The following is a 115343-nucleotide window of genomic DNA, read 5'->3' on the forward strand; positions in this document are numbered from 1 at the left end:
TCTGCTTGCAACGCTTGGCGCATTCGAGAAATCACTTGAATTCCTAGTAGAGAATACCCACCTAATTCAAAAAAGTTGTCGTTAATCCCAACCTGCTTGACATTAAGAACTTGTGCCCAGATATCTGCAATCTGCTGTTCAATGGGAGTGCGAGGCGCTACATAATTTGCCTCCAGTTCCGGGCGGGAAGCATCAGGCTGCGGCAATGCCTTGCGATCGACTTTGCCATTGGGGGTTAACGGCATCGCTTCTAGTGCCATAAAAATCGTTGGCACCATAAAGTCAGGAAGTTGTTGTTTCAAGAATCGACGCAATTGCGAAATCACTTCCAAGCTATCTTGACCAGTTTCGGCAACAATATAACCGACTAAACTAGTCTCATTCGGAATGTCTTCTCGAACAATTACAACAGCTTCTTTTACGCCTGGATGTTGCAGGAGTGCGGTTTCAATTTCACCCAATTCTATGCGGAAACCACGCAATTTTACCTGATAGTCGATACGACCCAAGTATTCAATATGTCCATCTGGTAAATAGCGAGCTAAATCCCCAGTTTTGTATAAGCGCGATTCAGGGTTTGGGCTGAAGGGATTAGAAATAAATCTTTCAGCAGTCAGTTCGGGACGATTTAGATATCCCCTTGCTAGTCCTTCGCCACCAATATACAACTCACCTGATATACCAATGGGAACGGGTTGTAAATGGGAGTCTAAAATGTAGATTTGCGTATTAGCTAGAGGGCAACCAATGCCTATAGGTTTATTTGCCGTTGTCACCTTGTAGCCTGTTGACCAAATCGTTGTTTCTGTAGGCCCGTACAGGTTCCACAGACAAGCTCCCTTGGGTAATAATTGATTTGCGAGGTCTTTAGGTAAGGCTTCACCTGTGGAAATCATCTTGAGTTGAGGACTACCTTGCCATCCGGCTGCCAGTAGTAGCCGCCAAGTAACTGGTGTCGGTTGCATAAAGGTTGCCCCGGAGGTGGTTAGCGCTTTTAACAGTTGTGTCCCGTCAGCCGCAACTTCACGGCTTACCAATACCAACTTCGCACCTACAGACAGGGGTAGAAAAATTTCTGAAACGGCAATATCAAAGGATAGGCTAGTAACAGAGAGGAGAGTATCTTCAGCAGTTAAACCGGGTTCTTGAGCGATCGCATTCAGCAGATTAACAGCACTTTGATGTTGAATTTGAACGCCTTTCGGTTGACCTGTCGAGCCAGATGTATAGATGACGTAGGCTAAGTTATTAGCAGTGACGTTAGGTGTTGGGTTATCTAACCCGTAATCTGTGGATTGCCAGTTGCTATCAAGGCAAACAATCTTTGCGTGATGATTGGGTAGCCCCGACTTTAGCTTCTCTTGCGTTAGTAGCACTGACACCTGAGCATCTTGCAGCATGAAAGCTAAACGTTCTTGAGGATAAGCATAATCTAATGGTACGTAGGCTCCCCCGGCTTTGAGAATGCCTAAAACTCCTACAACCATTTCCAAGCTGCGATCGACACACAGACCAACCAGAACTTCTGAGCCGACTCCTAAGCTTTGGAGATAATGGGCTAGTTGATTGGCTCGCTGATTGAGTTCGCGGTAGCTAATTTGTTCATTTTCAAAAACTACAGCGATCGCATCTGGAGTCTTTTCCACTTGAGTTTCAAACAGCTGGTGAATGCAGATATCTTGGGGATAAGCTGTTTGAGTATTGTTCCATGCTGCTAATAACTGTTGCTCGACTGCTGGCAAAATTGGCAATTTAGCAATAATTTGATTAGGGTTAGCAACTATACCAAATAACAAAGTTTCAAACTCTGCCATCCGGCGGCGGATAGTATCAGCGTCAAATAAATTAGTGTTGTACTGACATTCCAGAATAAGTTCACCATGCGATTCCGTAGCATTGATAAACAGTTCAAAATTCTCGAAGGCGCGGGGATTGGAGAAAAATTCTACTTCTAAATCGATAAACGGAAGTCGATCGCTGTCTAAGGCTTGATCGACATTAAATATAATTGGTACTAAGGGAATGCGGCTGGAATCCCGTGGCAATACTAATTTTTTGACCAGACTGCCAAAGGTAAATTGTTGATGGTCATAAGCATCTAAGACAGCCGATCGCCGCGTTTGCAAGTAGTCGCTGAAAGATTTTTCGCCATTAATCTGGCTACGCAATGGTAGTAAATTTACACAGTGACCTACAAGATTATATTGCCCTAAAGCAGCTTGTCCGGCGGCTGGAATACCTACAACTAAATCGTTTTGTCCTGTTAATCGGTGCAGCCAGACCTCGAATCCTCCCAGGATCGTAGTCATAAAGCTACAACCGAGTTTTGTTCCTAGTTGTTTCAGGTTGGCAACTAATTCGGGATTTAAATGCCAATCTTCGCGGGCGGCATTAAAGGTTCTGAGTGGGGGACGGGGGCGATCGCTAGGGAAATCCAGTACAGGTACAGAGTCAGCGAATTGTTGTAACCAGTATTGTTCTGTGGCGATCGCTTCTGCACTATCCGCCTCTTCTTCCTGCAAAATCGCATATTCACTTAAGTAGTCTGGTTCTTCTAATTCAGGAACAATACCCTGTTGCAAGCCAGAATAAAATTTACCCAAATCTGGCATCAGTACTGCCCAAGACCAACCATCACAAATAATATGATGGGCTGTCAAAATAGCTAGATGCTCCTGCGGCTGCAATTTGACAATTTTTGCCCGAAATAGAGGCCCATGTTCCAAATCAAAAGGTTGCTCTACCTCTTGTCGCAAGATACTAGCTAATTTTTCCTGTTTTTGCTGTGGTTCTAGGTTAGACAGTTCAATAATAGGAATTTCAATTTGCCGAGAAGCAACAATGCAGAGTGTATTGCCATCGGTACTAAAAGTTGTCCGTAGTGCTTCATGACGTTGTACTAACTTTTCCACCGCAGATTGGAAAAGTTTGACATCAAGTTTGCCTTTTAGTCGCAGAGATTGAGACTCATTATAAGCACAATTAGCAGCATCGCCCATTTGCACAGAAGCCCAAATTTCTTTTTGTGATTCTGTGGCGGGGGCGGTTAGAAGTAATTCTCCATCTGCAAATGGATCAAAATCAACCGCAGTTAATGTCGATTGGTAATCTACAGGTGATAAGGTCATAAAACTCTATTATTTTCTCAGTTTATTGAATGTGGATAAATCTAAATCTTTTTTAGATTCCTGACTTTAAATACCTTGTTTAGCTAAGATTGTAGATTTTAAATAATTACGTGCGGGGACTTCTACGTATCTATATGTCAATGATGCAGCCAATAAAACAATCATAAGAAATACTCCTAAAGATGTCAACGATTGATATTCTGTGAATTCTTTGCCAAAAACATCGTGAAATTTATAAAGCCAGAAAAATTTTAACAATTCTTGAACAAACCAATGAACCATATAAATTGAGTAAGAGATAGTGCCGATATATAGCATTAACTGGGAATTGAGAAACTTTGAAATTATACTTTTATTGTTGATAGATACAGATAAAATCAGTAGAGAAAAAGCTGGTAAAATTAGCCAATCATGAATGTTACGAGAATGATGCCAGTAGTAATGCATAATCAAAATTATCCAAGTTATAGCTATAACTGCCAGGAAATTAAGATTAAAATACTTTTGATAATTACCTCTATGATAAATTTTATAGGTTATAATACCAAGGATGCATTCTAGCCCACATCTAGCTATCGAAGGTATACCAATAATCGTATCTAAATTTCCACGGGTAAAGGTGATTAGTAGTAATATACAAAAAAGAGTAGAAATATAAATTATCAAATCGTTTTTGAATTTATTTTTTAATAAAAGTAATAATAAAAATGGAAATATACAGTAAATGAAAAACTCTACACTTATTGACCAAGCTGGCTCATTCCAATAGGTGTTACACCATAATAAAGGTAAGCACTTGAAGTCAAATGCTTGGAGAAAAAAAATATTGGAAAAAAGAGCCGTTAAGTTAAATTTACCAGTAAAAGCAGAAGTGTTTAGGAAAAGTAATTTTACAACCTCTAATCCAACAAATAGAAAAATAATAAATATATGCAGAGGATAAATTCTCGCAAAACGCGAGAATAAATATGAACGATAGTTCTTTAAACTGACTTTCAAACAAAAAGTATCGGCATAAACGTGGGTCATGATAAAACCACTCAGAATAAAGAAAAAATCAACCCATAAATATCCATTTTGAAAAAAATTAGTATAGGTTGACAAAGTTGAACCTGTTATCGGTAAACCGTAGTAAGAAAAATGGTGTACAACAACAACCAAGGCTGCAATACCGCGTAAAGAAGTGAGCGATTTGATGTGTTTATACATTGAGATTTTTGGTTTTAGTTTCTATCTATAGCAATTTTATTTAAATTGTAAATTCTTTTTTTAAATTAGATGCGTAGTTGATTTATTTTGGCTAACCGAGGATGTAAAAAGCACTTATTTCGGTATAAAAACAAGCTACGCAAAGTATCTAGAAGAAAAGATTTCACAAATGAGTTAGAATGGCTATAGAACACCAATTCATTATTCAGGCTAGTTAATAATTAGTCATTTGAGAAAATTAGATTTTTTCACAATCTTGTTGATAAATTGCTTTAACTTCCCCTCAATAGATTTTAGTTTTAATACACCAGAGCGCAGGATCATAAATTTACTTTTCGGTCGGCGATCGGATAGAAGACCCAGAGCAAAAATTTTGAGCCGATCTTTCAAAGCAGATTTATCTGGTGGAGTGGGTTTTAATCCCAGTCTGCGTAAGTAGCTGTTGACCTGATATATTCTGGCTTTGAGATCGTAAGGTCGCAGATAAAAGAGGATACTCAAAGCTACAGAAACATTATTACCATTTTTGGCCCAATGGGGTGCCAATATCGGATGATGGAGTCCCTTACCTGGTTGCAAATGATAAACAGTCGCTTTACTCTGATTCTCCTCTTTATAATTTGCTACGTTCAGGTCGCCTACATAAAATTTTTCAATTTCCTCTTCGCTCAGTACAGAACGATCGCTTTGATTGAAGAGGCTCATATCTTTCTTGCCCTGAATTTGAAACAGGAAATTCAACTCACTATCGATATGATAAGGTGTAATAGAATTTGGGGAACCAATAAAGATGTAAGCACCTAGCCACGTCATCTGCTGCCGAAGGGGTTTACCTGTAAGAGTTTCGAGTTCAGTTATAATCTGGTTGACCAAGGCAGCATATTCTGGGTCTACTTGAACATCTTCAAGCATGACCCAAGAATCCGATTCACCGATATGTGCGATCGCCTCGTTAATTTGCTTGATTCCAGGTCGCTGATTCCACTTTTGCTCAACAGGAACTTTGCTGATATAAGACTGGATTTTATTTGTTCTACCCTGACTTAGCATGGTATTTGCAAGCTCAACTAAGCGGGGGATCTCAAATAAAGGATGTCCTGCAAGGTTGTGCGAAAACATGAAGTGAGAAGAGTTGAAGTTTTCCCGGAAGTTTGAAACATCAGTTTCAATGATTTGTTCGGGAATTTTCAGATCGGACTTAATAGAACTCGGTTCAAGTAGATTATCAACTGACATACAAAACCTGGATGGATGAGTATTTACTATTTGCAAAAATTACTGACGCTCACTACACTTTCTATACACTCGATTTTTTAAAGCACTTCAGAAAACACTTGCGACTTGTAAATATTTCCCAGGACGCTCGGTATCGGGGATGTACCAAGCGGGGTTTCCTTGGGGATCTCGTCCTAATTTGGCATCAGGTTGCGGAGGACGATTACGTAAACTGTTATTGGTTTCGCGGTTTGTTACTTCTATAGGCGGTGCAGACAAGAAGCCAGCAGACTGCATTTCGGCAATACTTTCTTTAAAGGCTGCCATTACGAAAGCCAGATCGGCTTCGGAATGGGCTGTTGTCAAGAAGCAAGGACGGTGATCCCAAGTATGCACTCCCTTATCCCGCAGCAAGTAAAACAGTAAATCTCCGTAGGGAAACTCTGGTAAAGACTTCACCATGAACAGGGAACCGAAATTATAAGCTGTAAACGGAGCCTGAACTTGCTGGAAATAGCCCATAAGTTCCGCTACAAACTTATCGGTTCTGGCATTGAGATTTTGCTGCAAGCTGGGGCCACTCTGTTTTAAATGTTGAAGCACTGCTTTGGCGGCTGCTAGTGCTAAAGGATGGCGGACGAAAGTGCCAGCGAAGTAAGTCACACCTACTTCTGGAACGGAGTCATCGCCAAACTGCCAAAACCCACCATCCAAAGCATCCATATATTGTGATTTGCCAGCAATGACTCCAATTGGTAGCCCACCGCCCACAATCTTACCGTAGGTTGCTATGTCCGCCTTGATACCGAAATGTGCCTGAGCGCCACCTGGATGAATTCTGAATCCGGTAACGATTTCATCAAAAATCAGGGCAATACCAGCTTCTTCCGTGAAATCACGCAATTGCTGGAGGAATTCTTTAGGCTGGTATTCAGGGCGACGGCTTTGCACAGATTCCACCATCACTGCTGCTAACTCATCAGCCCGACTTCTGAGGATTTCTAGAGACTCAGGCGAATCATAGTCCACCACCAAAATGTTCTCTACCATTTCCGGTGGGATACCAGGAGCAGCAGGAATTGACCGGAGTTTCTTTGTACCTCGAACAATTACTTCATCCAAAATACCGTGATAAGCTCCAGAAAAGATGGCAATCAAGTTACGTCCTGTGATGGTGCGTGCCATCCGCATCGCTCCCAGTACCGCTTCCGAACCTGTGTTGCAAAAGGCTGCTCGGTCAAAGTTGGTCAACTCACACATCAGCTTTGCCACTTCTCCAACTAAGGGAGTTTGCGGCCCAATTTCCATGCCGAGTTTGAGTTGTGCTTCAATTGCCTCAGTAATGAAAGGTGGCGACCAACCAAACAAATTCAAGCCAAAGCCATTGCTTAAATCGACGTATTCATTACCATCAACATCCCAAAGTTTAGAACCTGAAGAACGAGACGCTACGATGGGGTAAACCATCTCTTTCATCGTCGGGTTAAATCCGGAAACAGTTCTTGGGTCTGCCAAATAAGGGCGATGAGTTTGAGTATATTCTTTGGATTTTTGAGTCCGTTTTGTATATCTTTGGATAATTTTGTCTAGATGAGTGCGTTGTTGCACTGTCAAAGTTTTAGTCTGGGTCTTTTCAATTCGAGCAGCCGCACCAAATGCCTTTTTCGCACCATTTGACTCTGTTTCTACTGATGCTGATTCTTTGCTGGTTTGGGTTGAGGGGACAGATACAGCATTTTGTGGCTTGACACCATTATTTTGAGATGTTGCCGCAGGTACAACTGGAATTGTTACAGATTGACTGCTATTACCCAATAGTGCCAATTGCTGGCTCATAATTTGTAGCTGCTGATTAATCACACCTTCTAGGATGCTACTAGATGCAGCAGGTTGGAGGGAAATCTTAGGTGCAGATCCATTTGATCCATTTGTGTGAACTTCATGAACTACCAAGGTGGGTGATGTAGTTACAGGTGCAGGTTCTGGCAATGAGGCTTCTGGAACGATATCTGCAACGGTTTCTGTTAATCCTAATGCGGATAAAGTTTCGGGAGACAAGGCTGAATTGATAAAGTCGGCCAGTGTTCCTAAATTGGGGTAAATTTCTAGTAACTGCCTAAGTGTAACTTTGACTTGAAATTTTTTCTTTAACGCTAGCCCGACTTGTGTCAAAGATAAGGAATCTAATCCCATTTCTAAAAATGTTATTGAGTCGTCAACACTAGCAATTTCCAATCCTGATGTTTCTTCGATAATTTGTTTGAGCAGAGGAATAAGTTTTTGCTGAGGGGATGTTGTCATAGTTTGAGTCTTTTCTAATAATTGGGGATTTAAAAGTTTGGGAGTTGCTGCCCGATTGGGATGAGGTGGAGGATCGATCCAGAAGCGTTGGCGTTCAAAGGGATAAGTCGGTAGAGGAATTCGTTGTCGCGTTTCCCTTTGATAGAAGTTGCTCCAGTCAATAGATACTCCTGCTAACCACAGTTGTCCTACTGCCTTGAGTAATGCCGTCCATTCAGCTTCGTTTTCGGCGTTATCACCCAAAGAAGGAATTGCAATCTGTTGTTTAATATCTTTTGCTTGTTGGCGGGCTAAGGTCGTAGTTGTGATTCGCGGCCCTACCTCTAACAGTAGCCGTTCTGGCTGCTGCCATAAGGTTTGTACGCCCTCTGCAAATCGCACAGTCTGACGCAGATGTGTAGCCCAATACATCGGATCGGTTGCTTGCTGGGGTGTAATCCAGTCGGCGGTAACTGTGGATACAAAGGGAATTTGGGGTGGCGATAATTTAACTTTCCCAACTACCTCAGCAAAGGGGTGAATGATGCTATCCATCATTGGGGAGTGGAAAGCGTGGTAAGTGTGTAAATGGCGACAGATAACTTCTTCGCTTTCTAGTTGTTTTTGCAGAGATGCGATCGCCTCTGTGGGGCCAGAAACTACACACAGAGAAGGGCCATTAATTGCAGCGATCGCTAGTTCTGCACTCAATCGCGGCTCTACCTCTTTGGCTGGTAAGCGCACTGAGAGCATAGCTCCTGCCGGTAACTCCCACATGAAGCGACCGCGAGTTGCAACCAACATCAGCGCATCTTCTAAGGTGAATACACCTGCAATACAGGCGGCGACAAATTCGCCAATACTGTGACCAATCATGGCTTGGGGCTTGACTCCCCAACTTTGCCATAGTTGCGCTAAAGCGTATTCAATGACGAATAGTGCTGGTTGGGTAAAGCAGGTTTGTCGCAATGAGATAGCCGCAGTTTCGCGCTCGCTCGGTGCTGGATAGATGATTTTTCGTAAATCCTTGCCCAGCAAAGGCTTAAGCATTTCAGCACATTCATCTACAGCTTCCTGGAATACAGGTTCGTGGTTGTAGAGATTCAGTCCCATGTTCACATATTGCGATCCTTGTCCGGGGAACATGAAGACAACGGCTGGATTGCGGATTTCTGTATGACGGGTATTTACTTGATTTGAATCTAAAGATTGCAGGGCTGCGATCGCATCTGTAATATCGTGACAAACTATACTACGTCGGTAATTAAAAGCTTTGCGCCCGCGCTGTAAAGTATAAGCTACATCAGGTAAGTTAATTTCGGCATTATATTGTAAATGTTGCTGCAAATTTGCTGTTGCAGCCTCTAAAGCTTGACTAGTTTTTGCCGAGAGCAACAATAGCTGTTGTGGGCGAGAAAATCCTGAACTTTGGATTTGTGGCGCTTCTTCCAGCACAATATGAGCATTAGTCCCACCGACACCAAAAGAACTCACGCCGGCTCGTCGCAAAGTTTCACCCTCCGACCATTCAGCTAGTTTGGTATTTACATAGAAGGGGCTGTTGGCAAGGTCAATTTTGGGATTGGGAGCCTCAAAATTTAGACTTGGTGGGATCTTTTTATAATGCAGGGCAAGAGCGGTTTTAATTAACCCTGCTACTCCAGCCGCCGCAACTAAATGTCCGACATTGCTTTTAAGAGAGCCGATCGCACAAAATTGTTTAGCATCTGTATGCACCCGGAATGCTTGCGTTAGCGCTTCAATTTCAATTGGGTCGCCTAAAGGTGTAGCTGTGCCGTGAGCTTCAATATAAGAGATGGTTTCTGGGTGAAAGTTAGCGTAAGCTTGCGCCATTGCAATGGCCTCTGCTTGTCCGTCTACACTGGGAGCGGTAAAGCTCACCTTATCAGCGCCGTCATTATTGATACCAGAACCTCGAATTACAGCATAGATGCGATCGCCATCATTGAGTGCATCTTCTAAACGCTTGAGGACAACTACTCCTGCACCATTGTTGAACATTGTGCCCTGAGCGTTGGCATCAAAGGGACGACAATGCCCATCTCCAGAGAGCATACTGCCTTCTTGAGTCATATAACCGCTGTTTTGAGGTGTAGTCATAGATACACCACCGGACAAAGCCAAATCGCACTGATAGCTGGTTAAGGCTTGACAAGCCTGAATGACTGCTACCAAAGAAGTGGAACAGGCTGTATTAACGCTGACGGCTGGGCCTTTGAGGTTGAGTTTGTAAGCCGCACGGGTGGTTAAAAAGTCTTTTTCATTGGCTAACATCGTTTGGAATTCACCGATGCGATCGACAATTTCCATACGACCAGCAATATGGTTAGCAAAATAAGTATTTTGACCACAACCAGCGTATAAACTTATCAAACCCTCAAAAGATTCTGATTCATAACCAGCATTTTCTAGGGCTTCATAAACCAACTCTAGAAATACTCTAGCTTGTGGGTCCATAACCACAGCTTCAAGTGGATTAATGCCAAAGAAAGCGGCATCAAAGGTTTCGCCCCCAGGAATTATTCCTCTAGCTTTTACATAGCTAGGATCTTTGCAAAGGTTCGGATCGATACTAGGATCTAATTCTTCATCTTCAAAGAAAGTCGTTGATTCTAATCCCTCGCACAGATTGCGCCAAAATTCATCGACATTTCCAGCGCCAGGAAATCTTCCTACCATGCCAATAATGGCAACACCATCACTAGGATCTTGGTTATCGGATGCTTGCATATTTACCATTGCTTAAACACCTTGTTGATGATTACGGCGACGAGCACGAGCTGCTTGTTGGCGTTGGGCACGATTTTGCAGCTTGTCAGAAGACGGTTGGCTGTTCTGGTTTGAATCCAAATAGTTTGCTAAAGAGCCAATTGTTGAATACTGAAATAGCTTTACAGCAGGTAGCTCAATACCAAGTTCCTGTTTTATTCGCGCAGCAACTTGGAGAATTGAGATTGAAGTTGCTCCCAAATCAAAGAAATTATCATCAATCCCAACGCGATCGATTTTGAGCAGTTCGGATAAAATACCTGCAAGCAGACGTTCTAAATCGCTTTGCGGAGCAATGTACGCTTGTTCGAGTTGCGGACGTTCTCTACTTGGTGCTGGCAATTTATGTCTATCTACTTTGCCATTTGCAGTCAAAGGCAGTGATTCTAACATCATAAATGCCGATGGCACCATGTAATTAGGTAGTCGCTGTTGTAAGAAACCACGTAATTTATTGTGCGTATATCCACTGTTATAGTGAGGAACAATATAAGCCGTTAACTGTTTTTCAACTGCTTCATCCTGACGAGCTAAAACGACAATTTCCCGAACATCAGGATGTTGTGCAATTTCTCGCTCAATTTCCCCTAGTTCAATTCGGAAACCGCGAATTTTTACCTGATTGTCAATACGACCTAAAAACTCAATATTTCCATCTGGAAGATAACGAGCTAAATCTCCTGTTTTGTAAAGGCGCGTTGCTAAATTGTTATAAAATGAGTGAGAAATGAATTTTTCGGCAGTTAGGTCAGGGCGATTTAAATAGCCTCTAGCTAATCCATCACCACCAATGTACAATTCACCAGCTTCTCCAATTGGTATTGATTGGAGGTTTTTATCTAATATATAAACTTGGGTGTTAGCAATTGGACGACCAATAGGAATCGAAACATCTGGTTGTAGTGGTGCTGTTATGGGATGGCAGCAGGTAAAAGTTGTATTCTCAGTTGGTCCATAACCATTAATTAGTTGACAGTTCTCTACTGTTTGGAGAAACTTCTGTACATGAGGAACAGATAAGACATCACCACCCGCTAAAAGTTGACGTAAGGATTTTAAAGCATCAATTTTTTTATCTACTATCAGGTGAAATAAACCGGCTGTCAGCCAAAGAGTAGTAACTTGGTATTGCTGAATAATCTGCCCTAATTCTTCTAAAGATGGTGTATTAGGAGGGTAAATTACTAGTCGCCCACCATTAAGTAAACAACCCCAAATTTCAAAAGTGGAAGCATCGAAGGAAATAGGAGCAAGTTGCAGAATTACTTCTTCAGGTGTGAGTTGAGCATAATTAGTTTCTTTGACTAACCTAACTACACCACGATGGATAACGCTAACACCTTTGGGTGTACCTGTAGAACCTGATGTATACATAACATAAGCCAAGTTATCAGCAGTGACACTAGTGCTTAAGTTATCTTTGCTATTTTGGGCGATTGTATTCCAATCTGCATCTAGGCAAATTACAAATGCTGTGTGAGTAGGTAATTTGGTAACTAGTTCTTTTTGAGTTAGTAGTACAGATACCTGAGTATCTGACAGCATAAAAGCTAAACGTTCTTGTGGGTACCCTGGATCTAATGGTACATAAGCTCCACCTGCTTTCAGGATAGCTAAGAGTGCTATAACCATTTCTAAGGAGCGCTCTATACAGATTCCTACAAGAATTTCTGTTCCTACTCCTAGCGATCGTAGATGTTTTGCTAATTGATTAGCACGATTATTCAAATCTCTATAAGTAAGATGCTGATTATTAAAAATTAGTGCTACAGCATCAGGTGTTTTCTCTACTTGTGCTTCAAACAACTTATGAATAGACGCTTGTTGAGGATAATCAGTTTGAGTATGATTCCACTCTATTAGTAGGTTATTTTCAGATTCTTTCAAAATAGATAATGTTAAATTATCTCGTTCTAAGTTATTTTCTGATGATAAAGGTTGACCATTGGTCATCAGTAATTCATTTTTATGTTGATCCAATGAATTAGTTATTTTTTTCATTTTTAACTGAAATCAAAAATATTTATATCAATGAGTAACAAAGAATTAGGTGTATTTAAATTTAAAATGGGATGTTTGTTTTCCGTATTTAGATAAACAGATAAAATCAAAATTTGAAAAGCGTTTTTATATGTTTGAATCTTAGTGTTTTTACGTAGAATTTATGGTGACATTGTTAGCTTTAAATTTATATTAAAAGACTAATTTGACAAAAAATTATGCCGCAATACTACAATATTTGTGTGAAAGGGCACTGACTCTAAGATTTATTTCTCTCATTCTGACCTATTTCCTCCAAATCGCAGTTATTTCCAGTACATCTTCATTGAAAATTAAAACTTTAGGGATGTTTGCAATGGGAATATTAACTGTACGCAGGCTTATTTTGAGATAACAAGAAGAATTAATACCTTGAGGAACAAAGAATACTGCGATTTTAGCAACTGATAAGTAATGTAAACTCTTCGAGGTAGGTTGGACCCCAGCGAAACGAAAATAGGGTGAGCATTACAATACCCACCCCACAATAACCAACTATTTGCTGTAGTCTATGTAATTGAAAACCGCTGTTTTAACTGATAGTTATTTCTGCCGTGCTGCACTAGGCCAACAGACTAAGCCACAACACTAGCAGAGAAAACGAAGTCATTTGCACTCAGATTAGTTGAGGTAATTTGTAGTAATGAAGCCAACTCTGTATTTCCGAGTTTTACGATAGTGTCAGCACCCTGTTGCAATAGGGTTAGAGCACTAAACTGAGTGACACCAATTCCGCCCAGCCCGATTTTATCAATACCGATCGCAAAATCAGCCACGATGTTCTTATTAGATGGCAGACTGGCGTTAGCAATCCAGAATTGGTCAGCACCAGCACCACCAGTAAGGCTATTACTACCCTTTTGGCCAGCAAATAGCACATCATCACTATCACCACCAAATAGTGAATCATTTACACTGGAGAATAATTTGTCATCTCCAGAGCCACCATAGAGACGGTTATTGCTACCATTACTGGTGAGGGTGTCGTTACCTGAGCCACCGAAGGATAATTGACGAGTACCTTCAACTACTGTGATAGTGTCAGCACCTGCGCCTCCAAACAAATTATTATTACCACTTGCTTCGACTACGGTAAATTCATCATTACCATTGCCACCATCAGTACTAGTATTGTTAGCAGGGCTATTTGCGCCAATTGAGACTCGATCGTTACCATCCCCAGTGGACACAGAGGAGTTACTACCAACTACTACCGTGTCATCACCCTTTCCAGTTAGAATTTTGTTACCTTTAATACCCTCTACAAAGTCTGCACCGTCACCTGTAAATAAGGTTTGATTTGGCTTAAGGGTGACATCATCGCTACTGGTAGAACCAAATTGAAGGTCTAGTGTTGTTAGTCCAACAGTGCGACCATCAAACCCTGCGGCTGTAAAGTAATGAGTATTGCCTACACTTTGAGAATCTAGAATTGTTGCTTGACCATTAGTAGTTTCTTCTGAAGTCAAGACTTCTTTCCTGGAGGGAACTGTATCCGGGCCTCCCACCAATGCTTCTGTAATGGCACGACCTTTCAAATCGCCATTACTGGGAATATTTAACCCCAGAATCCGAGCAAGTGTAGGCGTTACATCAGCATTACTGACAGGTGCATAGTCCACATAACCTTGTTTAAAGTCAGGGCCAATAGCCTCCATATTATTGAAAGTATCACCTCGACCAAAGCTGCCATGCATCCCCTGCCCTTGCTGCAAAGTTGTATCAGCAATTTCTACCTGAGCTTGAGGGTTGTTTGGGTTATTTGGGTCGCTGCTAAAGCTTTTGAAGTTGATAACTATAGATGGAACCGGTGTTTTAGCATCACCTTTTAGCCAGATCGCACTCAGTGGTAAAGCACCTGGAATAGTTCCATAAGCATCGTCTACAAAAATACCACTGATGTAGTCCTTTTGCGAGAGCAAATTCACTACCTGTTTGGCTAAATCAGCATTGCCATTGGGCAGATAAATCAAGTCTGAACCACCGTTAGCAGCTACAACTATCTTTGTACCTGGGTCAAGTTGGCCATTAATTACTTCACCTGTTCCACCAATTACACCATTCCCAGAAATAGGACGTTGACCTTTTGTGGCATCAACAGTTGCATACTGGATCTTGTTGAGGTCTGGGGGGAGAGTTGTAGGGTTAGGATCGTATAAGGGTAGACCGAGATCGTGAGCCAAATCAATCGCCACAAAGCCTGCTGGGAGAAATCCCGGATTTACGCCTGCATAAGTTTGGGTGGCAGCATAACTTGTAGTTTTTGTCCCTTGGCTATCAATAGCTTGTTTGCTGATGGTAGAAAAACCGTGGTCGGAAGTAACAAAGACATCAGTAGTCTTGTCCAAGCCTGTGCTTTTGAGATAGTCAAGAAGTTGCTTTAAATTATCATCAGCGTTTTTCACCCCAGCTTTGGAAGTAGGGCCATTGATACCTGGTGTCAAGGTATTTAAACTATCACCCTGGTTGTGTTGACTACCATCGGGATCTCTTGACCAGTAAACCAATGCGAATGGTTTACCATCTTCTTGAAACTTAGGTAAAATTACTTTGGTAGTGGCATCTGCAAAGTATTGTTGTTGAGCCACATTGGCATTCAGGGTGCCAGGAGTTGTGTTGGTACCAGCTGGTTGGACTCGCGTTGTCGGTTTTACATCTAAACCAGCAGCTTGTAACCGACTAACAATATCTGGATCGAGTGGAACACCAGAAGGTGAACCAACAGGTGTAGTCGGCGGTGTCGCACCATTTGTAGTGTCATCAATAATAATTGTATCAGGAGTAGGAATAGTACCTGTAGTACCACCTTCTCGGTTAACTTGGGTAACATCTTGGATCGCAACAGGCCCTAATTTACCAACTGCTGCTGTGTTGAAACCCTGCGATCGCGCATAAGCTAAGAGTGACTCTTCATCTAAAAAGTTGTTACCGGGAAATTTTTCATCGATATCTCCCAGAACTGCATCATTTTCGATAAATGGGGTGACACTACCATTGGCATTAGCACTAGGAAAACCAGTGTAAATAGTGTTGCTAAAGTCACCTGTATCACCAAGATAATGTCCCGTGGCGATCGCAGAAGCATTAGGCGTGGTAAATGTCGGAAAGATCGAATGACTATTGGCAAAAGTAACTCCCTGCTGACGAATGCTATATAAAGTCGGGGTATCAATAGGGTTTACAGAACCGTTACGCAATCCATCTGCAACAAAAATAATGACATTTCTACCGTTGCCATTTGTATCAGTCATGCCAACTACTCCTTAAGTATTATGAGCTACGAGCGATGCCTACGACTGGCTATCTCTACGCAGCAATTGTGTGTTTATAGACTGAGTGATTAATAACACTCAACCCAAGCAAAAAATTTTTAGCTATAGAAACCCAAGTAGTATTTGGCGACAAAATGCTTAAAGTCTACAAAAATTAGTGGAGATAAATTAATGAACTTAAATCTGGTTACTGTTTTAAAAGATAGTTGTTCAATGTTTAAGGAAAGTTATAAACAAGTTAAGATTTGGGACAAGAAGCAGAAAGATTCTTAAAGGCAAAATTACTATAGAAGATATAAAAAGCGAGGGAATATAATTCCCCCGCATTAGCAAAATCGCTACAGCTTAACTAATGAATGAATATTGAATCTAAGCTGTAATTATTTTTTGGCTACACTACACTGGCAGAAAGAACGAAATCATTTGCTGTGAGGCTAGTTGATTTAATTCCTAGCAATGAAGCCAACTCTGTATTTCCGCTTTTCACTAAGGTGTCACTACCCTGTTGCAACAGTGTTAAAGCACTAAATTGAGTAACACCAATCCCGCCCAGGCCGATTTTATCAGTGCCGATCGCAAAATCAGTCACAATATTTTTGCTAGTTGGCAGACTGGCGTTAGCAATCCAGAACTGATCGACACCAGTACCACCACTGAGGCGATTACCGCCCTGTTGACCAGCAAATAGCACATCATCACCAGCGCCACCAGACAGGGAATCATTGAAATTGGAGAAGAGTTTGTCATCGCCAGAACCACCGTTGAGACGGTTATTGCTACCGCTACTGCTAAGGGTATCGTTACCTGAGCCACCGAATAATGATTGACGAGAACCTTCAACTACAGAGAGAGTATCATCACCTGTCGCCCCAAGTAAATTATTACTTCCACTAGCTTCCACTACGGTAATAACATCATTACCATTGCCACCATCAGCAGTAATATTTTGAACCGGGCCGTTTTGACCAATAAATATCCGATCATTACCCTCTCCTGTGGACACTGAAGAGTCACTGCCGACTAACACCGTGTCTTCACCGTTTCCAGTCTGAATTGTGTTACCTTTAGTACCCTCTACAAAGTCTGCTCCGTCACCTGTGAATAAGGTTTGATTTGGTTCAACGGTAATATCATCGCTGGTAGTGGAGCCAAAATTAATTTCTTCAGCTTGAGGTTGACCTAAGCCAGGAGCAAGATTAAGGGGCTTCTCTAACTTCAGTTGTAGAATCTCATTGTTGTCTATAACTGGATTTTGAGGATCGTTTCCAGGACGACCTGTAGAGAAGGGATAATTGTTGTCATTAGCTACCAAAATGGTATTTTTGTCAACAACCAGAACATTTTCAATGGTTTGGAATGGGAAGTTGAAGGTGGTCTTACCATCCCCATTCAGGTCGTTGGGGTCTTGGATATTTAACAAGTCTGCAACTTCTTCTTTAGCGACATAGCCATTAGAATCTGTTTTAGACAAATCTATTTTGTAGATCCTCTTAAATTTAGCCGCAGCCCCTTGACTGTTATCCCGTTCAATGACTAAGTATTCATTATCATTAATGACTGCTAAATCCCCGATGGAATTTGACGGATTGTCCAATCTGTAGTAGAGCTTTTTATCAGTGTACTTGTGGCTAGCAAGGTCAAATTCGTTAATCCGCAAAGCACCAGGAGTATCGCCTTGAACAGTACCCTCTAGCAGCATATAGAGCTTGGTTTTGCTGGCGTTAATTGCTCCACCTTCAAAACCTTTAGAGCTAGCCAAATTAGCAAAAGCATCTCCTGAGAGAACGTCAGGATTTTGTGGCGATCGCACTACATTATATTGAGGATCGTCTCTAAGTTTATCCCGTACTTTATCGGCAATATCTGGGAAATCTGAGAAGAGTGCATCTACCCCTAATTGATAAAACTGTTGAATTTCTAGTGCTAGCTGGCCTTTGTAATCTGCTGCTAAATATTGGTCTTCCGCCCGGAAGGTGTAGGGATGAACCTGCAAGCCTGCATTGTGAGCATCTTGAATTAAGGTAGTGGGAGGTAATGTTGTCTTGTCGGCATCATTAACTACTCCATCGTTATTGACATCATCAGCTTTGCCATCACCATTAGCATCAGTACCTTTGACGCTAACAATCATCCGTTTCCAAGGCCCAATGCCATCAGCATAAGTGGCAACTTCAGCCAAGCCTTCTGGAGTTCGCAAGTCGTCATAAGTGCGAGTGTCACCACTGACTTTCAAATCATAGGGCTGACTCTCGATGATCTTGCCGTTAATATCAATGTCACTTGCATCTAGCAATTGAACTAGGGGAATATCCACCCCAGCCGCAGGCATGATGGTATCATGCAATTCTTTGAGATTGCCAACTTCAAAGGATTGGATGAAGATGCGACTGGGATCAGTGAAGTTATTTGCCTTCAGCGTATCAATTAGTAACTGACTAATGTTTCTGTTAACTTTGTCTGTCGTGCCTACATAAGTAGCTTCGTTGGCCAAATAAGTCGGATGCTTAGTTTCAGGGTAGATGCCAATCTTTTTACCTGTTGTCGCTTCTACATCCTTAACCAAATTGATGATTTCCGTGAAGGTAGGAATTTCAAATTGATCGTCAAAGGAATGATCGCGGAAAGGTAGACGTTCTTCTGCGCGTAAAGTCTTGATTTCAGCTAAGGTGAAGTCTTCAGCAAACCAACCTGTAAGTGTATTTCCATCTAAACTTACCGTTTTCTTGCGATCGCCAAACTCTGGATGTTTGTAAACATCTGTAGTTGTGTTGCTGAAATTGACAGTACCATCAGCGTTCAAAACTGCTAAAGCTGGCTCATGGCGAGCAATTAGCACACCATCTTTTGTCACAACCAAATCAGGCTCAATAAAGTCAGCGCCTCGCTCAATTGCTTGTTTATAAGACTCTAAGGTATGTTCTGGACGATAGCCACTTGCACCTCTGTGACCAATAACTTTAGGTGCTTCTCCATTTAAAGTTTTGAATTGGTCGGGTGTAGCGATGGGAGCCTCCAATAACTTACCAGTGGCATCAAAATGCAGCAGGTAAGGGCCAAACTCGTCTCCAACCCAGATTGTCCCGTCTTTATCAAAGACGAATGACTCTACATCAAAGTCTGCACCAGTCAGTAATCTTCCAGTAGTTCCCTCATTAACTATTTCAAAAGGAACTTTATTGTTAGGGTCAGACAGTTGGATGTAGTCTAAAACTTTAACGCTACCATCGCCATTTTCTGTTCCCTTAAAATTCGGGTCTAGACGATTGATCCGCAGTAGGAAATCTGCACTATTGTCTTTGCTACCGTAACCATTGTCTGACAAGAAGTAGAAAGAGTTACTGTTAGCAAATTGAACACCGCTAAAACCCTGAATTGGCTGTCCTGGGAAAGGCCCAGTTCTGCCATTGGCTGAAATCCCCTGACCAGAAATTGATCCACTACTAAAGGTATCAGCAGGTAAAGAGGCAAAACCTACTAACTCAACTTTTGGTACTATTGAAGCAAACATCGTTTGGTAGATGTGGGTTTGATCGTTTAAACCCGCAATTCCTGGAATCTCAGAACCGTAGGCGTTATAACCTTTACCTACCAAGCTATTTAACACTTCAGAACCAGCACCTTGATAGTAAACAGGTACGGGACGGTTGGTGTGAGTTCCCCAACCATACTTGACATTGGGATCAGACCCCCAGTAGTGTCCAACTTCTGCTGGAGTATCCAAATTAGTTAATGCTTCAGCACCTTGATTTTTTACTAAAGTTGGAAAATTACCGTCGAGAGTCAGGTAGTGATCGTGGTCAGCAGTAACGATTAGTAGGTTTTCATCCCAACCACCATTGTTATCGATCCAGTCAATCGTAGATCCAACTGCTTTATCAAAGTCTAAGGTGGTGCCGATCAAGTTGTCTATATTGTTATCGTGGGCAGACCAATCGATATCGCCACCTTCAACCATTAACCAGAAACCATCGGGGTCTTTACCCAATACATCTAATGCAGCACTTGTCAAGTCTTTGAGAGTTGGGTTTTCGTTAACCTCTTTGGCGATGAAAGATGCATCCGTCTCTCCGGGAAGCAGTGGACGTGTGGTGTCCACTTTGGTGTTATCACCTTGGTTAGTGAAAACGCTGAACATATCTAAACCAGTGGTGCTGTAGTCGCCGTTGGCAGAGCTTACAGGTAAGTTACCATTTTGACCGCGCGCACCGTATAAACCGAAGAGGCGATCGCCTTTTTCTGGATCGATTGTCGCCGCAGTTTGGGCGAGTTTCTGGGCGGCATTCTCACCGCGCTCCAAAAAGGTGTAATCGTAGATGTTATTAGTTGGTTTAGTGCTAAGTTCTGTGTAGGTTGATTGACGAATGAATTCATTGCTCGTATTCGGCTCAACCCCGTTTGGTAGTAAATCTCCAGGAGCAGAGAGTGGGTGTCCACCACCAAGTAATACTGTTGGTTGATAGACACGGAGTTGCTGTTGCAGGATGTTGTCTAATGCTGGATAGTCAGCATCATACTTGCTGCGACGGTTAACGTTGGCAGCAGCAGCAGCAGGTGTGGCGTGGTCAATGGGAACTGAAGTTACCAAACCAGTAGATTTACCAACTTCGTTTGCAGTTTTGAGAATTGTTTCTAGAGGATTTTCAAAAATATCAACGCCAACAGCGTTGTTGTAACTTTTAACGCCAGTGTACAGAGTTGTAGCGGTGTTTGCAGAGTCAGGATAGCTGTACTTAATATATTCAGGATCGTTACCAGGAGTCCAAGGATTAACACCACCTTTGGTAGGGTCATAACCTACTAGGTTTCCAACAGCACCATCACTGACTTTTGCACCACCTGTTGGGGTATTACCTGGGTTAAAAGTTGGATCGAAGGTGAAACCAGGGCGAACCTGGCTCTCTCCTGTGATGGGATTAGTCCCGTCAAGGGCTGAATTACCAGTACTAAAAACTCCATCACTATCAGCGATCGTTGTCCCATAGGTGGTTGCCAAACCGTAGCCTTGGAGTGTTTGAAAGTTGAGTCCTTGCCCCTTACCTTGTGTATAAAAATCACTCAGATTAGCGCCTGTCTTACCATTTTGAATCTCTTTGTAGATGGACGCAGCACGAGCCATTTGCCAGCCCATACCATCCCCAATCATAATGATGACGTTCTTAGCCATGAAAGAGAATCTCCCTGTGCTTAATTGTTGAGATGGTCTTGGCTCTAGTGAAATCAAAAAAGTAATATGGTGAAGAAAAACTAATAGTTTTAGGCTTCAAAGATGTAATTAACTTGTCAGCTTTTTGAGTCTGAACTATTAAATGTCAACCACTACTACAATTGTCATTTCCCTAGAAGCTTTTAGTATCTTAATTAACAATGTAAATTGCATATTAATTAAGATACATAGCAAAAGTTGTGAATAAATTGTGAACTGGTTAAGAAACCTTGTATTGCAATCTTGTACCTAATATGCAATTAACAATTTTTTGCATATTTTTGGTGATGTTAAAAATTATTTTTTATACATTGAAATGATATCTCTTTTGTAACTTTCGTCAGATAATAAGTTCTTTATAATCCAATACGGTTTGGGCTACTTGTACAAAATCGTGGGTTTTGAGACGCGATAAATCGCCGTCTCTACAAGTGTTTTGGTCTTATCTCAACTGTATTGCTTTATAACCCTTCTCTTTAATTGCTTTTGCAATAATGATTGAGTACAGCTTCATTAACTTTTGCTGTTTAATGAAGCTGTAACAATCACAAGAGGCGAACAAATTAAGCTACAACACTGACAGAGAAAACAAAGTCATTTGCTGTGAGCTTAGTTGATGTAATTCCTAGCAATGAAGCTAACTCAGTATTTCCGATTTTCACGATGGTATCATTACCGTGTTGCAATAGTGTTAGGGCATTAAATTGAGTAACACCAATACCGCCCAGCACGATTTTATCAATGCCAACTGTAAAATCAGTGACAATGTTCTTGCTAGTTGGCAGACTGGCGTTAGTCATCCAGAATTGGTCAGCACCAGTACCACCAGTGATGCTATTACTACCTCCTTGGCCAGCAAATAGCACATCATCACCATCGCCACCAAACAGGGAGTCATTCACACTGGAGAAGAGTTTGTCATCTCCAGAACCACCGTAGAGACGGTTATTGCTACCGTTACTCGTGAGGGTGTCGTTACCTGAGCCACCGAATAATGATTGACGAGAACCTTCAATTACTGTGAGATTATCATCACCTGCCGCCCCAAACAAATTATTGCTACCACTGGCTTCCACCACCGTAATTTCATCATCACCAGCACCACCATCAGCACTGGTATTCTGAGCCGGGCCATTTTGACCAATAAATATGCGATCGCTACCATCTTCCCCGGATACTGAAGAGTTACTGCCTACAAGCACGGTGTCATCACCGTTTCCAGCCTCGATTGTGTTGCCTTCAGTACCCTCTACAAAATCTGCTCCGTCACCCGCAAAGAATGTTTTTCCTGGCTGAACTGTAACATTATCGCTGTTACTAGAACCAAAGCTATCGGGAAAAGTAGGCAGTGCAGTTGTCAGGTTATTGGGTAGTTCAAGAATGCCGAGTTTTTCAGCAGCCGTATTACCCGTAATGTTGAAGTCGTTGTCGTTAATCAAGGCTAGGGTGTTAGGTGCTACCAGTGCCAGACCTTCTAATTTTTCCACCCCGGTGTAACCCAACTGAGCAGCATTAGCAATCAAACTCTTGCTGACAGGGTTAATATTAGCAGCAGCTAACTCCGCAGAGGTAAGTTGTTCAATAGTTTTACCAGTTGGCAAGGTAAAGTTAGCAGGATTGTTGATGTTGCTTGCCCCGGCTAAATCAATTTGGTAAATCAGTTTATTGCCAGCAGATGTACCATTGTCATCTCGTTCAACTACTGCAAATTTGCCGTTACCCAAAGAGACTGCATCGCCAATCTTATCTGTTCCTGGTAAACCTTCTAGGCGATATAAATATTCTCCTGTTACCTGCTTGGTGACAATATCAAACTCCAGAATTCGCAGGTTGAGAGAAGCTTTAGAAGTCGCATCATTGGCGACATCTGGATTATCAATTGGACTCTGAATAAAGGCATATAATTTATTACCTTCCAACGCTACAGCTTCAAATCCTCGATTATTGCGGCGTTGAGCATAAACTGCTGGCAATACCTCAGTGCCAAAAGTTCCAGCTGGTTGATCTGGGTTGGGTGCTGTGGCAGTTCCTTGAGGGATAAAGCGCTCAATTAGCTTTCCATTAGTATCAAAGTGATAAATGGAGGGACGATACTCATCTACCAGCCAGTAATCACCATTTTCTGCAACTACAATCCCTTCTAAGTCAGCGCCCAAAGGATCGTTAGTTAGAACTTTTTTATCTAAGTCAACGGCAATTTCATCTGTGTAGGCTAAACCGTTTCCTACACCTTGCAAGTTAGGCAATCCCGTTAATGGGGTCGTTCCATCTTGGCGGAATAGCTTTGTTCTGTTGGTAATGGTGATTTCACCTGTGGTGCGGTTGAGTTCAAAGCTAACTATTTCTGGCTGGAAATCGGGTAATAAAAATGGTCTTTTGACACTATCAGGTTCTCCGTTGGGGCCACGGTCTGTGTTGGTGACAAATTTCAGGTTGCCATTTGCTGCAACCCCTTGGAAATACAACCCAGAAAAACCACCCAAGAAAATATTTTGATTTTCAGAAGTCGTGCCTAACTTTGGTAGGTTTTCAAATTCATAGATGGTCAACTTGGGTTGAGCAACGGGATTGCGAGGATCGTAACTAGTGGTGTCGATATTTAGAGAATTGGGGAAGGTATTGGCGATATTTTCCCAAGGCACCAGCTTAAAGTTAGAGTTGACATTTTCGCCATCGATGGTCTTAGCAGGTTCATTGGAGCCATCTTGAGTAACAAATAAACCAAATGGGAAGTTAGGTCCCAGTGGCACATTAATTACATCAGCACCATCTGACTCTTGCACGCTGTCAATTGACCCATTGTTACCAATGGCAAAGTTACCCACGTATTCGTTATTACCTTCACGTGTGTAGGCAACAAAGGTACTATCGCCTTGGCTGGATGCTAGCAAGTAGCCTGTGCCGTTTTTGCCGTAGTAGATGGTCAACCCTTCGGCATCATCGGTGAGGTGAGAACCACCCTCAAAACGAACGCGATCGATCAGCTTGCCTGTTGTACCACCGTCCGGTTCTGCCTGGAATTTCCAGATGCCCACATCTTCTTGGGCGATGTAGAGAAAGCCGGTTTCTTGGTCAACCACCATACCCTCTGTTTGGGGAGAACGCCCTTCTGCGGTAGGCGAAGGGATGGTGAACTCCCGCACCAGTTCAGCGCCAATTTTGCCATTCCCTTTGTCAATCAATTTGAACTGAGCTATATCTCCAGTTTGGCGGCGACTGGTAAAGACATAGTAATCATTAGTTACAGGGCTACGGTATAAGGTAACTCCGTAAGAACTGCGAGTTGATGCAGAATAAGGAGGTTCAAAAGGTGATGCTTGAAAGATTGTACCAATATTGCTATCGGTGATATCTTCCAAATATTGTCCGGCGGCGGTGGGATTGGGGTTGATTTTGAAGATTGCTAGTTTATCATTTTGGCGATCGCTAGCTACGGCAATATCAACAGATTGATTGCCTAATTTAAAACCGTATTGCAGGTCAATGTTGTTGTAGCGAATGCCACCGGGATTAACTGTTTGCAATAAATTACCAGACAAGTCATAAACCCGCAGTCCAGCATTTTTGACTGAGGTTAATACTAGGCTTTCGGAAGCATTTGTGGCATTAACATAGATGGCAGGGTCATCAGCATCAGCATTTTGATCTACAGCAGGCAGTGCTGGATCTTCATCATCAAATAAATCGGGACGAGTTTCTAATCTGGGTGCAGCAGTGGGAACTAAGTCTGCATTCAAAGTGAGGATCTGGGTAAATTGGCTTTGGTTAAAGTTGTTATCACTTACCAGCACAATGGACTGACGACCATCTGCTAGTTTGGGGCCGAAGGCAAGACCTTCTATATTATCCACTCCTGTAATCGGGTGGTTTGCATCAGTAGGCAGATTCAGGTCAGTTAAATTCAACAGTAGTCGTTTTTGGGCGGGTTGGATAGCTGCTAATTGTTCAGTACTCAGATTATTGAGAGAATCGTAGAAGCTAATGTCAGTTGCACCTTGCAAAGAAACTTCGTAGATTTTGATCGTGTTACCTACACCTTGGGCAAAGGAACGTTCTAACGCTAGTAATGTGCCACGATTATCTATTGCTAATAAATCCGCTAAACCATTGTCAGCAGAACCTGTGCTGGGATTGGGTGGTTCGGGAATTGCATCAGTAATATAGAGGTATTCTTTTTCTGGCTGTCCAGTAACCAGATTGTATTGCAGAATTCGGGAACGGCTGCCACTGGTGAGTGAAGCTTTTAATCCATCTTGGGACAGCGCGTTTTCAGTGGCGGTGAATAAGGTTTTCTGGTCGGGTGTAATGGTGAGGCTTTCAAAGGCTAAGTTATTGTAAACACCTGATGTCTGCGTATCATCTGCATCGATAATACCGTTACTGTTGGTATCTTCAACTACTGGTAGGAATTTCCTGGGGACAAATAGCGAGCCTATTTCTTGCCCTGTAGTTAGCGAAAACTCTTTAATAAAGGGATTGCTAACGCGACCAGCACCAGGATTAACTTCGCCCTCGGAAGAGATAAAGACTGTACCATTGTTAGTTAAAGCGATACCTTCTGGGTCAAGGCTGTTGGTTGCAAAAAAGTTGCCGTTGGTATCTTTCAGGGTTGTGATATTAGTAAAATTCACCCAGGAATCGCTGGCAGTGAAGGTATAAAAGCGGGCAGGGGCAACTTGGGAGCGATCGTCTGAGATTGCATAGTAGCGGTTATTCACAGCATCGTAGGTGACACCAGAAAGTCCGCCTAGTGGAGTTTGTACCCCATTCACCGTTCCCGCTACACCAGCAGGAATAAACCCTGTGGCAAAAGTACTCTGCCCCACAAATCCAACATTGGGAATGGTTTTACCTGGTTCGGTTGCTCCAGTTTGCACATCTGCAAATACTAGACGATGGTCAGAACTGGGGAATGGAAAAGTACCTACTGGGGAGAATGTCGGGTCAGTATTTAGAGGCCAAAATACTCCTGAGTTGGCAATTGTCAGGTTAGCTGAGGGCAGCACATAGTCAGTCCGCAGGTTTCCGGGAGTGTTATCAGCAAAGTCTGCGGTGTCAAAGCTAGGATTACCTTTTTGGCTAGCGTTTGCACCAGCTTGTAAGTCTGCTTGTTGGCGCGCACCCAGACTGGTAGGGATGACATTAGTATTGATATTGGGATTTTGCAACAGTTGGCGAATAGCGTTGTCAAAACTATCACCATCTAACGGATCTGCATTTTGATCGCCCACAATCACAAAGCTCGATCCAGCAGCAATACCGCCAGTTTTACCCTCATCATCGTAAATGTAATTACCATTACCAGGGGTAATATAGTCTGCCCAAAAGCGGATCTCGTCGTGGTTGCGCTTACCGTTGCGGTCTTGCGTGCCATCAAAAGTTGGCGGTGTGGGGTGGCTGGCGAGGATGTGAATTGTTTCACCGTTTACCTGGATGGGTATATCCCAGTGACTTTTAGAAGAAAGGTGTAGAACTGCCAATTCCTCCTGAGAATACCAATCATTTGGCTGTGGTGTTGTCGGATCGTCAGGAAGCAAAGCATTGGGCATATCCTTCCATAGAAAATTTTGAAAGGTGCGGATGTTGGCAGTGTCGATGGGATATTTGGATAGCAGCAATATCCCGTATTGACCAGGGAAATTCCCAAATCCGAAAGCATCATCGCCATATCCTGATTCGCCTGGGGTTGTAACTGCTGTGCCATTGTTGTTCAAGTCAAAACCAGAGGCAATACCTGTATTGGAAGGAGCGATGTAGAAGTAAGGGTAGTCAACGGGAGTTGTACCATTCTGGCTGACGGCTAGGTAATTTTGCCGGAATAGTTGAACTGCCTCCGGGGAGTAGTCAAACTCGTTAATTAGCAACACATCCGGGTTATTACGCTGGATGATTTCTGCAACTGCCTTTGCTTGAGCGTTGTCAGGGGTAGACAAATCGCTGACTAACTGACCTTTGGCATTACGATTTAAAGAAGCGTTGAATTGAGAAAAGCGAATTGTATTAGTAGTTACCATGTTTAATTCTCAGATAGATTCTAGACATGAGACTGTTTTGAAAATTAGAAATAGGGAACGGCAGAGGCGCAGAGTACACAGAGAAATCGGAGTTCGATTAAATCTGCGTTAAATAAAGACGAAACGAGTATCTGTTGTCAAATTGGTATTGCGGTTTAACCCGTTTTCCACAACAGCAATTAATTCCGTTCCATTGTTGGTGAAAATGCCTACAGCCGATCTCACTGACCCTAGCGAGTAATTGTTAGCAACTCCTTGAAGCTGAATCCGATCGCTTGCTTGAAAGTTGAGAATATCGGCATAATCATTGTTGCGAGAACTGGTATAGAAAGCTGAAGTGGCATCACCTAAAAGGTAAGTATCTGCACCTTGTTCGCCGTTGAGGAGGTCAATTTCGTTTGTGCCACCGCCCCAACCAATCAGGCGGTCATTGCCATTACCCGCAGAAAGTCCGTCGCTGCCAAGTCCACCTAAGATGGTGTCATTGCCATCGCCACCAAGGAGTACATCTATGCCTCCCTTGCCATCCAGGTAATCATTGCCTCCTCCACCGTCGATTAATTCACTGGTATTAGTGCCGATGACGCGATCGCTCCCAGCCAGAGCATTGACTATGTATTTGTTCAAACCAGTAAGTTCGCTGACAAAAATGATATCGTTGCCAGATGTCGCCTTGTTATTGGCAACAGTCAAGTCAAAGCTATCGCTAACATTACCGCCTTTACGATCGGTAGCGGTAACTGTAACTGCGAAAATGCCGATTTGGGAGATAGTGCCGGATATTACACCTGTGTTGGCAACGATACTAGAACCAGTGGGTAAACCTGTAGCACTGTAAGTCAGGGTGTCACCTGGATCTAGATCAGCAAATTTGTTACTGATATTGAAAGAAAAAGCTTTATTAGTAGAAATGATTTGGTCGTCAATCGGTTGTACTACCGTGGGAGCATTGTTTTTAGGGAGATTAAACCGAGCTACGCTAGGATCATGATCGCTATCCTGGTCGGCAAACTCTGAGTTAATGTGAACTACATCATACCCATCCAGGTTGTTGAGCAAGTTGTTACTAACTAAAACGTGGTCAAGGGTTTGGGCGTTACCTTCAAAGTTGTAGGTGTAACGCTCATTTTGCGGCAGAGTTTCAATTAAGGAAGTCAGTCCAGCATTTTCTAGGGTGTTGACGGGATTGGAAAATTCAAAGTCATTTAAGTCACCTGCCACTACGACATTGGCATTGGGGGCGATCGCTAAAATATTGCTGACAAAGTTCTTCACCAGGGTAGCTTGTTGCTGGCGTTGGATTTCACTACTGAGGGTTGGTGGTTGATTCGGCCCAAATAATGGCTGGTCGCCACCTTTAGAATTAAAGTGGTTGCCAATTACATAAACAGTTTCACCGTTGAAAGTAAATTCACCAACTAACGGCTTACGACTGCTAGTAAAGGCGGAGTTGGTGGGGTCGATTAAACCAGGACTATAAGAAACTGTAGGAACACCAGAGACATTGGTAACTGTGGTGCTGGTGGTGGAACTACCACCAGGGCGATCTACAAAGCTGACACGATTAGGATTAAACAAGAAACCTACCCGGATATTTCCACCAGGTTCACCGCCGTTCGTATCGTCTACTGGGTTAATTTGGCGATATTGATACGTCGGGCCACCAGCAGCAGTAATTGTATCAATTAACTTTTGGAAGGTAGTGCTGGCATCAACGACGCTATCATTTGTTGCACCGTTATTGTCCTGAATTTCTTCGAGACTAATGATATCTGGTGATTTGAGATTATTAACAATGCGATTAGCCAGGTTGTTAAATTTGGTTGGATCGTCGCCTGGATCGAGGTTTTCGACGTTGTAGGTAGCGATCGTCAGTTGGTTGGTGGTAGAAGTTAGGCTAGTGATTTCTTTTTGAATGTTACTGTTCTGTACTACTGTGGGAGCAGCCGATACTAAAACTTCATAGTTGTTAAAGCTGTAGTCAACGACACCGACAATATTACTAAGTTGCGTACCAACATTAACTTCAGGCAGTGTTAAGGCATTGTTGAGATCGTCAATTTGAATCCGCTCAGGATTGAAGTCTGAAGCACTAATCAGACTACCACCGCGAACCGTTCTACTTGTGGCATTTGCGCCATTGTCTGCTAATACCCAAATTTCCTCTGATGTGCCAAAGTTTGCAGTGGGTGAAGTGGTAATTGGGTTATTCACCTGTACCAACATTCCTTCTAAGCTTTCATAGAAGTCGATGCCATCCTGGGCAGGATCGAAGGTGGTTGTTCCAGTTTCGATATTAGCGATCGTGTCGTTATCGATTACCGTTGTCGGGATAGTTCTGCCACCATTACCAAGGATTGTAGCAGTGGGTAGATCGTTGCCACTAGAAACGGTAACAATTGTAGGAGTGGTGATTTGTGTTTTGGTTAAATTATTAGCATCGTTGCCGGGACGAAACTCTGTAACTGTTCCACTGATTAATACTGAATCGCCAACAGATACGGTTGGTGCTGATGAGGTGAAGACGAAAATACCTTCAGAAGTGCGAACGTCGCTGTCTGGAGTGGGGTCTTGCAAGTAAAAACCGTTACTTGCTTTAACCGTGACAATTCCCGCTACATTGCTGACAGTCTGATTTCTAAAGGATGAGATATGCCCCGTTCCCTGAATGTCGCTAATCCGAACAGATGGAGTTACTTCAAATACCGCAACCGTCTTGCTGACTTCGGCTGTAGTAACTAACAAAGGCTTGCCAGTAGGACTATCAGCCGCCGAGACAAAGGTTAGCCCTTCGATCGCAGTATCTTCAGGAGTGTTGATATATTGAACAAAGCTTGGCTTGTTGGGATTTGTCACTTCGTAAACTATGACATCGCCAGTGCGTTCTAAACCAATAAAAGCATAAGTGCGGTTGTTGATGACTCCGATCGCCACGCCTTCGGGTTCAGGCCCTTTGTTATCGCTGCGGGTGTCAAAGGTATCAGCCGCGCCATCTGAGTTAAACAGAGTTGGTACTTTGGTTGCAGTAATTTGTTCAAATTGGTCGCCACTGTCGAATATCTGATTGCCGCTAGCATTCCAAATTGAAAAGGAACGTCCCCCAAATGCTTCGATGCGATCGAAATCTCCGTCTTTGTCGGTGTCTCCTGTGGCATTTGTAACGGTTAACCGCCCTAGATTGGTATTTTGCTTTAGGGTAGCCGCATTGGGAAAAACTGTTGGATCTAAAACATATCCATTTGCGCCAACCCGGATTTCCTCGCTAAAACCAGTGTAGTCGCGGGAATCTCCTTCATTGGCGGTGATGTAGTAAGTCTGTCCGTTGGCTGTGAAGCTAGCGATCGCATCGGGTTGATATAATCCAAATACCGGCCAATTCTGAATATTAATTTTACCATCGCGATCGCTAGCATCTAATCCATTACCTGGAAGATTGTAATTTTTCGCACCAAGGGGCAAAATATTGGTGATGGTGGCGCTAGCAATATCCAGAATAGCGATCGCATTATTTTCTTGCAAGGTAATTCGTGCAGTTTGATTGTCTGGAGATACAGCAATATACTCTGGTTCTAAGTCTTGTGCCACCGTCGAGCCGGGGCCAGTAATCCGTACACCTGCGGCTTTGAGTGTGGCGATCTGGCTATTGAAGCTTGTAAACGAGGCTTGGGCAAAGGTTGCATTCGCCACGCCATCAGCAATGTTAATAATACTGACTGAACCTTCAGGATCTACCGAATTTACTTGCCCGTAGCTGTTGGGTTCTCCTTCATTTGCTACTAATACCTTCGTGCCATCGGGCGTAAAGGTGAGCATATCGGGTAATGCACCCACCGCTACCGAGTTCAAAAAGTTGCCATTAGCGGCATTGTAAAAACTCACCTGTCCTGTCTGCTGGGCGTTTGTGCTGGTGTTTTGAATGGCGTAGGCGACTGCGACAATACCATTTTTCACCGCAACACTGTTGGGAATGGCTTGTGTCCCGACGGGAGGCGTAAATCCTGTTACCAAAGAACCAGTCGAGGTTAGCGTGCCTGTATTGCTGACATGATAAATTTCAACTATGCTGCCAGCAACCACAAATAAGCGATCGCTTCCAGAATCAAAGGCGGATATTTCGGCTCCATTAGTACTGGTGAAGCTGCCAATTTTCTGCAAAATACTGGGGTTATTGTTGGTTGCAATATCGTTATCAGCATTGAAAGAGATAAAAGCAATATCGCCTTGTGTCAAAGCCATTAATAACGTCTCCTTCAATTTATTTTGTATTGTTTGAAAATTACCTGAAAAGCTGATGTTCAGTAATAATTCGCCACCATAATCAAGTCACATTGACAATCGCAATATCACTATTTAAAAAAACTATTTTGCAGTCAAAAAAGCTACGGTTTTACTAGTATTAATCCATATTCAGCAACCTCAAGTTATCTCAGTAACGTTAAGAAACTGCTAGCAAAAGGTTAAAAGAATAAATAATATACAGCTGGATTTAGATCCTCGACATCTCGAAAAAGTCCAGGAGACAGCAATTTTATGCCCATAAAAAAAGGCGGACAAGATGTCCGCCCCACAATAAGTAGTTGGATATTTTTTATTTGAAAGTCATTTTGTATTAAAAGCCACTCTTGCTTACCGGAATTTACCAGGGCTTAAACGAACACCGTTAGGTTGAGACTGACGACGAATTGCTACTCCACTCCGCAAATTGTTTCCAGTACCACCATCTTGACGATCGAGGAAAGGTTTCAGATTAATCCCACTTCTAGATGAACTAACCCGATTATTGCCACCGCCTAGAAGTGTGCGTCCTAAATTATATAATTCGTTGCCTCCACTAGTGCGATCGCCATAAGTGTTAACGGCGATCGTTTGTTGTCCGCTGTCAGCAGTAGTCAAGTTTTGGAAAATGCTATTGCGGATAACAACAGGATCTTTTCCACGGGGGACTGTCAGCACAATTCTACAGGTTGGATTAGCTTCAGTTGTGACGCAGACAGTATTTTCGTTATTCTCTACGGATGTCTGGAGTTCTTGTAAACCATCTGGGCGATAAAGTTCCAAGCGACTGGCAATTGCTGTACAACGCCTTTGTGCGTCCCAACCACCACCTAAAGCCGCAGGTGCTGCCCAAGCAAAGAATTGTCCTGGTTGACTTTGTGGCTGGTACATGACAGTATACTGTCCATTATAAGTCTGACAGGTAAACCGAGTTGTACCATCAGCAGAAGGTGAAGGTGGTACACCTGTCGATGTGTCTATTGGAACTGGTGCTGATGTGCCACCTGATGGTACTGTTGGTACTACTACACCATCGCCATTAGAATCATATTGCGCCATTGCTGCCGAATTGCCCAGACACAAAGATAAGCCAAGACTGCCCAAAGATATCAACCGCAGCATTTGTGATGACATAAATCATCCTCCAGTAGAAATAAATAGGGAATTGATAGTTTAAGTGACGAATAATTCTGGCTTTTGATTCAGCAAAAACCTATTTTTTTCCTCTTGTGCCTTTTTTCCGGCGATTAGCTTTTTCAGCTGTACTTGAATTTCTGTATGATGCCCCACTCCTTAATAGACGTAACGCTTGTAGCACTTATTTGCTTAAACTGAGTCATTTAAATACTTGAAAATTTTATTTGTATAGCAACAGTCAAGGTGGTTAGGCCATCAACAGACGATAAAACTTAGACACAAAAAGGCTTTTCACCCAGTCTCCATTACCCCTTATCCCCAGAGGGGGCCCCACCATCCCCAGTCCCCAGTCCCTTGCTATATATGCTAAGGCAAATTATTTGGATCGATACCTTGAGATTGTAGATAGGCAATTAGCCGTTCTTTTTGCTGGCGTTCCTGTTCGGCACGTTGGCGTTCCTGTTCAATTTGTTCTACTGCCCAAAGTAACAAATTACCTGCCTCATCCCACCAGCGCAACCAGTAACCAGTTCTGGCTTCTTTTGTTCCTTGCCAGGTTCCCAGAAATAAACCCATTGAATCAATCCAATGACGACCATTTTCATCAGGTTGCTTTAACTCGTAGCGCCTGTTTTCGAGTTGGTAAAATTCTAATAAACCACCATTTGGGTCAAAAATTATGTAAATTGGGACTTGAAGAATCTGCTCGTAAAAAAACCATTTTCCTGGTGGATAGGTTCGTTTAAAAGAGTATTCTCCACCTTCTGTGTCAGATAGAAATTCCATCACAATTACTGGAATATCTCCATCTAAATTCGGTGTATAGCTTTTGCGTTCTCCTAAAACCTGATTTACCGATGGCACATAAACCCAGTCGGGTGCTTTAGCTATAAATTGCCCGTTTATCGTCGCACAAAGTCCAAAATTTGAGGCTATTAACATCTGCGGTTGAATGAAACCACTTATCTCAAGGCTTTCGCGCAAAGCACCAGCCAATAGTGGCTGACCTGTATTCTCCACTGGTTCATCCTCTAAGTGAAAATCTGCGGGCAATGCTTCCCAAGATATTACCAGTTCTGTTGAAGATTTAGCTTCACCGAGTTGGGTTGCCATAAACACCCCTTTATTATTGATTTGTCTTTATTTTATGGCTGACCAGTGGTTTGTTGCTGATGGGGCGACAAAATGGGATGGATAAGACACAAAAAACCCCGACTAAATTAGCCGAGGTAAAGTCGAGAAGTGAGATTGACGATGAGATACAGCGATATCGAAATCAAAAAATCTTAGCTAACGCTAAAACCAACCAAAACTAAAGCGGTGACGATTAAAGTTGCAAAAAGACCCTGTAAAACGTATTTACGTTGTTCCCAAATTGCTGGGTACTCAGAGTAGTACATCTTGGGTTCTGCTGCGTAGTTGTTGAGAATACCGTCTTCGTTGGTGGTGGTGTACATAGTTTTTTCTTTTCTTTCTTTTGTTATCTTATGTAAATAAATATAACAATTTCGTTACAAAGCGTCAATAAGACTTGACAAAAAAAGACTGATAGTAAATATAAAAATGACTTATCAGCACACCACTACCGTTTGGGATACGTAAAACACAAAAAACCCCGGCGAAACTAACCGGGGTTATAGAGAGAGGTCTGAATGACGATGAGATACAGCGATACTGAAATCAAAAAATCTTAGCTAACGCTAAAACCAACCAAAACTAAAGCGGTGACGATTAAAGTTGCAAAAAGACCCTGTAAAACGTATTTACGTTGTTCCCAAATTGCTGGGTACTCAGAGTAGTACATCTTGGGTTCTGCTGCGTAGTTGTTGAGAATACCGTCTTCGTTAGTAGTGGTATACATGGTTTTTTTTTCTTTGTTTTGTTATCTTATGTAACTAAATATAACAATTTCGTTACAAATTGTCAATATGGCTTGACAAAAAAAGACTGATGGTAGATATAAAGCTAACTTATCTGCGATCGCGGATTCTGGCGAAGCGGTTCGAGTATGCCAAAGCCGGATGCCTCTCAGTACTTGTCGGTTAAACTGCCGCAATACATGTCTCGTAAATTCACGCCTCTAGTAACTAGCGTTCGCTGATTTTTTTTGTGTTTTTTTAATTACTTTTTGTCTTGCTTGTCAATGCGTAAATTCTAAACCAATGTAATTTTTATTACAACATATTTCTTACTTAAAAATAAGCGTTATTGTTTATTTAAGTTGAGTTTAAATTTCAATTAAATAGTGACATACAATCATCAATCTCTTTCTTAAGATGTAAGCAATTCATGTTTGAAACAGATTAAATTTATAATAGTTATTTATTAGAAAGTTATAATATTAGTAATTAAACATAAATAATAATATCTAAATAAAATTACTACTATTGAGCAAGTTCCAATCAGGTTTTAATTTGTTAAAATAGGAAGCCAGCGTTTATTTTGGGACATACTGAGAATTAAATTAATAGTAATACTTAAAAGTTTTGGACAATTAAATTAATAGTAATACTTAAAATAAAATTTTTGAGGGAATATTGTATTATGTTGTTATCAAAAAGCCTAAAAAGAGTATTGAACAGTTTAATATTGATTATTATAGTTTCAGTTTTGGTAGTTACTCCTTCTATATTAGGAAATAATTTTTATTGGTTTGATGCACCAAGTGTAGAAATTAGCGTTAATGCTCAGACTCCTACTGGAGTAGAAGAAACACAACAGAAAAACAGCAATTTATCTCAGAATCCTAAGGAAAAAAATAAAAATAGTCAGGATAAAAGTGCTGAGTCTAAAGGAGAAAAACAGGGAAAATTAGATATTTTTAAAATAGTCACGGGTGCGCTGGCGGGACTGGTACTATTTTTGTATGGTGTGACACGAATGGCCGAGGGACTGGAAGCGATCGCAGGCGATCGTGCCAAAGAACTAATTAGCAAGTTCACTACCAATCGCTACGCTGGAATAGCAACTGGCACGGTAGCGACAACAATATTAGATTCGTCCTCAGTAACAATCATCATTGTGATTGCAATGGTTAGTGCTGGTTTATTGTCATTTGTAGAATCTCTCGGCGTGGTTTTGGGTTCCAATATTGGTACAACCATCGGCGCTCAAATAGTTGCTTTTAACATTAGTGATTATGCGCCCATAGCAATGTTCGTTGGCTTACTGTTAATTTTGTTGGGTAAAAAAGAACGTTGGAAGCAAATCGGTTTAATTATTCTTGGCATAGGCTTATTGTTTTTCGGACTTGACACAATTGAAAACGCAATGGAACCTTTCAAGGACTACCAGCCATTTCTCAAATTGATGGAAACCTTGGGTAACAACGCGCTTTTAGGTGCTGGAGTTGGGGCACTATTTACAGTCTTAGTTCAATCTTCCTCTGCCACAGTTGCGATTATTGTGACTTTGGCTAGTCAAGGATTAATTTCATTATCAGCAGGCGTGGCGTTAATGCTGGGTGCTGAAGTTGGCACTTGTGCTGACACATTAGTAGCTACCTTTGGACGCGAACGTCCAGCAGTGCGGACAGGTATCTTTCATTTACTTTTCAATCTGACTACTGCTGCGGTAGGAATTATATTTGTCACTCAATTGGCAGGATTCGCGCAATGGATTTCTCAGTTAATGGGAGCAGGGGATGATGTTGCTCGCCAAATTGCCAATGCACAGTTAATATTCAACTTGCTAGGCGTGGCATTAATTATTGGATTTCTACCCTTAATCGCCCGTGGATTGGAACGGTTACTTCCAGATAAAAAGAATCAAAATCCGCAGGCTGAAGCGGTTAAGAATTAAATCCAGCAAAAAGGCTTTATATTTGGGATTTCCAAAAATTAAATTACTCAATTCCTGCATCCAATACGACCATCAAAGTTCTTCTTTCCCTGCTCCCTCTGCTCACCAAAGTAATTGATTATTTTTTTATTTGGAATTCCTTTAACGTATTTATAGCGATTCCCTGTTAAGTGAGGTACAGATAATATTTTGAAACGCAGAGGGACGCAAAGTAAAGCGCAGAGGTACACAGAGATTTGTACCTTAACAGACTAGGAAATGCTATATAATCTAAATATCTAACCCAACTACCATTAAGTCGGGCGGATGTTCAACATTAAACTGGTAATATATCTCTCGTCGCTCTTGGGCTGTAAGAGTTAACAGCCATTCTAAAATCCCCATTTCACCAAGTTGAATTTGTGGATTGCTGCGACTGAGGCGTACTTTAATTTGCTCGTTGCGGCTAACTGGCAATTGTTCAGTTAATTTTAGATTTACTTCTTTCTCTAGTAAGTTAGTAACAATCAACCGATAACTATAAGTAATCCGGCGCTGGTTGCTAATTAATCTTTTATCTACCAGGCGCTCAACTAAATCGCGCTCAATTTTTAAACCTTCGTCAATTCCTAAGTTCAGTTTGAATTCTTGCCCTGGTGCAATATTCCCTAATCCAGTAGTACCGACAAAAACGTTGTTGCGGAAAATATTCGCTTTGCCTGGTAACAAAGTCGCACCATTGGGACTATTTTTCACATTCGCTTGTAGATAAGCAAAACTTACCAAGCGCGGCATTGCTACATAATCGAAGCTACAAGGATAATCATCGTTGAAAATCGTAGTTTTATGGGGTGCGCCATCGCTGGGAATATTACCACCGCCATTCAATTTAAAGGTAACTACACTCCCTTCTTTGGATACTTCTGCTGTAATGGTTTCTGCTGGAATCAGACTATCCTCTGCAACTTCGTCTTGTTCTTGCCAATCCACCCTGGCAGCAGCAGGTGGCTCTGGTATGCTAGGCAGTAGTGGTGGCTGGGCAGCAAATCGAGCTTGTCGTTGTCGCGCTATTCGTGGAAGTGGCGCATCAATATACCAGGGTTCAAGTTTGGGTGGAAGCGTACCTAATCCTGGTTTAGCGGTAGAAAGAGTGAGATTTGCACCAATCCAATCTTCGCCAGTGCTTTGAGTGATTTCTGCAAGGTAACTCAAATGTACAATCTCGCTGGTAGTGCTAAAGCGTAAGTCATAAAGCGGATTCCAACTAGCGCGATTTACTATGTAAGACACCTCTAATTCAAATTCGCCTTCACCCGCGACTTCAACGGCTACAACTAAGCTAAAACTCTCTTTAGGATGGGGTGTTTGGATTATTTGCAATGAGGTGTGGAGTGCTTGCAGTTGTTTGTCTAATTCCTGCTGTTGAGTTTTGCACTCTCCAGATGCGATCGCATATTCACTATACTGGCTGCCAAGAAAGTTGAGGAAATCCAAAGTTTCGCTGAGGCTGAGATTTTTCCGAGACAAACTTTGTGCAAAGGGTTCTTCTGTTTTTTCACGTAAGCCAGCGATAAAACTAGATTGCAATGCCAAAGCGTCTACTTGGGCTTGCAGGTGGCGTTTTTCTGCTTCTAATTGCTGGATTTGCCTTGTCAAATGTGCTACTCGTTCTGCTACAGGTTCAGTAGTGTAGATGCGATCGCTACTAACTCCCATCAAGCGCACCCCTACCATACCTGTACCGCTAACCCGAACGGACTCACTTTCTAGAGTCATTGGCACTGGGGTAATTACTAATTCCTGTTCAATTCCTGTTAAATCAACTACACCTCGCCGTGTAACCAATGCTCTGTCAGAATACACGGTAACAGCTACAATCTCGCTTTGTACTGTTTTGCGCCAAGATGGTATTTCCGGGTTAACCACTGCCAGTTTTCCCCCATTTTTAATGATTCTGCTGGTTAATTGTCAATGTTTACCGATCTAACAGTCAACCCCTTTGGGGAATTCGTAATTACGAATTACGAATTACGAATTACGAATTCCCGTGAATTGGTTCAAACGTGCTATGAGCGGTATCAGCTTTTTGCTCAACAAAATTCTTTGCCGCCGCTAGGAGATACTCATAATAGGCACGAGCGACGATAGATAGCTGCTTGCCAGATGGATAAACCATGTACCAATGCCGCTGAATGGGGAAGTGTTGCACATCTAAAATGCTGAACTCTGAAGCGTCTGATAGTAAGGTATGACGGGATAAAACAGAAATTCCTAAACCACCTGCGATCGCTTGTTTAATAGCTTCGTTACTTCCCAATTCTAGCTTGACTTTTACTACTATCCCTTGTTCTTCAAAGAGCTTTTGAACGGCGCGACGAGTTCCTGAACCTGGTTCCCGCATAATAAAAGGTTCGTTAGACAGGCGTTGTATAGGAATATTTTTTTCTTTAGATAAAGGATGATTAGTCGGTGCAAAGACTATCAAAGGATTTTCCAGAAATGGTTCACAAGTCACATCTATATTGTCTGGAATTTGACTCATAATATATAAGTCATCCAAATTTTGACTCATCCGTTCTAAAATTTGTTCGTGATTTGTTACTTGCAGCGAGATATCAATCCCTGGATAAAGTTCGCAAAATGGCCCTAACAAACGTGGGATAAAATATTTTGCTGTTGTAATCACTGCCAAACGTAATTGTCCCTGTTTTAGCCCTTTTAAATCTGCCACCTTCATTTCATACTGGGCTATATTGTGAAAAATCTGCCGACAAGTAGCAAACAATTCCCGTCCTGCCTCTGTCAGATACAATCGCTTCCCCACTTGCTCAAATAATGGCAAACCTACTGATTTTGTGAGTTGCTTGATCTGCATAGAAACGGTAGGTTGGGTGAGAAACAATTCCTCAGCAGCACGAGTAAAGCTACTGTGCCGTGCCGCCGCCTCGAACACCTTTAACTGGTGCAGCGTCGCTTGGTTCAAGAGTGATTCTCCTATATATAGCGATTAATAGATATAAAACTAGTATTGCTGAACACTGGCAAATGATATAGTGATGCTCACAGAAAGTTACGAGTTTTATCATAGACAAAACTCTATTACTTATATTAAAACAAAAGTATTTATTTATGGATTGAAAAAGCTATTATTCAGAATAGCTAAAGCGTAAGATGCCTTCTATCTAAACGATGAATGCTGAATGATGATTTGACAAAATTCATCTATCATCATTCATCATTCCATAATTCTTCTTGAACTTTTGTCGGTAGCTTGGTTAAGTCTGGTAATCTTAGTACCTCGATTTCTGCAACTTGTTCTTTAATATTCACTGGTAAGTTTAACGGTTCGCGTTCTTCTATCCAGCAGCTTGCCAATGGCAAGGTTAACTCCATTTCGTCCAGCGGTCGGGGAATTACCATCACTGCATTCAATTCTCCAATGCGTTCTGCTTCAAACATTCCTGCTTCCACTGCTACCGCCACATTTGCTACAGAACCACGAATAATTGCCGTACACAAACCCCCACCAATTTTTTCATAAGCTGCTAAATGAACATCAGCAGCTTTGAGCATCGCATCACACGCTCCTACCATCGCGGGAAATCCTCGCGTTTCTACCAAACCAATTGCTTGGTTACTCAGACGGCTGGAATTGCCCTCTTCCATCAATTTAGTGAAACGGGTTGTGATGGGAAGTACTATATCTAGGTTGGGATAAGGTCGGGGAATCACCAAACTAGAAACTAACTGACCAAACTGTTCAGCCGTTTGCACGCCAGATTCTACCGCCAGACGCACGTCAGCAATTCCACCCCGAACGATCGCAGTACAATAACCGCCACCAATTTTTTCATACCCAACCAGGTGAACTCCCGCTGATTTCAGCATCATATCGGCCGTCCCAACGATTGCCGGAAAGCTACGGCAAGAAACTAAACCCAAAGCAGTATCCTGAAAGGTTTCTTGACTACTCGCTCCCTGGATAGTACGAATCGACCGTTGATTATATGTTTCCATGATGAATTCTCCAAAATACGGAAAAAGCCGACAACTTACAATTAACACTTACTCTGACTAATCGTCAGGGTTTGGGTCGTTCAAGGATTGTCTGTGAGGAAACAATGTAGTCAACAGTCTGCTTATGCTCCCTTGTCCATAAATTTGAGTCCCAAAACCATTAGGGGATTCTAAGGCAGACTGACTGGGATCTGAATGATGTTCTGTTGACTCTTGGGATTCCCCCAAGGTGGAGTCAGTATCATTGGTCGGTTCCTCCACAGGAGGAGACTGACTTTCGGGAGTGGCGGGAGATTTAAAATAAGAAATTGACTTGTTTTGTTTGAAATCTACAAAAGCCGAAGCTGAGAAGTTAGTTGAGGAAATTACCTTTTCCTGACCTCCACCTGAGCTATTTTCTTCTTCTTTCGGTGGTGTATTTGTAGTAGAAGTTGGGTTATTTGTAGATGCTTCTAGCTGTTTTGTTGGCTCAATCTGCCGACTGGTGTCTCCTAAAATTGAACCAGGCGGTACTACTTGTTCGGGTTCAACCGAATAGTTAAAAACTGTAGTCGCTGAACCAATACAAGCATTTGCGCCAATTTTGCCTTTGCCAATCATCAAAAAGCCGGCTCCCAGGTTTGCACCTGCTTCTACTTCTAGAGTGCCTTCATGGACTTGGAGAATTGCTCCCATGCCAATACAGACCCCTGGCCCAATGACGATCTTGCTGTTTACAGCCGCTTGGAGGATCACCCCAGGTGCAAGTACCGCGCTTGGATGAATAGTCACCTCACCACTAATGTAAGTATCAAAGTTATTGCTGAGGCGCAGTAGCGGCACAGACATGGAAATTTTAACCTCGGAAGCCCTAAGAAGATAGGAGTTAAAAGTGAGGAGTTAGGAGTTAGTTAAAAGTGGGGGAGTTATAAATTTTAAGTTTAGAGTTATCAATTAACAATCTTTTTTAACTCCTAACTTCTAACTCCCAACTCTTGTACAGACGCGATTAATCGCGTCTGTACTCCTAACTCCTTAAGGTCGTTGAATAATCGTTTCTAATACGCGACGCTTGGCTTTGGGGTCAACACCAATTAAGCGTACATATTCCCCTTGGTATTCGCCGAGTTGTCTTTCTACGGCGGCGATCGCTTCTCTTTCTGAGGAGGCTTGAATTTGACCGGTACTAGTCCAGGAACCTGTACGGAACCGTCGTTGATCTACGTGTTCAATGCTAATTTTTGAGCCGCTAGCCAATAATTGCCGGAGTTGGTCTACTACTTCACTACTCAAGCGGGTAGCTGTTGCTGTTGCTGTTGCTGTTGCAGAGGGCGCACTGCTAGTAAATGATTTCTGACCGTCAGAGGAGGCTACTTGACCATTTGGACGTTGGATAATGGTCTCTAATACCCGCCGTTTGGCTTTGGGGTCAACACCAATTAAGCGTACATATTCCCCTTCGTATTCGCCGAGTTGTCCTTCTATGGCGGCGATCGCTTCTCTTTCTGAGGAGGCTTGAATTTGACCGGTACTAGTCCAGGAACCTGTACGGAACCGTCGTTGATCTACGTGTTCAATGCTAATTTTTGAGCCGCTAGCCAATAATTGCCGGAGTTGGTCTACTACTTCAGAACTTAAACGGTTACTGCTAGCTGTTCCCCTATCATAGGATGCTGCACTACTGCTAGTACTAGTAAATGATTTGTGACTACCAGAGGAAACTGCTTGACCATTTGGACGTTGGATAATGGCTTCTAGTACCCGCCGTTTCGCTTTGGTGTCAATGCCGATTAAACGTACATACTCGCCTTGATGACTTGCGATACATTCTTCCAAAGCGGAGATGACTTGATTTGTGGAAGTTGCTTCAATTGGCGTGCAACTAGTCCAGGAACCAGTGCGGAAACGCCGCTCATCTACGTGTTCCATGCCAATTTTGTAACCACCTGCCAAGAGTTGGCGAATTTGCTCTAGAGTTTCGCTACTGACTTTGCCACTGCTAGAACCGTTACTATTACCATTATCATAGCTGTTGCTGTAGCTTCTGTAACTGCTATTACCATGACTAGCTGGAGCTTTAAAGCTGCTAGCTGGTTTTGCATCATCATCAGGACGTTGGATGATGGCTTCTAGCACGCGTCGTCTATCTTTGTCAATGCCAAACAGTCGGACATACTCGCCGCTATGCTCTTGTAGACAGCCTTCTAATGCTGCGATCGCTTCACCGAGGGATCTCGGTTCGATTGGTTGGCAACTAGTCCAAGAACCCGTGCGGAAACGTCTTTGGTCTACATGTTCCGTACCAATTTTATACCCTTGCCCCAATAGATACCGCAACTGATCTATTGTTTCTCCACCCAAGCTATTGCTCGACACTTCACTACTCCTTTCCAACTCTAAAACAGTAATACCATTACCTGTATAAGATTTAGCGTTCTCATCCCGAATGGGTGCTATACATTTAGTATCCGCAGCACAGAGATAACCAGCTCGTAATGCCTGATTAATTCCAACCACATGATGAGCAAATTCTTTATCTTGATCTTGCACATCTGGCAAGCGATCGGCTTGCTGCTGGCTGGTAATTATCGCTCCCGAAGGTACATACTTCCCAGAGGGAATCTCTACGTCTTGAATCAAAGCGTGCATCATTACGATGCAACCTGCACCCACCCTGGCATTAAATATCGTAGAGCGAAAGCCAATGAAGGAATTATCACCTACATAAGCTGGCCCGTGAATTAGAGCCATGTGGGTAATGCAAGCGTTTTTACCAATCCATACTGAGTATTTATTTTGGTCATCGCCAATTACTCGGCCTTGCTCCAACCCATGAATGACAACACCATCTTGAATATTGGTGTTTTCACCCAGATAAAAAGGTGTGCCTTCATCCGCTCTAATCGTAGTCCCCGGAGCAACGATTACATTTGCACCTATTCGTACATCCCCAATCAGATTGGAGAATGAATGTACAAAAGCAGTTTCATGGATTTTGGGTTCAGCTAAATTCCTTGACCACGGGGTTGGGGGTGCCGCCGTGCTGCGGACTGCCATCGCGAGATTCCTCCTCTATTATCATTTGTCAGTTGTCATTTGTCAGTTGTCATTTGTCGACAGCTAATGACTAATGACTAATGACCAATGACTATCAATATTGATCTTTTTTGCTGTAAATGAGGCGATCTTCAACGTAAATAGTATCTATGATCGCCACCACTGCTGCATCCAATGGACGCTGTTCATTGCCAACAACTTGACGAGCGGCACTACCACGAGTGATGAGTACCCACTCATCTACTCCTGCTCCCACAATATCTGCTGCTACTTCATACTCTGGTAAGATATTGCCGTTTTCATCTACTAATTGTAACAACAGTAGTTTCACACCTCTAAGAGTTGGCTCTTTTTGGGTGCTAACTACTGTGCCGCGAACTTTGGCAATTTGCATTACAAATTACGGTCTTCTACCGAAAGGACGAATTGCATTCACATTTTCCCGGAACTGCTCTACATCTTCGGTATAACGAATTGGGAGGACGTATTCCAAGTTTTCGTGAGGACGAGCAATGATATGAGTAGACAACACTTGTCCGCCGTTGACCCGCTTTACAGATTCAACCCCAGCAGCCACAGAAGCTTGCACTTCCGAAACGTCACCCCGAACAATTACCGTCACCCGACCACTACCGATTTTTTCATAACCTACTAAAGTGACGCGGGCAGCTTTCACCATTGCATCAGCAGCTTCCACTACTGCTGGAAAGCCCAGCGTTTCAACCATTCCCACTGCAATTGACATTAGTTTTAATCCCTATTTCAAAGTTTTTAGTCTTGGACAAAAGTGATGCTCTTTTCAGGCAAAAAGCGTTAATTACTTTGTTTAAACAGCTTTTAAGTACGGAATTGTTCCACCGCTTCTGTGTAACGTATCGGCAAGACGTATTCCAGGTTTTCGTGAGGACGAGCAATGATGTGAGTGGATAACACTTCACCACCAAAGACTCTTTTTGCCGCTTCAACCCCAGCTGCTACGGAAGCTTGCACTTCCGATACATCTCCCCGAACTATCACGGTGACGCGAGCGCTACCAATTTTTTCATACCCTACTAAGGTGACACGGGCGGCTTTCACCATCGCATCAGCAGCTTCCACCACTGCTGGAAAGCCTTTCGTTTCAATCATTCCAACTGCAATTGGCATCGCAGAACTCCTACAAAATTAATGCAATCTGTACTGTCGTTTGAATTTTTTGACGGGGAGAGCCTGATCTTATAGCTAAGAAAACACTTCCAAATTAAGCATAGGAAAGCTTGGCGTTCCTGGCAATATAAATTACTATAATAGTTTATGATAAGAAAGTTTTAAAAAACTTAACAAAAAGTTATCTAGGCTTCTGAGCAATTAAAGTTTACAGATTCCTTGAGCAGGCACTTATGCTTTATAATTTCTTTATCACATTTACAAAACGACATTCATAACCAGGGCTAATCCTATCTGACAAAAGGTAAGCAGCGGCTGTATGTTTTGCTGTATCTATCTTTTAGCAAATATTTCTAAGTGCACAAGGACTAAGTGAAATATATATAAGTTTTTTAAATATATTGTATAAATTACTTTGGTTAAAGTAGAAATACAAATGTAAAAAGGTCAGCGATATTAAGGCAAGTAAATGCTTTTGCTTATGTAAAGTTATATTTTACTTATATTTAATAGGGTAGCGTTAAGTAAAAGTACTTTTGGAAGTTCAGTTAAAATAATAGTAAAAAAACATTGGTAATTTTGGTAAATTAATTTTATTAAATAACATAATTGGTTGAAATTTTTTTAAAATCAAGGCTGAGTCATCAAGGGAAATTTAAATGGAGCAATTTCTATTTTCAACAAGTTGGTTTGTGCCTTTGTATAGCTTATCGGGCGCAATTTTGACATTGCCGTGGGGAATAGGAATAATTCGGCGAACAGGGCCCAGACCTGCGGCATACTTCAACTTGTTGACGACCGTTTTAGCTTTTGTTCATAGCCTGTTTGTATTTAAAAATGTCTGGGATAGAGAGCCAGAAACCTTACTAATCAATTGGTTCAAAGCAGCAGATTTAGACTTATCTTTTTCCTTGGAACTATCCCCAGTCAGCATTGGGGCAACAGTTTTAATTACAGGGTTAAGCTTACTGGCACAAGTTTATGCTCTGGGTTATATGGAAAAGGACTGGTCGTTGGCGCGTTTTTTTGGGCTACTGGGATTTTTTGAAGCAGCGCTATGTGGTCTAGCAATCAGTGATTCTTTGTTTCTCAGCTATGCGCTTTTGGAAGTTTTGACGCTTTCAACTTACTTGCTGGTGGGGTTCTGGTATGCTCAACCACTAGTAGTGACGGCGGCGCGGGATGCATTTTGGACTAAACGGGTAGGAGACTTGTTGTTGCTGATGGCTGTAGTGACACTTTCTACCTTAGCTGGGAGTTTGAACATTTCGGATTTATATGAGTGGGCACAAACAGCTAATTTAAGTCCAATGACATCGACGTTGCTAGGGTTGGCGTTAATTGCTGGGCCTGCTGGTAAATGTGCCCAATTTCCACTGCATCTGTGGTTAGATGAGGCAATGGAAGGGCCCAATCCTGCCTCGGTAATGCGGAACTCTCTAGTCGTAGCTGGTGGTGCTTATTTACTGTATAAACTTCAACCATTATTAGCCCTGTCGCCAGTTGCCTTGAATGCCTTGGTAATCATGGGTACAGTAACGGCGATTGGAGCGACATTAGTATCCATAGCTCAAATTGACATTAAGCGATCGCTATCTCATTCCACCAGTGCATACATGGGGTTAGTGTTTTTAGCAGTGGGGTTGCAGCAAGGAGGTGTAGCCTTGATGTTGCTATTAGCTCATGCGATCGCCAAAGCATTATTATTTATGAGTTCTGGTTCAGTCATCTTAACTACCCAAAGCCAAGACTTAACAGAAATGGGCGGTTTGTGGTCGCGGATGCCAGCCACCACTACAGCCTTTGTAGTTGGTTCAGCCGGGATGGTGACACTGCTACCCTTGGGAAGCTTCTGGGCAATGCTATCATGGGCTGACGGTTTCGTGAATATTAGCCCTTGGGTAATTGGGGTTTTAATATTAGTCAATGGTTTGACAGCATTGAATTTGACAAGAGTATTTAGATTAGTCTTTTGGGGTAAACCGCAACAAAAAACCCGTCGCACCCCAGAAGTTGGTTGGCAGATGGCCTTCCCAATGGTGTTTCTAACAGTGCTGACTCTGCTTTTACCTCTAATGTTACAGCAATGGTACTTACTACCAGATTGGGAAAGTATTAATTGGTATGTGGTGTTAGCCTTGTTTAGTTCTACCGTAGTGGGGGTAGGTGTAGGGTGTACAGTTTACCTGCACAAAGCTTGGTCAAGATCCAGAATCCTGGCGTGGAGATTTCTGCAAGACCTGTTAGGTTATGATTTTTATATTGACCGAGTTTATTATGTCACCGTGGTAAGTATAGTAGGACTGCTATCTAAAATTTCTGCTTGGAGCGATCGCTACTTGGTTGACGGTTTAGTAAACTTGGTTGGGTTTGCGACCATTTTCGGCGGACAAACCTTAAAGTACAGCATTTCTGGGCAATCTCAGGGCTATATGTTGACCATCCTAGCAGTTGTCAGCGTCTTGGGGTTTTTCATCAGTTGGTCATTGGGTTTACTAGATAAATTGCCTTTTTAGAGAGACGCGATAAATCGCGTCTGTACAAAACGTAGAGACGCGATTTATGGCGTCTGTTATTCTCTCTCATCCCCCCTTACCCGAAGTCTATGCTTAGTGTTTTAATTCTAGTACCGTTAATCGGTGCAGCTTTAATTGGTTTCTCCCCCTCAAGCATCAGTGGGAAATTGGCCCGTGGGGTGGCTTTAGTCTTTGCCATTATCGCTTTCTTGTGGACAATCGTATTAGTAAGTCAGTTCCATCCAGGAGAAATTACTCAACAGTTTGCTGAGTCTCTCCCTTGGGTAGATGCTATAGGGCTGAACTATAACCTTGGAATAGATGGTTTATCTTTGCCGTTGCTGGTTTTAAATGGATTGTTAACTGCCATTGCCATCTACAGCAGCGATGAATCGCTACAGCGTCCTAAATTTTATTACTCTTTGGTACTATTATTAAGCGCTGGGGTGACAGGAGCCTTTCTAGCACAGGATTTACTATTATTTTTCCTGTTTTACGAATTGGAACTAATTCCGCTGTATTTGTTGATCGCCATTTGGGGTGGCGCCAAACGGGGTTATGCTGCGACTAAATTTCTTATTTATACAGCCGTTTCGGGAATCCTGCTTTTAGCAAGTTTCCTCGGTATGGTTTGGCTGAGTGGTTCCTCTAATTTTGCACTAGCAACCTTGAACGCGACAACTTTACCTCTAGGAACACAGCTTTTATTGCTAGCGGGAATTTTGATCGGTTTTGGAATAAAAATTCCCTTGGTTCCCTTCCATACTTGGTTGCCAGATGCTCACGTTGAAGCTTCGACACCGATTTCCGTGCTATTGGCTGGGGTGCTTTTGAAGTTGGGAACTTACGGTTTACTGCGATTTGGGATGAACTTGTTACCAGAAGCTTGGGCTTATGTAGCTCCTTGGTTGGCGACTTGGGCAGTAGTGAGTGTACTCTATGGTTCATCCTGTGCGATCGCCCAAAGCGATATGAAAAAAATGGTAGCATACAGCTCCATTGGACACATGGGTTACGTGCTTTTAGCAGCGGCGGCGGGCACACCTTTAAGTGTATTGGGTGCTGTGATGCAAATGATTAGCCACGGCTTGATTTCGGCAATGCTGTTTTTGCTAGTAGGGGTTGTGTATAAAAAAGCCGGAAGCCGTGATTTAGCAATCATTCAAGGATTACTGAACCCAGAACGGGGTATGCCAGTAATTGGTAGTTTGATGATTGTCGGAGTCATGGCCAGCGCTGGTATACCGGGAATGCTAGGGTTTATTTCCGAATTCGTAGTTTATCGGGGAAGTTTTGCAGTTTTTCCAGTGCAAACTTTGTTATGTATGCTTGGTACTGGTTTAACAGCAGTTTACTTCCTATTACTTGTTAACCGCGCCTTTTTTGGACGTTTATCTTCACCTGTTGTTAATTTACCACGTGTGTATTGGAGCGATCGCATCCCAGCTGCAATTTTAGCTGTGCTGATTGTGATTTTTGGCATTCAACCTAGTTGGTTAGTGCGTTGGACTGAACCAACAATTACAGCAATGATAAATACCCAAAACGTAGTAGCAGTGTCTTTGGATAAAGCAATGGGGAATGGGGACTAGGGACTGTGGACTGGGGACTGGGGACTGGGGACTGGAGAATGGGGAAAAGTTTTCCTAATGCCCAATGCCCAATGCCCAATGCCCAATGCCCAATGCCCAATGCCCAATACCCCAATTCCTAAACTTTTTGGAGAGATGCCAATGGTAACTATTAAAAAAAAAGCTCCTCACAATCCCTTAGCTGAGTATATTGAACGCCTACAAAAAGGAGATGCATTACTCCCTGATAGTCCAGAGAATGTATTAGAAGTTGTTGGTATTCTTAAAAGCTATGGGGTAGTTTTAGATGCTTACTCAATAAATCTTAACTATATTGCCGAGCATCAGTTTTTAGTATTTTTCCCATTTTTTAAATACTTTAATGGAGAGGTTTCTTTTCAGAAATTACTCCGTCACTGGTGGCATGACCGAATCAATTTTGAATATGCCGAATATTGCATGAAAGGCATGATGTGGCATGGTGGCGGCGGACTAGATACGTATTTAGATACACCAGAATTTCAAGAAAGAGCGCAAGCCGTTATTGCTGCAAAATTTAAAAATAATCCCTTGATTCTGGGTATTAACCAACTGTTTCCAGATTTCTTAACAGAACAGTTGCGCGTCTCTGCTTACTACACCGGTTTAGGTCAATTCTGGCGAGTCATGGCTGATATGTTCCTCAACTTATCAGACCGCTATGACCGAGGCGAAATCAAATCGATTTCCCAAGTTGTAGACCACATTAAATCAGGATTAGTGGCAAATGCATCAAACCCAATTACCTACGCTGTCAAAATTCGAGGTAAGGTCTATGAAATCATTCCCAAAAGCGTTGGTTTGACTTTCTTAGCAGATACAGCAATACCTTATGTAGAGGCAGTATTTTTCCGGGGAACTCCTTTCCACGGTACTGTTTCATACAACGCCCAAGCTTATCAAATCTCTCCCGATCAAAGTCGATTTCAATATGGTGCATTGTATGCCGATCCTTTACCCATCGGTGGCGCGGGTATTCCTCCTACCTTGTTGATGCAAGATATGCGTCATTATCTTCCAGAATATTTGCACGAAATTTATCGTCGCAGTCTTCGGGGTGAAGATGATTTGCGAGTTCAAATTTGTATGAGTTTCCAAAAATCAATGTTTTGCGTGACGACAGCAACGATTTTGGGACTGATGCCTCATCCTTTAGATACTAAAGATCCAAATGAGCAAAAAGTTAATCGAGTTTATTTAGAAAAGTGGATGAGTCGGTTACAAACTTCGCGGTTGCTGGATGTGAATAAATGACGGATAATTCCACCATTACTCACGAGGCATTCAAGCAATTTGAGCGCGACAAATTTTCTCTTCTCAAGAATACGATCGCGCGATCGCTGTTGTGACTTCTCAGGTAGATGAAGCCATATTGGATGCCGTGGGAGCTAAGTCTGGTATTCAATTGCTGGATGTGGCTTGCGGAACTGGGTGGCTTAGTGCCGCAGCACTAAAGCGGCAGGCTATAGTCACAGGATTAGACTTTGCAGAAAATATGGTGGCCATTGCCAAAGTGCGATGTTCTCAAGGGTCATTCCATCATGGGGACGCTGAAAACCTAACTTTCGAGTCTGGCCAGTTTGAGGCGGTGGTTTGTAACTTGGGTATCATCCATTTCCCCAACCCAGAAAAAGCGATCGCTGAATCCTTTCGCGTACTCAAACCGGGAGGACGCTATGCTTTCACCTGCTGGACACCGCCAACGTGCAATCCATTTATGGCTCTGATACTGGGTTCAGTGCAGACTTATGGCAGCATGGATGTGAACCTACCTTCTGGGCCACCCCTGTTTCGCTTTGGCGACCCCACTGAATGCGAAATGGTTTTAAGCGCCGAGGGATTCACTCAGGTGTCTGTCACTGAACTCCCCATCAAGTGGACTTTCTCTACACCTGAAGATGTCATGCCAAAGATTATTGTAAGTTCGGCGCGTCTGGGGTCGATGTTAGCAATGCAAACCGATGAACAACGGCGTAATATTGAAAACGCAATTATCGAGGGAGCCTCAAAGTATGTCACAGAAAATGGTGTGGAAATTCCTGCTTCTGTGATGCTAGCTGTCGCTTACAAAGCATAAGCTAGAACAACCTTTGAATTTAGTAATTTTTTAAGTATTTTTCCATGACAAAATTTATCAGCTTTTGCCCTCTACGCTCTACTTCTTGCTTTTTGATAACAATAAATCCCTGACTTTCAAAAAAAGGTTTAGCTGTAATACTGGCTTCTGTATATAACTTTTTCAACCCTAAAGAGTTTGCTTTTAATTCAATCTGTTCTAAGATTTTCTTACCAACACCTTTCCTTTGAAAATCTTTATGACAATAGAAACGATCGATATGACCATTAGCTTCTAATTCTCCAAAACCAATAATTTTGTCTTCTTCTGCTACATAAGTAAACTTACTTCCTAAACTTTTAATCCAAACTTCAATATCCATATTTGCTGGTGCCCAAGCATCTACTTGTTCTTGTGTGTAATCGTGAATATTCACTTCATGAATAGTGTCGTAGAACAATTTCATAATTTCTTCAGTATCAGCTATTTCGTATATTCTTAATTTCATAAAGAAAGTAATTAATCACAAATAATCCCTCTTCTAAGAAACAAGGCAGGAGGCAGAAGGGAAGAGGATTTGACTTGTTTCTTCCATCCATAACGGAATGGATGTAAATAAGTAGTTGATTTTTGATCGATATTATGCTTCTGGTTCAATGCCGAGCGATCGCAATTGAGCAATCAGAATCTCATTTCGTTGGCGTTCTTGTTCAGCGCGTTGGTGTTCTTGTTCAGCGCGTTGGCGTTCTTGTTCAGCGCGTTGGTGTTCTTGTTCAGCACGTTGGCGTTCTTGTTCAGCGCGTTGGCGTTCAAGTTCTGCTCTTTCATCACCAGTCAACAACAAATTACCTTGCAAATCCCACCAACGTAACCAGGGCAATTCCACGTTTTGATAAACTCCAAGCCTTATGCCTAACTCCACTCCTAAAGGAGGTATAGGATAATGTCCTCGTTCATTTGCTGCTAATAACTGGTATTGTCCACCAATCAATTCATACACTTCTATACTGGCTTTATTCACTTCATAAATGCCATAAAACGGAGGACGAATTACTTGCTCATAAATCCAAAATTTGCCCTTCCAAGGGGTTGTATCTCGTTCTTCACTCCCATCACCAGAGACGAATTCTAAGACAATTAATGGAGCGATGTGTTCTCGCCAAAATACATAAGAACGGCGCGTCAATCCATCTAGTAAGGGCGGGACATTTCCTACATAAAACCAATCCGGTGCTGCTGCTCCTTTCTCTGGAGGATCTGTCAACCGCCAGTAAATACCTAAGTCCTGACCTATACAATATTGACCTTCTGGATGTAATTGCTGGAGAATGGGTGTAATTGAATCCGTTAGTAAGATACTTTGGGGATGCTCTTGCCAATTTTTCACAAAGGTGCCGTCAGAGTCTGGTAGCTGCGTGTGGTCAGGAAATGGGGTGAGATCGGTATCGAGGTTGATTGCAGAGGTCATAAGTTACCTTTGCACTAGCTAAAGGTTGTTTTTAGTTTAGCAATAGAGAGAGAAAAAAGCGTAGGCGTAGCCCGCACTTCGGCTGCGCTCAGTGACCGTCGTAGACATCGCACCTGTTCTGCCAAACTAGGCTCAAGTTATTAAAGCTCTCTTGTGTGAGAATTAATCTAAGCATTTTGGGAGTTGCAAAGATGGCTTGGGTAGCTGGCGATCGCTTGCAAGGTGGAAAATACACCATTGAAAGAGAGTTGGGAAGAGGACGCTTTGGCATCACCTATTTGGTCAAAAATCAGAATGGCGATCGCCAAGTCATCAAAACCTTAAATGACAATTTACTAAATTCCCTAAACCAGTTAGAACGCGAACGGCTAAAAACAATGTTTTTGCGGGAGGCTTTAAAGCTTCAAAAGTGTAAGCATAAGTATATTGTGGAGGTCGTAGATTCCTTTGAGGAAGCAGACTGTTTGTGTTTGGTAATGGAGTATGTGGATGAAGTGAGTTTGGCTGACCTCCGCCCACCAACACTTTCGGAACCAGACGCACTACGTTACATTCGGCAAATTGGGGAAGCACTGATAGTTGTACATGAAAATGAACTGATTCATCGGGATGTGCATCCAGGAAATATTTTGTTGCGGAAGCGAGAGGGACAGCTAGAAGCGGTACTAATTGATTTTGGTTTAGCTTTAGACTTTGACCATATCTTAACCACAAGCCGAACTAAGGAAACTTCTGATGGATTTACGCCCCCTGAACTTTACGCTAGAGGTACTATAACTCGTGCATATAGCGATATTTATTCACTAGCAGCTACTCTGTATAAACTTCTGACAGGAAGAACACCTGTTAATGCAGTAAAGCGCAAAGTGGACGGCGAGCATTTAGTGTCTCCAAAAGAATGGAATCCTCAGATTAGCGATCGCACAAACCGAGCAATTTTAACAGGTATGAAGCTAGATCCTAAAGAGCGTCCTCAATCAATGCGAGAATGGCTTGATTCTTTGGGCTTAACTGGGGAGACTTCTCAGCCTGTGGCAACTGTATCCTCGAATACTAACTCGAACTGGGATAAAAAAATTCAGTTTTGGACTGTGGTGATAGCGGCGATCGGAGTTTTTATAGCCTTACTTGCAGCCATACCTTCTTGGATTCCTATTTTCAAACCCTCTCCATCTTCCAGTCCACCATCACTGTCGCCCACTCCCTCATCTAGTAAAATACCGTAGATTTAGGTAAACTTTCATCAGGGTGTTGATATTAAAGTAATGATTTTGACTCATGCCCAATTATCTAAAGAGATTGTCTTATATATTGTTGAGCGTGCCTTAATTACGAATTACGAATTACGAATTATTTAGAGGTCATTTATGCCTTGGATAGCAGGACAACAATTGCTAGGTGGCAAATATGTAATTGAGCAAGTTCTGGGACAGGGGGGATTTGGAATTACCTATAAGGCTTTGCATGTTGAACTAAAGCAAACAGTTGTAATTAAGACACCTAATGAACACCTCAACCAAGATCCGGAATATGAAAAGTACATAGAGAGATTTATTGAAGAAGGGCGGATACTCGCACGCTTATCTCAAGACCCTCATCCTCATATTGTGAGAGTGAGTGATTTGTTTCGGGAAGGTGCTACCCACTGTTTAGTGATGGACTTTGTTGAGGGAGAAAATTTATTTGAAGCGGTGAAGCGTAAGGGGGCTTTACCAGAAGCAGAGATTCTACCCTGCATCCGCCAAATTGGGGAAGCTTTGAGCGTAGTGCATCAAGCAGGTTTAGTACATAGAGATGCCCATCCTGGAAACATCATGGTGCGGAGTAATGGCAAAGCCGTTTTAATTGACTTTGGAATCGCTAAAGAACTTTTACCTAAAACTTTGAGTTCAAAGAGTATTGCGGGTAATGAAGGGTTTGCGCCCTATGAACAGATTAGCAGAGGTAGTCGAGAGCCAACAGTAGATGTTTATTGTTTGGCTGCTACACTTTATTATGCAGTAACAGGTCAACGCCCTACAGCTTCTCTGACTCGCAAGCTCGATAATGCTCTTTTAACTCCACCTAAACAAATTAATCCAAGCATCAGCGATCAATTAAATCAAGCAATTCTCAAGGGTATGGCGCTGGAGGCAAAAGACCGCCCTCAGTTGATGCAGGTATGGTTAGCAATGTTAGAAGCACTAAAAGCAACGCCTCCACCATCTGTTGATCTAGTTCATAAAAAAGAAGTTGTCCGTTCCAAAGCCAAGCTCAACTCAGAAGCAATTCCAGGTAAACCAGCTACGAAATCACCTAGAATTATTCCCTGGGGCTGGTTGGTTGGTGTATTATTAAGCTACTTATTAATAGGCTACTTGTTAGCCGCGTTAAAGGCTTCGTATATAGTTTGGGCTGTAGCTGTAACCGTGGCTAGTGCTTGGGCTGTAGCTGTAACCGTGGCTAGTACTTGGGCTGTAGCCGTAGCCATGGCTGGTGCTGTGGCTGGGGCTGTGGCTGTGGCTGTGGCTGGGGCTGGGGCTGTGATTGAGGTTATATTTTGGGTTGTGGCTTGGGTTGTGGTTTGGGTTGTGGCTGAGGCTGGAGATGAATTACGAAAATCTTTTAGCAAGGTTCATACTTTTCTAATTTTAGCTAGCACTTCTAGTCTAGGCTTGGGTTTGGGATGGTTAGCACATAAAATTTTTGGTACAGGTTCATAGTTTACTCAAGCTCTAGAAGCTAACTAACAAAAGATTTTGTAGCTGTTGTATCGAGTGGAAAAGCGATGTCTAAGGACAAGCCCTTCGGGTTTGGGGGTTCGCAATCGACGGGAACCGCCAAGACTGCGACCCCCTCACCGTTGCGCGTCTACGCACCTTTAACCTCATACCAAAATATTAAATTTCCGGCTCAATACTAAGCGCTGGTTTTAAGAGCGTTGTTATAGAAGATAAGCTAAATAATTAAACTGATATCTACATTAAAATAGTCCGCCAACGCTTCTGCTTGAGTTTTACTAATAGTGCCGCCATTAACAATTTGCGAGGCAATTTCCAATGAACCAATTACCTCAGCTAATGCTTCGGTTGTAGTATCGCGTGCGTCCATTAGATGTACCAACATCGAATTGGGTGTACCTTGGAGAATTGGGTAATGGGTTTCTTCAAACTGCTCAATTAAAGTCACCAACAGTTGCAACAGCATTTCTTCTTCTGGTGTACGATTGGGACGATGTTCTAAGGTTAATGCGAGTGCGATCGCTTGTTCGTTTTCTGCATCCGTGGTAATAATTTTTGGCTGATACTCGGCTAGCAATTTACCATAAGATTCTGGATTAAAAGTACGGGTCATTTTTCCATTTATAGCTTCCGGTTCAACGCCGAGCAATGTCTGACGACAACCTGCTATGCGTTTACGCCATATTTCTCTAAAACTCAAGCGATCGCTATTTAAATGTTATCTTTTTTCTATTGGTTCACCACCTAACCAAGAATCTCCCGAATTGGATTCGGGAGAGTGTCAAAAAACCCAAATGTATTGTCTTTATAAAGCAACAACCTCTTGCTTAGGCTTCCGCACTGGACGCTTGCGTTCGCTGCGACGAACGCCCCCTGCCATTTTGTACTCATCGCTATTCTTGCCATACTTTGCAGCTACGCTGACTAACACATGTTCTGTTAGTTCCATCAGCGACTTTTCGGCTAATTCTAAAGCTCCCTGAGTTAGATCCACGGTGGAGAGGCTGGAGTTATAAACTTCCAACTTGTCCTGTGTTTTTTTGATGGCGGTGGCAAAGGCGTCAATAGTGACTCCATTACCTAAATCTAAGGTGGAACTAATCGATTTCAAGCCCGCAATCCGACGGTGTGCTCTATCAAGTACTTTAGATCCACGTTTTGGACGTGACATATATAACTTTCCTTTTCTGAATCATACACTAGGATAAAAACTGACTTATATCCTTGTCTTTACACCATTAGGATAAACAAAATTGGGGCGATTAACACCCGCAATATTCAGTATTATTAAAGCTATTTAGTACAAAAATATTGTATTTATTGCGTGATATTGCTGAGATTTATCCGAATTCAACAAACAACCGCCCGAATTCAATAAACGATCGCCCGAATTCAACAAACGACTGCCCGAATTCAACAAACGATCGCCCGAATTCAATAAACAACCGCCCGAATTCAACAAACGATCGCCCGAATTCAATAAACGACCGCCCGAATTCAACAAACGATCGCCCGAATTCAATAAACAACCGCCCGAATTCAATAAACAACCGCCCGAATTCAATATCGCGCTTCTCGCTTGATTGCAATATCGAACTGCTATTTAACGCCGTGTGCAACTTAATTTTGTTAAACCTTGATTCTATTGTGGGGTAGGCATCTTGCCTGCCCAGAAAGGACGGACAAGATGTGCATCCCACAAGAATAAAAAAAGTCGCACATCGCGTTATTTAATTTTTGCGAAACTCGGTGCGCCTTTATCTCGCTTCGTTAATGAAGATTCCCTGCGATCGCTATGAAAGGGAATTGGAAAGGGGGACGGTTTGGTATTACTTATTTGGTAAAAAACAGGAATAGCGATCGCCAAGTCATTAAAACCTTAAATGATGATTTACTTTTACGCCCCTTGAGCTTTACGCTCAACATACTCTTTACCCCACCCCCAACCCCTCCCCTTACCAAGGGGAGAGGCAGTTTTGGCTTTAGACAAAACCAGGGCGGGGTAATATTATAGTACAAATTTACTAATTAGCTGCTAAAATGCTTTAAAAGTCAGCTAGCCTTGCTTGAGGTAGTATGAAAAAAATTCCAGACACGGACAAAAAGCCTATTTTGCTGTTCCAGCCTACATTTGTAACTACTGCTATAGTGCCACTGCAACCCCAAGAAAAAAAAATCATCAGTGAACGGGAGCGTTTTATAATACAAGTCGAACGCATCAATCAGATGGCACAAGAGTTAGAAGCAGCGATATTAGAGTTGAAAGCGATCGCTAACAAAATGAATACTCAAAAACGTTGCCCATTCTTGATAAAAGAGATATGCAAAAATATTTGTCAGTATTTTGCAGTTAGCATCCCTTGGGTGAAACAAAAGTCTGACGAATCATTTATTTTGACAACGCGAAAAGTTGATTTATTCCGAGCCGAAAGGGAAGCTGCACTGCTAGCACAGCAACTTCGTCAGCAAACCAAAAAAAGATTAGCATCACAGCGACACAGAAAAAACAAGAATGGGGCTGAAGTTGACACAAAACGCTTCTTCAAAAAGGTATTAGTCAACAAATCTTAAAATTTTAGCAAGGGACTGGGGACTGGTGACACTTCGACAAGCTCAGTGCATCGCTGGGGATTGGGTGAAAAGTCTTGTTGTGTCTAAGTTTTATCATCTGTTAATGTCCTAACCACCAAGGCTTGTGCTATATCAACATTCAACGGCAGATCGCCTCTGAGGTTGTAACAGTTATGCTGATTGAAGTGGCAGAAGGAACTCGTTTCTCAAAATTGCTAGATACTACACTGCCATTATTTCTTTGCAATCATAGTTGGTGACAAAGAAACAAAGCCGTCCTAATATTTGCACTTCCGTAAAACCAGAGTGTAACATCAGGGACAATCAATCAGCGCACAGAAGAGGTAAAAAGAAGGTGTTAAAAACACTTTTAGTGATTGCCGTTGGTTTTTTACCGTCCCTGTTTTCCTTGTGGATGATCCGTAGAACCCAGCGATCGCGCTTGCGGATGAGGCAAGCAGCCATGAATTTTCCAGTGGTACAGGGACGGCAAAACCTTAGACCTGTGGAAGGCGATCGCTATTATTTAGAAGGGGTAGGTTATTTAATTGGCGATATCAGCTGCAAGTTTAATGCCCGATCTGGCTATATCCGCTGTGCTATTAATCCTGAAGGCCCGTGTAACGGTTGCCGTCACTACGAACCTAGAGAATTAACTGGTAATGAAAAAAGTACTTAAGATTCTCACTCAATACTTAACCTACCTAAAATTACCTGGTTAACCCAGACGCTATGACGTAGATAGTTTTCTGGCGACTTCATAGCACTAGAACCAGGGAATGATAAAATCATTACTAATTATAATAATTTGTATTTACAAGCACTTTGAATATTTCTCTTTGCATGGTGAAATAAGAATGATTTAATAGAATTCGTGCAAAATTGTAAATCTGCATCATTTTGTTTGCAGATTATGAACTTTACTATTAACTCTTGCCGAATATCTCATAACTAGATGATTATCCAACGATGAACAACGCGATCGCTCGGACAACAGCATTATTATCAACTTGCGCTTTGCTACTAACAGGCTGTGGTGGTGGCACTACCACAGTGACAAATTCTCCCACTAATAGTCCAAATACTAGTCCAAATAGTATTCCAAATAGTACCCCAAATAATACTGCAACCAATACCCCAGCAACAACGGGTACATTATCAAGTGCTATTCCTATTGGTATTGGTGTTGCCCAAACTAGCAATGTGGCATTACTGGGTCAAGAGCAAGTCGCTGGAGCTAAACTTGCCCAAAAGTATTTTAATAGTAAAGGTGGTGTTAATGGCACACCAATAAAATTAGTTTTTCAAGATACTAGCGGTGATGAAGCAGGAGCAATTAACGCTTTTCAAACTCTAATTAATAGAGATAAAGTTATTGGAATTGTCGGCCCGACTTTGTCACAGCAAGCCTTTAGTGCCGATCCCATTGGCGAACGGGCAAAAGTACCAATTATTGGCCCATCAAATACTGCTAAAAATATTCCCGAAATTGGTGATTACGTTGCTCGTGTTTCTGCACCAGTTTCCATCGTTGCACCTAATTCGGTGAAAGCGGCACTTAAGCAAAATCCCCAACTGAAAAAAGTTGCAGTTTTCTATGCTCAAAATGATGCATTTAGCAAGTCAGAAACGGAAATTTTTCAGCAAACAGTTAAGGATCAAGGGCTAGAATTGGTAACAGTGCAAAAATTCCAAACTAGTGACACAGATTTTCAAAGTCAAGCAACCAATGCGATTAATCTCAAACCAGATTTGGTAATTATTTCTGGCTTGGCTGCTGATGGTGGTAATTTAGTTAGGCAATTGCGGGAACTGGGTTATAAAGGTTTAATTGTCGGTGGAAATGGTCTAAATACATCGAATTTATTGCCAGTTTGTAAAGCACTTTGTGATGGGGTATTGATTGCTCAAGCCTACAGTCCAGAACATCCAGGTGAAATTAACACGGCATTTCGTAAAGCTTATATTGAAGAATATAAAAAAGAACCACCCCAATTTAGCGCCCAAGCTTTTGCAGCAGTGCAGGTTTATGTAGAAGCACTCCAATCTTTAGATAAAAAGAGCAAAGTCAATAAACTACAGCTACCAGAATTACGGACGCAGTTAAATAAACAAATACTTGAAGGAACATACAATACACCATTGGGTGAAATTGGTTTTACTCCCACAGGTGAAGTCGTGCAAAAAGATTTCTATGTTGCTCAAATCAAAATGGAAAAAGATGGAAGTCAAGGTAAATTCACATTTCTAAAATAGTTGCTAAATGAATATTAATATCTTTTTGCAGCAATTATTAAATGGGTTATCCATTGGTAGCATCTATGCAATTTTCGCCTTGGGATATACCTTGGTTTATTCAATTTTGGGCATTATTAATTTAGCTCATGGCGCGATTTTTACCTTGGGTGCATATTTCACTTATGCACTTATGGGTGGGAACTTTGGATTTAATGGCTTGCTGGCTAATGCAGCCTTGCCAATAAAATTACCATTTGCTATATCCTTAATTTTAGGAAGCACTTTGGCAGGATTGGTAGGGGTAGTGATGGAACGCGTTGCTTTTCAACCTTTGCGCCGTCAAGGCTCCGATCCTTTGCTAACTGTTGTTTCCAGTTTGGGGGTAGCAGTAGTAATTGTGAATTTAATCCAGTATTTAATAGGCGCGGAAAGTTACACATACCCCGCAAATACTTATGGTAATTTGCCACCTGCGATTAACTTTGGTAGTTCAGAAAACCCAATTCCGATTCGCAGTGTTCAGGTGGTAATTTTTACTGTGTCAGTAGCGATTGTGGCAATTCTTACCTATTTTATCAATCGGACTAAGTATGGTAAGGCAATGCAAGCGATCGCAGAAGATCCAACTACAGCTAGTTTATTAGGAATTAATAGCGATCGCTTTATCATCCTAACCTTTTTCATTAGCAGTTTTTTAGCAGGATTAGCAGGAACTTTAGTTGCCTCTAGTGTTAGTATTGCAGGGCCATATTTTGGCATTGCTTTTGGTTTGCGGGGTTTAGCAGTAATTGTCTTAGGTGGTTTAGGTAGTATTCCTGGTGCAGTGTTGGGAGGTTTGTTAATTGGATTAGTAGAGGCGTTTGTTCCTGCTGATTATTCTGGATATAAAGACGCAGTAGCTTTTGCAATTTTGTTTATCATGCTATTAGTTAGACCCCAAGGTTTGTTAGGACGGCGGTTTATTCAGAAAGTTTAAAGAGACATAGTGTCATGAAAACATACACCAAACAAAAATTAACTTTTGACCAATTTTTAGAACAGTGTTCAGAAGAAGGTTTATATGAACTTGTAGATGGAGAAATTGTAGAAGTGCGTGCAACCAGAAATCATGATGATGTCGCTGACTTTACGGCTGACTCTTTCAAAGATGAAATTAAACGTTTAAATCTTAATTACGTAGTAAAAAATACAGCAGTCTTTAAAACTATAACTGCCAATGGCATAGAGCAAGGGCGCAAGCCTGATGTAAGTGTCATAGATAAAGATAAATGGCGCTCAAATCGTTCTGCTTATGCTGCACTTGAAGAACCTATCCAATTAGCTGTGGAGGTGACATCAACTAATTGGGAAGATGACTACATTGATAAATTAGATGAGTATCAACGCTTAGGTATTACAGAATATTGGATTGTAGATTATTTGGCAATTGGGCTAAGAGAGTATTTGGGAAATCCAAAAGTTCCGGCTGTATTTGTTTTTCTCTTAGATGCTGAGGGAAAATACCAATGCACACATTTTAGAGGTTCAGAACGAATTGTGTCACGAACTTTTCCTGAACTGACGCTGACAGCAGAGGAAATATTAACAGCTTAATAGTTAATAAAAGCGATAGTTTGATTAAACTTAATCAAAATATATTAAATAAAATGGCTGATTTTTTCGCTACTTACGCTTCTTTGATTGTCTCTATGGTATTGGGAGCGCTATTAGGATTATCGCTTTACTTACCCTTAATGACAGGACAATTGTCTTTAGCTAGTCCAGGATTTTATGCTTTAGGTGGGTATATTGCAGCAATTTTATCCACCAAAGTTTTTACATCTAGCAGTAGTTTATTTTCAATTCCATTGTTATTATTGGAGATGTTAATTGCGGGTGTAATTTCTGGTTTTTTGGGTATCTTAGTGGGAATTCCAGCATTACGGTTGCGAGGAATTTATTTAGCGATCGCAACTATCGCTTTTGTGGAAGTTCTGCGCGTTATCTCTCTCAATTTAGACATTACAGGCGGTGCTGTTGGAATTTTTGGTATTCCTCAACCTTTCCAAACACAACTCGAATATTTATGGATTGCTCTGCCTTTACTATTAATTAGTATGGTGCTACTTTATCGTTTAGAACGCATCCGCGTCGGAAGGGCTTTTATCGCGATCCGTGAAGATGAATTAGCTGCGGGTGCAATGGGAATCGATCCGACTTATTACAAAGTTTTGGCATTTACATTGGGGGCTATGCTTGCAGGGGTTGTAGGTGCAATTAGCGCTCACTTCCTCAATACCTGGAATGCTCGTCAAGGTACTTTTGATGCCAGCATTATATATTTAACTTTTGTTTTAATTGGTGGTTCGAGAACTTTTTTAGGCCCGGTAATTGGAGGTATGGTATTTACAGCTTTACCAGAGATTCTGCGAAGCCTCGCTGATACTGGTGGTTTACCTAATTGGTTAGCACAGTTTTTGCGAGATGGTAGATTAATTATTTTTGGCTTACTTATAGTAATAGGTACAATCTTTTTCCCTCAAGGGCTAATTACTCCAGATGTTTTTCAAAGAAAAAAACGAACCGTCAAGCACGCAAAGGGCACAAAGGAATAAGAGTTTTAGAGAGTTATTGCGTAAGTTTTATAATTCATAATAATATGCGAAAATGTCACATAGTATTTCAGCAGCTAACAGCAATATTGTCTTAGAAGCAAAAGCATTAACTCGTCGCTTTGGTGGTTTGGTGGCGGTAAATAATGTATCTTTTAGTGTAAATAAACATGAAATTTTTGGGCTGATTGGCCCTAATGGTGCTGGCAAAACAACACTGTTTAATTTGATTACTGCCTTTATTCCACCTTCTGGCGGCCAATTAATTTATCAAGGTGCAGAAGTTTCTCAACTGCGTCCTCATCAAATTGCTGCTTTAGGTATCGCCCGTACTTTCCAAAATATCCGCTTGTTTGGGGAATTATCAGCGTTAGAAAATGTGATAATAGCGCGACATTTACACACTAAAAGTAATATGATTACAGGTGTTTTGGGATTACCACCAGCGCCTCGCGAAGAATTAAAAACTAAGCAAAAAGCTTTCGATTTATTAGATTTAGTAGGATTAAGCGATCGCGCTGACGAGAAAGCCAAAAACTTTGCTTACGGCGATCAGCGTCGCTTAGAAATTGCCCGTGCTTTAGCCTTAGAACCGCAAATTTTACTTCTCGACGAACCGGCGGCGGGGATGAACCCAAATGAAAAGCAGCAATTGAGTGAATTTATCCGTAGCCTGCGCGATCGCTTTAATTTGACGATCGTCCTTATAGAACACCATGTACCATTGGTTATGGGTTTGTGCGATCGCATTGCTGTATTAGATTTTGGTCAATTAATTGCCTTGGGTGAACCCGCAGTTGTCAGAAACGATCCGGCTGTGATTGAAGCTTATTTGGGAAATGAATGAATTTACGTAGACAAAATTACCATAAATTCGTCTAAAGAACTTACAGCGATCGCACTATCCATTAAATTTTCTAATTTTTCCACACTTTCACCCTCAAGCCTTGCTTCCACTTCATGAGGAATTTCACCAAAGCGTCGTCGCAATACTCGGATTAACTGCCGTTGTACACCCTGCTGAAGACCTAGCTGAATACCTCTTTGCTCAATTTCTTGATACCAAGGCGATTCTCGCAATACTGCCATATCCCACCTCATGATTTGTTGTACTAAAGGCGTGTCTAAGACAAAGCTAGCAAAAAATGCCAGCAATGATTCTAATTGGTTCAACTGTGCGTCTGCTCGTAGCGCCTGTAATGCGCGTTGCACAACTGATACCTCTCCCCCTCCTCGCAGGATTGGCACAAAGGGTAACAACGATGGTAGTGGTTGCTCAAAGACTATTTCAGCATCGATTTCCCACAAATTGATCGTGCGATAATCTTGGATAGCACGTAATCCTAAAAATTCCTGCTCGTAACTACTGACAATAGTTAAGCTGGATGAAGGCGGTAAAATGTTGATCAGTACTGGGTAAGTTGGCAATCGATAGCGTTCTTGTGCCAAGGCAGCATAAGCTCTCATCCGTAGAGGCATCTGTGTTGTGTAACGCAGTTGTAGTTCATTGAGTACAAGAAAATCTCCGTCAGTGGCACTGTATGCTTTCACTAACACATCTGTTTCGCGGCTAATCCAGTGAAACTCAGAGCCGAGAATTTCTCTCGCCACAACTTCAGAACGTTGTGTTACCCACTTTACCCATGCATCGGGAGCTAAATTAATTAGTCCTTTGCTACCAATATTTGCTACTTTTGCCACTGGACGCTTGATATATTTATCAGTAATTAATGGTACATCATAAAGATTACGGTATTATGGCGTTAGTTTGAAGTTGAAGCAATGTCTTGGCACTGTTTTAAGAAATGTATGATTGATGTATCTTAGATTTTGAATCAACATTTCTGGATGTAAACCGCCCATGAAAGCCGATAGTAAGCCAAACTATACAATTTTAGAAGTTCAAGAACTTGATGTAAATTATGGCGGTATCCAAGCTTTAAAAAAGATTAATTTAATTATTCAAAAAGGCGAGGTAGTTACTCTAATTGGTGCTAATGGTGCTGGAAAAACAACTACACTCCGTGCCATATCTAAAGTAGTTAATCCGAAGAGTGGCGTAATTATCTATAATGGACATAATATTACTCGTCGCCAAACTCACGAAGTTGTACAACTTGGTATTGCCCATTGTCCTGAAGGACGTAGAGTATTAGCGCGGCAAACTGTATTTGATAATTTACTTTTAGGTGCTTATATTCGCTCCAATCAAGCCGAGATCAAAGCAGATATTGGGCGCCAATTTGAGCTATTTCCCCGCTTGTCACAAAGACGCAATCAACTAGCAGGAACACTCAGTGGTGGCGAACAACAAATGTTAGCGATCGCTCGCGCTGTCATGAGTAAACCACAACTGTTGCTTTTAGACGAGCCTAGCTTAGGTTTAGCACCTGCGATCGTTCGGGAAATCTTTTCTATTATTGAAAATCTTCGGGCTACAGGCGTGACTATTTTGTTAGTTGAACAAAACGCAAATTTGGCGCTGCAAATAGCCGATCGCGGTTATGTTTTAGAAGCTGGTTCTATTACCTTAACAGGAGCAGCATCAGAATTGATTAGTGATGAGCGAGTTAAAAAAGCTTATTTAGGGTAAATATTATTCTAACTTCTGAATTCTTCTTCAATTCCCAACAACTCTATTGTTGTAACACCGAGAGAGTACCTTCTAGAATTACACTGAGCGGTGCAGTTAGTTCGCGAAGTAGACGTTCATCATTGGCATCAAAGGGGCTACCTCCTAATTTGTTAGTCAACACAACCACTGCAAATACTTGGTTTTTGCTATTGAACATGGGTAAGCAAAGGATATTACAAGTATGATATCCAGTTGCTCGATCGATTTCTCTATAGAACTGAGGATTTTGCTGAACATCAGTTATATTTACACTCTCACCAGTTGTGGCAACATAACCACTAATACTATCATTCATCGGCAGGAAAATTTCTACCGCTTCTTCATTTTCACTCCGAGAAACCTTAGACCAAAGCTGATTTTTTTCTCGATCGACCACAAAGATAGTTGCTCTATCCGCACCCATAATTTGGGCAATTTTCCAGGCTAAAGCCCTAATCACTTCCTCAATATTTGCTTTTAGCATTTGCTCGCTGAGAATATTCATTGCTTGCAAAACTTGTTCAAATTCTTCTTTGAGCTTCTGAAGCAAACTCAAAAACTGAGGGATTGTTAATTCTTCGAGCGTGCGGCTCAATTCCTCTTTTTTCGCTTTAACTAATGAGGTTGTGGTACTCTCAATGTCTAAAATTGCTTGCTCTGTAGGCGAGGCTAAACGACCATCTTCTAAATGAACAATGCGATCGGCAATATCTAAAATTCGGTTGTCATGTGTTACTAGCAAAATGGTACAATTTTGCTGCTTTGCCAGTTTTTGCATTAGTTTCACCACATCTCGACCACTGGCTTTGTCTAGCGCTGCTGTTGGTTCATCTGCCAAAATCAGTTGGGGTCGGTTTACCAAAGCCCGCGCGATCGCCACTCGTTGTTTTTGTCCGCCCGATAACTGGTGTGGATAAGAATGAATCCGCTTTTGCAGTCCCACTTGCTCTAATATTGCTTGCGATCGCTCTTGCGCTTCTTCCATTGCGATCGCATCATTCAACACCAAAGACATTTGCACGTTTTGGTTTGCGGTTAAGGAACCTAACAAATTATGAGCTTGGAAAATGAACCCTATCTGCTTGCGGACATTTTCCAGCAACCGATTGCTGGCTTTGCTTAACTCGTGTCCTAGTATCTGAAGGCTACCTTCTTGAACAGAACGCAATCCCCCAATTAAAGTCAGCAGTGTTGTCTTTCCAGACCCAGAGGGGCCGGACATAATCACAATTTCTCCAGGATAAATTTTCAGGGAAATATCAAATAATATTTGTTTGCGTAATTGACCCTTGCCATAATAATGGTTGAGTTTTTCAATGACAATAATTGGTTCGGTAGACATCAGTTTATATCAATATCTATTCAAAATATTTGTTAATAAATATCAGCAGGATCTATTTTTTTAAGTTTTCTGCTGGCAATCAGTCCGGAAATCACACACATTAAAATTGTTAAAAATAGCACGAGGCTGATAACGTTAAAATCCATTTCTAATTGCAGCCCTGTAGCCGTAGAAATTAATTTATAAAAAATAGAACTTAAGCAAAAGCCCGGAAAAAAACCAAAAAATGAAAGAATTATAGATTGGAGAAAAACAATACTGACAAGATAAAAATTAGAATGACCAATGGCTTTCAAAGTACCATATTGAGGTAGATTATCTGTAACATTACTATAGATAATGTTGTAAACTACGACAATACCAACCACAAAACCGATGATTGTTCCTAATCCAAAAATAGCCCCAATTCCAGATGATTGCATCCAATAATCTAGTTCTTTGGCAATAAAATGTTGTTTGGTGTAAACAACTATATCAGATGGTAAAGCTTGATTTAAAAACTTTTCTAGGCGATCGCTATTCGTTCCTGGAGTCACTTTGATTAGACCAATATCAACATCGTTGAGCGATGGACGAAGCTTGGAATCAATGCCAGAAGGTCTAGTTGCAAAGATTCTCAGAAAATTAAGATCGCTGACAATTAAATTACCATCAGTTACAAAGTCAGCACCCAGTTCAAACGTGCCAATTATTTTGATGTTGACACCAGAAAGCTCAGTCGTCACACCCGGTTGCATAGAACCATAATCTTTGCGAGACCTGCTATCGGTCAATACAGTGTTGGGCATTTTGAGAACGGATTCAGCGGCTTGAATCTCAGGCAAAAGAAAAACAGGATCGTCTAAGTTAAATCCCAGTACTCGGATAGACCTTTCCTCAGCAGTTCCAGAACGTCTCCAACTACCGAGAGTGATATAAAGAGGATAAGCGGCGGCAACGCCCTCAAATTGTCTAGCTTGATATAATCGAGTTCGATTAAAGGTTTCGTCAATAACGGTAACATAGCGTCGCTGACTGAGCATGATTAAATCAGCATTTAGTACCTGAATAAACGCAACGTTACTATTCAACATTGCATTCTGAAATCCGAGTTGGGAAAACATCAGAAAAACCGCAAAGGCGATCGCGGCTAATGCTGTGAAAAACTGCGATCGGCGCTGGAGCAGGTTGCGCCAAGCAAGGGAAAACTTAAAAAGGACAACTCGAACCTTTTTTCTAGAAAACATCAGCGGGATCTGCAACTAATACTTTGCGAGCAACAATAAGTCCAGATGCACTACATGTCAGAATCGTCAAGCCAAATACTAATAACATCCGGCTAACAGTCATGGCGACTGGTAGTCTTGTGGCAATAAAAATGGCATGGTACATGCCCAAAGCCAGAAGACAACCGGGAATAAACCCCAGCGCCGCCAGCACAACCGCTTCTTGGACAACGACTGTCAGCAAACGCAAATTAGTATATCCAATGGCTTTTAAAGTTGCGTATTCGTGCAAGCGTTCAGTGACATCAGAACTCAGGACTTGATAGACAATGACAGTCCCAACTAAAAAAGCCATGACAACGGCAACACCAATGATATAACCGAGCGAAGAAGATTTAACCCAAAATTCCTGCTCTCTGGCCATGGCTTCCTGGCGATCGAACACCTTAATCGTTGCCGGCATGATTTGGCGTAAGCGTTGTACGACTTCATCAACGTTTACACCAGGCTCAACTTTCAGCAGCCCCAGACTCACATCATTTAGCGATCGCCCCGGATTGAGACGAATAAAATTTCCATCGCTAACAATCACAGTGCCATCAGCACGGATAGTGTTATTTAAGCTAAACAACCCCACAATTTCAACTTGTCGCCTGCTCAGTTCAGTTTTCAGACCTACTTCTCTCGGGCCAAATTCGGAGCGTGAAAAGCGATTCATTAGCAAGGTATCTTGGCGTTGCAGGTCTTGTAAATACGGATAAACTTCTGGCACGCGCAACACAGGATCTCGATAATTAAACCCCAAAACCAAAAGCGCTCGTATTCGCGTCGTTTCTACATTGCGCCACGAGCCAAATGACAGGTATAGCGGTCTAGCAGCAGCAACGCCATTCATCCCTCCCGCCTGATACAAATAACGTCGGGGAAAGGGTGGAACATTGGTAGACTCTGGCGACTTGGATGAAATCAATACAATGTCAAAATCGAGGCTGTCATAGAGGAGCGTCGCTCCCTTCATCACTCCGCCAAAGAGTCCAAGTTGCATAAATATTAAGGAAACCGCAAAGCTGATGGCTGAAACTCCCACGCTTAAGCGAGCTTTACTCTGCATTAAGTTGCGCCATGCCAACGGGGGCCCTTTCCAGTGTTTGCGGTGCTGACGTTTAGTCACATTCTCTGACTCCTGATGATTTAGACATCTGCAAAAATTGTTAAAGTCTAAGTTCCGAATAGCACTAAGAAAAGCTGAAACCTGGTCAGGGCAGGGGTTAGGGTGTAGGGTGTAGGGTGTAGTTTCAAATGGCACGCTTGTTAACGGCAAACCCATTATATATAAGGCTTTTGGGTGTGGGGTGTGGCTGAGTGGGTGTAGTAAGTCAGAAATTTATTTGTATCCCCACTCATATTTACTTTTCTTGATTTTTCCCTACACCCAACACCCTACCTCCAACACCCTGCCCAGACGAGCTTTCAGCTTTTCTTCGTGCCATTCCCTATTCCCTATTCCCCATTCCCCATTCCCTATTCCCTATTCCCTGTTCCCTTTTGAAAAACCTTTAGCGAATTAATTTAAATCAATCTCGGTATCTACTTGCAGATTACTGAGATCGGAGACAAGTTTGCTTCGATCTAAGCGGATTTTCACTTCTACCACTCGGACATCTGATTTTGCTGTCGGATCGTCCCCAATAATGTCGTTTTTGAACACTAGTTGACCAATTTTGGCGACAGTGCCAGTCATTTTTTCTTCAAAAACCGGACTGGTAATCGTTGCTCGCTGTCCGACTTTAATCAACTTAACGTCTGTTTCAAAAACCTCTGCCACTACATACATATTACGTGTGTTGCCTAGAGCCAGAAGCCCGCGATCGGAAATCACTTCTCCAGCCTGGGTGTAAATCTTCAGGACTTGGCCGTTTTTGGGCGCACGGATAATAGTTTGCTCTAACTGTGCCTGGGCCAGTTTTAAATTTTGGATGGCTGAAGTCAACCCACTATGGCTAGCGACTCGCTTTAAATTCATTTCTGAGCGTTTGAGGTTCTCTTGAGCTACTTTGATATCTTCTGTGCGGGTCGCGGTTAATTGATCTAACTTGGCTCTGGCTTGACTTAAATTCTCTTGAGTTTGTACAACCAGTAACTTCCTAATCTCATAATCTTCTTTAGGAACTGCACCTTCAGCATAAAGTTTTGCATAGCGATCGCGTATGATAATTGCTTGATCCAACTCTGCTTGCGATCGGCGAACAGCAGCCTCTTGAGAGCTAATTTCTTGCAAACGAGGAGTAGAAATCTGACTAATCTGTGCTTGTGCCTGACCAATCTCAATTTTATTGAGGGAGCTATCTGTTTGTATCTGTTTTTGCACCTCCTCTAACTGGCTAGCAACCAAATTTCGTTTAGCCAGCATTTCTTGGTGACTTTTGAGATCAGCCAAAACTTGTCCGGCTTTAACCCAATCACCCTCAGAAACTTTTAATTTATCAATCTGCGCCCCCACTGGAACTGCAACTTTGGTAATCTCCCCTTCTGGTTCCAACCGCCCCAATGCCAGGACTTTTGTTTTTTTAGGCGGCAACGATAACGAAGATGACGAGGCGTTGTTGGCGGGTGACGGGCTAGATACTTTAAACAGGAAAACGTATCCAGCCCCGATACTTAAGGCAAGTAGACCAGCAAAGATACTAAGATTGCGAGCAGTAACAGTAGGGGTCATAAGTAGCAAAAGTTACCAGTTCTTATTCGTTCTTCAAGTTCAGCCCCGATCGCTGAATTTCGCTTTTAAGTTCGTCTAGAGATTGCTTGAGATTCCGAATTTCTTCAGATGTCTGTTCTTGAACTCCCCGTATTTGTTCTTCGGTGGTCATCACAATCCCAGCTTCTTGTTCCTGGAGCATTTCTTGTAAAAAGATGCTGAGAATTCCTCTAATGGGTTGCCACAACTGATGCCACCGTTTTTTGTCTTCTTGCAGCAGTTGAATGTAGGTATCGAAACTGTGAGGGAAAGGAACACCTCCCATAAATTCTGCCGCTCCCCCAAAATTCAGAGAGACACCGTGATTTCCCAGTCCGATTACGTGATGAACTTCTCCCACATGTTCGTAATTGCCTAAGTAAAGTTCCCCCAATCTCAAGCCATTGCCAGCAACCATACTTAAAGGGAAAGGAAGGCTAAAGGGTACTAGAGTAAACGGATCGAGTTGATTTTCGACGCGGTAACTAAATCCTTCTCCTAATTGTTCGTTGTAGTAATTGGCAAAATGCCGATTGCCAACTTTCACAGATCCAAAGGTGTATACTTTGACTCGTAAAGCTAACTCTCCTAAAGAACTAAAGCGGCGTTTTAAGAACAGAGCGCCGAGTTGAGCTAAACCACCGCCCAAACTATGACCGCCCACGAAAACCTCAAGGCGGCTGGTATTTTTAGGTATCTTAGATATAGAATTTAAGCTAGCGTCAGCCCTGCGACTATTCGATAACTGACTCATTTCTCTAGAGATATCTTCAAAGTTCAACAGTTCATCGCGGGCAAAACTCCAGGCTCGATTCAGGTTGCCGATCGCATCATAAGAGAAGACTTCCGAAATTAGTTTTTTTAATCGGCGCTCAAAGGCCAGTCCGAATCGGATTCCTCCAGCCGCAGCAATGGCATGGGCAATAGCAATTTGTTTGCCAGAATTCAAGGTTTGAAATGTCTCAAAATCTTGAGCATTAATTTGACCTAAGAGAACCTGGAAAAAAACAGCAAGTTCGTCTTTGACCGCTTCAAATCCTTCAAAAAATCCCCGTGCAACTTTGACTCGCGTATCTGGTAGAGAACCATAGTTAATTAATGACCAATTGAGATCGGTCAAAATATCCGTTAATTCAATTTGACCGCGATCGGTAACAATCGAGCCTCGAAAAATCACCGCAAATTGATTACTTTCTTCTCGTTTAAAAATGAAACCTCGGATATTATTTTCATTATTTTGCAAGCTATGAACTAATTTCCAGCCCTCATTCTTATACAGAGAGTTATAGATATCTTGGACTTCGGCATCTTCAACAGAGCCTCCTCCGACTTGAAATATTTCATAACTTCGTTTGGAGAACTTAGCCATTAAAATCGCTTCATCAAAGCTAAAACCACTGCGAAGCTTTAAAGGTATACTCATAAGAAGTAGGTTGCTGTGAATATTGATTAGTGGAATCGGGCAGAATATAAAAGGGTTTCAGCCTATTTTATTTTTCTTTACATAGTTTGGTTTTTTGAAGCCGTTCTACTTATTGCTTGATTTTTATCCTCTGAATATAGATGGAGACTTGATAGGATAATATCAGTTAGTGCTGTTTTATAACTATCAGTAATCAAAGCGAACATTTTGGTTATTATTTATTTTTATAAATCTCCTGATAGTATTATCAAGCTAATACAAGCCTCTTAGAAAAGGGAAAATCTACAACACCTCCATCTTTTGAATCTGCGCGCGATCGAGACAAGCTTTTAGCTTTTCGGCAAGTACCTCTACATGGGGCGGGAGAACTAAATTCAGATGGTTTCCCGGAATTTGGTGAATCTCAATTCCTCCCATTGCTAGATCGCCCCAGCCAAGGGTTGCATCTTGGGGATTTTTTCCAGTTTGTTTGCTCGTCCGAAATAGGGTAACTTTACCTGGATAAGGCTGCGGCTTGTATTTGAGGAGGGCTGAGTTGTTAGCTTGTATGACTTGAAATAGCCGTCGCGCAGCTGGTTGGAAAAGCTTACTCAGCCTGGACTGGTGGGCGACAACCTTAGCTATACTTCCTGGCTCAACCAAAAAATCCAATGGCTTCGAGGTCTTAGTTGCAATCTGTTGGGTGAGTTGTCGTTCTTCGACAGCAGTCAGAAAATGGTCTACTGTTTCATCCAGATAAGGGCCAAGATTGCGAAGCACGGAATTCAGGAGAAATTTAGCCATCTGGAAGAAATTCTGAGTGCGATTGTCGCAAAAGGCGGGAGTATCAATCAGTGCAAGTAAAGCAATGGTCTGCCCTGCTTGCTGTAGCTGTTGGGCCATTTCAAATGCCACCAGCGCGCCAAAAGACCAACCTCCTAGACAATAGGGGCCTTCTGACTGCACCTGTTGGATACCGTGGATGTACTCAGCAGCAATGTCTTCTATACAATCTTTTGATTTGCTTTCGCCAGTAATCCCCGCAGATTGTAGCCCATAGAAAGGTTGTTCTTGACCCAATAACTCTGCCAGGTCGGAATAAACGGAAGCGACACCCATCACCGGATGAATGCAGAAAAAGGGTAGCTTTTCGCCTTGCTGCTGAGAATTTACTCCAGTCAATTGTCTGAGAATTTGAGCAGCGAGATTTGCAATGGTCACACCTTCTAGAAACTTGACCACAGGAACATTGACTTCTAGATCGACTTCGATTTGATGTTTAATCTCGATCGCAGTCAAGGAATCGAGGCCTAGCTGATGCAAGGGTTGTTGGGGATGGAGTTTCGCTAAATCAACTTTCAGTCCCCTGGCTAGTTTTGCTTGAATGTAAGACTCTAAGTGCTGTTGTCTTTGTGTGGGAGCGATCGCTAACAGTTCTGCTGCTGTGAGTTTATATTCGCTATTTTTGCCATCCCATTGGGGCAAGATGTCAGCAGCAATCATGTCCAAACTACCTGTTTGAAATCCATTGCGGCAAGCAGTACGGGAAATCTTACCACTCGATGTTTTGGGAATGCTGGCAGTCTTGAGCAGCAACACTGCATAAACTGATAACTCATGAACCTGTGACACCGCTTGCCGAATTGCCGCGATCGCTTCCTCCGCATTCAGCTTTCTTAAGTAGGTGCGCTCGATTTCTTGAGCAACGACGATTCTTTCTTCTCCTTCTACCTCAATGGCAAACACTGCTCCACAACCATGTCGGAGAGCAGAATGGCTTTCCTGCACCGTCAGTTCAATGTCTTGAGGATAGTAATTGCGACCTCGAATCACAATTAAATCCTTGAGTCGCCCGGTAACAAATAATTCACCATTATGCATAAATCCCAGGTCGCCCGTTCGCAGAAACGAACCCTCATCTGTATCGTTTAAACAGGCATAGAATGTTTCTTGCGTCTCCTGGGGTTTCTGCCAGTATCCTTGAGCAATACTCGCTCCTGTAACCCAAATTTCTCCAACTGTACCATCTGGACATCTCTGGAAAGATTGCGGATTGGCGATCGCAATTGTTTGACCTAACCCCGTCTTACCTTGCCCAACAATCTTGATACTATGCTGCTGTTGCTCTGCACACAGCACAACTTGGTTTTGTTCGAGAGCAGCACTTTCTACATTACACACCGTTGGGTAGCACTCTTTTACCCCCCCGGAAATCAACAATGTGCCTTCAGCCATCCCATAGCAAGGATAAAAAGCTTCAGGGCGAAAGCCGTAAGGCTCAAACTTGGTAGCAAATCGCTCTAGGGTCTGGGCACGAACTGGTTCGGCACCATTGAAAGCAACTTTCCAACTGCTCAGGTCAAGACCCACTAATTGTTCTGGCTGAATCTTCTGCACGCACAAATCATAGGCGAAATTCGGCCCGCCGCTAATCGTCGCTTGATAGCGGGAAATTGCTTCTAACCAACGGTATGGCTTCTGCAAAAACGCAACAGGCGACATCAAAATTATTGAGGAGCCGACGTAAAGGGGTTGGAGGATGCCGCCGATTAAGCCCATATCATGATAAGGGGGCAGCCAGGATACGCCTAATTCGTTAGGAGTGGTTTGGAAAAACTGGTGAATCAGTTCTAAATTGTGCAGTAAGTTGCCATGACTGACCATAACCCCCTTGGGCATCCCGGTTGAGCCAGAGGTGTATTGCAGAAATGCGATCGCGTTTGCATCGAGTACGGGTTCGCGCCATAACTCTGCTTGCTGATTAGTGATGGTGTCGGTAGTTAAAATCTGTTTTGTGGTCAGGTCTGGATGGTGGTTAAATTGAGTAGCGATGGTTGTGAGCAGGGAGCTTGTAGTCAGGGCAACCCTAGCTTGGGCATCTGCCATAATTGCCATCAGCCTGGAGATGGACTGATTTTGTCGAGGCGGATAAGCAGGAACGGCGATCGTACCAGCATATAAGCAGCCAAAGAAGGCGGTAATGAAATCGAGACCAGGCGGGTAGAGAAGCAGAACACGCTCGTGCTTGGCACTGACAGTTTGCAGTTGCGCCGCGATCGCTCGTGCCGATAGATCCAGCTCTCGATATGTGAGACTAATTACTTCCTTTTCTCCATCCAGCAAAAAACTATAGGCGAGGCGATCGGGCTGTTGTTCGGCGCGATAACGCGTCAGTTCTACTAAATTTTTGACTGACAAACTAGATGTTAACAATTCATTGAATACCATATTTAGCCCTCTCCAAAACCCGATCTGCTTTTGCTTGTACTCGTCTCAATACCAAACTGAGGCTAAAGTGTTAACTCCTCTATTTCTTCAACAAAATTAGCAATCTGAATAGTTGGTATCAAATTTTTCAAAATTAATTGTTCGTGGCAAGCTTGAGCTAATTCCGCAATGCTAGGACTAGCAATAAACTGTTCGATTGGCAGTTCAATCTTTAAATTGGTGACAATGTGATTTCTCAGACTCACAGCCATCAGAGAATCGATGCCCATACTATTAAGTGGCTTTTGGACATCAACTTGAACAGGCTCACACTCTAAGGCTTGAACAATTTGTGCTTGAATGTAAGTGCTTAATAAATCGGTGCGTTGGCTATTTATCGCTACTGACCATTGCTTTATAATATCAATCTGTTCGGCAATCTTAGAATCAACCACACTAGAGGCTTGGGCTGTATTAGATTCTCCTAATCTATCTTGCCGTGAGGCTTCTGATTCGTGCCAGTAACGCTGTCGTTGCCACGGATAGAATGGCAAACGCACAAAAGAACTACCATGAGGATAAAGAGCATTCCAATCAATGGAATCTTCTAGGGTATAGCGCTCTGCTAAGGAATTCAATATCTGAGCGCGTTCAGTAGCAAAATTTAGAATTTTGAATTGAGGACTTCTCCCCTGCCCCTCTGCTCCCCTGCCCCTCTGCTCCCCCTGTTGCTCTACATAGCCGGAAAACATCGAGGGGCGGCTTTCTTGTGCGAGAAAAGCCATTAAATGCTCGACGAGTTGTTTCTTAGAATCAACCACCATTGCTAAACGGTAGGAATGATGGCTGCGGCGCAGACTAGTTGTATAGCAAATGTCTGCCAATGAAATTGTCGGGTTATCCTGGGCAGTAAAAAACTCAATATAAGCTTTAGCAAAGGCTTTCAAAGCCTCTGGACTACGAGCTGACATTAAAAACAGTTGTGGTTGGTTAGCGATCGCCGCGTCAATTGGCAAGGATCTTGGCTTACCAATCTCTACACCTTGCAGAATCACATGAACATTCATGCCTCCCAGACCAAAACCATTCACACTGACGATTGGTGGTTGATTATCCTTATTTATTAATGGTTCCAGAGATTGTGCCACGCGCAACCGCAGTTCTTGCCAAGGAATTTTGGGATTGGGGGTTTGAAAATGCAGATTGGCTGGAATCTGACGATGGCTAACTGCTAGCGCTGCTTTAATCAGTCCGCCAATGCCGGCAGCCGCTTCCATGTGTCCAATATTTGTTTTCACAGATCCGATGGCGCATTCATTGCCCAAAGCGCGATCGCTGCCGATGACAGCCCCGATCGCTTTGGCTTCAATCTCATCCCCCATCGACGAACTGGAGCCTTGAGTTTCTACATACTGCACCTGCTGAGGGAGAATTCCTGCCCGCTGATAGGCTTTTTGCATGACTGCCTGCTGCGCCAAAGCTTCGGGGGCTGTAAAACTGCTGCCGCGACCATTCTGGCTGACAGCACTGCTGCGGATCGTTGCATAAATAGCATCACCGTCAGCTAGGGCATGAGATAGCGGCTTCAGAACAACAACCCCCACCCCTTCAGCCCGGACAAAACCATCTGCTGCGGCATCAAAACTTTTGCAACGACCATCAGCAGACAGTAAAAATGCCTTACTCATGGCGATGCTGACTTCTGGTTTGAAGATGACATTGACCCCACCTGCTAGGGCAAGGCTACATTCCCCATTCCAGAGACTAGAGCAAGCAAAGTGAACGGCGACTAATGATGAGGCACAGCCAGCGTCAATCGGTAGACTGGGGCCTGTGAAGTCAAAGCAGTAAGAAATGCGATTTGGTACCAAGTTGAGGTTTGAGCTAACTATGGTATGGGCATTAATCGCATCGCGATCGCGCTCCCCCAATTGAATGTAATTGTAATCCCGGTTAAGTACCCCAATAAAAACCCCGGTATCGCTGCCAGCTAGATGTTCTGGCACAAGTCCTGCATCCTCTAGCGCCTCCCACGTTGTTTCTAACAAGAGTCGTTGTTGGGGGTCAATCCGAGCCGCTTCCGCACCAGAAATCCCAAAGAATTTAGCATCGAACTGGTCTATCTGGTCGAGAAACCCACCCCAGCGGCTATACATTTTACCTGGTTCTACCGGATCGGGATGATAAAATTTGTTAACGTTCCAGCGATCGCCAGGTATTTCTGTAATTGCATCCCTGCCATTTTGCAACAGGTTCCAGAAGCTAGCTGGGCTTTGGACACCTCCAGGAAAGCGACAACCAATACCAACGATCGCGATCGGTTCTTGATTCATATCCCACTCACTCGCCGATGAATTTCAGGCAAAAGCTGAACGCCAGATTCAAAATCAATCGCTCTAGCACCCAAGTAAAACACGTACATTGTCGTCAGCCAGTTGGTAAATTCTTGCTTAGAACCTAAGTGTCGCTCCATATTCAGCATAATCCAGCCCATTTGCGACCAGGTTTGGTAACAGGTTGAGCAATCGGGATGTTCGCTGGTGCAGCATGTCCTGGTTGATTTGCCATCAGGATTGTAAGCGCGAAAGTGAAGATTATAGGGTTTACCATTTTGGAATCGGGCTGCATTCTCTAGGCGATTTTCACTAATGCAAGGACAGACATCATAGCCCCAGGTTTCATCGTACATTTGCCCTGTAGTAAATACTTGATTCATGTACGAGGTCATCAAGATGCGATCGGGATAGCGGGCAATCATCCGGTCGATTTCATGACGCACATCTGCAAACCCTTGTTGATTATCATAAACACCTCCTAACCCTGCCTTATCCCCGTAAAAGTTAAACATTACGCAATTACCGTTTTCGACACATTTTTCAACAACCCGTTCAATTTCATGGGCGTTACCAGCGGTCGTTGTGTAGTACCAAAAGGCTCGACGATCGTCTTTGTAATTTTTGAGAGCCTTGCTGAAAACATCTAACTTGCCTTTTCCCCGCAGCTTTTTATCGGTTTCGCTATCTCCCCAAAGCGAAACACTAATAGCTGTATTTTCAAATCCCTCATAAGGAATTTTGATCATCCCGTTTGTGACAACAATCATCCAAAAATTTTGCGCCAGCTTTCGCAATCGATCCAGCATTAAGGTAGGCTCACCCCCAACTGCCGTAATGTAGTTAGTGCCTCTAGCTTTTTCTTGTGCAATTAAAGCCTCAAACTCAGCATCGTCTTTGGGTGCTGCATTTTGATCTAAGTCATCGGTGAAAAAACAACAACCCTCACACCGCAGATTACATAGATGAGTTAAGTCTACAGAGATTCCTTTAATAGCGCCCGCTTTTCTAATCTGTGCGAACAGGTTATACAGAAAAGGGTCTTCTAAATACTCCATTAAAGGATCTTGTACCTCGGTTTCTATTACTTGAGTAGCCATAGCAATTTATTTCCTTTGCGAAAAACCGAGCAATATAGAAACGAATAGATCCTGAATTACTAGCAATTTACTTTCCTCTGTGCTGAGTCTTGAGTAAGGAAAATTACTCAATATTGATGTACACAGGTATTAGCTTTGATTCTTCCGGGCAGTTTTTTACTCAGCACAGGCTAAACCTTAGCTATCCGCTAACAAAACTCAGCACTCTTGATTCGTTGATGAATTTCAGGTAAAAGTTGCACGCCAGATTCAAAGTCAACCATGCGACACATCAGGTAAAACAGGTATGTCGTAGTCAGCCAGTTAGTAAATTCTTGTTTGGAACCGAGGTGTCGTTCTAGATTGATCATGATCCAACCAACCTGCGCCCAAGTTTGGTAACAAGTTGAGCAATCTTGATTATCACCTGTGCAACAACGCCGAGTTGATTTCAGATCGGGATTGTAAGCGCGATAATGGGGATTATAACGTTTACCATTTTTAATCCGGTTTTGATTAATTTCATGATCTACAGTGAGACTGGTGCAAACTTCATAACCCCAAGTTTCATCGTAAAGTTGCTGTGTGGTAAACACGCTGCTCATGTACGAAGTCATTAAAATTTTGTCAGGGTAGCGGGCGATCGCTTTATCAATCTCACGCCGCACATCTGCAAATCCCAGATTATGATCGTAAACTCCTCCTAAGTCAATGCGATCGCTGTAAAAGTTAAACAAGACGCGATTACCGTTAGCTACGCACTGCTCGACAACGCTAGCGATTTCATGGGCGTTACCTGGTGTAGTAGTGTAATGCCAAATAGCACGCGGATCGTCTTTGTAATTTTTTAAAGCTTTGCTGAAAACATCAAGTTTACCACCTCCTCGGAGTGTCTTGTCAGTTTCACGATCGCCCCAAAGAGAGATAGCGATCGGCATTGTTTCAAATCCCTCATAAGGGATTTTGATCAGGGCATTGGTAACAACCATTAACCGAAAATTTTGGTAAAGCTTCTGCAATCGCTCTAGCATCAGGCTGGGTTCTCCCCCAACCACTGTAATAAAATTTGTTCCTCTGCTCTTTTCGTGAGCAATAAATGTATCAAATTCGGCTTCATCTTTGGGTGCTTTGAACTGATCCAATTCATCTAAAAAGAAATAGCATCCCTGACACCGAAGATTGCACGCATGGGTTAAATCAACTGATATCCCTCTAATTTGTTCAGCTTTTCTGATTTGTTTAAAAAGGTGATTTAAAAACGGATCTTCCAAGTATTCCATTAATGAATCTTGGACATCGGACTCGACAGTTTGAGTAACCATTTTCACCTGCTTTTGGAAAAAGAACGGGGACTGCAATACCGTTTGGTTAACGTGAGTTCGACAGACTTCTTTCTCCCAGCCGCTCTCACCTTTTAGGAGAGGGAAGAGTAACGAGAAAAGAAAATTTTTTGCTTTCCTCTCCTGGTAGGAAAGGGGCTGGGGGAGAAGTCAAAATAGCACTTGTCGAACTCACTGGTTAAGGTTTTTTGATGAAAGTTATAGATTACAAAGACGCGATTTATCGCCGTCTATACGAAGGAGCGATCGTTGTTGTAGAGACAGCGATTTATCGCTTCTTGTACCTTAAAACAATATTGACTGGGGAATTTTTATTGCGTAACTTTAACTTCTTGAGAAGCTTCGTCTTTAAACTTGGCGAACAGTTCCACCAAGTCATTGATTGTCTTAAAGCTAGAAACTTCTGTTCTGGGAATTTTTATTTTGAGTTCTCGCATACAAGCAGAAACAATTTCTACGCCGTCAAGACTACTAGCTCCATATTCTCCAATTGTTTTATGTGGATCTATTTCAACATTTTCCAGTCCATCTATGTTGAGCTTGATATGTTTAATTACGACATTTAATACTTGCTCTCGATCCATGATGTCTTGTCTCCTATATTGAAAATCAAAAAACAAAATTTAGGCTAAATAAGCCGCTTCGATGTGTGCTAATGTCCCTGGAACGCCAAAACAGATTTTGTGCATTAGGTGTTCGCGGGACAATGCTGCTTGGAGAGCTTGACGCCGGGGTAGACACAGGGTGTCTTTTACCATCTCCAAAACATGTCTGGGTTTTTCAGCAATTCTCCGTGCCATATCCAAGGCTAAAGTCATAACTTCCTCAGCTGGAACTATGTAGTTAAATAAACCTCGTTCCTTGAGTTCTTTACCTTTGTAGAGCTTGGCGGTGAGGAGCATCTCGCTAGCAAAGTGATGTCCAACCATTGCTGGTAAGACAGATAAGATACCCATTCCGGGGGTAAATCCCAAATCTGTAAAATTAACTCCGTACCGACTGTTTTCGGATGCGATCGCCAGATCGCAGTAGAGCGCTAACGCTATGCCACCTCCCACAGCATGACCCTGCAAAGCTGCAATAATTGGTACGGGAAAGCTGAGTAGTTGGTTGGGCAGTGATAAATCTTTGACATCTGCATTGCCACTCACAACTTGTTTGATGGTGTCCAAGCTTGCTCCCGCGCAGAAGACATCCGATCGCCCACTCAAAATCAAGACTTTCAGGCTCGGTTCTGTCGCTAGATCGGTCAGGGTTGTCATTAATTCATCACATAGTTCTTCGCTCAAACGATTTTCGTTTTCAGGGTCATCGATTTGCAGTTGGAAGATGCCGTCTTCTAGGTTGGCGAGCAAAACTTTAGACATGGGTTTTTCCCCTGTACTTTTGAAACCAAGGTGGCGAGAATCCCTCGGTGAAACTTTGAATTCCTTCTAAGACCTGCGGTTGTGCTAACCATGAAACAAGTTGATTCAGGGCAATATTGGTTTGTCGCTGTAAATCTGACCCATAGAGTTGTTCAAAATATTGTTTACTGGCAGCGATCGCTTCGGGAGAAGAACGAAATAGCCGTTGTAATTGTCGGTTCAAGGTGGTAGCCATACCTTCAGTTGCAACTTCATCCACTAACCCAAATGCTTTGGCTTCTAGGCTGTCAATACCCCGACTGCTGAGGGTTAAATAATTGAGCTGTGCTATGGTCAGACGACGCAGCAAGAAGGGTGCAATTAGAGCCGGAATCATACCAATGATGACTTCTGGCAACATAAATATTGCGTTCTCGTTGGCAATAACCAGATCGCAAGCCGCAACTAAACCTAGTCCTCCACCTGTAACATTACCTTCAACGCAGGCGATTACGGGTAAGTGAGAATGGCAAATTAATTGCAGACAATTTATAAAGGCTTGAAAGAGTTCTATTTGAGGTCTTCCTCCCTGCTGTAATATCCATTCCAAGTCAAGTCCTTTGCAGAAGTCAGTTCCCTCAGCCCGAAGCACGATCGCCCGACAAGATGAATCAGCGATCGCAGCTTGTAACGCTTGACTAAGTTGATTAATTAAAGATGGATTGAGTGTATTACCTGTTTGGGGCTGCACCAAGGCAATCTGGGCAACTCCTGAATCGATTTTATATCGGACGGCCTCTACTATTAACTCCATTTATATTGCCTATAGTAATTTTCAACATTGCTTAACACAAGTAAACCTTGACCTCGATAGCGTTTTTCATAGCGTTCATCTAAATAGTTTTCTAAGTTAAAGTCTCGGCGATCGCTATATTTTTCACGGGTCAATTCACTAGCTTCATAATCTGCAACGGATAAACGAAGTCGCTGATTGAGGTGTTCGTCAATGTTGAGCGATCGGACAATTTCAGTTGCAGTATTCCCAATGGTGGCGCTGTAGAATTCTGCTTGGCAGCCACCACCATAGGCAAACAAAGAAATGCGATCGCCCGGATTAAGATCCTTGGCATAATTCAAAAGACTTAACAAACAAATAAAATTGGAACCTCCATAGGAACTACCAATTTGTTGAGCAAAATGTATACTTTCTGCAACTTTTGATTGAAAACTTAACTTAGCAGCCGCTTTGCCTACCGCCTCAAATCGGTTGAGGATGGTGCGATGTGCCTGAAATGTCATTGCTGGAAAGGGCGCATGATAAATGTGTTTTTGGAAATCAGCATCATAGTCTACAGAACCCACGATTTGCTCGTAGTGACTGAATGCTCCCTCCAAAGCATCTAAATAAGAGTAAAGACTCGTTTCACTTTTGATAACTTCGGTGTTAAAAGTGGGGCGCAGATAGTCAGAAATCTCCTTTGTCCAGTAACCGGCCTTATCCAGTTCAATTTCGAGAATTTGGGGATTGGCGCTAACGAGCATCGCCACTGCACCACCTCCGCAGATAAACTCCTGGTCGGTATTGAGCGTGACGCTGCTGAAGTCCGTGTTAATTACCAATGCCTTTTTTCCAGGTCTCGCCCCTGAAGCTACCCAGGAAGCGGCCATTTTGAATGCCGCAGTGCCACCGTAACAAGCATGTTTCACCTCGAAGTTACGGCAATTAGGAGACAAATTACAAAACCGATGTACCCAAGTGGATAGGGATTTACCACAATCAACCGCAGATTCTGTACCGACAATTAGTAGTTCGATATCTTCCAGGTCTTGAGGTGATAAGAGTTGTTTGGCTGCATTCACCGCCAGAGTAATAGCATCTTCATAGACCGGATAAACCGATCGCGTTTTGCACATTAAGCTATCGGCAATGTGCTGGAAGTTTTTACCACGCGCTTCGGCAAGATCGGCAATATCTAGATAGAACTGCCCTGAGTACAGATTGAGTTTTTCGATTCCTATAGGCATAGAATGTTGGCTAATTGCTGACTGGGAACAGTGGGGTATTTTTTATTTGGAAGTTCTTCAAAGAGAGTCAATCAATTTTGGATTTGGGATTTGGAATTTTGGATTGAGGAATTTTTAATCTAAAATCGGCAATCTAAAATCTAAAATTGAAGCGGGGCTGGGCATGAACCAAAAAATCTAAAATCTAAAATCTAAAATTCATTGTCAATCCAACAGCGTTGGCGCTGAAAAGGATAAGTGGGCAGGGCAACTCGTTGTCTGGGAGAATCTCGATGAAATTCTGACCAATTAATGTTTGTACCCTTCTCGTATAAAGTAGCTAAGGTGTCGAGGAGCGATCGCCAGTCATCATGCCCTTGTCTTAAAGAAGACAACCAAGTAGCAGTGTTTTTAGGTAGACACCGCTTACCCATACTTGCTAGGGTATCTGTTGGGCCAATTTCCAGAAAAATATTATACCCTGCTTCTGCTAAAGTCTGGATACCTCGATCGAAACGCACGGGCGATCGCAGTTGGGAGCGCCAGTAGTTAGCATCTAGTACCCCTGCCTCGAATTCTCCCGAATGATGAGAGATAAAGGGTAGACAAGGTGGATGAAACTGCATTTTCCTCAAAGTCTGCTCAAAGGCATTTTGGATGGGGTCTACTAAGGGTGAGTGAAACGCGTGGGCAACATTCAACTCGCGAGTCATAATGAAATCGGATTCCAGACGGGCGATTGCTGCTGAAACCGCTTGTCTATCGCCCGCAATCACAGTTTGGCTAGGGCCGTTAAAGGCCGCAATGGCAACAGTATCCTGGTACGATGCGATCGCCTCCTCTACAATCTCTTTAGCTGCAAACACCGCCACCATTTGCCCTTCTCTAGCTTGTGTTGCCATCAGTCGCCCCGGTTCGGCACTCAAGTACAGTCCTTCCTCCAAGCTAAATACACCTGTCACGCAAGCAGCTACATACTCTCCGACGCTATGACCCATCACCGCATCGGGTTCAATGCCCCATGACTGCCACAATTTCACTAAGGCATACTCTACGGCAAATAGAGCAGGTTGGGCGTAGGCAGTTTCATCTAGAAGATGAGGCGCTGAGTTTCTTTCCCTTTCCCCTAATGGATACAGTACTTCCAACAGTGGCCGATCCAAATAAGAGCGTAAGATGCGATCGCAATCGTCTAAGGCAGCACGGAAAATAGGTTGGCTGTTGTAAAGTTCCCATCCCATACCAACGTATTGCGAACCCTGTCCAGCAAACAAAAATGCAATCTTCGGGCGATTTGGCTGTAGCTGTCCTGTCGTCTGTTTGCTAGTGGCGAATGTCCTCAGTTGGGAAATTAAATGGGGTAAATCGCCTGATGAAACGATGGCATGACGATAGTTAAAATGCGATCGACCGATATTAGTTGTGAAACAGATATCAGGAATCGATTGAGCAGCATAGTTTTCTAAACTATCTGCATAACAACTTGCTAGTTCCCGTAACGCTGTCTCAGTTTTTGCCGAAAGCGTCAACAGCGATTTGATATGCTCCCCTGCCCCCCCTGCTTCCCCTGCTCCCCTGCTCTCCTCTGGAGCTGCTTTCAGTACTACATGAGCATTGGTACCGCCAAAGCCAAAGGAATTAACGCCAGCAAACCGAGGCTTGATATTTATCGGGCGATCGATTGTGGGAATCAAAAATGGTGTTGACTTGATGTCAATATGGGGATTGATGGTTTTGAAATGTGGATGAGGGGGAATTTCTCCGTGTTGCAAACAGAGAACAGTTTTGATGAATGCGGCAATCCCACCAGCAGCTTCTAGATTGCCAATATTAGTTTTCACAGAACCGAGTCCGCAGGGTTGGTCGAGGTTTCGCCCCTGTCCTAGCACCCCGAAGATTGCTTGTAGCTCGATGGCATCACCCATTGGAGTACCCGTACCATGTGCCTCAACATAATCAATTTCATGGGATGCCACCTTCGCATTTGCCAATGCTTGCCGAATCACTGCTTGTTGAGCCAACCCATTTGGTGCAGTTAGGCCAACACTGCGACCGTTATGATTTACGGCAGTTCCCCGCAGTAAGGCTAAAATGCGATCGCCATCTTTGACTGCATCTGAAAGACGCTTCAGGATAACTACCCCACATCCTTCTCCTCGGACGTAGCCATCGGCTGTAGCGTCAAAGCTTTTGCAACGTCCATCAGATGACATCATGCCAGCCTGAGAAAAGGTAATATTCACCTCCGGTAACAACATAATATTCACACCGCCCACCAATGCCAGATTTGACTCTTGATGCCGCAGACTTTGGCAAGCGGTATGAATGGCAACCAGGGACGACGAACAAGCAGTGTCAATTGTCACGCTAGGGCCTCGCACATCCAAAAAGTAAGACAGCCGATTTGCCGCCATACTGTTAGCAATTCCGGTGCCGGCTCTCGTGGGAATTGCGGTCATGGCTTTGTAATAATCACAAGTGGCAATTCCCACAAATACGCCAGTCTGAGAACCAGCCAGTTGTAAGGGGTCGTAGCCAGCGTTTTCTAATGCCTCCCAACTTACTTCTAATAGCAGTCGTTGCTGGGGGTCAATGGTAGCTGCTTCGCTCGTGGAAATTCCGAAAAAGCCGGGATCGAATTGATTGATGTTTGTTAAAAAGCCACCCCAACGGGTGTTAGTTTTGTCATAACTACTTAGATCGGGATCGTAGTAAGCATCTACATCCCAGCGATCGCTAGGGACTTCGGCGATCGCATCACCACCATTTTTGCATAACAGCCATAACTCCTCTGGAGAGTTAACTCCTCCAGGAAAGCGGCAACCAATACCGATGACTGCAATCGGTTCAGTTGCAGCATGTTCGAGGGTATCGAGCTTTGCTTGTAAGGCTGATAGCTCCAGCAATGCGTTCTGCATCAATTGCCCATAATCTCTGGTTTCTGAAGGACGACTCATAGCAGTTTTCCCTCTCTGATTGATGCTAGTTTTGCAGCCAGCAAATCTGCAATTTCGTCAAGCGATTGGTCGGGCGATGACAATTTCACTCTCTTTTCTAATGATTCTTGCAGTGAGGCTTGTTGTTCTAAACTCTCTGAGTTAGAGGCTGATTCTTGTGGTTCTAAGAGCGACAACACTTGCGTTTCTAGATAATTCGCCAACGCTGCTACCGTAGGATAATCAAATAGTGTGGTTGGGGAAAGAGAACAGCCTAAACTATTTTGCAATTGGTCTTTCAACTCCGTAGCAGTTAATGAATCCATCCCTAATTCAAAGAACCCTTGCTGCAAACCGATGGACTGGGGTTGCTTTAAGCCTAAAACTTTGGCTACTAATAAGCGGACATGAGTGACTAATTCCTCCTGTCGCACTCGTGGAGGCTTTGATACTAGCGATTGGATAAATGTTGATTGTGGGGTGTTGATGGTGGTAGCAATGGGCGATGGAAGATGATTGTGGTTAACTGGGTTATCGGTGCTGATGCTCTGAGCCAGAATAACAACCTGTTGGAATGAATCGCCGATCGCCTCGCAATCAGGCGCAAGATGCACAGCCCCTTGAAACCCACAATCAGACAACAATTCCAGCCAGTCGGTCACTGCTAACAAAGGGTAGAATGGTCGCAGCTCGTAGTCTGAGAATTTCCACCACCCTGGCGTTAATCCAAAGACCAAATCTAACCAGCGTCGGGGACTTGTTCCCTCCAGCAACACTAACAATCCTCCTGGTGCTAACAGGCTGCGAACGTGACGTAAGGTTTGCTGTAAATCCTCAGTTGCGTGCAGGACGTTTGCTGCCACAATGATGTCGTATTGATGGTTAGTAAATCCCTGAGATTGGGGGTCTTGTTCGATGTCTAATGACTGATAGCGGATAAATGGGTAATCCCGAAATTTCTCTTGAGCCTTGGCAGTGAACCACGTTCCTAAGTCTGTGAAGACATATTCCGTTCGCTCTGCTGGAAGATGAGGTAGGAGGTAAGCAGTTGTTCCGCCGGTTCCGGCTCCAATTTCCAAAATGCTGACTGTAGCAGTGGAAATCGCGGTTGAAATTGCCTTTTGGACTAGGGCGTTCATCACCTTTGCGCCGGGGGAATCTTGGTAAAGCTGGGTTAATGCTGTCAAATCGCCTTGGGGAAATAGCAACTCCAGGGGGCGAGTTTCACCTCGGAGTACTTGAGCCAGGTGCGAACCGCAACGCTCTAGCAGTGTCAGTTCTGCATTTGCTTGGGGATATTGCGATCGCAAATTATCCAGTTGCGCTTCTGGTGTGGGTAACTCCAGTATTCGAGTTACTTCCCACTGATTACCAATTCGCTGAAGAATTCCTTCTTCAACCAGCATTTCCAACAGGCGCAAAGCAAGTTTCTGATGTTGTTCGATGACTCCTAGTTTGGTGAGTTGGGGGATAGAATAGCGATCGCCTAGTTGCAAATTCCACCCCATCTGCCGGAATGCCGCCACCACATAAAGGATACTCAGTGATTCTAAAGTACTTAGAGCTTCCCCATAGTGTTTGAGACTGAGTTGGGCTGTCAATTCACCCAACTGGGGTACGAGCAAACGCTTGATTTCTGCTGGCGAACAGAGCGATTCTCTAGCAGTCACGCTACTAGATGCAGTTTCCATCCAGAAACGCGATCGCTCAAAGGGATAATTAGGCAACACTACCCGACGATGTTGAGAGCCATGATGGAAGCCTACCCAATCGATGGATATTCCAGACTCGTACAAAGTTGCCAAACTGGACAACATCTGCTGTGAATTTGATTCCTTTTTGAGGCTGGGAAGCCAGACATAATCGTTACTCGGTAAGCACTGGCGACCCATCCCCAACAAAATCGGTTGCGGCCCTACTTCCAAATACGCTAAAGCTCCCAGTTCTGCTAGAGTTGCCATTCCATCAGCAAACCGGACTGGCTGCGTCACATGTTTTACCCAATATTCAGGCGTGGCGATCTCTGCTTTTGCCAGTTGACCTGTGAGATTAGAAATAAAGCGAATATCGGGGTTTGGCAAACAATAGTTTACTTGCTGGACAATTTGCTCAAACTCCGCCAGCATGGGTTGCATCAATGGCGAATGAAAAGCATGGGAAACCTCAAGTGCTTTTGTCTTCACTCCCTTTGCTTCTAACCTAGCCACAGCCGATGTCATAGATTCAGATCCACCTGAGACGATCAGATGTGCGCCGTTCATTGCCGCGATCGCCAAATCTGAATACTCATCAATAATGCTCGATACTTCTTGCAACTGGGCAAACACCGCTACCATTGCTCCCACAGACGGTAACGCTTGCATCAGTCTCCCTCGTGCGGCAATCAACTTCAGTCCATCTTCCAGACTAAACACTCCTGCTACACAGGCAGCAACATACTCGCCGATACTGTGTCCCATCACCACACTCGGTTTGATTCCCCAGGACTGCCATAGCTGGGACAATGCATATTCCAGAGCAAATAAAGCAGGTTGAGTATAAGCAGTTTCATTAATAGAGGCTTGAGTTGGGTTTTCTAACTCACTACTTGGATATAGAATCTCTAACAGAGGTTGATTTAAGTATGGCTGTAAGATTTCAGCACAGCGTTCTATAGCTTGCCGAAAAACAAGTTGCGTGTTGTAAAGTTCCCGCCCCATGCCGATATATTGCGAACCTTGACCGGTGAACAGGAAAGCAACTCCCTGACAACGATCGCCTGTTTTAGAAGGTGGTGAATTATAAATGAACGCTGCTAGTTGCTCGCAAAATTCCTCAGATGATTCTGCAACCAGAGCTAGTCGATGGTTAAAATGCGATCGCCCCACATTGCTCGTATAACAAATATCCCCCAGAGCTACTTCTGAATGAAACTCCAAAAATGCCACATATCGCCGAGCTAATTCCCGTAACGCTATGTCACTTTTTGCCGAAATTGTCAACAGGGATTTTGGATTGTCATCAGCATCATCCAATCTAAAATCTAAAATCGGCAATCTAAAATCGGAGGGTGCTTCCTCCAAAACAACATGGGCATTCGTACCGCCGAAGCCAAAGGAACTTACTCCTGCAAAACGTTGCTCCCCAAAATCAGACCACTTCTGAGTTTCGCGGGGAATTGAAAAAGGCGTGTCTTGGATGGTAATCTTCGGATTTAACTGCTGGAGATGAAGCGTACCGGGAATCTCTTGATGTTGCAAAGCTAGTACAACTTTAATTAAGCCTGCAATTCCGGCTGCTGATTCTAAATGACCGATATTAGTCTTCACCGAACCGATCGCACAAGGTTGCTTTGGGGAACGACCTGATATCAGCACTGATTGCAACGAATTAACTTCAATCGGGTCGCCCAAGGCTGTACCTGTCCCGTGAGCTTCCACATAGCTAATGGCTGCGGGTGCGATTCCAGCATTAACAAGCGCCTGATGGATAACGGCTTGTTGGGCAATTCCTCTAGGAGCAGTCAGCCCATTGCTGTGACCATCCTGATTGACTGCCGAGCCGCGAATCAGCGCCAGGATATTATCTCCATCTTCGATCGCATCAGTCAAACGCTTCAGCACTACGATTCCACAACCTTCTCCCCGGACATAACCATCTGCATCCGCATCAAAGGTTTTACAACGACCATCCCCCGACATGAATCTTGCTTGGGAGAGGGCGATTGTCATTTGGGGGGTGAGAATTAAATTAACACCACCTGCCAAAGCCAAGTCACATTCGCCTAAACGTAAACTTTGACAAGCCTGGTGAACTGCAACCAAAGATGAAGAACAGGCAGTATCGACAGCCCAACTGGGGCCGTGCCAATCGAGCTGATAGGATAGGCGGTTAGCAGCAATGCTTAGAGCATTACCTGTACTGGCATAGACATCAATATCAGACAACCGATCGAACTGGAATCGAGCATAGTCATTGGTACTGATGCCGATAAATACACCACTGTTGCTGCCTGTCAAGCGATCGCTTGCTAATCCAGCATTTTCTAGTGCCTGCCAACTCACTTCTAGTAACAGCCTTTGCTGCGGGTCCATCCGCTCGGCTTCACGAGGAGAAATGCCAAAAAACTGGGGGTCGAATTGGTCAACTTGCTCGATAAATCCACCCCAACGAGTACTCATTTTCCCTGGTTGGGCGGGGATGGGGTTATAGAAAAGATGAGAATCCCAACGATTGACGGGAATTTGCTCGATGGCACTTTTACCATTTCGTAGTAATTGCCAAAAAGCTTCTGGGTTATTAGCTCCAGGAAAGCGGCAATCAAGACCAATAATCGCGATCGCCTCCACAGATTTGAGATTTTGTCTCGGTTCTGGAGATTTTCGCTGTTGGGATATTTCTGTGAGATAGGCTGATAGAGTTGCGATCGTCGGGTAATCGTAAGCCAAAGTAGGCAACAACTGACAACCTAACCAATCTTCTAAATCTGCTGACAGGCTGACTGCGGCAATAGAATCCAACCCATAATAAGCAAATGATTCACGCGGATCTATTGATTGGGGTGCAATGTTTTGTCGCTGAGAAATCTTATTTACCAACCAGTCTTGAATTTCCGCCGCTCCCTTGTCTCCTGACTTGCGACTTCTCAATTCTCCCTGCTCCCCTGCTGCCGGGTCACTGAGCGGCTTGCCCTGAGCGAAGCCGAAGGGAGTCGAAGTGCTGCCCCCTGCCTTCCTCCACTGTCCCACCACTTCCAAAGTCCCCGCTAAAAATCCTGCACGAGTGGCATAGCGCTGAATCTTCCCACTAGAAGTTTTGGGGATACTGGCTGGTTTCAACAGCAAGACGGCATGAACTTCTAACTCGTGCTGTGTTGTGACTGCTTGTCGGATGCAGCCAATTACCTCACTTGCATCAAGCTTCCGCATAGCAGTTCGCTCGACTTCACACGCCACAACGAGTTGTTCTTCACCGTCTACCTCGATAGTAAATGCGGCTACTCCCTGCGTTCCCAAAGCCGAATGACTATTTGTAACTGTGAGTTCAATGTCTTGAGGATAATGATTGTGTCCTCGAATAATAATTAAATCCTTGAGTCTTCCGGTGATAAATAGCTCGCCGTCTTGTAAAAAACCTAAGTCTCCTGTGCGGAGAAACGGGCCTTCCCCTGTATCTGCTAAATAAGCTGCAAATGTATGTTTTGTTTCCTCATATCGCTGCCAATAGCCTTGGGTGATACTTGCTCCTGCGACCCAAATTTCGCCGACTTCATCCGGTAAACATCGCGTCAACAATTCAGGATGAGCGATCGCAATTTGGGTATCGCCCTGTTCACTCTTGCCACATCCAACTAAAAGCCGCGTCTTGGAATCCTCTGCTGTTGCCAGCATTACCCGATTTTGTGCCAGTGCGGTTGTCTCTACCTCGATCGTTATTGGCTGAGTTTGTGCCTCTACGGTAGTCACTTTCAGCGTCGCCTCAGCTAGCCCGTATGCTGGACAAAAAGCTGTTTCTTGAAACCCACAGGAGGCAAATGCTTTGGCAAACCGTTGGAGTGTTTCCGCTTTGACTGGCTCGGCACCATTGGAAGCAACTTGCCAAGAACTCAGATTTAGGCTAGCACGTTGTTCTGCGGTAATTTTCCGAAGGCATAGTTCATAGGCAAAGTTGGGTGCGCTGCTATGGGTTGCCTGGTAGCGGGAAATAGCTTGCAGCCAGCGAATCGGACGCCCAATAAAGGACACCGGCGCCATGATATAGCAAGGAAAGCCGTAGTACAAAGGTTGGAGTACTCCATAAATTAGCCCCATGTCGTGAAAGAAGGGAATCCACGTCACCATCACGCTATTGGGTGTGTGATTCCAACCTTGGTCAATGTAGGCTAAATTGTGCAGCAGATTGCTGTGGCTGACCATCACTCCTTTAGGCATTCCCGTAGAACCGGAGGTGTATTGCAGGAACGCTAAAGTATTTCCATTGATATTAGGTGGTTGCCATTCCTGTGCGATTGCCTCAGAAATCCCATCGCTTGCCAACACTTTTAGAGATGCTAGTTCTGGATTGTCTGCAAAGTAGTTCTTAACGATTGGCAATAGTGCTGTTGTTGTCAGGATGGCAGTTGCTTGGGCGTCGGAAACGATCGCACCCAACCTAGCAATTGACTGATTTTGCCGAGGGGGATAGGCAGGAATCGCGATCGTACCAGCATATAAGCAGCCGAAAAAGGCAGTAATAAATTCTAAACCAGGTGGGTAGAGCAGGAGTACGCGATCGCCTGACTTTGCAAATGTTTGCAAGTAGGTAGCGATCGCCCTTGCCTGTTTATCCAATGCTCCATACGTGAGTCTACTTCCCTCAGATTCACCATCTACCAAAAAGGTATAGCCTAGCGTCTGAGGTTGTCCAATAGCTCTGTAGCGCAATACGTCTACTAGCGTCTGACTAGTATGTTGTTTTTCCATGCACGGCTACTCCTAAAACCTGGAAATTGTTCAGAACGCTAATCTCTGGCAAATTGACAAGCAAAGCCAACATCTGCTAGTAAATAGACCTCTTGCAAAAGTCGTCTAACACCCCACCCCCAACCCCTCCCCGCTTGCGGGGAGGGGAGACAAAGCGTAGCTTTGGCGGGGTGGGGTTCTTTCTTATTTTTGATTTATGCAAGAGGTCTAATGAAGGTATTAAAAATTTATCAGACTGATGAAGCCATCAGTTTGATAAATCTTGGTGTTCTCCAAAAAATCTTAGTGTTCTCCGAGAAAATCTTGGTATTGTTTAGAATACCAAGATTTCACTCTTTATGCACAAATTTTATAAATTCTCAACTATTTAAGGGATGACTTTTATATCAAAATAACTTAAGAGTTATCGCAGGAGAATTGTGGAATTTCTATTTAAATTAGCAGATGCATTCAATTTAGTGAAGCGATCGCCGTCCTGAATCTTACCCCAATAATAAAGCGACAGGTCTATTTATGATCCAACGATCTTATGAAGAGAATGGCATAGCAGAGAATCAACAGCTAATTGAGGAACTGAAGGCCCTGCGGCGAGAGGTAGCTGAATTAAAAACAGAAAAAGCTGCTTTCCAAGCTCAAAAAAAGCTGCTGGAGCATTCAGTAGCAACAATCATCCGCGCTTCACCCGAAGAAGAGATGTTGAAAGCTACTTTACAAGACACGTTAGATGTTTGTAGTCAGCTTACTGGTGCCCAAAAAGGCAGTCTATTTTTACTCGATCGCCAGGGTGCTGTCACCGATAGTATCCTCACGCAAAGGGAGACAGCACTAGCGGAGCGCGATCGCCTGATTGGTTGTGTTTTAGCACAGGGGCTTGCTGGTTGGGTATACAGACAGCGCCAGATAGGATTGATCGTAGACACTGAAACCGACGATCGTTGGTTGCAGTTGCCCAATCAGCCTTACACTGTACGTTCAGCATTAGCTGTTCCCATTCTCAGAAATGAAGAGGTGTTAGGTATTCTTACCTTACTACACCCAGAACCGGGGCACTTTAGCCCAGAAATTGCCCATCTGATGCAGCTCACTGCTGACCAAATCGCTATAGTTTTAGAAAATGCCCAGCTCTATGGGAAAATTGAAACTTATTCCAAAGCGCTCAACTACGAATTAGAAAAAGGGCGGCAAATCCAGAGAGATTTTCTACCCAACGAAATCCCACAGCTACCTAATTTAGAGATTGCCACGTTTTTCTCTCCTGCGCGTCAAGTTGCTGGCGACTTCTACGACGTTTTTATGCTACCTGGCGACTACTTGGGGCTAGTTATTGCTGATGTCGCCGACAAAGGTGTAGGCGCTGCCTTATTTATGGCTTTGTTTCGGAGCTTAATCCGTATTTTTTCGGGACAAATTAGTTTGGGCGGACTCTCTATTATTGCCAATGAGGCGGAATTATCGATTTTACTGGAGTCAGAGATGGCAACCAATTTATACCAAATTAACCCCCTGAAAGCAGTAGCGCTCACGAATAATTACATCGCCCAGCAACACGCCCAGATGAGTATGTTTGCTACGCTGTTTTTTGGCGTGCTAGATCCGGCAACTGGCATTCTCACCTACATCAATGGTGGACACGAAACTCTGTTTGTTGTTGGTGAGACTGGTATCAAAGCCAGTCTCAACTCAACCGGGCCAGCAGTAGGGATGATGCCTAATATGAAATTTAAAATTCAACAAGTACAGTTGGAACCAGGCGATATCTTAATTGGCTATACCGATGGAGTAACTGAGGCACGTAGTCCCAGCGGTAAGTTTTTTACTGAAAAGCGACTGCGATCGCTCCTAGATCGACCTGCGCTTTTGCCATCTCCTCTGCTAGAGCGCATTACAACCGATTTGTTCGCTCATATCAGCAACGCACCTCAGTATGATGACATCACAATGCTGATTGTGCAGAGAAAGGCATCAGACTAAAGTTTCATCCTTTCACTTACCCCCAATCTGTAAAATATGGAACCTTTAACTGTGCCTGGAACACTGGACTCTTTAAAGGCGATCGCAGAATATGTGATGGCAGCAGCAATGGTAGCAGGTTTGAATAAAAAAACCTCCTATAGACTGCGTTTGGCGGTAGATGAAATCGCTACAAACATCATTAATTACGGCTATCAGGCAGCAAATCGCCAAGGCATTTTGATTTTAAAAGCCGATTTTGACGATCGCTCCTTGAGCATTACGATTAAAGATACTGGTGTTCCCTTCAATCCTACCCAGAAGTTAACTCCAAATGATTTGAACAAGTCGCTACAGCAACGACAGATTGGCGGTTTGGGAGTTTATCTAGCTCTGAAGAGCGTAGATCGGTTTATTTACCAACAAGACGGAAACCAAAATTGTAATATTTTAATTGTAAATCGTGACGACGGATTGGGAATCAGTTAAGTCAATTCGCAGGAATTTAAATTATAAAAAAACAATGAATTTAACTAGATACAACAAGATTTACAAGTTAATTGATTTTTATTTACATAGTTTTGTTTTTCGACACCGTTGCACTTAAAACTGAATGATTTTTGGACAAAAATCTTCCTAAAACTTGCTAGCAAATATTTACAAACCTTTAAGTCCAATTTTTGCAGATTCTCTTTTCAGGTTACTTGTTACAAATGGTCACGAAGTTAGTAACTACAAAAAAATTTCATGTATTCTCAATATTCACAAGGTAGCGACCTTAAACAGCAAATATGTCAAAAACGGCCAAAAAAAGCATATATAGCAGTTGCCTTGGTAGGTTAGGACATCAACCGATCGTCAAACCCCGACACCAAAAACTTTTAAGCCTATTGCCTATTAGCTGTTGCCTGTTATATCAAACCACCAACTAATAGGGTTGCTTGTAGAAGTAAAGACATCCCGCAACAGCAAACGTGTCTAAGTTAGTTTGGAGCTTATAGATGTTGGAGAAAATTAATACCCTCAATGGTTTTCAGGCAAACTTAGCAGACCAAGCAGCACTGGAAACTGCGCTCCTGAACCATCCAGAAATTGAAGAGTGTCGGGTATTAATCCGAGAAACAGAAACCGCAGATATGTGGTTAGTAGCCTACGTAGTTGCATCAGGAAAATGTTCGTTGGCACAGCTAAATGCATATTTGCAGGTTCATTTGCCAAACACTATCCTGCCTCAATCCTACGTTTGGTTATCCAGATTGCCGCTCACAAGTGAGGGACTGATTGACGATCGCCATCTAACTGATTTAGCCGTGATTGACATAGATTTGGTCGATCGCTGGGAATCGTCTTTGCGATCGCTCCCCTCGATCGAGCAAGTCGCAGTTATCGTACAAAACCAGACAAAACAACTGCCACCATTACACGTTTGGGATTTACTAGCGGATACTCAAACAACAAAGCTCAATTTTCAATTAGAGGATTCTGGCGTAAATCAACAAATTGAGCCTTCAAAATCTCAGATTTCTCAGCGAAAAGCCAAAGCAATTAGTCATGGCGAACCTTTACAACTGGAAACAGACGCAACCACTAACTTAGCCGAACTACTCCAAAGGGCAGCGTTACAAACTTCAAAAGGAATTACTTACATCCAACCCGATGATACTTGCCAAAACCAATCCTACGAAGATTTATTAGACGCAGCTCAACGGATTTTGGCGGGTTTAAGAAAATTAGGACTCGTACCTCAAAATCGAATAATTTTTCAATTTGACCGGCCTCAAGACTTCATTCCTGCCTTCTGGGGCTGTATTTTGGGCGGATTCATCCCAATTCCTTTATCCGTTCCTCAGAGTTACGATCGCTCTGATGGTTTCGTTAATAAATTAGCTCAAATCTGGGAAAGACTAGAACCAAGCTTAGTCCTGACTAGCGATCGATTAGCAGCTGAACTGAGAGGTTCCCTGATAGATTTGCCACTTGACAATTCGGCGATCGCTACCCTCAATGAGTTGCAATCTTACCATCCCGATCCTAACTGGTATGTTCCGGCGGCTGATGATTTAGCAGTGCTGTTTCTAACTTCTGGCAGTACAGGTACGCCGAAAGCAGTTATGCAAAGCCATCGCAGTCTCATCTGTCGGTCGGCTGCGAGTGTCCAGATGAATGGATTTACCCAAGAAGATGTTTCCTTAAACTGGATGCCACTCGATCACGTTGCCGGATTAGTGTATTTTCATATTCGGGATGTCTATATAAGTTGTCAGCAAATTCATGCCGTCACCGATTGGGTGTTGCAACAACCCCTGAAATGGCTTGATTGGATGTCTGATTATCGCGTGAGTGTAACCTTTGCACCGAATTTTGCCTATGGACTAATCAACGCTGCTGAAGCAGAACTTTCTCAGGGGCATTGGGATTTATCATCAGTGCGATACATCTTGAACGGAGCAGAAGCTATTGTCGGCAAAACTGCGAGAAGATTTTTAGAATTGCTGACAGCGCACGGACTCCCGACTACGGCAATACATCCCGTTTGGGGAATGGCTGAAACTTGTTCGGGAGTGACTTACTCTCACAACTTTTCTGGAGAATCAACTACAGATGAAGATGCATTCGTAGAAGTTGGAGCGCCGATTCCCGGATTTTCTCTGCGGATAGTTGATGCTCAAGACCAGCTCGTTGAAGAAGAAGCTATCGGAAGGCTGCAAGTAAAAGGATTGACAGTAACATCAGGTTATTTTGGTCAACCAGAACTGAATTCAGAGGTGTTTACAGAAGATGGCTGGTTGAAGACGGGAGATTTAGCTTTCTTACGACAAGGACGTTTAACAATTACAGGCAGAGAGAAAGACGTTATTATCGTCAACGGCTTAAATTACTATAGTCATGAAATCGAAGCAGTTGTTGAAGAAATTGCAGGTGTAGTTGTTTCCTACACTGCCGCAGTTGCAGTCCGCGATGGAGAAAGTTCAGAAAAGCTAGCTATCTTCTTCCATGCAGGTGGCGCGAATGAAATCGAAATTGCAACGTTGATGCAAACCATTCGTCAAAAAGTAGTCCAACGTTGTAGTATCAATCCCAGCTATGTAATTCCAGTTGAAAAAGCTGTGATTCCGAAAACGGCCATTGGTAAGATCCAGCGATCGCAATTGGTTAAACGCTTTGAATCAGGTGAATTTAAACCTATCCTGCGTCAGTTTGATATCCTCAGTGGCAATGCCAACACAATCCCTGACTGGTTTTATCGCCGAATTTGGTGTGTTAAGCAGTTAAATCACAAACATCGGCAGCCAGTTAAACTTCCGACTCAGAAATACCTCGTGTTTCTCGATGATTTAGGTTTAGGAAATTACCTGTGTACAGAACTCGAACGCAATAATCAATCTTATATCTGCGTTACAGCAGGTACAGATTTTATCAAATCTGAGCAAGGCGATCGCTTTACCATCAATCCCGAAAATCCCGATCACTATCGGCAGTTACTAGAGTCTTTGGCATCGAATATTCCCACTCAGATTTTGCATTTATGGACTTATAACGAGTCTGCGGGTCAAGTTTCTAGCCTAGAGGAACTAGAACGCGCCCAATACTTAGGGTTATATAGCATTCTATTTTTAGTGCAAGCCTTAGCAAATGCCAAGGAAAAACACCAACTACTAGATATAGACATTCAGTTACAAGTCATTTCTAACAACGTCCAGTTAACTAGCAGCAATGATGCGATCGCTTATGAAAAATCCACACTTATCGGATTATTGAAAACAATTCCTTTAGAACTATTTTGGTTGCACTGTCGGCATATTGACTTAGAAATTGGGTCACTGGAAACAAATGCAAAATATGTGTTTAAAGAATTAAATATTACTAAAAATGATAGTGAAATTGCTTATCGTCAAGGTCAACGGCTAGTCTCGTCACTCGCCAAAGTTGATATGCTTGCTAGTCCAACCCAGGAAATACCAATTAAAGCAGGGCAGACTTATCTGGTAACAGGCGGGTTGGGTGGAATTGGGGCTTCAGTTTGCCAATATTTACTTAAGCAATTTGGTGTGCGATTGCTGATTGTTGGCAGAACAAATTTGCCACCAGAAACAGAATGGTCGCAGCATCTCGAACAGAATACAGCGATCGCCAAGCGACTAAAAAATTATCGCTCGCTTGTAGCAACAGGTGGTGATTTATTATACAAATCTGTTGATATCTGCGATTTAACTTGCTTGCAACAGGCTGTCACTGAGGCAGAGTTGAGATGGAATCAACCCTTGGCAGGAATTATTCATCTCGCAGGTGAAGGCGACCTCAAACACCACTGGACGGTGATGGAAAATCACTGGATAGCTGTGGCTACACTAGAAAGTTTTCGTACCATGCTACGTCCGAAAGTTCAGGGCACTTGGACGCTTTTTCAACTGATTCAGAATCGACCAGATGCCCTTTTCATCGGCTTTTCTTCTGTAAATAGTGTGTTTAGCGGAGCAACCTTTAGTGCCTATGCTGCTGCCAACAGTTTTTTAGATGGTTGTTGTCAGTATCAGCAATACCATTACCATCCTGAGACTTACTGCTTTAACTGGAGCCAGTGGGATGATGTTGGTATGAGCGAAGGAAACCCCATCCACAGCCGGGAAGCAGCTCATCGCTTGGGGTATCAGAGTATCACTCAAGAACAGGGCTGGCGTTCCTTACTAGCAGGTTTATCGCGTCATCAACCGCAGCTAATTATTGGTTTAAATGGCAGTAATCCCCATATTCGTCGATATCTGAAGACAGAAGCCGATAACGTCAATAAATTAACCGCTTATATTACCACTGTGGATAGTGCAGGGTTGTATGGTTGGGAGCAAATGAGAGTTAGCGATCGCTTTGGGACTCCTAGCCATTGTGAAATTGTACACCTTGCGGAAATGCCCTTAACACAAACGGGTACGATAGACATTGCCAAAATTATTGGCAGCAATCAGAAGCACAACCAACCTTGGCAAGTAGTTTTGCCCCAAACTGACATTCAACGCCAGATAGCTCAAATATGGCAAGACGTACTCGGCATTTCTTCAGTGAGTATCGATCGCAACTTTTTTGAATTAGGTGGTAGTTCGCTCACCTTGGTTCGGGTTCACGATCGCTTACAAAAACAATTTGGGCAACATCTGTCACTGATTGACTTGTTCCAATATCCAACTATTCAGACCTTAGCAGAGTTTCTAAATCAAGCTCAAATGCCATTGCCGGAGCGATCGCAATTATCGCCATCCCATCGTTTGGGTAAGATGAAAGATACCCAGCAATTAGAAATTGCCATCATCGGTATGTCCGGGCGTTTTCCAGGAGCCAAAACACTCGATGAATTCTGGGAAAATTGCTGTAATGGCGTGGAATCGATTTCATTCTTCAGCGATGAAGAACTGGAGTTAGCCGGAATCGATTCTTCATCTTTGAATGATGCCAATTATGTAAAAGCTAGTGGTATCTTATCTGACATAGATTTATTTGATGCTGCATTTTTCGATATCTCGCCCAAAGAAGCTCAAATCCTCGACCCGCAGCATCGGCTGTTTTTAGAGTGTGCTTGGGAAACACTCGAAAATGCTGGTTACGATCCTGCAAATTATACAGGATTAATCGGGGTTTATGCTGGCATGGGGATGAATCTTTATGCAGGTCGAACTTACTGGAATCACAATCTTTACCCAAATCGCGATCGCCTAGAACACGTTGATGACTCGCAACTAGCGATCGCCAATGGTACAGATTTTCTCCCCACGCGGGTTTCATACAAATTCAACTTGCAAGGGCCCAGCGTCAACGTGCAAACCGCTTGCTCGACTTCCTTAGTTGCCGTCCATCAAGCGTGTCGGAGTTTGATTCAGGGAGAATGCGATATGGCTCTGGCTGGCGCTGCTGCGATCGCCGTACCTCAAAAATCTGGTTATCGCTATCAGCCAGGGATGATTCTTTCACCCGATGGTCACTGCCGAGCATTTGACGCTAACTCACAAGGAACCGTTGGCGGCAATGGCGTTGGCATTGTGATGTTGAAACGATTGGCAGATGCGATCGCCGATGGAGATAATATTTACGCCGTGATTAAGGGTTCTGCGATTAATAACGATGGCTCTCAAAAAATTAGCTATACGGCTCCCAGCGTTCAGAGACAGGCAGCAATGATTGCCCAAGCGCAAGCGATCGCAGATATTAATCCAGAAACTATTACTTACATCGAAACTCACGGAACCGGAACGACTCTCGGCGATCCGATTGAAATTGCAGCATTAACCCAGGCATTTCGTAGCAAAACACAGAAGCAACAATTTTGTGCCATTGGTTCTGTAAAGACTAACATCGGACATTTAGATACAGCTTCAGGCATAGCAGGATTGATTAAAACAGTTTTGGCACTCAAGCACGGATTGCTGCCGCCTAGCCTAAATTTTAAACATCCCAATCCCAAGATTGATTTTGCTAACAGCCCATTTTATGTAAATACAACTCTATCAGACTGGCAAACAGACCAAACGCCTCGGCGGGCTGGCGTAACTTCTTTGGGTGTTGGCGGTACGAATGTTCATGTTGTTCTAGAGGAAGCGCCCTCCGATTTTAGATTGGATGATGCTGATGACAATCCAAAATCCTTATTGACGGTTTCGGCAAAAACTGAGACAGCGTTACGGGAATTAGCTCGGCGGTATGTGGGGTTTTTGGAGTCTCAGAAAGAAGTATGTTTGAGGGATATTTGTTATACGAGTAATGTGGGGCGATCGCATTTTGACTATCGGCTGGCTTTGGTTGCCGATTCACCCGCACAATTGAGAAATCAACTCACAACATTTATTGCCGAAAATTCGCGCACTCGCGTTCAGGCTTCAGGGGTAGCTTTCCTATTTACTGGACAAGGTTCGCAATATATCGGTATGGGACGAGAACTTTACGAAACCCAACCTGTTTTTCGGCAAGCTCTCGATCGCTGTGCCCAAATCCTGGACTCATTATTAGAGCAACCATTGTTAGAAGTGCTGTATCCATTAGGGGAAAGGGAAAAGGGGAAAGGGGAAAGGGAAAAGAACTTAGGGCATCACATTCTGGATGAGACGGGCTACACGCAACCTGTCTTATTTGCTCTGGAATATGCATTGTCTGAGCTATGGCAATCTTGGGGTATCAAACCTAGTGTTGTTATGGGTCATAGTGTGGGCGAATATGTTGCCGCAACTGTTGCAGGTGTATTCAGTCTGGAAGATGGATTGAAACTCATTGCTGCACGGGGGAAATTGATGCAAGCACTACCGCAGACAGGGGCGATGGTAGCGGTATTTACTGATTTGGCACAAGTATCTGCGGTAATTGATTCATTGCCGGAGGTGGCGATCGCTGCAATCAACGCACCAAGACAAATCACGATCTCTGGTGCGGCTGGGGCGATCGCATCGGCTGTGGCTATCTTAGAAGCAACAGGAGTGCAAACAAAGTCACTGAAAGTTTCCCATGCTTTTCATTCGCCGTTGATGCAACCAATGGTGGCAGAGTTTGGGCAGATTGCGCAGCAAGTGAGCTACCGTACACCAAACCCGAATATTCGTTTTATTTCTAATATCACAGGGCAATTGGCAGGAGTGGAGATTAGCACGCCTGAGTACTGGGTGCAGCACGTGTTGCAGCCAGTGCAATTTGCTAAGAGTATTGTCAGCCTGTCAGCGTTAGGAAATTTTGCTTGTTTGGAAGTGGGGCCGCACCCAATTTTGGTAAGCATGGGTCGTCAGTGTATCCCAGAATCGGGACATCTGTGGCTAGGAAGCCTCAAATCGCAAGAATCAGATTGGCAGCAGATGTTGGGCAGTTTAGCGGCGTTGTATGAGCAGGGAATATCGGTGAATTGGTCGGAGTTTCATCGGGGATCTGAGCATCGGCGCGTGGCGTTGCCGAATTATCCCTTTGAGCGATCGCGTTTTTGGGTTGAACCAAACAAAGACAGTAGCCACAAAAATTTTCAAATTCCCTCTGCAAATCTCAAATCTTCTCATCCTCTGCTCGGTTCTAGATTGCACTTGGCAGACTCGAAAGAAATTCGTTTCCAGACCGAAATCAATTCTAATTTCCCTGCTTTTTTAGCTGAACATCGCGTTTACGGAAAAGTAATCGTGCCAGGAACGGCTTATCTAGAGATGGTTTTAGGGGCAGCAGCTAAGGTTTTGAAATCCAAAAATTTAATTTTAGAAAATGTCTTATATAAACGGGCATTAGTTCTATCAGAAAATGAAAAAACGCTCCAGCTAATTCTTCAGCCAACAGAACAACAAGGATATTCCTTTGAAATTTTTAGTTGTGAATTAGATGAAGAAGATTCACCATCTTGGATGCTGCATGTTTCTGGAAATGTCACCGCATCCAATCTCAAACCATCGCTGGAACTTTCTGCAACGCACTGGCTCCCCAATCAAGTAGCTTCCCACAACCAAACCGAACATTACCAACAGTTTCTTCAACGGGGAGTTGATTATGGTGCTAGTTTTCGGGGAGTTAAACAGTTGTGGTTGAATTCAGAAGTAGTAACAGGGGAAATTGAGTTACCCCAAACATGTGTTTTAGAAACAGATATCTATCAGTTTCATCCAGCATTTTTGGATGCTTGTTTTCAGGTTTTGCAAGCTAAATTCCCACAAGATAGTAGCAAAGAGGCTTATGTGCCGATCGCCATCAAGCGATTGCAAGTTTGCGATCGCCCCAGCAACCGACTATGGAGCATCGCCAAAGTACATCCTAGCCAGAACAGTAACAAAACACTGATTAGCGATTTGCAATTAGTTGCAGATGATGGTGAGATTATAGCGGTTGTTGAAGGTCTGCAACTTCAAAGGGTCGCTTCGGGAACATTGACAGCTTCTCCTCAAGTTCCGCCAGATTGGTTGTATCAAATCGAGTGGCGACCTCAAGCCCGAATGGGGCGATCGCTCTCACCGGATTACCTGCTCAATCCCAAGGACATCAGCCAAAACCTGATTCCTCAATTAGCCGAACTTTTAACAACAACCTCATCAAACGAGGAATTTTTACCCCAACTCGAAGCCCTCAGTGTGTCTTATGTAATCAGTGCCTTACAACAACTAGGATGGGACTTTCAACTCGGATTGCAGTTTTCCTTTACAGAAATAGCAGAACAGTTGGGGGTGATTAGCCAGTATCACCAACTGCTACATCGGTTTCTGGATATTTTGACTGAAGCAGGGTGGCTCAGACCTCTTGATTGTGTCAACGGCAGACATCACTGGGAAGTAATTAGCGCCCTCGATCGCCAAACGCCGCAACCAGAGCGATTGTTAGCCCGATTCCCTACCGGAGATACTGAAATCGCCCTAGTAGAACGCTGTGGTGCCAGCTTACCAGAGGTACTTCAGGGAAAACTTGACCCGCTACAATTACTATTTCCCAATGGTGATTTCACCCTGCTGACGCAACTGTATCAAGATGCCCCAGCTGCTAGAGTGATGAATACATTGGTGCAAAAGGCAGTTTCCGCAGCACTGCTGCGAGTACCACAGAAAAGCAAGATCCGCTTGCTAGAAATTGGAGCGGGAACTGGCAGCACAACCGCTTACATTCTGCCGCAATTGAATAATTATCAAGCTGAATACACCTTCACAGACATTTCACCTCTGTTTGCAGCCAAAGCACGGGAGAAGTTTCGGGATTACCCATTTGTCCGCTATCAATCTTTAGATATCAGCCGAGATCCAGCGACTCAAGGCTTGGAAGGGCAACAATATGATGTGATTCTGGCAGCCAATGTCCTGCACGCGACACCAGATTTACAACAAACATTGGCCCACGTCCACAGCTTATTAGCACCAGGCGGAATTCTGGTGATGTTAGAAGTCACCGATCGCCATTGTTGGCTGGATCTGAGCTTTGGCTTGACCCCAGGTTGGTGGTTGTTTGCCGATCGCTGGTTGCGACCGAATTACCCGCTCTTAAGTAGTGCCGAGTGGCAAGATGTGTTGCAAGCGAATGGATTTACATCGGCGGTGGCGATCGCACCTAAAAATCAAGTCATCGGTTCCCTGGCTCAGGCTGCGATCGTTGCCCAAAAAGGAACCGAGAGCCATATACCACAAAACTGGCTAATTTTAGCAGATAGTCAAGGTATCAGTCAGAAACTTGCTCGACGGTTTCAAGAACGAGGAGATACTTGTACTCTAGTTTTTCCCGGACAGGAATACGAACTGTTGAGTGAGTTCGAGTTCAGGATTAATCCTCAGAAACCGGAAGATTTTCAACGGTTGGTTTCGCACATACTTAGCAAGCGATCGCGTCTCTCAGGGGCAGTACATTTGTGGAGCCTGGAGACTAGAGAAACTGCACCAACCTTAAGCGTCGAAGATTTGCAAGCAGCAACCCGTATTGGCTGTGGCAGTACTCTGTACTTGGTGCAAGCGCTAGTTAAAAAGATGGGTATAACGCCACCTCAGTTATGGGTAATAACTAAAGGAGCAGTTGCCGATAAAGCTGGATTAGTTCAATCGCCCCTATGGGGAATGGGGAAGGCGATCGTCAAAGAACACCCAGAATTACAGCTTCGCTTGATAGATTTAGACCTCCAAGAAAATTATCGGCTAACTCAAAACCCCCTTGATGCACTATTTACAGAGTTGACATCACCAGATCGAGAGAACCAAATTGCATTCCGTAATGGGATGCGTCAAGTGGCAAGACTGGTTCCTTATCGTAACTCTCATAATCGAGCAGATATCCCCATCCATTCAGATAGTACCTACTTAATTACTGGTGGATTAGGGGGACTGGGACTGCTAATTGCCCATTGGTTAGTAGAACGTGGGGCAAAGCACTTAGTTCTCATGGGACGCAAAGGGACAAACGAACACAGCGATCGCCAGATTCAGCAGCTTCAGGCACAAGGTGTATCGGTGATGGTAATGCAAGCTGACGTGTCTGTGCAGTCACAAGTGGCGGAGGTATTGGCAGAAATTGGCCGCAGCCACCCGCCTCTACGCGGCATTATCCATGCAGCCGGAGTTTTGAATGACGGAGTTTTACTCCAGCAAACTTGGGAGCGCTTTCATCAAGTCATGGCACCGAAAGTACAAGGTGCTTGGAATCTGCACGCATTAACCCAAACCTTACCGCTCGATTTCTTCATCTTGTTTTCTTCGGCTGCTTCTGTTTTGGGTTCTGCCGGTCAAGCTAACCACTGCGCTGCCAATGCCTTTTTAGACGCTCTAGCACATTATCGTCATCAATTGGGATTACCGGGATTGAGTATTAACTGGGGAGCTTGGGCTGAAATTGGTGCAGCCGCCGAGCGTCAGTTCGGTAAGCAACTCCAACATCAGGGAATGGAAATGATATCGCCATCCCAAGGTTTACAGGCTTTAGAGCAGAGCTTTTTTTGGGAGGTTGCTCAAGTAGGTGTGATGCCGCTCAATTGGCTGACATTTATGCAGCAATTCTCACCGGGGAATTGTCCGGCATATTTGGCAGAGTTTTCTCAACTGGCGGTTACTCAATCGACATCACCACCGCCGATGGAAATTCAGCAGCAATTGCAAACTCATAACTTCAGCGATCGCTTGCAGATTTTAACCATTTACCTGAAAGAAAAGATTGCCAAAGTGTTGGGTTGTTCTGTGGATCGAGTCGATGCTAATCAAGCACTGAGCAAAGCGGGACTAGATTCTTTGATGGCGATCGAAATCCGCAATCGGATCATCACAGAACTGAAAATTGACCTTTCTTTAGAAAAGTTTGTTGAAGGTTCCAGCATCAACCAACTAGCAGACTTGTTATTAAAACAGCTAGCTTTACAGGGACTCAACGAAAATTCGGCGATGGAAATTACTGAGGATGTGGAAGAAATAATACTATGAACCTAAATGCCCTTTTAGCCGAACTTTCAGACCGGGGAGTGAAATTATTAGTTGATGGGGAACAACTCCGCATTCAAGCACCTAAAGGAGTTATCACTCCCGATCTCCGAAATGCTTTAGCTAACAATAAAGTAGAGCTAATCCGGTTACTACATCAGAACAAAATCGGGGCTGCTTCCATCCCTTTGGTTCCGGTTTCACAAACACAAAATGTGCCGGTATCTTTCCAGCAGGAACGCCTGTGGATTTTGGCTCAGTTAGCTGCTGTAGAATCTGCTCATAATATTGCTCAAGCCTTACGGCTGGATGGCGATTTAGATTTAAACTGCCTCCAAAAAAGTCTTAATGAAATTTTCCGTCGCCACGATGTCTTTGGGACAACATTTGGGGTGTGGGAAGGTAATCCCGTGCAAAATATCACTGCACCAGAACCGTTTAAATTATCTGTTTTAAATCTCGAGCATTTAGATGCAACCGAACAATTAAAAACTTTCTGGCAAATTGCCGATGAAGCAGCCGAAGCTCCCTTTGATTTGGCGATCGCTCCTTTATGGCGGATTAAACTCATTCGCTTAAATGCACGCGAGCATATTCTCTTGCTCGTCATTCATCACATTATCAGCGATATGATCTCGATGGGTTTATGGATTCGAGAACTGGCGACAGTCTACACTCATTTCTACAAGGGACAGCCTTCTCCACTGCCAGAACCTTCCATCCAATATCGAGATTTTGCCGTATGGCAGCGCCAGTGGCTCAACAATGATGCACTCAAAAGCGAACTAGCTTACTGGAAACAGCAACTAGAGGGGGCATCATTTGAATTAAAATTACCCATCGACCATCCCCGACCGCCACTCCAGAATTTCCAGGGTCGGCGAAAGTTTTTTAAACTCGATCCTCTTCTGTGGGCTGCAATCAAACAACGAAGTCACGAACAAATGGGAATTACTTCCTTTATGACTTTCGTAGCAGCGTTTAAGGCTTTGATTTATTTGTGTTCTCAGCAGGAAGACATTTTAATTGGCTTTACCGCCTCTGGTCGAGTTCATCCGCAAGTAGAATCTCTGATTGGTTTTTTTGGCTATCCTTTGTTGCTGCGTACAGATTTGTCTGGCAATCCCACTTTTACCGAAGTACTTAGCCGAGTGCGATCGGTGTTGTTATCTGCTTATGCTCACCAGAATGTCCCCTTTGGTAAAGTCGTTGAAGTCATGGGGTCGAGTCGGGTTGCCCAAGATACTCCCTTTTTTCAAACATTCCGCACCGGATTAAGCTATGTCAACAGCCAACTACCAAGCGACCTAACAAATTTACCCAATCTGACGTTTTCATTGATTGATGAGGGGATTTGGGGGCCGACTGATTTAGATTTATATACTTATATTTACGAAGTCGGTGCAGATTTACAAATAGGAATTGCATATAACATCGACATATTTGAAAGTGAAACAATCGACGCTTTTGGTAATGCTTTATTCCAAATTTTAGCACAATGGGTTGAGTCAAAAGATATTTGCCTCAATGAATTGAGACTACCAACAGACCTTGAGAGAAAAGCAAGATTAGCTAGGAGCCGATATCAAAAGCAAAAGTTGGCGATCGCAGCTACTTTTACCGCCGATTCGGTTGCAGATTCTCTAAAATTCTGGATGCAGCAACTCAATTTACCCTCACAAATCACCTTTGCTCCCTATAACCAGGTTTTCCAACAACTGCTGACTCCTGATAGTCTTTTATCGCAAAATGAAACGGGAGTCAATATTGTTCTAGTGCGGTTAGAAGATTGGATTAGGTTACAGGATTCACAAGAGTTATCTAGTAACGAACAAAAGAATTCTCTTGAGCGCAATACTCAGGATTTAGTTATAGCATTACGTCAATCCTGCGAACAAACTCAAATTCCCCATTTGCTTTGTTTGTTGCCAAGTAATTCAATAATTGCTGATGCAGAAATAGCAAATTTTTTGCAATCATTGGAAGCAAATTTATTAACAGAACTTGCCGATATTAGTGGACTGCATATTATTAATTATCAGGAGTTAGCAACAAGCTACCCAGTAACTAACTTCTATGATGCTTATAGCGATGAAATCGGACATATTCCATTTACGCCAGCATTCTTCACAGCATTAGGAACAATGTTGGCGAGAAAAATTCACTGCCTACATAGACCGCCTTATAAAGTAATTGTCTTAGACTGCGATCAAACCTTATGGCAAGGTGTTTGTGGCGAGGATGGAGTTGAGGGCATTGTCATAGATTCATCCTATCAAGCATTGCAAGAATTTATGATTGAGCAGTGCGATCGCGGGATGTTGCTATGTCTGTGCAGCAAAAATAATCAAGCAGATGTCTTTGCTGTATTAGACCAACGCTCCGATATGCTGCTAAAGCGTCACCATTTGGCGGCTTGGCAAATTAATTGGCAGACTAAATCAGAAAACTTGAAATTGCTGTCTCAAGAACTAGGGCTGAGTTTAGATAGCTTCATCTTTATTGATGACAATCCGATCGAATGCGCACAAGTCCGCTATCACTGTCCAGAAGTTTTAACCCTGCAATTGCCCACAAATGCTACTGAAATTCCCGAATTCCTGGCTCATATCTGGGCATTCGATCGTCTCAAGATCACTGTAGAGGATCGACAGCGAACGATTGTTTACCAGCAAAATCGCCAACGTCAGCAAGCGGCAAACGAATCTCTCACGTTGCGAGATTTCCTCAATAGCCTCAATCTGCAAGTGGATATTATGGAAATGCAGCCCTCCCAGGTAGATCGTGTTGCTCAACTAACGCAGCGAACAAATCAATTTAATACCACCACCTTACGCAGAACGTCGGCTGAAATCAAAACCTTTTGCCTGTTAGATACTCATACTTGCTATGTTGTGGATGTAAAAGACCGCTTTGGTAATTATGGTTTGGTGGGTATGATGATGGTACAGGCCACAGCATCAGCCCTGGTGGTAGATACTTTATTACTCAGTTGTCGAGTGTTGGGCAGAGGAGTTGAATATCAAATGCTCAACTTCCTGGGTAAAATTGCCCTGGCACGCGGACTAAAGCAAATCGATATTATTTACAAACCCAGTTCCAAAAACCAGCCTGTTGGCGAATTTCTCGAACAGTTGACAGCAATTGACAAGGAACGTTTAGCAGAAAGCTATTGTTATAAGTTATCAGCAGATGATTGTCGAGCGATCGCTATTGCTTCTGAACGATTAGACAAAGAAGCAAAACATTCGGCATCTGAAGGGAATTTAACGCAAAGCGATCGGGCAATACCCCAAAAATCCGCCAATTACACCACCTTATTCCAAAAAATTGCTTCAGATTGGCATACACCAGAGCAGATTCTCCAGCAGATGGAAGAGTCTCAAGTTCAATACCAACAACAGCATCAGACATTTGTTGCACCCCGCACCGAAACCGAGAAACACTTAGCTGACCTGTGGCAAAACTTACTTCACAGATCCCCAATCGGCATCTACGATAACTTCTTCGATTTGGGAGGGAATTCTTTGTTGGCAGTGCAACTGCTGTCTCGGTTGCGAGAAACCTTACAAGCGACCATACCCATTCATCAATTATTAGAAGTCCCAACAATTGCGGGAGTGGCTCAAGTCATTGAAGCGATCGCTCAGACAGGAATGGCTGCCAATTTAGCGATCGATTTGGCAGTAGAAGCTGTCTTAGATCCGGCAATTCGTCCAACTACACCATTCAAGTTGATCGCTCAACCCCAGGCGATTTTCTTAACTGGAGCAACCGGTTTTCTCGGTGCGTATTTAGTAGACGAACTCCTGCAACAGACCACAGCTAATATTTATTGCTTAGTGCGAGCGCAAGATGTAAAACAGGGCATCCAACGTATCCAAAGCCATTTGCAAGCATACGGACTTTGGCAAGAAAAGTTTCGCTCCCGGATCGTTCCAGTCATTGGTGATTTGGCGTTACCCAACTTAGGTCTGAACGAGTCACAATTCCATCAACTTAGCGAGGAAATTGATGTCATCTATCACAATGGTGCTGTCGTCAATTTTCTTTATCCCTACGCCAAACTCAAAGCAGCCAATGTCCTGGGAACTCAGGCGATTTTGCGTCTAGGCGCTCAAACGAAAGTCAAACCCGTGCATTTTGTTTCGACGCTGGGCATTTTTTCGGCTCCTGCTTATGCAAACGCTAACTCCATTCCAGAATCCGATGAATTGGCAGAATTTCAAGGGTTGCAAGGGGGTTATTTACAAAGTAAATGGGTGGCAGAAAAGCTGGTCATGCAAGCACGCGATCGCGGACTTCCTGTATGTATCTACAGACCAGGTGCAATTTCTGGACACAGCCAAACGGGAATCGCCAATGTGGATGACTTCTTTTGCAGCCTGACTAAAGGCTGTATCGAACTAGGTATGGTGCCGGATTTGGAATTCCCCCTCGATCTGACCCCAGTTGATTATGGTAGCAGAGCGATCGTCCACCTCTCTCAAAACCCTGACTCCTTCGGCAAGGCATTTCACCTTGTTTCTCCTGATTGTCTGTCTTGGGGTAAATGGTGTGAGTTAGTTCGGTCTTTAGGTTATTCGCTAGAGCAAGTTTCTTACCATGAGTGGTATGCTAAATTGCTACACAATGCGAAACACAATATTCCAAATGCTTTACATGCTTTTCTGCCATTGTTAGACGAACAATTATTAAAGAACGTGCAGTTACCAGCATTTGATTGCCAAAATACATTGACTGGACTTGCTGACACCAATATTATTTATCCAACAATAAACACCGAATTACTCAATATCTACTTTGGCTACTTCAAGAAAAGTGGATTTTTCAGCGGAATTTAGACTAAGCAGCAAAAAACAACGCAGGAATGCTGAGTTGAAAACAAGCAGGCTTCAGGCATGAAAGTTGGCAATGTTAAGTAGATTCTGGTTGTTTTTTACGTGGCAAGGAATTATGTCAAACCTGCGTGCTGTGAGGGTTTAATGCCATGAAACCTTAAAATGAGAATGAATTAGCGATCGCTAGATATTTACCACTACCAAGATTCTTATGGCGGTGGATGCAGTCCCGCCGAGGTCAGAAGGCGACGCAAGTTAACGACTCCAACCCGATTTAATTGCAGAGCTGACACTGTTGCTCGACCACAGGGAGTTTTACCAATAACCTGTGTAAAATCATCGTTTCAGCTAAAATGCTCTGACCAAAGCTGCTGACGAGGATGAAACAGTGCCACCTCAAGTTTTGTTTCTGGATTGCAATAGCTGGTTTTAGTATGCTTTCGACCATTGCAGCCATAACACGACCAAGCTAAATTTTCTACAAAGGTTGAGCCGATCCAAATTAAGAACAGATGTGCTTTTAGAATTACCCAAGGAATGTTTATAACGACCAAAAAGCAGGTTATTAATCATGCGTTTAAGTTTTTGCATAAATCTGCTTCGGTTTGATTAGTTTTTATTAAAATATAAATCTTAATAATATGTTATATTATTCATCTCATTCTTAAAACGGATTATTAGTAAAACAATTAACTAAAATAGACAGATAATTTAAGTATGATTTTCTCGTCGGAAATTTGACGTTAGCAAAAAGATATAAAAATATGCCTTGAATAGTAAAGCTTTGAGTTAGAGCAGACAGACTTTAGTTTTTAATAGCTGATGTTTGGAGAGTTTTAATCAACACTAATCATACTGTAGGTAGATCCAAAACAAATGAGAAAATATTCAAAATAGAGTTACAAATATTAATAATTTCTGATCGTGGATGAAATCTTGTGTAGCTGCTTCTGGAGATGGAAAAATGGTTTTTATGGAAAGTAAACGCTTGCTCTTCGTTGCTGACTTTCCATCTGTACAGCAGGGTAAAGACTTTTCTCAAACTTTAGTCCAAATACCACCGTCACCGCATTGCGAAGTTTGTGTAATTGTTCCAGTTCGCAATGAAGCTCAGATGTTGGCAGCAACCCTTACTGCCCTGATACATCAAGTTGATTTACAAGGACAGCTTTTAGATCCCAGACGCTACGAGATAATTTTGTTGGCAAATAATTGTAGCGATGAGTCAGCAGCTATAGCCCGGAGTTTCGCCCAAGAACATCCAGATATAGCACTGCATGTAGTGGAAAAAACTCTGCCTCCTGCACAAGCTTATATTGGTCGAGTGCGTCAGATTTTAATGGATGAAGCACACCGCCGTTTGTGTAGCTTAGGACGCACAAGGGGGGTAATCGCTTCAACTGATGGAGACTCGCAGGTAAGCCCAACTTGGATTGCTGCCAATCTGTATGAAATTAACTGTGGTGCTGATGCTGTAGGTGGGCGAATTCTTGTTGAACGCACTGGTCGTGCGGGTCTACACCCTTACGCCAGAGCTTGCTATCTGCGTGAAGTGGGCTACCACTATTTAATAACCGAGTTAGAAACTTATCTCGATCCCGACCCTGATGACAGCTTTCCCCGCCACTATCAACACTATGGAGCAAGTTTGGCAGTAACAGCAGAAATGTATGCACTGGCGGGAGGCTTACCACCAGTGCGGACTCCTGAAGATGAAGCTTTTTACCGTGCTTTGGTACGGGTAAATGCCCGTTTTCGCCATAGTTCTTTAGTGCGAGTAGTAACTTCGGCCAGACAAATTGGACGTACCAATGTTGGTTTAGCAAATCAGCTGAATGAATGGATAGAAATGGGACGGCAACAACAACCATTTGTAGTCGAGCCAGCAGGGGCTATCGAAACTCGTTTTGTTGCCCGCCGTCAATTACGAGTGATGTGGTGGTGCGTTCTTAATGGCTATCAACCAGATCGCAATAGCGTCGTATCCTTGGCAGAGATGCTGGGAGTTTCAGTCCAATGGCTTTTAGAAAAATTAACCCAACCTTATACCTTTGGTCAGTTGTTTGAACAAGTCGAAGAACGCCAGCAGTCAGAACAAATTTGGGCTTCGCGCTGGAAATTTGTGGAAATTGAACAAGCAATTGGAGACTTGCGCTTGCGTCTTGAGAGTTTACGGCTCAGTTACAGCAAACTCCACGGAAATTCGACCCAGGATGATTTGGAACTAACTAAAGAGCTTTACCCTACGAAAAGCCTAGAAAATAGGGGTCTTAAACCCTCGATCTAAGCGCGTCACAAAACAACCAATCACACACAGCGTCGGGAGGAATGCGCGGTTGAGGTAGCATTCGCTACGTCAACCAATCTCTTATCGGACATACAGACAACCTGTTTCTGATGAGCAATTCTGCGATAGCGAAGCGGTAGCGAGTATTCGAGCGTCGCGTCTTGATTCTGACGCCTTGGCGGAGCGTTTCCGGCTCCGCTCCTGAATTACTTCTTCAACCGAAAATTATTGCACGCTGTACGTGATAGCGTCGGCGTCAGGTAGTTTACACTCGCTCGAATAAATCAAGTCGATATTCTTCATCCCGTTGACCTTTTAAATGCCGCAGTTTATTTGGGGTCAACTCAAAAAACGAGTCATGAACTTCATCTCCACTCAATGGATAATCACGGGCATAAAGTATCCAATGAACTAAAAGTAGATGTCCTCCAGGTTCCAGGTGTTCCAGAATGTACTGTTGGGATTTTTTCAGGTCTTCCCAGCACCAGTAATAGCCAACTTCTGAAACTAGGGTCAAATCAAACATTTCATCAGGATATTGCTCTGGGACACGCATAATCTGGAACTTGATATTGGAGAGATGCTGACAGCGCTCTTTTGCTCTATCCTGCGCCAATTTTGATACATCAACTGAGAGCAGTGAGTCACAACGTTCTTGCAGTTTTTCAGTTAAAACGCCAATGGAACCACCGATTTCAAAGGCAGACCGATAGCGGTCTTTGGGTAAAGCTGCAATTGTGGCAGCATATTTGTTAGCTTCGTAAATACTTGTCTCAAACTTCCACGGGTCTGGATTTTCGCTGTAGAGTTTATCAAAGTAGCTAGGTGGTAGGGAATTAGATTGTAACGGGTTCATCGGTTTTCCTCTATATAAACTTCCCAAGGATGAGTAAAATTTGCTAACATTTCGGGAGTTAGGCGAAAGCCTTCTGGATCGTCATCAATTAAGTCTGTAGTTTGGGAACGATAAGCAGCGATCGCTTGCTGTTTCAACTCCACCACTGCGCTAATATTCAATCGCCAAGTTGTCACCTCAAGAGGTACTGGCAGACTCTCTCGTTGGTCAAAGTCCCAATCCCAAATCGGATACTCAATCAATCGGGGGGATAAGGGCAAGTCATTCAGCACTGTGTGAATTAACTTCCACGTCGCTCGGTGGTCTGTATGAGGGTCATATCGCCAGGGTAAAAAGATAATTTGTGGGGCGATTTCTGTAATGTAAGCACGACAACTAGCTACTGCACTTTGATACTGTGTTGAAATTGACCCATCCTGCATTCTACAGAAGGTGACATCATTCACCTCTACACCCAGCAATTTTAATGCTGATAGCGTTTCTGCTTCCCGCAGAGCTAAAAGTCTAGCTACGGGATATTTCTGGGAACGAGGGTGTGAAAGAGTACCATCACTGATGACTAACACTTGCACATGACAATTTAAAGACCGTAATAGAGCGATCGCACCTCCACAACCTAATGTCTCATCATCAGGATGGGGTGCAACAATCAGTACTGGGCTACAAGCGATCTCGTTAACTGAACGCCAGGGCAAAACATTAGGATTGTCTAGTGGTAATGCAATCAAGCCAAATTCATTCATCATTCCAAAGTATTGAAGCCGGATTACTTTCATGCAAGACATATTGCCCGACATTTGCCAAGGCTGCATCAAAAGCAGGTTGACGCAGATATAGAGTCAAATCTCGGATAATTCGTTCCATCGGATTTGGTGGTAGTAAGCCGCGAGTTCCCACAGAACGTTGACACAAATGCATCACATCAATGCAAATTTGTTCAATTGCTGTCCTGACCATGTTGGCATAGGCGACGAGTTGGTTTGCTTGCGGGTGAACAATAGTGGGATCGCCACCAAACACTGGTGCATAGGCTGCTACTCGATCCGCAGCCCCCCGCAGCCAGAGATTACCACTTTCAATGGCGATCGCCATTCTGCCAAGCCGTTCCTGTTGATATGGATCGTTTGTATATTCCAACTTTTGTAGATACTGACGAGTTAGGTTAAACAGTGCTTCTGCTCCACCTAGTTGCACAGCAGCAAACCGAATTACCCCAACAGATAACCAAGGCTGTCGATAGTAATC

General features: G+C 43.2%; 66 protein-coding genes and 1 pseudogene (2 of these 67 cut by a window edge). 21 read left to right on the plus strand and 46 right to left on the minus strand.

All coding sequences use genetic code 11. From position 1 onward, the window contains the following. From RMY64_RS04180 to psb34 (RMY64_RS04240), 13 genes are all read right to left on the minus strand, one after another. Positions 1-3128, minus strand: the 5' portion of a protein-coding gene (locus tag RMY64_RS04180) for an amino acid adenylation domain-containing protein (RefSeq protein ID WP_322673532.1). Its footprint begins 139 nt before the window's first position; the window shows 3128 of its 3267 coding nt (coding positions 1-3128); the start codon lies at positions 3126-3128; its stop codon lies beyond the left edge, outside the window. Between the two features lie 66 nt (positions 3129-3194). Then, positions 3195-4337, minus strand: coding sequence for an acyltransferase (locus RMY64_RS04185; RefSeq protein WP_322673533.1), 1143 nt, complete (start codon positions 4335-4337; stop codon positions 3195-3197). A 225-nt stretch (positions 4338-4562) separates the two neighbouring features. Next, positions 4563-5573: a cupin-like domain-containing protein gene (locus RMY64_RS04190; protein WP_322699380.1), complete on the minus strand. Its 1011-nt coding sequence runs from the start codon at positions 5571-5573 to the stop codon at positions 4563-4565. A gap of 87 nt (positions 5574-5660) precedes the next feature. Next, the gene (locus RMY64_RS04195; RefSeq protein WP_322699381.1) at positions 5661-10592 is read right to left on the minus strand and encodes an aminotransferase class III-fold pyridoxal phosphate-dependent enzyme; all 4932 of its coding nucleotides are present in this window, start codon (positions 10590-10592) and stop codon (positions 5661-5663) included. A 3-nt stretch (positions 10593-10595) separates the two neighbouring features. After that, complete coding sequence (locus RMY64_RS04200; RefSeq protein WP_322699382.1) at positions 10596-12623, minus strand: non-ribosomal peptide synthetase; 2028 nt, start codon at positions 12621-12623, stop codon at positions 10596-10598. 614 nt (positions 12624-13237) lie between these two features. Then, entirely contained in the window at positions 13238-15913 is a 2676-nt protein-coding gene (locus RMY64_RS04205) for an alkaline phosphatase family protein (protein WP_322673537.1), read from the minus strand. Positions 15914-16325: 412 nt separating this feature from the next. Continuing rightward, on the minus strand, positions 16326-21098 hold the full coding sequence (locus RMY64_RS04210) for an esterase-like activity of phytase family protein (RefSeq protein ID WP_322699383.1): 4773 nt from the start codon (positions 21096-21098) through the stop codon (positions 16326-16328). 602 nt (positions 21099-21700) lie between these two features. Then, positions 21701-27151, minus strand: a complete 5451-nt coding sequence (locus tag RMY64_RS04215) for a phytase (RefSeq protein WP_322699384.1) — start codon at positions 27149-27151, stop codon at positions 21701-21703. A 108-nt stretch (positions 27152-27259) separates the two neighbouring features. Continuing rightward, positions 27260-31387, minus strand: a complete 4128-nt coding sequence (locus tag RMY64_RS04220; protein ID WP_322699385.1) for a choice-of-anchor I family protein — start codon at positions 31385-31387, stop codon at positions 27260-27262. 390 nt (positions 31388-31777) lie between these two features. Beyond that, on the minus strand, positions 31778-32560 hold the full coding sequence (locus RMY64_RS04225; protein ID WP_322673541.1) for a COP23 domain-containing protein: 783 nt from the start codon (positions 32558-32560) through the stop codon (positions 31778-31780). Between the two features lie 369 nt (positions 32561-32929). Further along, positions 32930-33676 (minus strand): Uma2 family endonuclease, encoded by a 747-nt coding sequence (locus RMY64_RS04230; protein ID WP_322699386.1) that lies wholly within the window; start codon positions 33674-33676, stop codon positions 32930-32932. A 173-nt stretch (positions 33677-33849) separates the two neighbouring features. Continuing rightward, positions 33850-34020 (minus strand): photosystem II assembly protein Psb34, encoded by a 171-nt coding sequence (gene psb34 / locus RMY64_RS04235; protein WP_322673543.1) that lies wholly within the window; start codon positions 34018-34020, stop codon positions 33850-33852. 233 nt (positions 34021-34253) lie between these two features. After that, the gene (gene psb34, locus RMY64_RS04240; RefSeq protein WP_322673543.1) at positions 34254-34424 is read right to left on the minus strand and encodes a photosystem II assembly protein Psb34; all 171 of its coding nucleotides are present in this window, start codon (positions 34422-34424) and stop codon (positions 34254-34256) included. Between the two features lie 683 nt (positions 34425-35107). On the opposite strand from psb34 (RMY64_RS04240), the gene RMY64_RS04245 reads away from it, so the two are divergent. Beyond that, positions 35108-36364 (plus strand): Na/Pi symporter, encoded by a 1257-nt coding sequence (locus RMY64_RS04245; protein ID WP_322699387.1) that lies wholly within the window; start codon positions 35108-35110, stop codon positions 36362-36364. A 270-nt stretch (positions 36365-36634) separates the two neighbouring features. Here the strand turns inward: RMY64_RS04245 and RMY64_RS04250 are convergent, their stop codons facing one another. The 9 genes and pseudogenes from RMY64_RS04250 to RMY64_RS04285 form a co-directional block, all read right to left on the minus strand. Beyond that, complete coding sequence (locus tag RMY64_RS04250) at positions 36635-38269, minus strand: mucoidy inhibitor MuiA family protein (protein WP_322673545.1); 1635 nt, start codon at positions 38267-38269, stop codon at positions 36635-36637. A gap of 109 nt (positions 38270-38378) precedes the next feature. Then, a complete protein-coding gene (locus tag RMY64_RS04255; protein ID WP_322673546.1) occupies positions 38379-39326 on the minus strand; it encodes a LysR family transcriptional regulator in 948 nt (315 codons plus the stop codon). Between the two features lie 245 nt (positions 39327-39571). Beyond that, positions 39572-40360, minus strand: coding sequence for a BMC domain-containing protein (locus tag RMY64_RS04260; protein WP_322673547.1), 789 nt, complete (start codon positions 40358-40360; stop codon positions 39572-39574). 57 nt (positions 40361-40417) lie between these two features. Further along, positions 40418-41188 carry a transferase gene (locus RMY64_RS04265; protein ID WP_322673548.1) on the minus strand — a complete coding sequence of 257 codons (771 nt, stop codon included), beginning with the start codon at positions 41186-41188 and terminating at the stop codon, positions 40418-40420. Positions 41189-41374: 186 nt separating this feature from the next. Further along, a complete protein-coding gene (locus RMY64_RS36765) occupies positions 41375-41632 on the minus strand; it encodes a ribulose bisphosphate carboxylase small subunit (protein ID WP_409882125.1) in 258 nt (85 codons plus the stop codon). Positions 41633-41722: 90 nt separating this feature from the next. Further along, positions 41723-43396, minus strand: a pseudogene (locus RMY64_RS04270) (ribulose bisphosphate carboxylase small subunit); the annotation flags it as partial. A 94-nt stretch (positions 43397-43490) separates the two neighbouring features. Beyond that, on the minus strand, positions 43491-43790 hold the full coding sequence (locus tag RMY64_RS04275; RefSeq protein ID WP_322673550.1) for a EutN/CcmL family microcompartment protein: 300 nt from the start codon (positions 43788-43790) through the stop codon (positions 43491-43493). A 6-nt stretch (positions 43791-43796) separates the two neighbouring features. Beyond that, positions 43797-44141: a carbon dioxide-concentrating mechanism protein CcmK gene (locus RMY64_RS04280; protein WP_010995041.1), complete on the minus strand. Its 345-nt coding sequence runs from the start codon at positions 44139-44141 to the stop codon at positions 43797-43799. 92 nt (positions 44142-44233) lie between these two features. Beyond that, positions 44234-44542: a carbon dioxide-concentrating mechanism protein CcmK gene (locus RMY64_RS04285; protein ID WP_012410633.1), complete on the minus strand. Its 309-nt coding sequence runs from the start codon at positions 44540-44542 to the stop codon at positions 44234-44236. Positions 44543-45201: 659 nt separating this feature from the next. Between RMY64_RS04285 and RMY64_RS04290 the strand changes: the two genes are divergently transcribed. The 4 genes from RMY64_RS04290 (at position 45202) to RMY64_RS04305 (ending at position 50745) form a co-directional block, all read left to right on the plus strand. After that, the gene (locus RMY64_RS04290) at positions 45202-47058 is read left to right on the plus strand and encodes an NAD(P)H-quinone oxidoreductase subunit F (protein ID WP_322659842.1); all 1857 of its coding nucleotides are present in this window, start codon (positions 45202-45204) and stop codon (positions 47056-47058) included. A gap of 89 nt (positions 47059-47147) precedes the next feature. After that, positions 47148-48650, plus strand: coding sequence for an NADH-quinone oxidoreductase subunit M (locus tag RMY64_RS04295; RefSeq protein ID WP_322673552.1), 1503 nt, complete (start codon positions 47148-47150; stop codon positions 48648-48650). Between the two features lie 141 nt (positions 48651-48791). Continuing rightward, positions 48792-49922 carry a CO2 hydration protein gene (locus RMY64_RS04300; protein ID WP_322699435.1) on the plus strand — a complete coding sequence of 377 codons (1131 nt, stop codon included), beginning with the start codon at positions 48792-48794 and terminating at the stop codon, positions 49920-49922. A gap of 91 nt (positions 49923-50013) precedes the next feature. Then, positions 50014-50745, plus strand: a complete 732-nt coding sequence (locus RMY64_RS04305; RefSeq protein WP_322699389.1) for a class I SAM-dependent methyltransferase — start codon at positions 50014-50016, stop codon at positions 50743-50745. 19 nt (positions 50746-50764) lie between these two features. On the opposite strand, the gene RMY64_RS04310 is transcribed toward RMY64_RS04305, so the two are convergent. Both RMY64_RS04310 and RMY64_RS04315 read right to left on the minus strand, forming a co-directional pair. Then, on the minus strand, positions 50765-51232 hold the full coding sequence (locus RMY64_RS04310; RefSeq protein WP_322699390.1) for a GNAT family N-acetyltransferase: 468 nt from the start codon (positions 51230-51232) through the stop codon (positions 50765-50767). A 132-nt stretch (positions 51233-51364) separates the two neighbouring features. Continuing rightward, on the minus strand, positions 51365-52192 hold the full coding sequence (locus RMY64_RS04315) for a Uma2 family endonuclease (protein ID WP_322699391.1): 828 nt from the start codon (positions 52190-52192) through the stop codon (positions 51365-51367). Positions 52193-52383: 191 nt separating this feature from the next. On the opposite strand from RMY64_RS04315, the gene RMY64_RS04320 reads away from it, so the two are divergent. Together RMY64_RS04320 and RMY64_RS04325 are read left to right on the plus strand one after the other, a co-directional pair. Then, entirely contained in the window at positions 52384-53418 is a 1035-nt protein-coding gene (locus RMY64_RS04320) for a serine/threonine-protein kinase (protein ID WP_322672836.1), read from the plus strand. Positions 53419-53559: 141 nt separating this feature from the next. Beyond that, positions 53560-54894, plus strand: coding sequence for a serine/threonine-protein kinase (locus RMY64_RS04325; RefSeq protein WP_322699392.1), 1335 nt, complete (start codon positions 53560-53562; stop codon positions 54892-54894). Positions 54895-55129: 235 nt separating this feature from the next. Here the strand turns inward: RMY64_RS04325 and RMY64_RS04330 are convergent, their stop codons facing one another. From RMY64_RS04330 to RMY64_RS04340, 3 genes are all read right to left on the minus strand, one after another. Further along, complete coding sequence (locus RMY64_RS04330; RefSeq protein ID WP_322699393.1) at positions 55130-55612, minus strand: transcriptional regulator; 483 nt, start codon at positions 55610-55612, stop codon at positions 55130-55132. Positions 55613-55717: 105 nt separating this feature from the next. After that, positions 55718-56083, minus strand: coding sequence for a hypothetical protein (locus RMY64_RS04335; RefSeq protein ID WP_322699394.1), 366 nt, complete (start codon positions 56081-56083; stop codon positions 55718-55720). Positions 56084-56252: 169 nt separating this feature from the next. Continuing rightward, the gene (locus RMY64_RS04340; RefSeq protein ID WP_322699395.1) at positions 56253-56501 is read right to left on the minus strand and encodes a hypothetical protein; all 249 of its coding nucleotides are present in this window, start codon (positions 56499-56501) and stop codon (positions 56253-56255) included. Positions 56502-56573: 72 nt separating this feature from the next. Here RMY64_RS04340 and RMY64_RS04345 point away from each other — a divergent pair, with 72 nt between their 5' ends. The 8 genes from RMY64_RS04345 to RMY64_RS04380 all read left to right on the plus strand — a co-directional run bounded on the left by RMY64_RS04345 (position 56574) and on the right by RMY64_RS04380 (position 63159). Then, positions 56574-56711 carry a hypothetical protein gene (locus tag RMY64_RS04345; protein WP_322699396.1) on the plus strand — a complete coding sequence of 46 codons (138 nt, stop codon included), beginning with the start codon at positions 56574-56576 and terminating at the stop codon, positions 56709-56711. Positions 56712-56988: 277 nt separating this feature from the next. Next, positions 56989-57483, plus strand: coding sequence for a hypothetical protein (locus RMY64_RS04350; RefSeq protein ID WP_322686953.1), 495 nt, complete (start codon positions 56989-56991; stop codon positions 57481-57483). Positions 57484-57838: 355 nt separating this feature from the next. Next, positions 57839-58162, plus strand: coding sequence for a DUF6464 family protein (locus RMY64_RS04355; RefSeq protein ID WP_322672829.1), 324 nt, complete (start codon positions 57839-57841; stop codon positions 58160-58162). 290 nt (positions 58163-58452) lie between these two features. Beyond that, positions 58453-59739, plus strand: coding sequence for an ABC transporter substrate-binding protein (locus RMY64_RS04360; protein ID WP_322699397.1), 1287 nt, complete (start codon positions 58453-58455; stop codon positions 59737-59739). Between the two features lie 7 nt (positions 59740-59746). Then, entirely contained in the window at positions 59747-60697 is a 951-nt protein-coding gene (locus tag RMY64_RS04365) for a branched-chain amino acid ABC transporter permease (protein WP_322699398.1), read from the plus strand. 14 nt (positions 60698-60711) lie between these two features. Continuing rightward, positions 60712-61314 (plus strand): Uma2 family endonuclease, encoded by a 603-nt coding sequence (locus tag RMY64_RS04370; protein ID WP_322699399.1) that lies wholly within the window; start codon positions 60712-60714, stop codon positions 61312-61314. A 53-nt stretch (positions 61315-61367) separates the two neighbouring features. Beyond that, on the plus strand, positions 61368-62315 hold the full coding sequence (locus RMY64_RS04375; protein WP_322699400.1) for a branched-chain amino acid ABC transporter permease: 948 nt from the start codon (positions 61368-61370) through the stop codon (positions 62313-62315). Positions 62316-62367: 52 nt separating this feature from the next. Further along, a complete protein-coding gene (locus RMY64_RS04380; RefSeq protein WP_322699401.1) occupies positions 62368-63159 on the plus strand; it encodes an ABC transporter ATP-binding protein in 792 nt (263 codons plus the stop codon). 2 nt (positions 63160-63161) lie between these two features. On the opposite strand, the gene RMY64_RS04385 is transcribed toward RMY64_RS04380, so the two are convergent. Continuing rightward, positions 63162-64013, minus strand: a complete 852-nt coding sequence (locus RMY64_RS04385) for an Rpn family recombination-promoting nuclease/putative transposase (protein ID WP_322699402.1) — start codon at positions 64011-64013, stop codon at positions 63162-63164. A gap of 160 nt (positions 64014-64173) precedes the next feature. Here RMY64_RS04385 and RMY64_RS04390 point away from each other — a divergent pair, with 160 nt between their 5' ends. Next, positions 64174-64905 carry an ABC transporter ATP-binding protein gene (locus tag RMY64_RS04390; protein WP_322672822.1) on the plus strand — a complete coding sequence of 244 codons (732 nt, stop codon included), beginning with the start codon at positions 64174-64176 and terminating at the stop codon, positions 64903-64905. 43 nt (positions 64906-64948) lie between these two features. Here RMY64_RS04390 and RMY64_RS04395 read toward each other — a convergent pair whose 3' ends face one another. From RMY64_RS04395 to RMY64_RS04465, 15 genes are all read right to left on the minus strand, one after another. Next, complete coding sequence (locus tag RMY64_RS04395; protein WP_322686946.1) at positions 64949-66268, minus strand: ATP-binding cassette domain-containing protein; 1320 nt, start codon at positions 66266-66268, stop codon at positions 64949-64951. A 32-nt stretch (positions 66269-66300) separates the two neighbouring features. Continuing rightward, positions 66301-67494, minus strand: coding sequence for an ABC transporter permease DevC (gene devC / locus RMY64_RS04400; protein WP_322686945.1), 1194 nt, complete (start codon positions 67492-67494; stop codon positions 66301-66303). Further along, a complete protein-coding gene (gene devC, locus RMY64_RS04405; protein WP_322672819.1) occupies positions 67484-68644 on the minus strand; it encodes an ABC transporter permease DevC in 1161 nt (386 codons plus the stop codon). The genes devC (RMY64_RS04400) and devC (RMY64_RS04405) overlap by 11 nt, the downstream gene beginning before the upstream one ends. A gap of 393 nt (positions 68645-69037) precedes the next feature. Next, the gene (locus RMY64_RS04410; protein WP_322686943.1) at positions 69038-70189 is read right to left on the minus strand and encodes an efflux RND transporter periplasmic adaptor subunit; all 1152 of its coding nucleotides are present in this window, start codon (positions 70187-70189) and stop codon (positions 69038-69040) included. 22 nt (positions 70190-70211) lie between these two features. Beyond that, positions 70212-71630: a lipase family protein gene (locus RMY64_RS04415; RefSeq protein WP_322672817.1), complete on the minus strand. Its 1419-nt coding sequence runs from the start codon at positions 71628-71630 to the stop codon at positions 70212-70214. 282 nt (positions 71631-71912) lie between these two features. Next, positions 71913-74837, minus strand: a complete 2925-nt coding sequence (locus RMY64_RS04420; protein WP_322699403.1) for an AMP-binding protein — start codon at positions 74835-74837, stop codon at positions 71913-71915. Positions 74838-74899: 62 nt separating this feature from the next. Beyond that, positions 74900-77149, minus strand: a complete 2250-nt coding sequence (locus RMY64_RS04425) for a type I polyketide synthase (RefSeq protein ID WP_322699404.1) — start codon at positions 77147-77149, stop codon at positions 74900-74902. Next, positions 77146-78249 carry a hypothetical protein gene (locus tag RMY64_RS04430; protein ID WP_322699405.1) on the minus strand — a complete coding sequence of 368 codons (1104 nt, stop codon included), beginning with the start codon at positions 78247-78249 and terminating at the stop codon, positions 77146-77148. Before RMY64_RS04430 ends, RMY64_RS04425 begins: the two co-directional genes overlap by 4 nt. A 188-nt stretch (positions 78250-78437) precedes the next feature. Further along, positions 78438-79550 carry a radical SAM protein gene (locus tag RMY64_RS04435; RefSeq protein ID WP_322672813.1) on the minus strand — a complete coding sequence of 371 codons (1113 nt, stop codon included), beginning with the start codon at positions 79548-79550 and terminating at the stop codon, positions 78438-78440. A gap of 329 nt (positions 79551-79879) precedes the next feature. Continuing rightward, positions 79880-80152 carry a phosphopantetheine-binding protein gene (locus RMY64_RS04440; protein ID WP_322672812.1) on the minus strand — a complete coding sequence of 91 codons (273 nt, stop codon included), beginning with the start codon at positions 80150-80152 and terminating at the stop codon, positions 79880-79882. A gap of 39 nt (positions 80153-80191) precedes the next feature. Then, complete coding sequence (locus RMY64_RS04445) at positions 80192-80935, minus strand: polyketide synthase (protein ID WP_322699406.1); 744 nt, start codon at positions 80933-80935, stop codon at positions 80192-80194. Continuing rightward, on the minus strand, positions 80928-81728 hold the full coding sequence (locus tag RMY64_RS04450) for an enoyl-CoA hydratase/isomerase family protein (RefSeq protein WP_322699407.1): 801 nt from the start codon (positions 81726-81728) through the stop codon (positions 80928-80930). Before RMY64_RS04450 ends, RMY64_RS04445 begins: the two co-directional genes overlap by 8 nt. Next, positions 81719-82939, minus strand: a complete 1221-nt coding sequence (locus RMY64_RS04455; RefSeq protein WP_322699408.1) for a hydroxymethylglutaryl-CoA synthase family protein — start codon at positions 82937-82939, stop codon at positions 81719-81721. Before RMY64_RS04455 ends, RMY64_RS04450 begins: the two co-directional genes overlap by 10 nt. 191 nt (positions 82940-83130) lie before the next feature. Further along, positions 83131-85875 carry a type I polyketide synthase gene (locus tag RMY64_RS04460; protein WP_322699409.1) on the minus strand — a complete coding sequence of 915 codons (2745 nt, stop codon included), beginning with the start codon at positions 85873-85875 and terminating at the stop codon, positions 83131-83133. Continuing rightward, on the minus strand, positions 85872-92294 hold the full coding sequence (locus RMY64_RS04465) for a polyketide synthase (protein WP_322699410.1): 6423 nt from the start codon (positions 92292-92294) through the stop codon (positions 85872-85874). The genes RMY64_RS04460 and RMY64_RS04465 overlap by 4 nt, the downstream gene beginning before the upstream one ends. A gap of 513 nt (positions 92295-92807) precedes the next feature. On the opposite strand from RMY64_RS04465, the gene RMY64_RS04470 reads away from it, so the two are divergent. The 5 genes from RMY64_RS04470 (at position 92808) to RMY64_RS04490 (ending at position 113242) form a co-directional block, all read left to right on the plus strand. Next, a complete protein-coding gene (locus RMY64_RS04470; protein ID WP_322699411.1) occupies positions 92808-94265 on the plus strand; it encodes a GAF domain-containing SpoIIE family protein phosphatase in 1458 nt (485 codons plus the stop codon). 36 nt (positions 94266-94301) lie between these two features. Beyond that, positions 94302-94733, plus strand: a complete 432-nt coding sequence (locus RMY64_RS04475) for an ATP-binding protein (protein ID WP_322699412.1) — start codon at positions 94302-94304, stop codon at positions 94731-94733. 512 nt (positions 94734-95245) lie between these two features. Continuing rightward, positions 95246-106117: an SDR family NAD(P)-dependent oxidoreductase gene (locus RMY64_RS04480; protein WP_322699413.1), complete on the plus strand. Its 10872-nt coding sequence runs from the start codon at positions 95246-95248 to the stop codon at positions 106115-106117. After that, positions 106114-110958, plus strand: a complete 4845-nt coding sequence (locus tag RMY64_RS04485) for a thioester reductase domain-containing protein (RefSeq protein WP_322699414.1) — start codon at positions 106114-106116, stop codon at positions 110956-110958. Before RMY64_RS04480 ends, RMY64_RS04485 begins: the two co-directional genes overlap by 4 nt. Positions 110959-111883: 925 nt before the next feature. After that, the gene (locus tag RMY64_RS04490; protein WP_322699415.1) at positions 111884-113242 is read left to right on the plus strand and encodes a glycosyltransferase family A protein; all 1359 of its coding nucleotides are present in this window, start codon (positions 111884-111886) and stop codon (positions 113240-113242) included. A 265-nt stretch (positions 113243-113507) separates the two neighbouring features. On the opposite strand, the gene RMY64_RS04495 is transcribed toward RMY64_RS04490, so the two are convergent. The 3 genes in view from RMY64_RS04495 to RMY64_RS04505 are tightly spaced (each overlapping or abutting the next) and all read right to left on the minus strand, a layout consistent with a single transcriptional unit that may run on beyond the window. After that, positions 113508-114098: a class I SAM-dependent DNA methyltransferase gene (locus RMY64_RS04495; RefSeq protein ID WP_322672799.1), complete on the minus strand. Its 591-nt coding sequence runs from the start codon at positions 114096-114098 to the stop codon at positions 113508-113510. After that, positions 114095-114844, minus strand: coding sequence for a PIG-L family deacetylase (locus tag RMY64_RS04500; protein WP_322672798.1), 750 nt, complete (start codon positions 114842-114844; stop codon positions 114095-114097). The genes RMY64_RS04495 and RMY64_RS04500 overlap by 4 nt, the downstream gene beginning before the upstream one ends. Then, a protein-coding gene (locus RMY64_RS04505) for an acyl-CoA dehydrogenase family protein (protein ID WP_322699436.1) crosses the window boundary here: on the minus strand, positions 114834-115343 show its 3' portion. The gene runs 729 nt beyond the window's last position; the window shows 510 of its 1239 coding nt (coding positions 730-1239); its start codon lies beyond the right edge, outside the window; its stop codon occupies positions 114834-114836. The genes RMY64_RS04500 and RMY64_RS04505 overlap by 11 nt, the downstream gene beginning before the upstream one ends.

This window comes from Nostoc sp. DedQUE08, from assembly GCF_034530895.1.
In the GTDB taxonomy this organism is placed as follows: Bacteria; Cyanobacteriota; Cyanobacteriia; order Cyanobacteriales; family Nostocaceae; genus Nostoc.

Excerpts from the sequence above, each read along its gene's own strand:
- RMY64_RS04185 (WP_322673533.1), bottom strand. The coding sequence starts at position 4,337 with ATGTATAAACACATCAAATCGCTCACTTCTTTACGCGGTATTGCAGCC.
- RMY64_RS04190 (WP_322699380.1), bottom strand. The coding sequence starts at position 5,573 with ATGTCAGTTGATAATCTACTTGAACCGAGTTCTATTAAGTCCGATCTG.
- RMY64_RS04195 (WP_322699381.1), bottom strand. The coding sequence starts at position 10,592 with ATGGTAAATATGCAAGCATCCGATAACCAAGATCCTAGTGATGGTGTT.
- RMY64_RS04200 (WP_322699382.1), bottom strand. The coding sequence starts at position 12,623 with ATGAAAAAAATAACTAATTCATTGGATCAACATAAAAATGAATTACTG.
- RMY64_RS04205 (WP_322673537.1), bottom strand. The coding sequence starts at position 15,913 with ATGACTGATACAAATGGCAACGGTAGAAATGTCATTATTTTTGTTGCA.
- RMY64_RS04210 (WP_322699383.1), bottom strand. The coding sequence starts at position 21,098 with ATGGCTAAGAACGTCATCATTATGATTGGGGATGGTATGGGCTGGCAA.
- RMY64_RS04215 (WP_322699384.1), bottom strand. The coding sequence starts at position 27,151 with ATGGTAACTACTAATACAATTCGCTTTTCTCAATTCAACGCTTCTTTA.
- RMY64_RS04220 (WP_322699385.1), bottom strand. The coding sequence starts at position 31,387 with ATGGCTTTGACACAAGGCGATATTGCTTTTATCTCTTTCAATGCTGAT.
- RMY64_RS04225 (WP_322673541.1), bottom strand. The coding sequence starts at position 32,560 with ATGTCATCACAAATGCTGCGGTTGATATCTTTGGGCAGTCTTGGCTTA.
- RMY64_RS04230 (WP_322699386.1), bottom strand. The coding sequence starts at position 33,676 with ATGGCAACCCAACTCGGTGAAGCTAAATCTTCAACAGAACTGGTAATA.
- psb34 (WP_322673543.1), bottom strand. The coding sequence starts at position 34,020 with ATGTACACCACCACCAACGAAGACGGTATTCTCAACAACTACGCAGCA.
- psb34 (WP_322673543.1), bottom strand. The coding sequence starts at position 34,424 with ATGTATACCACTACTAACGAAGACGGTATTCTCAACAACTACGCAGCA.
- RMY64_RS04245 (WP_322699387.1), top strand. The coding sequence starts at position 35,108 with ATGTTGTTATCAAAAAGCCTAAAAAGAGTATTGAACAGTTTAATATTG.
- RMY64_RS04260 (WP_322673547.1), bottom strand. The coding sequence starts at position 40,360 with ATGGAAACATATAATCAACGGTCGATTCGTACTATCCAGGGAGCGAGT.
- RMY64_RS04265 (WP_322673548.1), bottom strand. The coding sequence starts at position 41,188 with ATGTCTGTGCCGCTACTGCGCCTCAGCAATAACTTTGATACTTACATT.
- RMY64_RS04275 (WP_322673550.1), bottom strand. The coding sequence starts at position 43,790 with ATGCAAATTGCCAAAGTTCGCGGCACAGTAGTTAGCACCCAAAAAGAG.
- RMY64_RS04280 (WP_010995041.1), bottom strand. The coding sequence starts at position 44,141 with ATGTCAATTGCAGTGGGAATGGTTGAAACGCTGGGCTTTCCAGCAGTA.
- RMY64_RS04285 (WP_012410633.1), bottom strand. The coding sequence starts at position 44,542 with ATGCCAATTGCAGTTGGAATGATTGAAACGAAAGGCTTTCCAGCAGTG.
- RMY64_RS04290 (WP_322659842.1), top strand. The coding sequence starts at position 45,202 with ATGGAGCAATTTCTATTTTCAACAAGTTGGTTTGTGCCTTTGTATAGC.
- RMY64_RS04295 (WP_322673552.1), top strand. The coding sequence starts at position 47,148 with ATGCTTAGTGTTTTAATTCTAGTACCGTTAATCGGTGCAGCTTTAATT.
- RMY64_RS04300 (WP_322699435.1), top strand. The coding sequence starts at position 48,792 with ATGGTAACTATTAAAAAAAAAGCTCCTCACAATCCCTTAGCTGAGTAT.
- RMY64_RS04310 (WP_322699390.1), bottom strand. The coding sequence starts at position 51,232 with ATGAAATTAAGAATATACGAAATAGCTGATACTGAAGAAATTATGAAA.
- RMY64_RS04315 (WP_322699391.1), bottom strand. The coding sequence starts at position 52,192 with ATGACCTCTGCAATCAACCTCGATACCGATCTCACCCCATTTCCTGAC.
- RMY64_RS04320 (WP_322672836.1), top strand. The coding sequence starts at position 52,384 with ATGGCTTGGGTAGCTGGCGATCGCTTGCAAGGTGGAAAATACACCATT.
- RMY64_RS04325 (WP_322699392.1), top strand. The coding sequence starts at position 53,560 with ATGCCTTGGATAGCAGGACAACAATTGCTAGGTGGCAAATATGTAATT.
- RMY64_RS04335 (WP_322699394.1), bottom strand. The coding sequence starts at position 56,083 with ATGTCACGTCCAAAACGTGGATCTAAAGTACTTGATAGAGCACACCGT.
- RMY64_RS04350 (WP_322686953.1), top strand. The coding sequence starts at position 56,989 with ATGAAAAAAATTCCAGACACGGACAAAAAGCCTATTTTGCTGTTCCAG.
- RMY64_RS04360 (WP_322699397.1), top strand. The coding sequence starts at position 58,453 with ATGAACAACGCGATCGCTCGGACAACAGCATTATTATCAACTTGCGCT.
- RMY64_RS04365 (WP_322699398.1), top strand. The coding sequence starts at position 59,747 with ATGAATATTAATATCTTTTTGCAGCAATTATTAAATGGGTTATCCATT.
- RMY64_RS04370 (WP_322699399.1), top strand. The coding sequence starts at position 60,712 with ATGAAAACATACACCAAACAAAAATTAACTTTTGACCAATTTTTAGAA.
- RMY64_RS04375 (WP_322699400.1), top strand. The coding sequence starts at position 61,368 with ATGGCTGATTTTTTCGCTACTTACGCTTCTTTGATTGTCTCTATGGTA.
- RMY64_RS04380 (WP_322699401.1), top strand. The coding sequence starts at position 62,368 with ATGTCACATAGTATTTCAGCAGCTAACAGCAATATTGTCTTAGAAGCA.
- RMY64_RS04390 (WP_322672822.1), top strand. The coding sequence starts at position 64,174 with ATGAAAGCCGATAGTAAGCCAAACTATACAATTTTAGAAGTTCAAGAA.
- RMY64_RS04395 (WP_322686946.1), bottom strand. The coding sequence starts at position 66,268 with ATGTCTACCGAACCAATTATTGTCATTGAAAAACTCAACCATTATTAT.
- devC (WP_322686945.1), bottom strand. The coding sequence starts at position 67,494 with ATGTTTTCTAGAAAAAAGGTTCGAGTTGTCCTTTTTAAGTTTTCCCTT.
- RMY64_RS04410 (WP_322686943.1), bottom strand. The coding sequence starts at position 70,189 with ATGACCCCTACTGTTACTGCTCGCAATCTTAGTATCTTTGCTGGTCTA.
- RMY64_RS04415 (WP_322672817.1), bottom strand. The coding sequence starts at position 71,630 with ATGAGTATACCTTTAAAGCTTCGCAGTGGTTTTAGCTTTGATGAAGCG.
- RMY64_RS04420 (WP_322699403.1), bottom strand. The coding sequence starts at position 74,837 with ATGGTATTCAATGAATTGTTAACATCTAGTTTGTCAGTCAAAAATTTA.
- RMY64_RS04425 (WP_322699404.1), bottom strand. The coding sequence starts at position 77,149 with ATGAATCAAGAACCGATCGCGATCGTTGGTATTGGTTGTCGCTTTCCT.
- RMY64_RS04430 (WP_322699405.1), bottom strand. The coding sequence starts at position 78,249 with ATGGCTACTCAAGTAATAGAAACCGAGGTACAAGATCCTTTAATGGAG.
- RMY64_RS04435 (WP_322672813.1), bottom strand. The coding sequence starts at position 79,550 with ATGGTTACTCAAACTGTCGAGTCCGATGTCCAAGATTCATTAATGGAA.
- RMY64_RS04440 (WP_322672812.1), bottom strand. The coding sequence starts at position 80,152 with ATGGATCGAGAGCAAGTATTAAATGTCGTAATTAAACATATCAAGCTC.
- RMY64_RS04445 (WP_322699406.1), bottom strand. The coding sequence starts at position 80,935 with ATGTCTAAAGTTTTGCTCGCCAACCTAGAAGACGGCATCTTCCAACTG.
- RMY64_RS04450 (WP_322699407.1), bottom strand. The coding sequence starts at position 81,728 with ATGGAGTTAATAGTAGAGGCCGTCCGATATAAAATCGATTCAGGAGTT.
- RMY64_RS04455 (WP_322699408.1), bottom strand. The coding sequence starts at position 82,939 with ATGCCTATAGGAATCGAAAAACTCAATCTGTACTCAGGGCAGTTCTAT.
- RMY64_RS04460 (WP_322699409.1), bottom strand. The coding sequence starts at position 85,875 with ATGAGTCGTCCTTCAGAAACCAGAGATTATGGGCAATTGATGCAGAAC.
- RMY64_RS04465 (WP_322699410.1), bottom strand. The coding sequence starts at position 92,294 with ATGGAAAAACAACATACTAGTCAGACGCTAGTAGACGTATTGCGCTAC.
- RMY64_RS04470 (WP_322699411.1), top strand. The coding sequence starts at position 92,808 with ATGATCCAACGATCTTATGAAGAGAATGGCATAGCAGAGAATCAACAG.
- RMY64_RS04475 (WP_322699412.1), top strand. The coding sequence starts at position 94,302 with ATGGAACCTTTAACTGTGCCTGGAACACTGGACTCTTTAAAGGCGATC.
- RMY64_RS04480 (WP_322699413.1), top strand. The coding sequence starts at position 95,246 with ATGTTGGAGAAAATTAATACCCTCAATGGTTTTCAGGCAAACTTAGCA.
- RMY64_RS04485 (WP_322699414.1), top strand. The coding sequence starts at position 106,114 with ATGAACCTAAATGCCCTTTTAGCCGAACTTTCAGACCGGGGAGTGAAA.
- RMY64_RS04490 (WP_322699415.1), top strand. The coding sequence starts at position 111,884 with ATGAAATCTTGTGTAGCTGCTTCTGGAGATGGAAAAATGGTTTTTATG.
- RMY64_RS04495 (WP_322672799.1), bottom strand. The coding sequence starts at position 114,098 with ATGAACCCGTTACAATCTAATTCCCTACCACCTAGCTACTTTGATAAA.
- RMY64_RS04500 (WP_322672798.1), bottom strand. The coding sequence starts at position 114,844 with ATGATGAATGAATTTGGCTTGATTGCATTACCACTAGACAATCCTAAT.